The 80,980-nt window shown below is 48.6% G+C and carries 69 protein-coding genes, 1 rRNA gene and 2 riboswitches; of the genes, 20 read left to right on the forward strand and 50 right to left on the reverse strand.

Annotated elements, in window-relative coordinates; genetic code table 11:
* The 21 genes from KTG14_RS14025 to KTG14_RS14125 form a co-directional block, all read right to left on the reverse strand.
* A 16S ribosomal RNA gene (locus KTG14_RS14025) occupies positions 1–512 on the reverse strand; the annotation flags it as partial.
* Between the two features lie 548 nt (positions 513–1,060).
* Positions 1,061–2,398, reverse strand: a complete 1,338-nt coding sequence (locus KTG14_RS14030) for an NCS2 family permease (RefSeq protein ID WP_216971520.1) — start codon at positions 2,396–2,398, stop codon at positions 1,061–1,063.
* Between the two features lie 109 nt (positions 2,399–2,507).
* A riboswitch (purine riboswitch) is annotated at positions 2,508–2,609 on the reverse strand.
* Between the two features lie 115 nt (positions 2,610–2,724).
* The gene (guaA, locus tag KTG14_RS14035; RefSeq protein ID WP_216971583.1) at positions 2,725–4,263 is read right to left on the reverse strand and encodes a glutamine-hydrolyzing GMP synthase; all 1,539 of its coding nucleotides are present in this window, start codon (positions 4,261–4,263) and stop codon (positions 2,725–2,727) included.
* Between the two features lie 126 nt (positions 4,264–4,389).
* A riboswitch (purine riboswitch) is annotated at positions 4,390–4,491 on the reverse strand.
* Positions 4,492–4,522: 31 nt separating this feature from the next.
* Entirely contained in the window at positions 4,523–6,709 is a 2,187-nt protein-coding gene (locus KTG14_RS14040; RefSeq protein ID WP_216971521.1) for a transglutaminase TgpA family protein, read from the reverse strand.
* Positions 6,706–7,881 carry a DUF58 domain-containing protein gene (locus tag KTG14_RS14045; RefSeq protein ID WP_254178186.1) on the reverse strand — a complete coding sequence of 392 codons (1,176 nt, stop codon included), beginning with the start codon at positions 7,879–7,881 and terminating at the stop codon, positions 6,706–6,708. Before KTG14_RS14045 ends, KTG14_RS14040 begins: the two co-directional genes overlap by 4 nt.
* Before the next feature lie 35 nt (positions 7,882–7,916).
* Complete coding sequence (locus tag KTG14_RS14050) at positions 7,917–8,867, reverse strand: AAA family ATPase (protein WP_216971523.1); 951 nt, start codon at positions 8,865–8,867, stop codon at positions 7,917–7,919.
* 185 nt (positions 8,868–9,052) lie between these two features.
* Positions 9,053–9,886: an ammonia-dependent NAD(+) synthetase gene (nadE, locus tag KTG14_RS14055; protein ID WP_216971524.1), complete on the reverse strand. Its 834-nt coding sequence runs from the start codon at positions 9,884–9,886 to the stop codon at positions 9,053–9,055.
* An 11-nt stretch (positions 9,887–9,897) separates the two neighbouring features.
* Complete coding sequence (locus tag KTG14_RS14060; RefSeq protein WP_216971525.1) at positions 9,898–11,367, reverse strand: nicotinate phosphoribosyltransferase; 1,470 nt, start codon at positions 11,365–11,367, stop codon at positions 9,898–9,900.
* A 479-nt stretch (positions 11,368–11,846) separates the two neighbouring features.
* Positions 11,847–13,532, reverse strand: coding sequence for a dihydroxy-acid dehydratase (gene ilvD, locus KTG14_RS14065; RefSeq protein WP_216971526.1), 1,686 nt, complete (start codon positions 13,530–13,532; stop codon positions 11,847–11,849).
* Between the two features lie 343 nt (positions 13,533–13,875).
* Positions 13,876–15,312: an aldehyde dehydrogenase family protein gene (locus KTG14_RS14070; protein ID WP_216971527.1), complete on the reverse strand. Its 1,437-nt coding sequence runs from the start codon at positions 15,310–15,312 to the stop codon at positions 13,876–13,878.
* A 15-nt stretch (positions 15,313–15,327) separates the two neighbouring features.
* Positions 15,328–16,380 carry a homoserine dehydrogenase gene (locus KTG14_RS14075; RefSeq protein WP_216971528.1) on the reverse strand — a complete coding sequence of 351 codons (1,053 nt, stop codon included), beginning with the start codon at positions 16,378–16,380 and terminating at the stop codon, positions 15,328–15,330.
* A gap of 30 nt (positions 16,381–16,410) precedes the next feature.
* Complete coding sequence (locus KTG14_RS14080; protein WP_254178187.1) at positions 16,411–17,565, reverse strand: M20 metallopeptidase family protein; 1,155 nt, start codon at positions 17,563–17,565, stop codon at positions 16,411–16,413.
* 59 nt (positions 17,566–17,624) lie between these two features.
* Positions 17,625–18,824: a cystathionine gamma-synthase family protein gene (locus tag KTG14_RS14085; protein ID WP_216971530.1), complete on the reverse strand. Its 1,200-nt coding sequence runs from the start codon at positions 18,822–18,824 to the stop codon at positions 17,625–17,627.
* A 50-nt stretch (positions 18,825–18,874) separates the two neighbouring features.
* Complete coding sequence (locus tag KTG14_RS14090; protein ID WP_216971531.1) at positions 18,875–20,071, reverse strand: M24 family metallopeptidase; 1,197 nt, start codon at positions 20,069–20,071, stop codon at positions 18,875–18,877.
* A gap of 178 nt (positions 20,072–20,249) precedes the next feature.
* Complete coding sequence (locus KTG14_RS14095; protein WP_216971532.1) at positions 20,250–21,953, reverse strand: PucR family transcriptional regulator; 1,704 nt, start codon at positions 21,951–21,953, stop codon at positions 20,250–20,252.
* 86 nt (positions 21,954–22,039) lie between these two features.
* A complete protein-coding gene (locus KTG14_RS14100; protein WP_216971533.1) occupies positions 22,040–22,705 on the reverse strand; it encodes a GNAT family N-acetyltransferase in 666 nt (221 codons plus the stop codon).
* Between the two features lie 151 nt (positions 22,706–22,856).
* Complete coding sequence (locus tag KTG14_RS14105; RefSeq protein WP_216971534.1) at positions 22,857–23,000, reverse strand: hypothetical protein; 144 nt, start codon at positions 22,998–23,000, stop codon at positions 22,857–22,859.
* Between the two features lies 1 nt (position 23,001).
* A complete protein-coding gene (locus KTG14_RS14110) occupies positions 23,002–24,234 on the reverse strand; it encodes a helix-turn-helix domain-containing protein (protein ID WP_216971535.1) in 1,233 nt (410 codons plus the stop codon).
* Between the two features lie 89 nt (positions 24,235–24,323).
* On the reverse strand, positions 24,324–25,586 hold the full coding sequence (locus KTG14_RS14115) for a S8 family peptidase (protein WP_216971536.1): 1,263 nt from the start codon (positions 25,584–25,586) through the stop codon (positions 24,324–24,326).
* A 215-nt stretch (positions 25,587–25,801) separates the two neighbouring features.
* Complete coding sequence (locus KTG14_RS14120; protein ID WP_254178188.1) at positions 25,802–27,436, reverse strand: alpha-glucosidase; 1,635 nt, start codon at positions 27,434–27,436, stop codon at positions 25,802–25,804.
* Positions 27,437–27,580: 144 nt separating this feature from the next.
* Positions 27,581–29,599 (reverse strand): penicillin-binding transpeptidase domain-containing protein, encoded by a 2,019-nt coding sequence (locus KTG14_RS14125; RefSeq protein ID WP_216971538.1) that lies wholly within the window; start codon positions 29,597–29,599, stop codon positions 27,581–27,583.
* A gap of 274 nt (positions 29,600–29,873) precedes the next feature.
* Here KTG14_RS14125 and KTG14_RS14130 point away from each other — a divergent pair, with 274 nt between their 5' ends.
* The gene (locus KTG14_RS14130) at positions 29,874–31,157 is read left to right on the forward strand and encodes a glucose-6-phosphate isomerase (protein WP_216971539.1); all 1,284 of its coding nucleotides are present in this window, start codon (positions 29,874–29,876) and stop codon (positions 31,155–31,157) included.
* Positions 31,158–31,226: 69 nt separating this feature from the next.
* Here the strand turns inward: KTG14_RS14130 and KTG14_RS14135 are convergent, their stop codons facing one another.
* The 7 genes from KTG14_RS14135 to KTG14_RS14165 form a co-directional block, all read right to left on the reverse strand.
* Positions 31,227–32,843: an alpha-glucosidase gene (locus KTG14_RS14135; protein WP_216971540.1), complete on the reverse strand. Its 1,617-nt coding sequence runs from the start codon at positions 32,841–32,843 to the stop codon at positions 31,227–31,229.
* A gap of 12 nt (positions 32,844–32,855) precedes the next feature.
* Positions 32,856–33,875 carry a LacI family DNA-binding transcriptional regulator gene (locus tag KTG14_RS14140; protein ID WP_216971541.1) on the reverse strand — a complete coding sequence of 340 codons (1,020 nt, stop codon included), beginning with the start codon at positions 33,873–33,875 and terminating at the stop codon, positions 32,856–32,858.
* A 13-nt stretch (positions 33,876–33,888) separates the two neighbouring features.
* Positions 33,889–34,704, reverse strand: coding sequence for a carbohydrate ABC transporter permease (locus tag KTG14_RS14145; protein ID WP_216971542.1), 816 nt, complete (start codon positions 34,702–34,704; stop codon positions 33,889–33,891).
* Positions 34,704–35,564 carry a carbohydrate ABC transporter permease gene (locus KTG14_RS14150; RefSeq protein ID WP_068461029.1) on the reverse strand — a complete coding sequence of 287 codons (861 nt, stop codon included), beginning with the start codon at positions 35,562–35,564 and terminating at the stop codon, positions 34,704–34,706. The genes KTG14_RS14145 and KTG14_RS14150 overlap by 1 nt, the downstream gene beginning before the upstream one ends.
* 76 nt (positions 35,565–35,640) lie before the next feature.
* A complete protein-coding gene (locus KTG14_RS14155; protein ID WP_216971543.1) occupies positions 35,641–36,945 on the reverse strand; it encodes an ABC transporter substrate-binding protein in 1,305 nt (434 codons plus the stop codon).
* Positions 36,946–37,212: 267 nt separating this feature from the next.
* Positions 37,213–38,085: an ROK family protein gene (locus KTG14_RS14160; RefSeq protein WP_216971544.1), complete on the reverse strand. Its 873-nt coding sequence runs from the start codon at positions 38,083–38,085 to the stop codon at positions 37,213–37,215.
* Between the two features lie 21 nt (positions 38,086–38,106).
* On the reverse strand, positions 38,107–39,717 hold the full coding sequence (locus KTG14_RS14165) for a glycoside hydrolase family 13 protein (RefSeq protein ID WP_216971545.1): 1,611 nt from the start codon (positions 39,715–39,717) through the stop codon (positions 38,107–38,109).
* Positions 39,718–39,881: 164 nt separating this feature from the next.
* On the opposite strand from KTG14_RS14165, the gene KTG14_RS14170 reads away from it, so the two are divergent.
* Positions 39,882–40,466 carry a biotin transporter BioY gene (locus tag KTG14_RS14170; RefSeq protein WP_216971546.1) on the forward strand — a complete coding sequence of 195 codons (585 nt, stop codon included), beginning with the start codon at positions 39,882–39,884 and terminating at the stop codon, positions 40,464–40,466.
* A 36-nt stretch (positions 40,467–40,502) separates the two neighbouring features.
* Here KTG14_RS14170 and KTG14_RS14175 read toward each other — a convergent pair whose 3' ends face one another.
* On the reverse strand, positions 40,503–41,459 hold the full coding sequence (locus KTG14_RS14175; RefSeq protein ID WP_216971547.1) for a ketopantoate reductase family protein: 957 nt from the start codon (positions 41,457–41,459) through the stop codon (positions 40,503–40,505).
* A gap of 338 nt (positions 41,460–41,797) precedes the next feature.
* On the reverse strand, positions 41,798–42,880 hold the full coding sequence (locus KTG14_RS14180; protein ID WP_216971548.1) for a YkvI family membrane protein: 1,083 nt from the start codon (positions 42,878–42,880) through the stop codon (positions 41,798–41,800).
* A 174-nt stretch (positions 42,881–43,054) separates the two neighbouring features.
* Between KTG14_RS14180 and KTG14_RS14185 the strand changes: the two genes are divergently transcribed.
* The gene (locus KTG14_RS14185; RefSeq protein ID WP_308462040.1) at positions 43,055–43,618 is read left to right on the forward strand and encodes a TVP38/TMEM64 family protein; all 564 of its coding nucleotides are present in this window, start codon (positions 43,055–43,057) and stop codon (positions 43,616–43,618) included.
* A gap of 80 nt (positions 43,619–43,698) precedes the next feature.
* Positions 43,699–44,475 (forward strand): alpha/beta fold hydrolase, encoded by a 777-nt coding sequence (locus KTG14_RS14190; protein WP_216971549.1) that lies wholly within the window; start codon positions 43,699–43,701, stop codon positions 44,473–44,475.
* A gap of 401 nt (positions 44,476–44,876) precedes the next feature.
* On the opposite strand, the gene KTG14_RS14195 is transcribed toward KTG14_RS14190, so the two are convergent.
* Positions 44,877–45,653 carry a 3-hydroxybutyrate dehydrogenase gene (locus KTG14_RS14195; RefSeq protein ID WP_216971550.1) on the reverse strand — a complete coding sequence of 259 codons (777 nt, stop codon included), beginning with the start codon at positions 45,651–45,653 and terminating at the stop codon, positions 44,877–44,879.
* 24 nt (positions 45,654–45,677) lie between these two features.
* Positions 45,678–46,997 (reverse strand): GntP family permease, encoded by a 1,320-nt coding sequence (locus KTG14_RS14200; protein ID WP_216971551.1) that lies wholly within the window; start codon positions 46,995–46,997, stop codon positions 45,678–45,680.
* 199 nt (positions 46,998–47,196) lie between these two features.
* On the opposite strand from KTG14_RS14200, the gene KTG14_RS14205 reads away from it, so the two are divergent.
* Positions 47,197–48,078 carry a LysR family transcriptional regulator gene (locus KTG14_RS14205; protein WP_216971552.1) on the forward strand — a complete coding sequence of 294 codons (882 nt, stop codon included), beginning with the start codon at positions 47,197–47,199 and terminating at the stop codon, positions 48,076–48,078.
* A gap of 47 nt (positions 48,079–48,125) precedes the next feature.
* On the opposite strand, the gene KTG14_RS14210 is transcribed toward KTG14_RS14205, so the two are convergent.
* The 5 genes from KTG14_RS14210 to KTG14_RS14230 form a co-directional block, all read right to left on the reverse strand.
* A complete protein-coding gene (locus KTG14_RS14210) occupies positions 48,126–48,929 on the reverse strand; it encodes an ion transporter (RefSeq protein ID WP_216971553.1) in 804 nt (267 codons plus the stop codon).
* Positions 48,930–49,155: 226 nt separating this feature from the next.
* Positions 49,156–49,845, reverse strand: coding sequence for a class F sortase (locus KTG14_RS14215; RefSeq protein ID WP_216971554.1), 690 nt, complete (start codon positions 49,843–49,845; stop codon positions 49,156–49,158).
* Positions 49,820–50,620 carry a DUF4397 domain-containing protein gene (locus KTG14_RS14220; RefSeq protein ID WP_216971555.1) on the reverse strand — a complete coding sequence of 267 codons (801 nt, stop codon included), beginning with the start codon at positions 50,618–50,620 and terminating at the stop codon, positions 49,820–49,822. Before KTG14_RS14220 ends, KTG14_RS14215 begins: the two co-directional genes overlap by 26 nt.
* Positions 50,621–50,809: 189 nt before the next feature.
* Positions 50,810–51,484, reverse strand: coding sequence for a reverse transcriptase-like protein (locus tag KTG14_RS14225; RefSeq protein ID WP_216971556.1), 675 nt, complete (start codon positions 51,482–51,484; stop codon positions 50,810–50,812).
* A 41-nt stretch (positions 51,485–51,525) separates the two neighbouring features.
* Positions 51,526–52,182 (reverse strand): potassium channel family protein, encoded by a 657-nt coding sequence (locus KTG14_RS14230; protein ID WP_058383682.1) that lies wholly within the window; start codon positions 52,180–52,182, stop codon positions 51,526–51,528.
* Positions 52,183–52,433: 251 nt separating this feature from the next.
* Between KTG14_RS14230 and cysK the strand changes: the two genes are divergently transcribed.
* From cysK to KTG14_RS14255, 5 genes are all read left to right on the forward strand, one after another.
* A complete protein-coding gene (gene cysK / locus KTG14_RS14235) occupies positions 52,434–53,351 on the forward strand; it encodes a cysteine synthase A (protein ID WP_216971557.1) in 918 nt (305 codons plus the stop codon).
* Positions 53,352–53,478: 127 nt separating this feature from the next.
* The gene (locus KTG14_RS14240) at positions 53,479–54,126 is read left to right on the forward strand and encodes a peroxiredoxin-like family protein (protein WP_216971558.1); all 648 of its coding nucleotides are present in this window, start codon (positions 53,479–53,481) and stop codon (positions 54,124–54,126) included.
* 256 nt (positions 54,127–54,382) lie between these two features.
* Positions 54,383–55,171, forward strand: a complete 789-nt coding sequence (locus tag KTG14_RS14245; RefSeq protein ID WP_058381454.1) for an ABC transporter ATP-binding protein — start codon at positions 54,383–54,385, stop codon at positions 55,169–55,171.
* Entirely contained in the window at positions 55,155–55,910 is a 756-nt protein-coding gene (locus KTG14_RS14250; RefSeq protein WP_216971559.1) for an ABC transporter permease, read from the forward strand. The genes KTG14_RS14245 and KTG14_RS14250 overlap by 17 nt, the downstream gene beginning before the upstream one ends.
* 31 nt (positions 55,911–55,941) lie before the next feature.
* Positions 55,942–56,934, forward strand: coding sequence for an ABC transporter substrate-binding protein (locus KTG14_RS14255; protein WP_216971560.1), 993 nt, complete (start codon positions 55,942–55,944; stop codon positions 56,932–56,934).
* A 152-nt stretch (positions 56,935–57,086) separates the two neighbouring features.
* On the opposite strand, the gene KTG14_RS14260 is transcribed toward KTG14_RS14255, so the two are convergent.
* From KTG14_RS14260 to KTG14_RS14290, 7 genes are all read right to left on the reverse strand, one after another.
* Positions 57,087–57,944 (reverse strand): YusW family protein, encoded by an 858-nt coding sequence (locus tag KTG14_RS14260; protein ID WP_216971561.1) that lies wholly within the window; start codon positions 57,942–57,944, stop codon positions 57,087–57,089.
* A gap of 127 nt (positions 57,945–58,071) precedes the next feature.
* Positions 58,072–59,370: an MFS transporter gene (locus KTG14_RS14265; RefSeq protein ID WP_216971562.1), complete on the reverse strand. Its 1,299-nt coding sequence runs from the start codon at positions 59,368–59,370 to the stop codon at positions 58,072–58,074.
* A 112-nt stretch (positions 59,371–59,482) separates the two neighbouring features.
* Positions 59,483–59,842 carry a hypothetical protein gene (locus KTG14_RS14270; RefSeq protein WP_216971563.1) on the reverse strand — a complete coding sequence of 120 codons (360 nt, stop codon included), beginning with the start codon at positions 59,840–59,842 and terminating at the stop codon, positions 59,483–59,485.
* A 118-nt stretch (positions 59,843–59,960) separates the two neighbouring features.
* Positions 59,961–61,106, reverse strand: a complete 1,146-nt coding sequence (locus tag KTG14_RS14275) for a glycerate kinase (protein ID WP_216971564.1) — start codon at positions 61,104–61,106, stop codon at positions 59,961–59,963.
* Between the two features lie 256 nt (positions 61,107–61,362).
* A complete protein-coding gene (locus KTG14_RS14280) occupies positions 61,363–61,815 on the reverse strand; it encodes a hypothetical protein (protein ID WP_216971565.1) in 453 nt (150 codons plus the stop codon).
* Positions 61,808–62,629 carry a DUF3100 domain-containing protein gene (locus KTG14_RS14285; protein WP_216971566.1) on the reverse strand — a complete coding sequence of 274 codons (822 nt, stop codon included), beginning with the start codon at positions 62,627–62,629 and terminating at the stop codon, positions 61,808–61,810. Before KTG14_RS14285 ends, KTG14_RS14280 begins: the two co-directional genes overlap by 8 nt.
* A 200-nt stretch (positions 62,630–62,829) precedes the next feature.
* On the reverse strand, positions 62,830–64,863 hold the full coding sequence (locus KTG14_RS14290; RefSeq protein WP_216971567.1) for a Na+/H+ antiporter: 2,034 nt from the start codon (positions 64,861–64,863) through the stop codon (positions 62,830–62,832).
* 148 nt (positions 64,864–65,011) lie between these two features.
* On the opposite strand from KTG14_RS14290, the gene KTG14_RS14295 reads away from it, so the two are divergent.
* The 3 genes from KTG14_RS14295 (at position 65,012) to KTG14_RS14305 (ending at position 67,306) form a co-directional block, all read left to right on the forward strand.
* A complete protein-coding gene (locus tag KTG14_RS14295) occupies positions 65,012–65,389 on the forward strand; it encodes a YidH family protein (protein ID WP_216971568.1) in 378 nt (125 codons plus the stop codon).
* A 174-nt stretch (positions 65,390–65,563) separates the two neighbouring features.
* Positions 65,564–66,697 (forward strand): CapA family protein, encoded by a 1,134-nt coding sequence (locus KTG14_RS14300; protein ID WP_216971569.1) that lies wholly within the window; start codon positions 65,564–65,566, stop codon positions 66,695–66,697.
* Between the two features lie 15 nt (positions 66,698–66,712).
* On the forward strand, positions 66,713–67,306 hold the full coding sequence (locus KTG14_RS14305) for a hypothetical protein (protein ID WP_216971570.1): 594 nt from the start codon (positions 66,713–66,715) through the stop codon (positions 67,304–67,306).
* Positions 67,307–67,392: 86 nt separating this feature from the next.
* Here the strand turns inward: KTG14_RS14305 and KTG14_RS14310 are convergent, their stop codons facing one another.
* The gene (locus KTG14_RS14310; RefSeq protein ID WP_216971571.1) at positions 67,393–68,235 is read right to left on the reverse strand and encodes a YitT family protein; all 843 of its coding nucleotides are present in this window, start codon (positions 68,233–68,235) and stop codon (positions 67,393–67,395) included.
* Positions 68,236–68,482: 247 nt separating this feature from the next.
* Between KTG14_RS14310 and KTG14_RS14315 the strand changes: the two genes are divergently transcribed.
* On the forward strand, positions 68,483–69,700 hold the full coding sequence (locus tag KTG14_RS14315) for an EAL domain-containing protein (protein WP_216971572.1): 1,218 nt from the start codon (positions 68,483–68,485) through the stop codon (positions 69,698–69,700).
* A gap of 49 nt (positions 69,701–69,749) precedes the next feature.
* Here the strand turns inward: KTG14_RS14315 and KTG14_RS14320 are convergent, their stop codons facing one another.
* Both KTG14_RS14320 and KTG14_RS14325 read right to left on the reverse strand, forming a co-directional pair.
* Complete coding sequence (locus KTG14_RS14320; protein ID WP_216971573.1) at positions 69,750–70,613, reverse strand: PPK2 family polyphosphate kinase; 864 nt, start codon at positions 70,611–70,613, stop codon at positions 69,750–69,752.
* A gap of 196 nt (positions 70,614–70,809) precedes the next feature.
* Positions 70,810–71,460 carry a hypothetical protein gene (locus KTG14_RS14325; RefSeq protein WP_216971574.1) on the reverse strand — a complete coding sequence of 217 codons (651 nt, stop codon included), beginning with the start codon at positions 71,458–71,460 and terminating at the stop codon, positions 70,810–70,812.
* 438 nt (positions 71,461–71,898) lie between these two features.
* On the opposite strand from KTG14_RS14325, the gene KTG14_RS14330 reads away from it, so the two are divergent.
* Positions 71,899–72,069 carry a hypothetical protein gene (locus KTG14_RS14330; RefSeq protein WP_216971575.1) on the forward strand — a complete coding sequence of 57 codons (171 nt, stop codon included), beginning with the start codon at positions 71,899–71,901 and terminating at the stop codon, positions 72,067–72,069.
* Between the two features lie 46 nt (positions 72,070–72,115).
* Here KTG14_RS14330 and KTG14_RS14335 read toward each other — a convergent pair whose 3' ends face one another.
* Positions 72,116–72,556, reverse strand: coding sequence for a VOC family protein (locus KTG14_RS14335; RefSeq protein WP_216971576.1), 441 nt, complete (start codon positions 72,554–72,556; stop codon positions 72,116–72,118).
* A gap of 71 nt (positions 72,557–72,627) precedes the next feature.
* The gene (locus KTG14_RS14340; RefSeq protein WP_216971577.1) at positions 72,628–73,050 is read right to left on the reverse strand and encodes a hypothetical protein; all 423 of its coding nucleotides are present in this window, start codon (positions 73,048–73,050) and stop codon (positions 72,628–72,630) included.
* Positions 73,051–73,299: 249 nt separating this feature from the next.
* Here KTG14_RS14340 and KTG14_RS14345 point away from each other — a divergent pair, with 249 nt between their 5' ends.
* The 3 genes from KTG14_RS14345 (at position 73,300) to KTG14_RS14355 (ending at position 77,526) form a co-directional block, all read left to right on the forward strand.
* Positions 73,300–74,157 (forward strand): GNAT family N-acetyltransferase, encoded by an 858-nt coding sequence (locus tag KTG14_RS14345; protein WP_216971578.1) that lies wholly within the window; start codon positions 73,300–73,302, stop codon positions 74,155–74,157.
* Between the two features lie 143 nt (positions 74,158–74,300).
* On the forward strand, positions 74,301–75,572 hold the full coding sequence (locus KTG14_RS14350) for a Glu/Leu/Phe/Val family dehydrogenase (RefSeq protein ID WP_216971585.1): 1,272 nt from the start codon (positions 74,301–74,303) through the stop codon (positions 75,570–75,572).
* A 139-nt stretch (positions 75,573–75,711) separates the two neighbouring features.
* Positions 75,712–77,526 (forward strand): LTA synthase family protein, encoded by a 1,815-nt coding sequence (locus KTG14_RS14355; RefSeq protein ID WP_216971579.1) that lies wholly within the window; start codon positions 75,712–75,714, stop codon positions 77,524–77,526.
* Between the two features lie 37 nt (positions 77,527–77,563).
* Here the strand turns inward: KTG14_RS14355 and KTG14_RS14360 are convergent, their stop codons facing one another.
* A complete protein-coding gene (locus KTG14_RS14360; RefSeq protein ID WP_216971580.1) occupies positions 77,564–78,364 on the reverse strand; it encodes an SDR family NAD(P)-dependent oxidoreductase in 801 nt (266 codons plus the stop codon).
* A 200-nt stretch (positions 78,365–78,564) separates the two neighbouring features.
* Between KTG14_RS14360 and KTG14_RS14365 the strand changes: the two genes are divergently transcribed.
* Entirely contained in the window at positions 78,565–79,146 is a 582-nt protein-coding gene (locus KTG14_RS14365) for an MEDS domain-containing protein (protein ID WP_254178189.1), read from the forward strand.
* Positions 79,147–79,269: 123 nt separating this feature from the next.
* A complete protein-coding gene (locus KTG14_RS14370; RefSeq protein ID WP_216971581.1) occupies positions 79,270–80,292 on the forward strand; it encodes an STAS domain-containing protein in 1,023 nt (340 codons plus the stop codon).
* Positions 80,293–80,980 lie beyond the last annotated feature (688 nt).

Consider the following 80,980-nt stretch of genomic DNA (forward strand, 5'->3'; position numbering starts at 1 on the left):
CGGTTTCCCGGAGTACCAATTGTTAGTTGGTACCCAATAGTTAGTTGGTACTTGTTCTTCCCTCACAACAGAGTTTTACGATCCGAAAACCTTCTTCACTCACGCGGCGTTGCTCCGTCAGACTTTCGTCCATTGCGGAAGATTCCCTACTGCTGCCTCCCGTAGGAGTCTGGGCCGTGTCTCAGTCCCAGTGTGGCCGATCACCCTCTCAGGTCGGCTACGCATCGTGGCCTTGGTGAGCCGTTACCTCACCAACTAGCTAATGCGCCGCGGGCCCATCCTGCAGTGACAGCCGAAACCGTCTTTCCGTGCAGCCTCATGAGAGGCCGCAAACTATTCGGTATTAGCACCGGTTTCCCGGAGTTATCCCGATCTGCAGGGCAGGTTGCCCACGTGTTACTCACCCGTCCGCCGCTAAACCAAAGGAGCAAGCTCCAATGGTTCCGCTCGACTTGCATGTATTAGGCACGCCGCCAGCGTTCGTCCTGAGCCAGGATCAAACTCTCCATTATAGAGTAGTTGATTGCTCAATACTGCTGGCGTATCGCCGTCTAAAAGACGCGCGATTCGCTTTGATCTGCCGAAGCTGATCAGTAGTTAAGTCACGAACACCGAAGGTCGGAATGGCTGATTGCTCCGATCGCCCAAGGGCGACCATCGCAAAAGCCGTTCGCGCGCCAAGGCGCTCGTGACGTCTTTCGTTGACGTTTTGCTGTTCAGTTTTCAAGGTTCATGTTGTGCGCCTCTCTTGGCGACTTGACTAATATAGCACGCTGGGAATATCCCGTCAAGCTTTTATGAGAAACTTTTACTCTTCTTATTATAACGTAATATTCTTAATATTCAACTAAAAAATTATTACAGTTTTGAAAGGAGTTATCTTCCTTTCATACAAATACTTACCTCCTCTCCCAATCGTTAATAATGGTGTCCGTAAATAGAAAGATAAACATAAATGAACCACTCATCACCGATTCATTTAAATGAGTTTCCTTCTATTAGAAGAAAGGCTTTTTACTAGATACAAAAAAAGCCGCCGGCATAAGCCGGCAGCTTCTCTTTAAGCAAGAAATATAAAATACAAAACGAAGATAACAAACAGTCCATACATGATAGGATGAATTTCTTTTCTTCTTCCCGCAACCATCATCGTGATTGGATAGAAAATGAATCCGATTGCGATCCCCGTTGCGATACTATAACCGAGCGGCATAGCAATCATCGTAAGGAACGCTGGAACAGCGATTTCAAACTTGCCCCATTCGATTTGACCGAGAGCTGAGACCATCAAGACGCCGACGATGATCAATGCTGGCGCAGTTACTGCACTGGTGATGACTGATAACAACGGATAGAAAAGAATAGCAACCAAGAAGAGGATTCCTGTAACCACTGAAGCAAAACCAGAACGCGCTCCAGCTGCTACACCGGCTGTAGACTCGATATATGAAGTTGTTGTTGAAGTCCCGAAGATTGCCCCGCTCACTGTGGCAATTGAATCCGCGAGCAAAGCTTTTCCTGCGCGCGGTAATTTATTATCTTTCATTAAGCCGGCTTGGTTCGCTACTGCCACCAAGGTTCCAGCTGTATCAAAAAAGTCTACGAACAAAAATGTTAGCACGATGACAAGGAACTGAATGGTCATCAATGAACCTGGGTCGCTGAAGATCGGTTCAAGCGCAACACCGAATGTCGGGGCAAGACTTGGAACATTCAAATCGATGATCGCCGTTGGCAAGCTGACCACTTGGAAGATCATCCCGACGACTGCAGCGATTAAAATCCCGAAGAAAATTCCACCCTTCACTCCGCGAACCATCATGATCACGGTGACAAACAAACCGAAAATCGCGAGCAAAGCGGAACCGGTCGTCAAATCTCCGAGCCCAACAAGTGTATCAGGATTTCCTACTACAATTCCTGCATTCTGAAAGCCGATAAATGTGATGTAAAGTCCGATACCTGCACCGACTGCATATTTCAATTGAGCCGGGATGGCGTTGATGATCGTTTCGCGAATGCCTGACAAAGTCAGCAGAATGAAAATTAATCCTGAAACCAGCACCCCGGTTAATGCAGTTTGCCAAGGCACCCCGTACGTTAAAACAACTGTATAGGAGAAGAAAGCGTTGAGCCCCATTCCTGGCGCTAAGGCGAGAGGGTATTTAGCGACGATTCCCATCAACAGACTGCCTATAGCGGCCGCTAGAGCAGTTGCCATAAATACAGCCCCGTAGTCCATGCGAAGGGCCGGATCCAAATCAGGAATCGAATCCATCGTCAGCGTCAGCGGGTTGACAACCAAGATATAAGCCATCGCTAAGAATGTGGTTAAACCGCCGATAAATTCCTGACGGTAGTTCGTTCCAAGTTCTTCAAATTGAAAATACTTCTTCATGCATAATTCCTCCGTATGCTTTTGTATAAGTCTACGCAAAAAACGCATACAGCGATTTGCCGTATGCGTCCGATTATCTCCGTCCGAAAACAGAGAGTCCGCCTATTTAATAAGGCGGACAAAAAATCGTAGTCGGATCATTTACGGTGAACCGGTAGAGACTCTCAGGCCATATTCCTGAATTTATACGACAAGCTTATTTAATTTCATTTATAAGAATACCACGATAGGTATGGAAAAACAAGACAAAACACGAACGATTATCTATTTTTTAAACTGAAAGTTCGTAAAAAAGAAAAACGACTGCTAATGGCAGCCGTTTGTTTCTATTCCCACTCGATTGTTGCAGGTGGCTTGCTCGTAATATCGTATAGTACGCGGTTGATGTGATCTACTTCGTTGACGAGACGGACACTAATTTTCTCAAGCACGTCCCATGGAATGCGTGCCCAGTCCGATGTCATACCGTCAATCGATGTGACTGCACGGATTCCGATAGCGTAGTCATATGTGCGTGCATCGCCCATGACGCCGACGCTGCGGATGTCCGGCAAAACCGTGAAGTATTGCCAGACGTCGCGGTCAAGGCCAGCTTTTTTGATTTCATCGCGCAGGATCCAATCCGATTCGCGGACGATTTCAAGCTTTTCTTCAGTGACAGCTCCCATGATTCGAATGCCAAGGCCTGGGCCTGGGAATGGCTGGCGCCAAACGATTTCATCCGGCATGCCAAGCTCGGTTCCGAGTGCACGCACTTCGTCTTTGAACAAAGTGTTGAGTGGTTCAATCAACTCAAATTGCATGTCTTCAGGCAATCCGCCTACGTTGTGGTGGGATTTAATCGTTTGAGCAGTCGTTGTGCCGCTTTCGATAATATCTGTGTAGAGGGTACCTTGGGCAAGGAAATCCATGCCTTTTAGTTTCTCTGCTTCATCGTCGAATACATAGATGAATTCATTGCCGATGATTTTACGTTTCTGCTCAGGGTCGCTGACGCCTTCTAGTTTTTTCATGAAGCGCTCGCGGGCATCGATCTTGATGACATTCATGTGGAAGCCGTCCGCGAACGTCTTCATGACGCTTTCCGCTTCCCCTTTGCGGAGTAAGCCATGGTCTACGAACATGCACGTCAATTGATCACCGATCGCTTTGTGGATTAACACGGCTACAACTGAAGAATCAACGCCGCCGCTTAATGCGCAAAGAACTTTTTTGTCGCCCACTTGCTCGCGGATTTTCGCGATTTCCAATTCGATGTAGTTTTCCATTGACCATTCGTCTTTCATGCCGCAAACGTCAAAGACGAATTGGCGCAGCATTTCGTTGCCGTAAACGGAATGGCGGACTTCCGGATGGTACTGGACGCCGTAAAGTCGACGCTCTTCGTTGGCCATTGCTGCAATTGGGCAGCCTGGGCTTGTCGCAATGATGTCAAATCCCGGAGGTGCAGCTGTGACGAGGTCGCCATGGCTCATCCAGACGACTTGTTCTTCTGGCACGTCTTTGAAAATAGAACTTTCTTTTGTCAAAGTCAATTCGGCTTTACCATATTCGCGGTTAGAGGCTTTCTCGACCTTGCCGTCCATACGAAGCGCCATCAATTGCATGCCGTAGCAAATGCCCAGTATCGGCAATCCCATCTCGAAAATCTCGGGGTCGATGGAAAATGCATTTTCATCATAGACGGAGTTCGGTCCGCCTGAGAAAATGATACCTGTTGCATTCATTTCTTTGATTTCAGTCGCGGTAATCGTGTGCGGGTGGAGTTCGCTATAGACACCGATTTCACGGATGCGGCGCGTGATCAATTGGTTGTATTGGCTGCCGAAATCCAAGACGACGATTTTTTTCTGTTCCTTCAACATAGGGCTGACTGGCAAATCCTTCACCTCTTCTATTCGATTCAGGCCACACAATATAAAAAAGAACGCGAAAACCACTCCTCGCGTTCTTGTCCTCTACGTTAAAAAGGCGAATGCACAGGCAAATAAGCATGCGTCATCCGCCTTCATAGTCAAGTCATTTCCGGTGACTTGGTAGAGACATCCGAACCGTATCATCGGACATATATGAGGGCACTGTATTCTATAATTTTCTCAATTGTACAGGCTAGTGTTTTTAAAATCAACCGCTTGTCCGATTGATTAAATTTTCCCAACTTTCCTTCAGTTCTCGCCAATCAACCGATTGAGCGTCGCCCCCGTAAACGGCTTTTTCATATGCTGCTGTCAATTTCGTCATTTCTTTCGTTCCATAAAACGAATCAACGTATTCGGCGTATGAACGCAATGTTTGACCCGGCGCGCGCTTAATTCCATAAAGTTCCAACTGTTTCAAAAGCCGCAGATAGGCTTTTTCGAAGGTTTCCGCATCCGCCTGTTTTCTACGGTAATACGGGATCAACACTTTCGGCATCCATTTTTTGCGTATCTTGAATAGTATGAATGCGAACAGCAGCAAGCCGATTGTTGATGCGATGAGCTTTCCTGCATTTTCGGATACAAAAGAAAGGAAACGCTCGCCCGCTGTCGGACTTGCATCTGCCCCTGCACCGGCGTCCGGTTGTTCAGGTTGTGCCTCGGGTTCAGGTTCAGGCCGATCGGGCATTTCCTCTTCTTCCGGTTCGGTGGCATCAATTTCCAAATCGAAATCAATGGATGAAGCGCCTGTAAAGCCGATGGTTGGTTCGAACATCATCCAGCCTACGCCTGGCATATAAGCTTCTACCCATGAGTGCGCATTGTTATTCGTGACTTCATATACATCGTAGCCATCCACTGTATCGATGACTTCCCCTTCATTGAAGCCTTTTACCCAGCGTGCAGGTATATCAAGCGAACGCAGCAAGACGACCATTGAAGTTGAGAAATTATCGCAATACCCGCGCTGCGTTTCAAAAAGGAATTGATCAACATAATCTTGGCCTTCCTCGGGAATAGCGATACCGCTTTGGCTGTATTCAAACCCGTTGCTACCGAAATAACGTTCGACCGCCTGCGTCTGGCCATAAACAGTATCTGACCCAGCAGCGATTTCTTCCGCTAGTTGCCCAACCCGATCCGGCAATTCATCAGGCAATTGCAAATAGCGGTCGTATTCCGGTGGCAGTTCAGACAGGTCTTCTATATCTGTTTCACGTAATGCTGTCAGGCTGTAGGAAGGTTCGCTATAGAACACTTCATAGACATTCGGTTCGAAAGCGATACTATCTTGCAATGTGTCAAAGCGCTGTTGAACCGGGTCGTAACGATAATCCAGTGTTTCTTCCATTAAGAAAGAAGCAGTGCCGTAGGGATAGAGAACAAATGGGAATGGCAGTTGCATATCGACGAGGGCAGAAGAACGCTCTTCCCCTGCTGGGGGGAAGTCTGTCGTAACTTCATCACCATTTCGGTAAAGTTGTTCATCAGCATCTTCTTCCGAAAGCTCCCACCCTTTTGTCGTATAGACATCTTTTACTTCAACTTTCCAGTATTGGCCTTCTTCGACTTCCGTCCTGAAAACAGTCGTATCATCAGAGACAAAAGAGCCTCCAAGCTGTGAATCATCGACGCCGTAGCCGATGCGCCCGACGCCCCCTTCACCGACACCGCCTTTTCCGGAATAGGAAGTGATGTACGGAACAGGATCCGGCCAAATCGGATCTGCTTTTGGCAGATAAAACGCAAATGCGGTCGAAGCGACCAACAGCAATAATAAGGGAATCGAAAAGACCAGCAGTTTATCCGTCTTCTCTGCGGCTCCGTGACGTTCCATCCATCTTGCCAAATGCAATAATCCTGCCAATAATAGGCCAATGACCATGATGCGGACAATCGCCGTATCTCCTGAATAGGGGCTGAATGTATCCAATACAGCCACAAAAATGACCGTCAGTAGATAGAATAAGAAAATGCTCAATCGGAAACTAACCCAATAATGGATCAGATAGATGGCCATCCACAATAGTGCAAAAAACAGAACGGTGCGAAATACATCAGTGGTCGCCTGCCAATCTTGGCTAAAGAGCGCCGACAAGCTGACGCTCGCCTGTTCCACAACAAAAGCCAGGCTTTCTGCCGTGAAAAATAGATTGCCAGTATAGACATACACAATAAACCATAGAACGTAAAACAATTTCAAGGGGCCGGTAATCCACCATGGCATGTCGAAAAACGCCATAATGAGACCTAATGCAACGAAAGCCAAAAATAGCCGATGGTGGCCGGTTTCAGTTAATTCGATTACAGGGCGGAGCCATTCCGACAATAGTAGAAATACCAAGATGTACAATAAGCCCATAAATATTTTGTTTTTTCTGATGGATGTCATGAACGATTCGCCTCCATAAACGCCGAAGCGAAATTCCCTGGGCCGACAACTTTCACACGGAAACCTTTAGAACTTGCGTATTGATGGTTTTTTTCGTCTTCCGGAGTGATCGACTGACCTGCTTCTGTCACGACTAGGCATAAACACTGGCTTAGGCTCGTTGCGTTTCGTCGGATTTCATCGACCATTTCACGCGACAACGAACCTGTCACATAGACCAGGCTCGGCACATGGACTTGCTTTAGATCCTGGCCAACCACTGCTTCGATCGGCCGATCCAAATCGTCCTGGACTTTCGCTAAATGGTAGAGTGCGCGTTGCAATTGCTTCTCACTTTGGATTAGTGGGAAAAAGGCGCGCGGCGTGCCGGCTGATAAATAGGCGACACTGGCATGAGAGGCCACAACGGACGTCAGGATCGAAGCAATCAATTCGACTTGTAATTCGAAAACGGGAGACGGGGAACGGTCATCAAGCAAGAACAGATCTTGCGATTGACGGTCTTCGAACTCTTTCGTGCGCATCGTCTGCGTTCGGGCAAATGATTTCCAATGTATCCACGAGACCCGGTCTCCCGGTTGGTAATCACGGATACCGCTCGCCATGGTGGTATCTTTCACTAAAGTAAATGGCGCCGCGATTGAGCCCTGGTCAAAACTGGAACCGATCGGGCGGTACATCATTTCAACAGTGTTCGGATAAACCAGTACGGACTGACGGACCGGCAACAGCTGCCGCTTTTTTACCCATCCGAAAAAATCGGCGGTTTCGACCAGGACGCCTTCTAAAACGTGTTCGCCCCTTGGCATTTCCTCGATTTCATAGGTCCAGGAAAATTCTCTGCGGAATCCGGGAAGCAGCAGTTGACGACCCATTTCAGCCATACGGACCTTGAGGCGTGCCGAATGCGCCTGTTCCTCGAGGACCGTGTAAAGCAACGGGAACGGAAATGTCCGCCGAACGGTTACAGTGGCTGAAAAGCGGTGGCCATTCCGCACTCGCGGTGTGTGCACTACCCGCTCTGCGCGCAAATTCTGCAACGGATAGAATGACAACAAGACGGAGTAAAGAATGAAAGGCACAGATACATAAAAAACGAACCAACTGACAAAGCCGCCTTGGAACATGGCAAACGAAAAAGTCAAAAAAAGCAGGATGAGCACAAAAATCATCCTGCCCGAAGAACTTAAAATTTGTTTGACCCGCCTCATTGATTCACAAGCCTTTGTACAGGAACATGTGTCTTGGCAATGATACGTTCCGTCAGTTCTTCTGCGGTGATGCCGTCATAGCGGGCTTCTGAACGGAGCATAATTCGGTGGCCGAAGACGAATTTCGCCAAGTATTGAATATCATCAGGAGTGACATAATCTCGCCCTTTGAGCATGGCATAGGCTTGAGCCGCTTTCATCAAGGCAATCGAGCCGCGCGGGCTGACGCCGAGATAAACATAAGGATCGCGGCGGGTTTGCGTCGCCAATTCCACAATATAGGTACGGATCGTATCGTCTACGCGAATCGTCCGGACTTCTTCCTGCAATTCAAGCAATTCTTCGAGCGTCAGTACCGATTCCAGTTCTTCGATGGGCGGAATGGCCTGAGAACGGGTCAATACTTCGATTTCTTCTTGCCGCGTCGGATAACCCATTTTCACTCTCAGCAAAAAACGGTCCAATTGCGCTTCTGGCAATGGATAGGTTCCTTCATATTCGATCGGGTTTTGGGTCGCCATAACGAAAAACGGTTTAGGAATCTGCATCGTCACGCCATCCGTGGTGACTGATGCCTCTTCCATCGCTTCCAATAACGCGGACTGCGTTTTCGGTGACGTTCGGTTAATCTCATCCGCCAAGACGATATTGCCCATGATCGGTCCCGGACGGAAATGGAATTGCATGTCTTTCGGGTTATAAATCGAAACGCCTACTACGTCTGAAGGCAAGAGATCCGGGGTGAACTGAATGCGCTTGAAATCCGCTCCGACTGATTTTGCCAAGGCCCGGACAAGCATCGTCTTGCCGACACCCGGAACATCCTCAAGCAAAACATGGCCATGCGATAACAAAGCGACCAGACTCAACTCGGCGATTTCGCGTTTCCCGATAATCACTTTTTCGATATTATCAATGACTTTTCCTAAACGTTCTGTCGCTTTCATATCGGTTCCTCCTAATATATGTGGAAAAGGTTTTGAATTATCACAATCTTACTGCCATCATATCGGATTCCAGGCGATAACTCAACTGAGCCAACGCGGCATGACGGTTTGGAGGTATTCCTTTGACCCTCCCTTAAAATAGAAAAAAGGGAAAAGCGCATGCTTTTCCCTTTCATCGGTGCTATTCAGTTACTTTTCCAGAAGTCGTCAAAAATCGTCACTGGCAAATTGCGTTTATGCTGGGTTTTTAGATAATAGCCTTCCAATTTTTCACGCGCGTCTTCAGCAATTTCCTTGCCTTCAAGATAGTCGTCGATTTGCTCATAGGTAATACCAAGCGCGATTTCATCTGGAATGGCCGGTTTGTCTTCTTCCAAGTCGGCTGTCGGGACTTTTGTATACAAATGCTCCGGCGAGCCAAGTGCCTTCAGCATCTCACGCCCTTGACGTTTATTCAATCGGAACAATGGGACCACATCGGCCGCGCCATCCCCGTACTTCGTATAAAAGCCAGTAATCGCTTCAGCTGCGTGGTCAGTACCGAGAACGACTGCATTGTGCATCGCAGCAATTGAATATTGCGCTTTCATGCGTTCCCGCGCTTTTTCGTTGCCTTTGGCGAAATCCGTCAACTTGATGCCTTCCGCCTCTAACGCGCGATCGCTTCCATCGACGGCTTCTTTAATATTGATTGTGTATATTTTCGTCGGCTGGATAAATGTGATGGCATCTTGTGCATCGTGTTCATCACCTTGAACACCGTATGGCAAACGTACACCGTAAAAACTGTATACTTGCTCGCCTGCTTCCTCATTCAGTTCATCAATGGCCATTTGTGCCAGTTTGCCGGCAAGCGTCGAATCCTGGCCGCCGGAAATACCGAGTACAAACCCTTTCAGGAATGAATGGTGCTTTAAGTATTCTTTGAGGAATTCGACCGTACGCTTGATCTCTTCCTGTGGGTTAATGGAAGGCACTACCTTCAATTCATTGATAATCTGCTGTTGTAATGTTGACATGTGGCTCCTCCTTATTTGTTCGTGAATTCTTGAACCGATTCCCGTACTTCCTGGATATTCCGCATTTTATTGCTCCAACATTTTTCGCTTAAATCAACCGGGTATTCTTCTGGATTAAGCGACCGTTTGTATTCCTCCCACAGCAAATCGAGCGTTCCTACCGCATACTTCTGTATTTCCTTTAGCGGCGGGTTTTCGTAGATGACTTGGCCTGCTTTGATGACTTGTTGATGAATATTGACGGCATCAAAGTTGGTGACGAACTTCGATACAAATGTATGGACTGGGTGGAACATTTTTAAACGTTCTTCGGAATCAGGGTTTTCGTCGTGCATCGTAATGTAATCACCTTCTGATTTTCCATTTTCCCTATCTATAATCCGGTAAACGTTTTTCAACCCGGGAGTCGTCACTTTTTCCGCATTGCCGGAGATCTTGATGGTGTCTTCCATTTCGCCCGCACTATTTTCGATCGAGACAAGTTTATACACAGCGCCTAGCGCCGGCTGGTCATAAGCAGTAATAAGTTTCGTTCCGATTCCCCATGCATCGACGCGTGCTCCCTGTGCTTTCAAGTTGAGAATGGTGTATTCATCCAAATCGTTGGAAACGACTACTTCGGTGTCAGGGAATCCTGCCTCATCGAGCATTTTCCGTGCCGCTTTGGATAAAAAGGCGATATCGCCGCTGTCCAGGCGTATGCCGCGGAAATTGATTTTGTCCCCTAGCTCCTTCGCCACTTGGATGGCGATTGGCAAGCCCGATTTCAAGGTGTCATAAGTATCGACCAAAAAGACGCATTCACGATGGCGCTTCGCATAGGCATGGAACGCCTCGTACTCGTCTTTATAGGCTTGGATCATAGAATGGGCATGGGTACCGGCTGCTGGAATGCCGAATAGTTTAGCGGCACGGGTGTTGCTGGTCGCTTCCAAACCGCCGATAAATGCGGCACGGGTTCCCCAAATCGCCGCATCCATTTCCTGTGCGCGGCGCGTGCCGAATTCCATCACCCGTTCTGTGCCAACAACCTGCTTGATACGGCTCGCTTTGGTGGCAATCAAAGTTTGGTAATTGACGATATTAAGCAGTGCCGTCTCGACCAATTGCGCTTCCAAAAGAGGCGCTTCGATGCGAATCAGCGGTTCATTTTGAAATACAAGCTCGCCTTCGACCACTGAATAGGCGTCTCCTGTAAAACGAACTTCTTTCAAATAATCAAGAAAGTCATCCCGATAGCCAAGTTCATCACGTAAATATGTGATATCACTTTCCGAAAAATGGAAGTTTTTTAAATAATCGAGTACTCGCTCAAGCCCCGCAAATGTGGCATAACCATTGCCGAATGGCAATTTCCTGAAAAATAACTCAAAAACTGCCTTTCGTTCGTGCATCCCATCCGCCCAATAAGTTTCCGCCATATTGATTTGGTATAGATCGGTATGTAATGCCAAGCTATCATCTGCATAACGCGTTTCCACAAAAATCCCCTTCTTCCACAGTAATGACTATCATTATACATCAAATTCCTTATTTTATAAGGTGATGAATTGCCGCATAAGCCATGTCATTGACATATACCCAAAAATATGAGATGGTATTCAGAGTTAACTACGAGGTAACATATAAATTTTGATGACTGGCATTCTACGCAATGTTTTTGAAGATACTTATTCACACTGGCGCGATTACAGGATCGCAAGGACGTAAAAGAAGGCAGGGTTTACGTTGCTTAAGTTTAAAGCACCCAGTGGAACTATTACCGCGGCAATGAAAGTAAACACTTTCAATGGAAATGATTCCCCGTTCGTTACGGGTTAATATTTAAGTCAAAACACATGATTGTTACCTAAATAAACAAAGGGCTGTTCTCAAATGAGGGCAGCCCTTTTCCAGTTGCTACACGATTTAAAAGCAGCGCCGATTCCGTTTTATCCCGGAATCGACGCTGCTTTTACTATTATCGGTTCAAATAATCCGTAACGGCTCCTTTGGATGAGCAAGAAACATTATGTGCATATTTTCCGAGAACGCCTTTGCGGTGAAGTGGTGGCGCAATCCATTCGCTTCTGCGCTTTTCGAGTTCTTCTTCAGAAACGTCCATGGAGATTTCCTGCAGATCCGAATCGATTGTCACCATGTCACCTTCTTGGAGCAAAGCGATTGGGCCGCCCGACTGCGCTTCCGGTGAAATATGGCCGACGACCAGGCCGTGCGTGCCGCCCGAGAACCTTCCATCGGTCAGGAGCGCAACGGATTCGCCCATGCCTTTTCCGACGAGGATTGCAGAAATCGACAGCATTTCCGGCATGCCTGGACCGCCTTTTGGCCCGACATAGCGGATGACCAATACATCGCCATCGTTTATTTCGTTCGCCATGACCGCTGCAGTCGCTTCTTTTTCATTATCAAAAACGCGGGCCGGGCCTGTATGGCGGTTGACTTTGACGCCCGATACTTTGGCGACGGCGCCTGTCGGAGACAAATTGCCTTTTAGGACAATCAGCGGGCCGTCTTTTCGTTTCGGGTTGTCGAACGGCATGATGACATCTTGCCCTTCTGTCAGGCTAGGTGCTTCCTGCAAGTTTTGCGCGACGGTTTTGCCGGTGACCGTCATGCAATCGCCGTGCAAATAGCCCGCTTCGAGCAACATCTTCATGACTGCTTGAACGCCGCCGACGCGGTGAAGGTCCTGCATGACGTATTTGCCGCTCGGTTTCAGGTCCGCGATATGCGGCACCGTTTTTTGCAGGCGGTTGAAGTCATCGATTGTCAAATCCACTTCCGCAGCGTGCGCGATCGCAAGCAAGTGAAGGATGGCATTGGTTGAGCCGCCAAGCGCCATGACGACCGTGATGGCATTTTCGAACGCTTCTTTGGTCATGATGTCTTTCGGATAGATGCCAATCTCCAGCAAATTATGCACCGCAGCACCCGCCGCTTCACAGTCCGCTTCTTTGTACTCGGACACTGCAGGGTTTGAAGAACTTCCAGGCAAGCTCATGCCCATCGCTTCAGCAGCAGAAGCCATCGTGTTCGCCGTATACATGCCTCCGCATGAACCCGCACCAGGGCATGCGCTGCATTCAATTCTACGCAGCGCCGCGTCGTCGATGGTGCCGTTATTATGCTGGCCAACACCTTCAAAGACGGAAACGATGTCGATATCCTGGCTATTATAGCGCCCTGCTGCGATGGTGCCGCCGTAAACGAATACTGCCGGCACTTCGGAATTGGCGATGGCAATCAAACAACCCGGGATGTTTTTATCGCAGCCGCCGATTGCGACAAGCCCGTCCAGGCTTTCTGCGCCGACAACCGTTTCAATAGAATCCGCGATGACGTCGCGGCTCGAGAGTGAATACTTCATGCCTTCCGTACCCATCGAAATTCCGTCAGAAACGGTGATGGTGTTGAAGATGAACGGGACAGCCCCGGCTCCTTGAGCACCTTTTTTCGCGGCTCTCGCCAGTTCGTCGATATGTATATTACACGGTGTGACTTCGCTCCATGTGCTTGCGATGCCGACCATTGGCTGCTCGAAGCCTTCATCCGTCACTCCGACCGCCCGCAGCATGGCCCGGTTCGGGGCTTTCATCGGCCCTTCGCTGAATACTTTGCTGTTGATGCGCAAATCCTTCTTCATAAGTATCCTATCCTTTCTTTTCTATGTATCTGCTACTTGGATTCACAGGGCACTCAATGAATTTGACCGGCCCGTAAGATCGACTAGCCACCAGCCAGGAAATAATTTTCCGGCTGATTTGAGTTTCTCTTTATTATAGAGGACATTTTTCAGAATTCAATGAATAAAACAATAATTAATAATGATATTTTACAATTCGTCACAGATATTCTATATGTATCCGCTCTCATTTGATATAAAAGCATTCCTCCTATTATCCACATCATTCAATAGCCAATTTTACATAGTGTGCTATAACAATTAAAAAGCACATAGCTCATCTGCTATGCGCTCCCTCTTTAAACTATCCCAATTTAAAGCAGACCACTTTCGTATCGGTCATTTCCTGGATGGCAAATTTGACGCCTTCCCTGCCGAGCCCAGATTGCTTAACGCCGCCGAATGGCATGGCATCAATCCGGAAATCGCTGCTGTCGTTGATCATGACGCCTCCAACTTCGAGTTCTTCGATCGCACGGTGGGCATGGTCAAGATTTTTTGTAAAGATCCCTGCCTGCAGTCCATAATCGACGGCATTCGCCCGCTCGATCGCTTCATCTAAATCAGCCACTCGATAAAGCAATACGACCGGCCCGAAGATTTCTTCTGCAGCGAGCGCACAGTCTTCCGGCACATCGGTAAGTACTGTTGGTGAATAGAAAGCACCGTCCCGTTCCCCCCCAGTTTCAAGTGTCGCGCCTTTATCCAGCGCTTCTTGGACCAGCCCTTCGACGCGCTTCGCTTCTTTTCCTGTAATCAACGGACCCATATCTGTTAGTTCGGATTGTTTATCGCCGACGACATAGCGTTCGGTTTGTTCAATAAATTGTTCTTTGAATGAATCGAATACACCGTCTTCGATATAAACCCGCTGGACGCCAAGGCAGTTTTGCCCGGCTGCCCAAAATGCGCCAGAAACACAAGAAGCTATTGCATCTTCCACATCGGCGTCTTGCAGGACAATGACGGGCGAATTTGAGCCAAGTTCCATACCTATTTTTTTCAATCCTGCTTTTTTGGTGATCGCAAGCCCGGTCTCGACACCTCCGGTAAAGCTGATCATTCGGACAGCTGGGTGTTCGACTAAGACATCGCCGATCTCTCCGCCTCTTCCCGTAATAACAGAAAGGATTTTTTCCGGCAAGCCCGCTTGCGAAAAAGCTTTCGCCAATAATAGCGCACTGAGCGGCGTGACAGTCGCCGGCTTAACGATGATGGCATTGCCCGATGCAATGGCCGGGCCGACTTTATGCGCTACCAGGTTCAGCGGGTCGTTGAATGGCGTGATCGCTCCGATGATGCCGAGCGGAAAGCGCCGGTAATAGCCGACTTTTCCGATTCCGCCGGGCGATTGGTCGAACGGAATCGTCTCGCCGGTGATGCGCCTCGCTTCTTCTGCGCTCAAGCGCAATGTTTCAACTGCCCGCCCCACTTCTTTCCGTGCTTCGCGAATGGTTTTGCTGCTTTCTTTGGCGATGGTGCGCGCATAATGTTCTGTGTTTGATTCGATATAATCCGCTGCTTTCCCGATAATTTGCATGCGTTCGACCACAGGCATCCGTGCAGCAATTTCTGCACCTGATTTGGCTGCCTCGATACACGCCTTCATATCTTCCTTTGTTGCAGCAGGCACACGGTCGACAAGCGATCCGTCCTGAGGGTCGGTGACATCAATCCATTGTTTACCGTCTACCCATTCACCTGCCAGAAACATTTTCCGTCCTTCAACATGCGTCGCCATCTAATCTGCCTCCTTTCATGACCGCACCGCTTCTCTGGCCTTTGCGATCGTCAATAAGTCGATGAGCAAGGAAAAGCCGGTTTCCGTCTTGCCGGCTCCTGCGCCGCTCAAGGTGACCGGCCCCAACAGGTCGGTCTCGTAAGTGATGGCATTGAGTGCTCCTGAAACGGAAGCGAGCGGGTCGTCCAGTGGCACTTTTTCCACTGACACTTTCGCTGAAACCAGTCCTTTTTCTTTTTTTGCTGTGGCTACCAGCTTCCAGCGCTTTCCTTCCGTGCGTGCTTGCTCGATCAGTTCCGGGGTCATTTGCGAGATGCCCGTGCATTCGACGTCTTCGACCGATAAAGGCATGCCCATGACATGCTGCGCGAGAATGACGATTTTATAACGCGCATCAAGCCCTTCGACATCACTCGTCGGATCCGCTTCCGCATAGCCAAGCTGTTGTGCTTCCTTGAGCGCCGATTCGTAGCTCTCGCCTTCATCCATGCGCATGAGCATGAAATTTGTCGTGCCGTTTAAGATGCCGCGAATTTCGGTGATATCATTTCCGGCAAGTGCGAGTTTCGGCATTCGTAGTGCAGGCGTACCACTCATGACCGTCCCTTCGAAGCCCCAGGAGACATTGTGCTTGTCCGCCAATGCCGTTAGCTCCTGATAAGCGAGCGCAACTGGCCCTTTATTGGTCATGACAACATTCTTGCCGCTTTGGAAAGCTGCGCGGCAATGGTCAATTGCCGGCTGGCCGGTTTTCACGTCGGTATAAGACACTTCGACCACGGTGTCGGCATTCGATTGCCGGATTGTCTCCAGGCTGTTCCATCCGGTGACGAGCCCTTCTGTTTTCGGGTAGCTTTCCAAACTTCCGGTCTTTTGTACAGTGTCCAAAACCGTTTCAAAATCGAGCCCATCCGGATGATATAACGAGCCTTTCTTGAAATCGGATATCGCGACGACTTTCGCTTCGAACCCTTCTTGGTCCTTCAAACTTTGTCGTTTATTGTACAGAATTTCAGCGAGCCCTTGGCCGACGACGCCGAATCCGATAAATGCCAGTTTATGTGTCATGCTTTCCCTCCTGTTCTCCTTGCCGCCTGTTCACGTGAAAAAGCCGATTGCCGCGTTCGCTAAAATGGCAGCGCCAAGCGGCAAACTGCGTTCATCGATGTCGAAATGCGGCGTATGCAAATCCCGCTCGATTCCGTCATCCAGCGAACAGCCGAGGAAAAACATCGCTCCCGGCAGCTGCTGCGTGACGTATGCAAAATCTTCGCCTCCCATACCGAACGCTTGATGAATGAATCTAACAGATGGATCCGTTTTTTGGATGGCTTCTGCGATTTGTTCATTCACATGTCGATCATTGACTAGCGCCGGTTCTCCCCTTTGGTAATGAAAGGAATAATCGCCGCCCAAATGTTTCGCCAATGCGAAGGCATCACGGATTTCTGTTTCGAGCAGATCACGCGTATTGGCTGAGTAGCTCCTGACTGTGCCTTCCATTTGAACTTCGTGCGGGATGATATTGCTGGCAGTTCCTGCATGGATTTGCCCGACACTGACAACTGCGGGCTCAAGTGCCGATATTTTCCGGGGCACGATGCCGTGCAGCGCCTGCAAAATGAGGCCGAGCATCCAAGTTGGGTCGCTGCCGAGTTCTGGATAGGCACCGTGCCCGCCCGTCCCGGAGATTACGCCATGAAAGACATCGACGTTCGCCATGCTGATGCCGTCATGCAATTGCACTTCCCCTACAGCCAGCCAGGGGCACATATGGAGGGCAATCGCCAGCTCCACGCCGTCATATGCACCTGCTTGCAGCAAATAAGGCGACCCTGACATGGAATCCTCATCAATTGTTTCTTCTGCAGGCTGGAAAATGAATTTAACCGTCCCGTTCCATTGCTCCGCCCGGTAATATTCTGCGAGAAGCGAAGCCGCGCCGAGCAGGATGGCGGCATGCGCATCGTGTCCACAGGCATGCATAACTCCAGGGGTTTTCGACCGGTAATCACATGTATTCGCTTCGTCGATGGGCAAAGCATCGATATCCGCACGCAATGCTATTACCGGGCCCTCGCCTTTTCCGAGCGTTGCGATCACGCTTGTCTCTAAGCCGATCCCCCGCTCAACGGCAATGCCATCAATCGTTGACAAAACCGATGCGATAAAATCCGCCGTCTGGAATTCCTGGAAGCTCAGTTCCGGGAATTGGTGCAGCGTCCGCCGCCATTCGCTAAGTTTTCCGTTCATTTTCTCCGCTGCCTTCAGAAGTCTATCTTTGTCCTGCATGTTGTTCACCGGCTTTCCGATTAGACGTTCATCACCGTTTCGACGTGCTGGAACGCCTGCTCAAAATCGTTGATAATGTCTTCGATTTCCTCAATGCCGCAAGAAACGCGGATCAAGCCTTCCGGAATGCCCATAGCGGCGCGTTCTTCCGGTGTGCATTCCACGTGGCTCGTCGTGCGCGCCGGTCCGACTGTCGTTTCGACCGCCCCTAGGTTCGCTGCACGGTTTGCGTATTCGAGTTTCGGCAGCAGGTCACGCACCGTATCGACGCCGCCTTTGACCGAGAAGCTCAGCATGCCGCCGAAGCCTTTCATCTGGCGTTTGGCGATGTCGTGGTTCGGATGCGTTTCGAGCCCTGGATAAAAGACGTCTTCGACGATGTCTTTTGTCTGCAAGTATTTGGCGAGCTCCATGGCGTTTTTGCTTTGTTCACGGATGCGCAAATGCAAAGTTTTCATGCCGCGCAGCAATAAATAGGCCGCCATCGGGTCCATCGTCGCGCCATTAATTTCGCGGTAATGATAAACTTGTTCGACCAGTTCATGCGAGCCGACCAATACGCCGCCGAGTGCATCCGCATGGCCCCCGAGGAATTTGGTCGCGCTGTGCAACACGAGGTCGACACCGTCTTCTAATGGGTTTTGATTGATCGGCGTGCCGAATGTATTGTCGATGATGACCAGCGCGCCTACTGCGTGACCTGCTTTTGCCATACGCGCAATGTCCGTGATTTTAACCGTCGGATTGGTCGGCGTCTCCAAATAAAGGATCTTGCAGCCTTTTTGAAGTTCCGCTTCAATCGCCTCGTGGTCTCCGGTATCGACGAGCGCGACGTCAATCTGTTGGCGCGGCAGGAATTCTGTGAAAATCTTGTTCGTTCCGCCGTACGTATCTTTGATCGAGACGATGCGGTCGCCAGGCACGAGGAACGTCGCAAGTGTATTGCTGATGGCGGCCATGCCGGTCGAAAAGCTGGTCGCTGCTTCAGCGCCTTCGAGTAATTTCACTTTGTCTTCGAAAGCCTGAACGGTCGGGTTCGTATTGCGTCCATAAATATGACCTTTTTTCTTGCCGATCGCCACGTCGTACCAATCGTCCATATCGTCATACGTATAGGCGACGCTCAAGACGACCGGTACTTGCGATGCCCCGTGTGCCAAATATTCTTTTTCTCCGCCCCAGACTGCTCGTGTGGATTGATGGATTTTTTTGTTTGTCATAAACTCACTCCTCAAATTTTTTAATGCTTTCAGTTTTTAATTTTTGATGATTAAGCGCCGCCCTGATAGCCGATTAAATGGCCTTTTGTGAACAAGCCCCTTGGCATATTCGCTAGCGTTTCACAACCCGATTCGGTCACGCGGAAGGTTTCGCTCACTTCAAAACCGGAATCATCGAACCACATCGCCGGAATCATATGAAAGGCCATGTTCGGCTCGAGTATGGTGCGGTCGCCCATGCGGATGCTTGCGGTATGCTCGCCCCAGTCCGGTGGATAATTCAATCCTACGGGATAGCCGATGCGCGCTTCTTTTTCGAAGCCATAGCGAGCGATCGTTTTTGTCCACGTTGCACACACTTCTTCTAAATAAATGCCTGGCTTGATCATCGCGAGGCATTCGTTGATGCCTTCTGTCGTTACTTCCGCAAGATGCTGCAGTTCTGCATCCGGTGTCCCGATAAACACGGTGCGTGCCAGCGGTGAATGATAGCGTTTATAGCAACCCGCGATTTCCAGCGTCACCGATTCCCCTTGCTTATAGCGTTTATCGGTCCATGTCAGATGAGGCGCGGCTGTGCGTTCTCCTGTCGGCAACAGCGGCATGATTGCCGGGTAATCCCCACCGTGTTCTTTCGTCCCTCTTACTTGAACTTCAAGGATCCTTGCCGCCACGTCACATTCCCTTACACCTTCTGCAATCATCTCGATTCCTGCTGTCATTGCTTTTTCCGAAAAACGAGCTGCGCGCTTCATATAGGCAATTTCGGTATCCGACTTCACCAGACGGACCCAATTGACCAGCAGGGTCGCGTCTTGGAAACGGGCATTAGGCAAACCTTTTTGCAAGCGTTCGTAGCATTTTGCCGTAAAGTAATAATTCTCCATTTCGACGCCGATTGAACGCCGGTCCTGCCCGATCTGCGTCAAGATTTCCGCGACGAAATCCATCGGGTGGTGCGTTTGTGATTGCACGTAAATCTCAGGGTATGGAATGATATTGTCGTGATACAGCCACGTCGTAATCTTGGCGCCATTCGCATCCATGATCCGCCCGACCCACAAGGGCTGGTCTTCATCTTCAATGACAATGAGCATTTGATGGACATAAAACGACCAAGCATCATAGCCCGATAAATAGTTCATATTGGCAGGGTCGGTGATAAGCAGTACTTCAATACCTTTTTCCGCCATCTGTTGCTTTGTTTTTCTGATACGCCCCTGATATTCTGCTGTTCCAAACGACATGGGGAATCCCCTCCTTGGGTTCACGAATTAAAAGTCGGAATAGTCTATTAATTAACCTTATGTTCACTATACCTGCCTGTCTTCTTTTCCTGCATCTGTCATAGTGTATGAAAATGTCCGCTGTCCTTTAGTCAATTTTTCCACATAAAAAAAGCCTTCTTGAGCAGAAGGCTTTCATTCAAGCATCATTCGGTTCTGTGGCACGGATGCGATAGGTGCGGACGCATAATTCCAACAGAAACAAATCGTCCGGGTCGACAAGCGATAAGCCGGTCAATGACTCGATTTTGCGCAAGCGGTATAGCAGCGATTGACGATGCAAGTTCAAGGCGCGTGCTGTCTGGCTGACATTTCCTTGATAATGGTTATAGGCCGAAAAAGTGCCGATCAGATCCATTTGCCGCTGCTGGTCATAATCGACAAGCGGCTGGATCGTTGACTGGATGATGTCTTTCATCCCCTCGGTTTTGGCCAATTGCAGCAGCAATCGGTCTGCCCGGGTGTCGCGGTAATCCATCCGGTGCCCCGGCCCTTTTTTCGTGCGCCCGATTTCAAGCGCCGCTTTCGCATGCTGGAAACTGCTGCTGAACCCTTCGAATCCCTCCGCATAATCGCCTATGCCCCAAGATAAAACGACTTCCGGCAATAAATTCCCCAGCCGCCGCTCGATCAAATCCAGGAAATTGATCTGGTTTTCCTGTCCGCTTTCAGGCGGCTTTTCAAGGAAGATGATCAAATATCCATCTACGTAGCCGGTCATCACTGTACGTCTCATGGCATGGGCCCCGTAATGGATTTCCTCTTCAATATAAGCAATCATGCTTTTCGACCATTCAGTATACGAACTGTGATCCGGCTTTCGCCGTCCAAATAATTCACGCAAATTCTCCGGACTGCCAGCCAGTCCGATATACGGGAGCTCCAGATCATAGCCGAGCGCGCGGGCACGGGAGGCCGCCTGCTCTTTGGTTACGAATTCCCCGTTAGCCAGTTCGCGGACGAAATCCATGCGCAGCGCCGCTTTTGTCTCTTCGACTGCATTTTGCCTTGAGCGCCATAAGGAAATCGTCGTTGCGGCATGCTCAAGGACGTGAACCGAAAAGACATCAAGACGCCCATCACCTGCATTTTCCGGCAGTTCGACGAATAGATAAGCTTGAGCTTCCTCTGATACTTGGAGCACCGGGACTTGGACGAGCTTTCGGCCGCCCAATTCGCCGCTGCGGAATTTCTGGATCATTGGGTCGCGATTTCCTTTCGGGGCTGCTTGGCGAATAGGGAAAACCCCTTCGCTGACCTGCTGTTCCCATTCTTCCAGTTTGGCACGCGAAAAACCGGCGGCTGCTTGCACGGCCCCGTGGGCGTCCGTAATAAGCAGTGCACTGTCAAGCTCGCGGCGGATATAGGCAGCGATTTTCTCCAATTCCGCATCCGCCAAAATTAGTTTCAATAAATCCTGCTGCACTTGTTCCGAACGCTGCCGCTCTTGACGGTGCAGATCGTTCAAATCGATCATCACTTCTTCAATGACCGTCGAAAAGCGCAGCTCCCACGGCAGTTCAACGAGCAGGAATGCATGCTCTTCAGCCAGTTGGGCGATCTCTTTTGGAATTTCATAGACATGCCGCCCCATCGCGATCATGAGTGCGGCTGCCCCAGAGTCGATGATATCCTGAACGAACCCCCGGAAGATTTCCACATCATTTTTGCATCCCATCGCAGTCGTCAACACCAGCTCATTGCGGCGCACGAAATTCTCCACTGGCATTTCCATGACAGACACCCAGTGCACAGGCCGCGTCTGTGCATATTCTTTGGCAGTGCGGACGACCGCTCCTTCCAGCAATTCATAATCCAAAACATCTTGCACGGTCAACTGCATGTCATCCCCTCCGCGCCTAGTTGGTTTCTGCCAGTATAGCAAAAACAAGCGCTTCAAAAAAGGAAATGTCAGAATACTCTAACGCATCAGTGAATGAAAGGGTTTTTCCATTCCATCAATAACGCATAATCATGCGATTCTTCGTCATCTAAATATCCAGGCATTAAGTTTACAGGCATGCGGCCACAGCTGAGCAAGAAGCTGATAACTGGATCCCTTAGTTCACCTGCCAGCACTCTTTCGATGTATTGTTCAGCAGACAGTTCGTTCGCATATCGATGATACCCCGGCATCCGCCCGCCGCCAATGAGCCGCTCGAGCCTGTCCGCAACGACGCGCTCATACATCGCTTCCATCAAGAGCTTGCCCAGCTTCAGTTTGCGAAATTTCGGCTTGATGCCGATGTCGACGACATACAGTGATTCACCTTCCGGGTCATGCGTTCCGATCGATCCCGAATCGGTCATTTGTTCCCACTTATGTGTAGGGTGCGCAGGATCGAATTTCGTGAGCATCCCCGTCATGGAACCTGCTATTTCACCATCGATTTCGACGCAAATTGCGCCTTCAGGATAAAGCGCGATATGGTTTTGGAGCTGTTGCTCGTTCCAAAGCAAGTCGGGCGGGAACGGCGGCGGAAAACTTTCGCGCTGCACTTCGATCAAGCCTATAAAATCTTCTTCAGTATAGGTTCGGATGGTTGCCATGACCGGGCGCCCATCCTTGAAAACGTATTGCTGTTTTTTATACATTGTGTCGCCGCCTTTCTTTTTGTTTAGTTTACCCGAAGACGGTGCGGATACACAGCAGTCGGCATGAGATGAATGAGGCTCATGGCTTTGCCAACTTTAAATTTGCCCAAAAGAAAAGCTTGCCGAATGGGCAAGCTTTTTGGTCCTTCTATTATACTGGCGGCAATACTTGTGGCCCGTTGATTGTCACATTTCCGTTAGCATTTTCTACTTGTGTTGAGAATTGAGGCAGTCCAGCAGACAAAGCCAAGATCAGCGCTAATGTGGCACCAACCAATAATTTTTTCTTTTCCATGTTATTCACCGTCGCTTTCCAGAAATTGAGTTTGATAGTAATAGGCTTTCTGCCAATCTTGCTGCTCTTTGTAATGAGCCGCAAGCTCTTCAGAAAGATGTTTGGTGTCTTTTATATAACCATATTTTTTGAAAAATGGAAACATTTTATCTTCTTTATAGTTCAAAAGTTCTTGTTGGGAAAATTCTCGTTTTCCGTAGTAATCGCTGTACAACTTAAAGTATTCTTCATCTTTTGGGGTCCCAGGCATACGCAATTGTTCAATTAGCATCAATGTTTCTTCTTCACTTATCCCTTTTAGTTCCAGCAAATTGACGATAACTGCTTTGTGTATATAGCTTCCTAGCTGAACCACATCTTTAAGCTCTGAAAACAGCTCGAATGCTTGGCTGTCTTGCTTCTGGCTCTTCATTAATTCCGCATAGTTATAGAGAACCGATTGATACAATTCATGTTGTTGGGTCAAGTGGGCGTTGCGTTTGACCACTTCATACAAGCTGGCAGCTTGAGTACTCAGATTGCGCCTTGTGTAGTTGATCGCCAGCAGTAATTGCGCATGCAAGAGGCGGATATAATTGTGATGCATCTCATAAGAACGCACTGCCCGCTCCGCAAAATATGCAGAAAGCTCCAGACGATCATGAACTATTAAAATTCTCGCTTTTTGATAATAAAATTCCCCCTCTAGTTTTTGAGGAATGCTTTGAAGCCCTTGGTCCAATCTGTACATCAAATCCATTGCTTCTTTTTGCTGCCCTAAAGTCGTAAAATAAAGCGCTTGAAAAAAACGGCTCATCCATAACTCGGGTGCCGTGAAAGAAGCTTTCAACTTTTCAAGCAACTTTTGCTGTTTTGACGCTTTGTCCATTTGCAAATCTAGGACATAATAGCGGAATTTGTACAATTCGTATTGATTCACCAGGTCAGTAGATTGCAGGTAATCGTCTTCACCCAAAAGTTCTTCATAGATTTTATGCAAATTATCGAGATCATAATGAAGTGCGCAATCAATAAAACGCCCCAATTGCTGTTCAAGCCGCTTCTGGTGTTCCAGCTCTTTTTTTAATTGCACGCCCATTTTCAAAAGCAACGCTTCATAAGTTTCTTCGTGCGGCGTATAGGTATTGGATTCGATCTTGCTCAAATGCGATATGGAACAAATGCCATCAGCGAGCTGTGACTGTGTGAGGTTGTGCTTGAGCCGATAATATTTAATCACAGAACCGATGTTCATAAACTCACCTTTCTTTGTCAGAATATATAAATATTAACACAAAAAAACAAGCCTGGCTGTTGCAGCCGGGCTTGTTTTTAGGCGAACTCTTATGGCAAGCGGTAGAATCCGAATCCAGAAGCAGAGTCGTCTCCAGATCCTGCATAATAACCGGATAGAATATCGTTATTAGATGCGCGGTTTTGAAGGTCTCCACGGATTTGTGTATGCGTTGCAGATGGGTTTGCTGCCCAGATTTTTGCTGCAAGGCCTGCCGCGTGAGGAGATGCCATCGATGTACCACTGATTGTTGCATAACCACCGTCGTACCAAGCAGAGTAAATGCTTGCGCCTGGCGCAGAAACTTCTACATCATATTTGCCGATGGAATAGTCGCCAGCGTATTGGCTATAGCCGCGTGATGAGAAGTCCGCTACGCGGTACGTGCCATTTTGCTGCACGTTTTCAAGAGCTGCAACCGCTACGGCATTTTGCAATGCGCCTGGGAAGCCGATCGATCCTTGGTAAGGGCCTTCGTTTCCGGCAGCGGCGATAACTAAAACACCTTTACCGTATGCGTAGTTGACCGCATTCGTGATCAAGCTGCTTTCCGCTGCAGATCCAAGAGACATATTGATAACGGTTTTCTGGTTCAAAGCTGTAGCTTGATCGGCTACGTGGCGGATGGCTTTTGCAATATTATCGGCAGAACCGGAGCCGTCATCGCCAAGTACTTTATAGCCCCATAGATCCGCTTGCGGTGCTACGCCGTACAAGCCGCCGTTACCGTTCGCAAGTGCTGATCCGGCAACGTGAGTGCCATGCCCTTGACGATCTGTGCAAGAACCGTTGCGGATGCTTGTTCCAACTGTAAAGTCTTTACATTGTTCAACGTTCGCCGCAAGATCCGGATGGCTTGTGTTAACGCCGGTGTCTAGCACTGCGATGTTGATGCCTGAACCGCCAGTTGTCTTCGTGATGGAACTATTGTTATAAATTGCTTTAATGCCCCATGGAGTGGACTGGGATGCAGCCATAGTTTGATAACGCGCCTGCGGTTCGAGCGTTGTTGTTTCTACTGTATATTCCGGAACTTTTTCGATAGTTACGTTTTTATTTTTCTTCAAAGCTTCGTATTGCTTTTGGGTCATATCGGTTGTGAAACCCTCGCTATTAAAATCCCACTGGACGCCGTATTGGTCTTTTGCCTTTTTCAGGTCACTTTTCCCTGGCATATCGACGAGCACACGGATCATCTCATTTGCGTTCGCTTTTTGTGCATCTGGAGCTTCATTTGCGGAAACCCCCATTGCCGGTACGAGCATAGTCGCTGCCAACATAGCTGTTGTAATGAATTTTGCCGATTTTTTCATCTTTCGAATCCCCTTTTCCGAATAGATTTGCATGGCTTCATGCAGCAAGCGGCGTCCCGCCTGTTGTCCTGCGGCTGTTGCCATGCTTTAAATCTAGCAGAGAACAAGGGATTGTGTAATTGGGAAAATCCTTGCCAAGGAGAGGCCGTTTTAACTGAAGTAAAACTTTATACCCACAACTATATTCCTTTAAATGAAGATATTAAAAAAGCCGCTCACAGCGGCTTTTGATTCAATAAATAGACGCGAGCCTCATATGGCTGCAGTTTATTGGATATGTGGCGTTCATAATTCGATAGCAGCAATTCACCGTCGACCGGGTTCCACCAAGAACAAGTATCATCATCGAGGTGGGAAATGATCAAATAACGCGCTTCCCCGTATTCACGTGTATAGGCATAAACATACGGACATTCTAGATATGTCAGATGCGTGCTGCCGTAAACCAAAGCTTCGTGGTCTTTTCGCAGTTGCAGCATTTTCTTATAGAAAGACAGCACTGATTGCGGATCTTTGCGCTGCGCTTTCACATTGAGCCAATTAAAATTCGGGTTTAGCGGAATCCACGGTATGCCGCCTGTAAAACCGGCGTTTGCGCCAAAGTTCCATTGCATCGGGGTCCTTGCGTGGTCACGGCTGATTTTCTTGATGGTCTTCATCAAATCTTCGTGAGAGACGCCTTTTTGGCGGTTATAGCGATACATATTCTTCGTTTCGATATCCCGGTACATACTGATGTCATCAAATGGCGCATTGGTCATTCCGATTTCCTGCCCTTGGTAAATGAACGGCGTCCCTTGCATGAAAAAATACATGCAGCCGAGCGCAGTCGCGCTTTCCCGCCAATGCTCCCGGTCGTTGCCCCAGGTTGAAACGGTGCGTGGGCGGTCATGATTTTCCAGATACAAGGAATTCCAGGCAATGCCTTGCGCACTTCGCTGCCAACGGTCGAGGACGATTCTCAAATCGTCGACGTCGACGCCTGCGCTTTCTTCATCCCATGCTTCTTCATGCGCTTCCAGATGGAAGATCATATTGAATTTCCCTTCCGCTTCGCTAATCCATTCGCCGATTTCATGTGCCCTGACACTGTTCGCCTCACCAACCGTTACCACATCATAGCGGTCGAAGGTTTCGCGGCGCAATTCTGCCAGAAGTTCCTGGATTCCTTGGACATTCGTCATTTTCTCCCAAGCTGGCACATAGTTGAGCCCATCCGGATTCGGCATGTCCGTATACTCTTTTTTCAAATGATTGATGGCATCAACTCGGAAGCCATCGATTCCTTTATCGAGCCACCATAGGATCATATCGTAAATCGCACGCCGCAATTCGGGATTTTCCCAATTTAAGTCGACTTGGCTTTTGGAAAACAAATGAAAATAGTATTGCTCCGTTTTCGGGTCGTATGTCCAAGCCGGTCCGCCAAATATGCTTTCCCAATTCGTCGGCTTATCGCGCCAGACATACCAATCGCGTTTCGGGTTGTCACGTGATGATTTGGATTCCAGAAACCACGGATGCTGGTCGCTCGTATGGTTCAAGACCAAATCCATCATGATTTTCATGCCGCGCGAGTGGATGTCCTCAAGCAAGCGGTCAAAATCATCCATCGTGCCCATTTCGTCCATGATCGCCTGATAATCACTGACGTCATAGCCGTTATCGATATTTGGCGATTTATAGACCGGGCATAGCCAAATCATGTCGACGCCAAGCTCCTGCAGATAATCGAGCTGTGCCCGGACGCCGTTCAAGTCCCCTACCCCGTCGCCGTTCGTATCGAAAAAACTGCGCGGGTAAATCTGATAGACCACAGATTCTTTCCACCATGTCTTTTTCAAGCTCATCCCCCTCTTCCTGCTGTTGCGGAATTGATGTGCTCATATTGGCTATCGACAACTATTGTTTTTTTATATAGTATACGCCTTTTTCCATGAAATTCCTCTTTGGCTGGATAATAAAAACCGCCCGCTGTGTGCGGACGGTTTCGGTCAATTATTCAAGTAATACTGTTCCATAGCACTTGCAGAAAAGCCTGCAACGTAATCGCTGCCGCCATCATCTTCGATCGATTCGATCATCATTGCCAAAATGAAATCTTGCTGCTCAGCGTGATAAGAAACGAAGAAGCCATTTTCCTGCCCCTCTTCACCGAGAGCGCCTTTCAATTCAGCTGTGCCGGTTTTTCCGGCAATCGGAACAGCGTCAATATCGGCCGATTTGGCATAGCCGTCCGTAACGACATTGCGGAGGTTTTCTTGAAGCACAGCCGCATTGCCTTCACTGATCAATCCTTCTTTCCATACTTGCCCAGCTTCTTCGCTGGCGTAAAGCGTCGGCTCATAAATCGTGCCGCCATTCAGGAATGGCTCATAAGCCGAAGCGAGATGCAGGATATTGGCGAGCATCTGCCCTTGGCCGAACGACGTGTCCGCGAGTTGCCCTTCAGACCCAAGAGTGCCGTCATTGGAAATCTGTGAACTTTCCAACTCAATGGCAAACGGCAATTCCTCACCAAAGCCATACGCAGTCAGTCCATCGATAAATGTCTCCGTTCCCATCTCGAGTGCCTGTCTCGCGAAATAGATATTATCCGAGTAAACGAGTGCACGATTCAAATCGATTGGGTTTGGTGCTTCTGGATGCAAGCGGGATACCCGGTAGGAGCCCCACGAACTGTCTTTTTGCCAAGTCTGCCCGTTGATTTCGAGCCCTTGCTGCGGATCGAGCGTTCCTGCTTCCATGCCGATGGCCGCTGTCACCGGTTTAATGGTCGACCCAGGGGCATAACTTGCGGCAAAACGCGTGAACAGCGGATTCAATGGATCTTCCGACAATTCCGTGTAACGTTCGCCGCTGATGCCTGCAATGAATTCATTCGGGTCAAAGCCAGGAGAGCTGATGAGCGCCAAAGTTTCGCCGTTTTCAGGCGACACAGCAGCAGCGCTTCCCGGTTCCCCTTGCATCGAATCATAGACGGCCGTCTGTAATTCAGCGTCGATGGTCAATTCGACGTCTTCTCCAGCTGTCGGCTCCTGTTCAGCAAGGACGATATCTTCCGCCCCTTCCGCCTGTTTTTGGATCAGGATGCGTGCACCGCTCTCGCCGCGCAGCTGTTCTTCGAGACGGCGTTCAAGGCCTTGGCGGCCGATCAAGTCGTTCGCCCCGTAGCCTTGGCCTTTTAATTCTTCTAATTGCTCTGCCGTAATCGAGCCGATATAGCCGGTCAAGTGGCCGAATGCTTCGCCGTAAGGATATTCGCGCATCGCCGTTTCCTGATAAGTGACGACATCGCTCGCTTCCACGTCAGCGATCAATTGTTCCGCTGATTTCGACGCTTTTGTCAGCGGCACGAATTGATCCGGCTGAACCCAACTTTGGTTCAGGCTTTCTTCAACCGATTCCACCGTCAACCCAAGAAGTTCAGCAGCCTCAGCTATATCGCTGTCTCCCTCCAGCCGGTCCGGCACAACGCCGAGATTATAGCCAGAGCCATTGATAGCCAAACCGCGCCCTTCACGGTCCACAATCTCGCCGCGTTCGGCAGCTTCTGTCTGAACTGCCACTTCATCACCCTGTTCGAGGCCTTCCAAGATCAAGGACGGATCCCAATCAACAAACCAATTCTCCCCGCTTTCCTGCTCTTCATGAATCAAAGATACCGGCTGGTCAAATTCAACCGGCCCGGCAAGCGTCTCCATCTTAATCGTCAACGGAAATTCAGCCGGCTCCGCCTCGTCCCATTCCGCATCTTCCTGCACGGTATAGCTGACTTCAAGATTCTCGATGCCGAGATCCTCAATCAATTGCTGCTGCCGCTCATCGAACGCTTCCGGGGGAAACGCTTCTTTCGAGCCTTGAGTCAGATAGTCTTCGTACATCGCTGCGAAATCTTGTTTATTCCAATGGCCGACGTATTCACCCAATCGGTCTTCTGGCGTCGGCTGCGGCTGGCATCCTGCCATCGCAAGTACGCCAGCACCCGCTGCTATCGCTATGTATCGTTTCATTTCGATGACCTCCTGTAGCTTTCTAAATTATGCTCTTGACTTGGCCAAAACCCTCATTTATTAAGCGGAAAATTAATAGTACGCAAAAAAATAGCCAGTCTGGCTCCGTTAGCTGAGTCAAATACCTAAGCTAATTGAAGTTTCTCTTTATTTTACCAATAAGTGGCACCGAAGCAAACCCGATTCACTCGCTTTCAATGCTTTGCAGTTTTTCTTACTGGATATGCTATCGTTTCCCCCACTATGGTAAAATCAGTAATCATAGAATAGGAGGATGTTTATGATCAATTTAACGTATTCACAAGCGATCGAGTCTGCAGTAGATCTTAAAATGAAAACCCGTTTACAGCAAATTCAGGAGGATTTGTACGCAAAAAAAGGAGCCGGATCCGATTTCCTTGGCTGGCTTGACTGGCCCTCTTCTTTGCCGGAGGATTTTCTGGCAAAAATCGAAGACACCGCCAAAGCGATCCGCGAAAAGGCTGATGTCTTGGTCGTTATCGGAATCGGCGGTTCCTATCTAGGGTCAAAAGCCGTCCTATCGGCACTCTCGTCTTACTTCCCGAAAGACGAGCAATTGGAAGTGCTGTTTGCGGGTCATCAAGTGAGCGGTGAATACTTGAAGCAATTGCTTGAACACTTAGAGGGCAAGGAAGTCGTCGTCAATGTCATCTCGAAATCCGGCAAAACGACAGAACCGGCCATCGCGTTCCGTTTCCTGCGCGACTATATGGAAAAACGCTACGGCGACGGAGCGGCCGAACGCATCATCGTGACGACCGATGCTGAAAAAGGAGCGCTTCGCCAATTAGCCGAAACAAAAGGCTATGAACGCTTTATCGTGCCGGATGATGTCGGCGGGCGCTACTCCGTCTTCACTGCAGTTGGGCTGTTGCCGATTGCTGCTGCCGGGCATTCAATCCGCAAGCTGTTGGACGGCGCCAAAGAGGCAGAAACAACTTACCGGGATGCATCGCCTGACCATAACCCAGCTATGCAATACGCGGCAATCCGTCATCACCTGTATGTCCAAGGTTATACGACAGAAGTGAACGCCATCTTCGAGCCGAAGCTGTCGTTCGTCCAAGAATGGTGGAAGCAATTATTCGGCGAAAGTGAAGGGAAAGAAGGAAAAGGCATCTTCCCGGCTTCGGTCGTTTTCACGACGGACTTGCACTCGCTTGGCCAATTCATCCAAGACGGACAGCGCAACCTGTTCGAAACCTTTCTGCTGGTAAAAGAAGCACAGCAAGATCTGGAGATTTTCGAAACGCCTGAAGACGGCGACGAATTGAATTACATCGCCGGCTTGTCCTTGCAGGAATTCAACCACATCGCCCATAAAGGCACATCAAACGCCCATTTATCAGGCGGTGTGCCACAAATGAGCTTGACAGTGGACCGCATCGACGAATACGAGATCGGCCATTTGCTGTATTTCTACATGTTGAGCTGCGCGTATAGCGCTTATCTTCTCGGTATCAACCCGTTCGACCAACCAGGCGTCGAAGAATACAAAAACAATATCTTCAAACTGTTAAAAAAACCCGGATTCTAAAAAAAACGCTTTTCCCGAACAGCCTTTTGGCTAATCGGGAAAAGCATTTTTCATTTCGTCGCATAACCATTAAGCAAGCTTATATACACGCGCTTCGTAAGGTTTTAATTGATGCACATCACGGTCTTGATAGTTCGCCAGCAACAGTTCTGCACCTTCTGGTTCCAGCCAAGTGCATGTTGTGCTTCCAAGGTTCGAGAGGATGAGCACCTGTTCATGGCCCTGTGTACGGATATAAGCGTAAACGTCCTCACATTCAGTTTCGACCAAATCGTAGCTGCCACAAACCAGAACGTCCATATTTTTCCGCAAAAAGATCATTTGCTTATAAAACGATAAAACAGAGGTCGGATCCTGCATTTGACTCTCGACATTGAGCCATTGGAAATTCGGATTCATCTGCAGCCACGGTTGCCCCGTCGTGAATCCGGCATTTTCTCCTGCGTGCCATTGCATTGGGGTGCGGGAATGGTCACGGCTTGTCGATTTCAGTAAAGTCATGATTGCATCGTGTTCCATGCCTTCCGCCAAATTATAGAAATACAAATTATGCGTATGGACATCGTCATAATGATGAATTTCTTCAAATGGCGCATTGGTCATGCCGATTTCCTGGCCTTGATAAATGAACGGCGTTCCTTGCATAAAGAAATACATACAAGCGAGCGCTGTCGCACTTTCCCGCCAGTATTCGCCGTCATTGCCCCACGTCGAGACAACGCGCGGCTTGTCATGGTTTTCGATAAACAACGCATTCCAGCCGACTCCATCGACTGCTTTTTGCCAGCGCGTCAAGACGGTTTTCAAGTCATTGACATTGATGCCTTGTTTGACGTCACTGTCCCACAGCGTCAAATCCTCGAATTGGAATACCATGTCGAATTTGCCTTCTTCTTCGCTGATCCACTCATCGATATCTTCCGCGTAAACACCGTTTGCTTCACCGACTGTCATGATGTCATATTTCGCAAACGTCTCATCACGCAATTCCGCAAGCAGTGGTTGTATGCCGTCAACGTTCATCATCTTCTCCCACGCAGGGACCCATGGTTTGCCCTCTTCTATCGGGAGATCGCTGAAGTCTTTCTTGATGTGGCTGATGGCGTCGACACGGAATCCGTCGATGCCTTTATCGAGCCACCAATTGACCATTTGATACAGCGCTTTGCGAACTTCGGGATTTTCCCAGTTTAAATCCGGCTGCTTTTTCGAGAAAATGTGCAAATAGTATTGACCTGTCTTCTCGTCGAGCTCCCAAGCCGGCCCGCCGAATATACTTTCCCAATTGGTCGGGCGGTCGCGCCAAATATACCAGTCTCGTTTCGGGTTATCGAGCGACGAACGTGATTCGACAAACCAAGGATGTTCATCGCTCGTATGGTTGATGACGAGGTCGATGATCAATTTCATTCCGCGCGCGTGCACTTCTTCGAGCAAACGGTCGAAGTCGGCCATCGTTCCGAGCTCATCCATGATTTCCTGGTAATCACTGATGTCGTAGCCATTATCGTCATTCGGTGATTTATACATCGGGCAAATCCAGATGACATCGATCCCGAGTTCCTTCAAATAATCCAGTTTTTCCGTTACGCCATTGATATCCCCAATGCCGTCTCCATTCGAGTCGTTGAAGCTGCGTGGATAGACTTGATACGCCACTGCTTCTTTCCACCATGTTTTGTTCATAATCGTTTCCTTTCAAAGACTTTGACAAGATCCTCTTTCGATCAGTGTTGCCGGAACAATGATGTTCCGGGGAGGTGCATTGTCATCGTTTATTTTTTCCAATACTAGATTCGCTGCTTCCATTCCAAGGTCAAAAATCGAGATGTCCACCGTACTGAGTGGAGGCTTTAAATGACTCGACAAAGTATGATTGTTGAATCCGACAATCGATACATCGGTCGGTACGGCAATATTCAAATCCTCCAGATAACCAATCACTTCATAGGCGACTAGGTCATCGTGCGTGACGATGGCGGTCGGCGGATTCTTTTGTTCCATCAAGTTGCGGATCGCCTGCTGTTCATGGCCTGCCATCTGTTCCTGCGTGACCACATAATCTGAAACGAACGCAATCACTGCTTCATCCAGCGCTTGCCGGTAGCCACTAAAACGATCCGCAGACACGATGAAATCGGATGCGCCGCCGACAAATGAAATGTCCCGGTGGCCGAGTGAAACCAAATGGCCCACCACTTGTTTCGCGATGGCGACATTATCATTGTCGACATAGGAAATGGCGTCCGGGCGCGTGTACGGCCTTCCCACGACCGAAAACGGGATGCCGTTTGCCAGCAGGTAATCCATGACTTTATCATCGATTTTCGAATACAGCAAGATAATGCCATCGACGCGCTTGCCTTGTGTCATCGCCACCACCTCTTCGTATATTTCCTGCTCGGTCGCGCTGGTCGATAAATACAGGCCATACTGGCTTTGATGGGCGCTGACGGAGATGCCGCGTAAGACTTCTGGAAAAAACGGATTCTGGAAAGCGAGCGTAGTGGAATTTTCCATGATGACACCGATTGCCTTGCTTTTTTGCGCCACCAAATTACGTGCCTGGAAATTCGGGTAATAGCCGAGCTCTTCCATGGCTGCTCGTACTTTGCGCTTTGTTTTCGGGGTGATCTTCGGATGATCCGCAATAACCCGGGAAACCGTCGCCGGCGAGACTTCCGCCAGTTTCGCGACATCTTTGATTGTGATCGCCATAGCGATTGCCCCCTTATTTTACAGCGCCGTCCGAAACACCTTTAATAATCGAGCGCTGTGCAAAGAAATAGAAGATGATGACTGGAATGATCGCTAGCGTTAGTCCCGCAAGCGCCAAATGCCATTGTTTCGTATATTCGCCAAAGAAGAAGAACATCTTCAACGGGATCGTTTCACTGCCTGTCGTGTTGATAACAAGCGACGGCAGGAGGTAATCGTTCCAGATCCAGATAATATTAAGGATAGCGACCGTGACCGTGATCGGCTTGAGGATCGGGAAGATGATATGCCAAAACACCTGCCAGCGGTTCGCCCCGTCTATTTTCGCCGCCTCATCAAGCGATTTCGGCACATTATTTAAAGCACCATGATACAGGAAAATTGACAGGCTCGCACCGAAACCAATATACATGAAAATAAGTCCCCCGCGGTTCAGCATATCAAATTGGCCGAACACCGTGACGAGCGGGATCATCACCGATTGAAACGGGATGAGCATTGCTGAGACAAACAGGAAGAACAAGAACGTGGACATCTTGCTTTTGGCCCGTGATAACGCGTAAGCAGCCATCGCCGAGAACAAGATAATCAATATGACGCTAATGACGGTGATCAATAAAGAATTGAACAAAGTTCTAAGAAAATCGAGCTCCTGGAAGGCCGTGATGTAATTATCGAAACTCCAAGCTTCTGGAGGACTCGTCGTATCGAGAAAGATTTCTTTTTTCGATTTAAAGGAATTGACGAACATTAAGTAAAACGGCAATAACCAAAGGATCGCCAGCAAAATGCCAAGCACTTCGACTTTTATATTCCAGCGGTTGCGCATTACATTTCGACCTCCCGGCGTTTATTGATATACACTTGAACAAGTGCGATGACCGCAACGATCAAGAAGAAAATGATCGCTTTTGCCTGCGCATAGGCGAAGGCATTTTGCACGAACGCAGTCTTGAAAATTTCCATTGCGACCATTTCCGTCGAGTTGTATGGCCCACCTGCTGTCAGTGACAAGTTCTGGTCGTATAGTTTAAAAGTATTCGACAAGGTCAGGAACATGCTGACGGTAAAAGCCGGTGCGACGAGTGGAAAGATAATATAGCGAAAGCGCTGAATCGTCGAGGCGCCGTCAATTTCCGCCGCTTCAATCAATTCATTCGGCAAGCCTTCCAAATAAGCAATGTAGATGACCATAATGTAACCGGCCATTTGCCAGCTCATTAAAATGACTAAGCCCCAAAATCCGGTTTCCGTCGTTGACAGCCAAGCTTGCAAGCTCTCCATGCCGACCGCTTCGCCGACGCTCGCAAATACTTTCAGGAAAATGAACTGCCAGATAAAGCCGAGAATCAACCCACCGATCAAGTTGGGCATGAAAAAAGTCGTCCGAAGCAAGCTGCTCGTCTTGATCTTCGAAGTGACGATCAACGCGAGCGATAGCCCGATGAAGTTGATCAAGATGACGGATACGACAGAGAATTTCGTCGTGAACCAAAGCGAATCGAGAAAACGCTCATCAGTAAATAAGTTTATGTAGTTCTGAAAACCGACAAATTCGCCAGTTTGAATGCCGTTCCACGCTGTAAATGAATAGAATAAACCGAGCACCATCGGCACGACAACGACAAGCCCGAGCGCCAACAATACAGGCGCTAAAAATAACCAATAGGATAAATCACGTGTACGCATAGTTTAGCCTCTCTTTCTAGTTAAGCCCCGAAACAAAACAAAGCAGCACAAGGGCTGCTCTGGTTTGATAGACAAGTTACTCGCCGCGGTCTGCTTCCCATGCGGCTTTTGCTGAATCGACCACTTCGTCCCAGCTCGCTTCATCGCTCAAGTATTTCTGGATGTTGGCACCCAGTTCATCTTGGCCCCATCCAGTCGGATAGCCCATGAAGACCCAACCGATTGTGTCGCCTGCTTCTGAAGCATCGTAAATTGTTTTGGACATCGGATCGGTAATTTTGGATGTGTCATATCCTTCGTATGCAGGAATGAATTTGAAATCTTCCAAAACGGCTGTTTTCCCAGCATCGGAAGTGTAGAGCCAATCAAGGAAATCTTTTGATGCTGTCACCACTTCTTCATCTTGGTTCGAGTTGACGCCCCAATACATCGGTACGCCGACTGGCAATCCGCTTTCTTCCAAACCTTCTACTGGAATCGGCATCATGCCAACGCCGGAGTCTGCCAATTCCTGATCGATGCCGGCAATCGAACCATAAGCCCAGTTTCCTTGCTGGATAATCGCCACGCGCTCAAGTGAGAACAACTCCTCCACTTGTTGTGAATAGTCGAGGCTGACTGTTGGTTGTTTGGAATATTCATTTTGAAGATCAAGGATTTTCTTGAAGCCTTCGCCATATTCAAAATCGATTGCTTCCGCATCATAGGCCGTCAATACATTGCTATCAAATTCAGGCGCAATGAAGGTGTTTGACAAGTGAAGCCCTGTGACCCACGTTTCTTTCCCTGGCAAGGCAAAGACCGATTCAAGTCCAAGTTCGTCTTTTTTCGAATCGAGCGTTTTCACCGCTTCTTCTAAACTTGCGTAATCAGTAATGGAGGCGGCATCGATTCCCGCTTCCTCGAACAGGCGGGTATTGTAGATGAATCCGTAGCCCTCCTGGTTATATGGCAATCCGAGCACTTCCGACTCAACTGTTACACCATCAAGCGTTCCTTCAAGAGCTGCATCTGCTGCTCCTGTATCAGACAGGTCTGTCAAATTGTCTTTCCAATCTGCTACATCCTGAGGACCGCCAATGTTGAAGATGGCTGGTTCGTTGCCTGAAGCAAAACGAGAACGAAGCGCAGCGCCGTAATCTTCGCCGCCACCGACTGTCGTGATCTCGATATTGACGTCAGGATTTTCTTCCTCATATTGCGCGACTACATCTTCAAACTGGTCTTTAAACTCCACTTTGAATTGGAAGATATCGACTGTTACTTGCTCACCGCCGCCTTCTGCTGTTGATCCGTCATCTCCTGAACTACACGCTGCTAGTGCCCCCGCTGACAATAAAACAGATGCCATTAACCCCTTGCTGAACTTTAATTCCTTCACTTGAACTCCCCCTTTGAGTTGTTGTGCAAACGATTGCACAATAGAGCAGAAAAAAATGGAAACTCCTTGGTAAGCGTTTCCAACTGATAATTAATAACAGATTATCACAATGAAAACGTTTGCACAATCTATTTTTTAAATTTTTCAACTGTTTTTTTTGAAACTTGTATTTACCATCACAATCAAGCGTCCCATTTGCCCTGCAAAAGCTGTTCAACTTAGAAATTGATTGCAGGGCCTGGGAAACTTTTCAGCATAAACAGATGCTTACCTATCTAGAACGAGGAGCGCTGCCCCCAGCATGCCGGCATCATTTTCGAATTGCGCCACTTCCACCGGTAATGGATTCAGCAGCACATTCGCCAAGTGGCGATTCAATTCATCGATCCAGGCCGCCGCCGATTCCGATACACCCCCGCCGATGATCAGCATGTCCATATCGAAGATCGCCTGTAAGCTGCCGATATAAATCGCCAAGTCTTCGGTAAATGCAGCGACCAGCTTTTTCGCCCCGGCATCTGTTTTAGCCAGTTCGAATAATTCCGGCGGCGTCACCGATAGACCTGCTTCACCTATTCGCCGGACGAGGGCAGTACCAGACACATACTGCTCCGCGCAGCCAAGCCGGCCACATGCGCAGCGCGCGCCGTTCGGATACAAAATCATATGGCCAAGTTCCGCAGCCCCGCCGTGCGTCCCGCCGCTCAACAGCTTGCCATCCCAGATGATGCCGCCCCCAAGCCCAGTGCCGAGCGTGATGCAGACGACACGGCCAAGCCCTGTTGCGGCGCCGAATGTCGCTTCAGCGAGCGCTGCGCAATTGGCATCGTTCTCCACTTCCACATATCGCCCTGACGCTTGTTCTAATGGTGCTTTTACTTCTGTCCCGGTCCAGCCCGGCAGCATATCGCCGGCGAAAACGATGCGCCCTGCTTGCGGGTCGACAAATCCATGCGTCCCGATGCCGATTGCGGACACGTCGGGATGCTCCTTTAAAAATAACAGCACTTGACGTTCCAAATATGGATACAGTGGAAACTCCGTTTTTACTTGACGCTCTGCGAGTATCCGTCCTTCTCTATCGATAACGCCCATGCGGATTTTCGTTCCTCCAATATCTACCCCGATTACTGTGCTCATTCTCTCCATCCTTCCTTACATTCATTCATCCATTTTGCCTTCTTTATCATGGAAGCATACAGCTTCATATGCTCTAAGCTGCATCGCATCTCGATGTTCTTGAGGCGGGTAATTGCTGATCAGCACCTTGCCCTTTGGAACCGGCAATTCGCGAGGCGTTTCGGAGAAATTGCAGTAAACCGTCAATTGCTCATCTGCCTTTTTCCGTGTGTACGCAAAAACTTCTTCGTCTTCCTGATACAATAATTCAAAATTGCCTTCTGTGATGACTGGCAAGTCTTTTCGGAACGCAATCAATTTTTGGTAATAGCTGAAGACAGAATCTTCTTCATGCCGGTCTTCTGCATTGATTTCCGTATAATTCAGGTTGACGGAAATCCACGGCTGTCCTTTAGTAAAACCTGCATTTTCAGAAGCGTCCCAGTGCATTGGCGTTCTCGCATTATCACGGCCTTTTGCGTGAATTGCTTTCATAAGCTCCTCGTGCGCAATACCTTGTGCCCGCTTTTCTTTATACATATTTAAGGTTTCAATGTCCTGGTAATCATCAATGGCTGAAAATGCCACATTGGTCATGCCCAGTTCTTCCCCTTGGTAAATATACGGTGTCCCTTGCAGGAAATGAAGGCACGTGGCAAGCATTTTCGCCGATTGCTTGCGGTACTTTCCGTCATTTCCAAAGCGAGAGACGATGCGCGGCTGGTCGTGGTTGTTCCAATACAAGCTGTTCCAGCCTTTTTCGAAAAGCTCCACTTGCCATTTTTCCAGGTTTTCTTTTAAATCCGGAAGGTGCAGTGGCTGGAGCTCCCATTTTCCGCTTGGCCCCTGGTCCAGGTTCATATGTTCGAAAGTGAAAATCATGTTCAATTCATTGCGCCCAGGGCCCGTATACAACTTGGCATCTGCTGTTGCGGCGCCTGGCATTTCCCCGACTGTGACAATGTCGTAATCGGATAATACTTTTTCATTCATCTCCTGCAAAAATTCATGGACACGCGGGCCGTTGAAGAAGTGTGGCGTACCATCGCCATTGATGCCGTCCGGGAAATCCTGGTTTTTGGAAATCATATTGATGACGTCCATGCGGAAACCATCGACCCCTTTATCGAGCCACCAGCGCATCATTTGATACACTTCATGTCGCAGCTCTTCGTTCTCCCAGTTCAGATCAGGCTGCTTCTTGGAGAACAGATGCAAGTAGTATTGCTGCCTCTTTTCATCGAACTGCCAAGCCGGACCGCTGAAGAAAGAGCGCCAATTGTTCGGCTGATCTTTCCAGATGTAATAGTCAGGGTGCTCCGTGAACCAATTGTGCTCGTCAGACGTATGATTGACGACCAAATCCATGACAAGGCGCATCCCACGCTCGTGAATGCCTTCAAGCATGCGGTCGAAATCGTCCATCGTCCCGAATTCCTGCATGATCTTTTGGTAATCGCGGATGTCATAGCCATTGTCATCATTCGGTGAATCGTAGACGGGCGATAGCCATAACACATCGACCCCAAGTTCCGCCAGATAATCCAGCTTGCTGATGATTCCTTGAATGTCGCCGATTCCGTCACCGTTGGAATCCATGAAACTTCTCGGATAAATTTGATATACAACTGCTTTCTTCCACCACTCTGTCATTTGCTCGCCTGCTTTCCTGAGGATATATTCATTTCTTTTCATCATACGGAAAATTGGAAAAGAAACACAGAACTTTTTAAGTAAACCTTTATTAAAAGTAAGTTGACTTAAAATAATTTATTCTCTATACTCAATTTTAGTACATAGTAAGTGGAGGGTTTTTCATGACAACTTCAGTAAGCAGATCCAGCAATCATTCGCGTACCTTAACACTCGTGCACATCGCCATGTTCGCAGCGCTCATGGCGATTGGCGCCAATATCTCTTCCTTCCTGATCGTCGGGGGCGTGCCGATTACTTTGCAGACGTTCTTCGCGGTGCTCGCCGGCATCCTGCTTGGCAAGCGTCTAGGCGCTGCATCGATGATTGTCTACGCTGCAATCGGACTTGCCGGCGTCCCGGTCTTCGCCAAGTTTTCGGGTGGAATGGACACCTTGATCTCGCCGACATTCGGCTTTATCGTGTCTTACATCTTCACCGCTTTTGCAGCAGGTTGGATCGCGGAGAAAATGCCTTCCAAAAAAGGATTTATCTTCGCGGCTCTTGTAGCGACAGCCGTCAATTACGTGTTCGGCACCAACTGGATGTACGCCGCCTATAAACTATGGTTTGCTGCGCCGGAAGGCTTCACTTACGGCATGGCATGGGCTTGGATGGCGGTTCCGCTTCCAAAGGACGTGCTGCTCGCTATTTTCGCCGGCTTGTTCGGCTTCCGGATCCAACCCATTATTAATAAATACTTGCCTTAACAGGAAAAGCCAATTGCCGGAATTTCGGCAATTGGCTTATTTTTGTACGCTCGGTTCATCCACGCGCAGCTTGTAATTTTGTTCGATTATGCGGATCAACCCGGCCAGGCTGGCATTGACGGGCGTTTCGATTCCGTGTTTTCCCCCCAGCTTCACGATGCCTCCATTGATGACATCGATTTCCGTCTGGCGCTTCTTCAAAATATCCATGAGCATCGATGATTTATTGCCGCCGATATCTTGCCGGCCCATTCTCAAGCATTCTTCAACAACTGCCTCCACGTCCGCATCCACTCCTTCCGCACGGGCGACGAGCACCGCTTCTGCCGTAACCGCCCGCAGCAAGTTCTCCCCTTCCGGCGTATTGAGGATGTCTCCGTTCTTCAGACGGGTCAGTGCTGTGACAGAATTGAAAGCGGCATTGACGAATAATTTATTCCAAATGACCGCGTTGACATCCGTAGACACTTCCGTTTTCATGTCTGCTTGGCTGAGTCTTTCCGCAAAAGCTTCGAGCGTCTTGCTGGCAGTGCCTTCTTCGACATTGCCCAAATAGTTTATGCCCCAGCCCCTGTGCAGAATCGTGCCATCGTGTTCAACGCTCGCACCGTGACCGAGTGTTCCGGACACGACAGTGTTCTTTGGAAACAGTTGCTGGATGGTGTCGGCGTTGCCGATGCCATTTTGCATCGTGACGATCACCGTGTCCTCAGACAGCTTGCCGCGCAGCTTCCCGAGCACTGCTTCGTTGGCCTGGGCTTTCAACAGGACGAGTAGAATGTCCGCCTGCTCGTCGGCTTTCAAGTCTTGTACGATTTCCAGATTGATTTGCGTAACCGAATTATCTTTTTCGACGATGCGCAAACCTTGCTGATTGATGGTTTCCACGTGGCTATTCAAGCGATTGTACAGGCAGACGTCTTCCCCGCTTGCCTTCAATTTTCCGCCGGTAAGACACGCCATCGCGCCTGCTCCAGCAATTAAAATCTTCATCCCATTCCTCCTCCATAGATGTCTGTTTCCTTTCTTTACTATACCAAAAAGAAGCTGTTCCGAAAGGCCATGAATCCTCTCCCTCCCGAACAAAGCTGTATTACATTCATAAAAAGAGGATGATATTTAATCCGATAGCCGCTTTCGGGCCCGCAGGACGCGGGTCATGAAGCTGGCACGACAGGACGTCGCGTTGTTAGCTCTGTAACTTCGTGGCTCCTACATCTGGATTTTTATCAGCTGGTGCTAAAATCGCAAAAAAAAAAACCACTGGAAAAGAATTAGTTATAATTTCTCCAGTGGTTTTATCTTATAAGTTTGTGAGGTAACCTCTTTTATTAGTTTGTTGCTTTGTTGTCTCGCTTGGCTTTGTCGTTTTTGCCCACTTTGCGGATATCCGCTAAGATCAATGCCCCGATCAACAGCAAGCCGAGATAGCCGACTGCCGGGTACAGATAATTGACTAGTGACGTAAAGCCAACAAAGCTGAGCGCAAAAGCGATCAATCCGGCAATGATCACGAAAATCCGAAATTTTTTCGTTCCTATGTCCGCAAATCGCGCGGAGAACGACAGCAGCATACTTACAGCGGTATTGTAAATCATTGCAAAAATGACGACTGACATAATGATGCCGAGGATCGGCGAAATGTCGTCCCCGATGGCAAGCATCGGCAAATCTGCTCCTCCGACGACGTCCACTTTAGCGAATATCGCCACGTAGCTGAGTAAAATTAAAGCCCCGAATATTAATCCGCCAATCAATCCGCCCCGTGCTGCCACTTTCTCGTCTTGTTCAGCTCCGCCCATGACGAGCGACATCGACGCACCGAGCGCAATGGCTAACGACACGTAATTGATTGCTGATAATAGCCAAAACGGTGTGGCAGAAAGCTGCTCTTTTGCCACTGGATCGAGTGCACCAAAACTGCTGTCCATCGTAAAGACACTATAAACTGTAATCCCAATTACCATCAAAATAAGAAATGGTGTAATGCTGGAAATAACAGTAATCACTTTTTTAACGTTCATCATGATTGTGATGATCACAAGCACAATCATTAGACTACGCCCAAATGCCGGTGCCAGGTCGAATTGTTGGGAGAAGATGGAGCCAGCTCCTGCTATCATAACCACTAAGACTCCAAACAAGGTCAAAATCAATGTATAATCGATTACTTTTCCGAGCCACTTCCCGCTAATACGGTAGACCACGTCTTCATGCGAAGTCGTTTGCATACGGCTTCCGAGACGTGTCAAAATCATTCCGATATAACCGAATAATGCGGTAGCGACCAAGACGCCGCCTATACCCCAATATCCATAACTAGTAAAATATTGCAAAATCTCTTGTCCTGAAGCGAAGCCAGCGCCGACGACAATTCCGATAAAAGCACTGGCTATTTTCAAGCTTCTTCTCATAAAATCCTCTCCCTTTTCCTGATGGTGATTACCATAGATGCTTATAAAAATGTGTTTTATGTAGATATTTTTTCATACCCTTAGTATGGGGGGGATCAAACAAATCCTTGCATTTCGCGGCCTTTTCGCTTATTCTTCCTTATTAGTAATAGAAGCTGAAAGGCGGAGAGAACAGTGGATTTGGCAGAGTTTGAACGAACGATTGAAAATTTCATCGGCCAGGCAGGACTTTGGGCGCCGCTTTTGTTCATATTGCTTCATTTAATCCGACCGCTGTTGTTTCTGCCGGTCATCGCCGTATGCATCGCAGGCGGATTTCTTTTCGGCTTTTTCCAAGGTGCCCTGCTGTCTTTTATCGGATTAACACTGATGAGTTTTATTTCTTATATGATGATTAATAAATTTCCTCGCTTCCGAGCCAAACTCGCTGCCTTGAAAGATAAATGGTTTCCTGATCGCAACCTGACCGTTTCCCAAGTGATGATTTTGCGTGTCATGCCCTTTGTCCATTTTCACCTGCTGTCATTTTACTTGATGGAAATGACTAATACACGCCGTGAATATATGTATTACTCCGCGCTCGGTTTGATTGCCCCGGCTATCCTGTATACCGCTTTTGGCAGGGCCATTTCACAATTCCCTTGGTACACGACACTCAGCATGTTCCTATTGCTTGCTGCAATTTTCAGCTTTATCGACAAATGGCATAGCCGCAAGCATAAATTGGATAAAACCTAACAAGCGCAGACGGGCTTCCGTTTGCGCTTGTGTTATTGAGGTATAGTAAAATAGTAGATAGAAATGAGAGGAAGAAAATAATGCCTATATTTACCCAAAACGACACTAGCCTGTATTACGAAGATATTGGAAGCGGCCAGCCGCTGCTCCTGTTTCATGGATTGACCAGCAGCTCTGCCATGTTTTACCGTGAAATCAATTTTTTTCGAACAAAGCGTCGCATCATTGCGCTGGATTCGAGAGGCCACGGCCACTCGGCCAAACCTGGTTCCTATTCACTTGATGACCATATCGAAGATGCCGCCGCGTTATTGGATTACTTGGAACTGGACTCCGTCGATATACTAGGAGTCTCGATGGGAAGTTATATTGCACAAGGATTAGCCGCGAGACGTCCAGAACGCGTGCGCAAATTATTATTGGTCGCTACCAAATCCCACGGCGAACAATCTTCCATGGCCGAATTATTCGAACGCCATGCCGAAGATTTCAACGGCATATCTATCCACGACAAGCTGGATAAAGCACAAGGCTATATGTTCCACCGTTTGACGGCAGTCAAGAAATGGCAGGAAAAAACGGCTCAGAACAGCCCCCAATTGACGATGGAACAGCAAGGCATTGCGTCGAACGCATTGGAGGGTTTTGATTTACGTCCCAAAATTACTGGCATCACTGCAGAAACCTTGGTCATCAGCGGGCGCTACGACGAATTAAACCCGCCTGATAGAGGACGCGAGACCGCCCAGCTCATCCAGCACGCCAGCTTCATGGAATTCAAGCGTTCTGGCCATGCACCGAACGTCGAACAACCTCGCCTGTTTCTCGGCATCGCTGAAAACTTTCTCGACGATTGAGCTTCATTCAATAGACTATACAAAAATAAGAAAGCACGGCGCAAAAATGCGCCGTGCTTTTCAGAGTGTTGAAGAAGTCTATAAATTCATTACGAAATAGAATGGAGTCGTTCTTTCTACATTCAAAAATCAATGATCTTTCTAGGTATTTGGAGAAGCGTTCGCTCGTAAACCCTTCTGCTCAATAATGCTGCGCATTACTTTCGCAAAGATAATGTCTCCCATAGGTCGACCTTATCTTTCCTGTGGATTAGCGAGACGACCGAGACCCCGCAAGGCGCATCGCAACTGAGGAGGCTTGGGCGCGAGCCCACGGAAAGCGAGCGATAAGCTTCGGAAAATACGGTTTCCTAAACTTATCCATCGCATGGTAAAGCACGGCGCAAAAATGCGCCGTGCTTTTATTGTGCTGTGTAACCGCCGTCCAAGACCACTGCCTGCCCGGTAATGCCGCGCGCTTTAGCGCTCGCGAGAAACATTGTGTAATCGGAGATTTCCTGTACCGACAGCAAGCGTTTTTGCGGAACCAATGGATAGATAACTTCTTCTAGAACCTTTTCCAGTGAGACATTTCGCGTCTTCGCCAAATCGCCCAGCTGATTACGCACGAGCGGTGTGTCGACGTATCCAGGACACATCGCATTGACCGTGATGCCATACTCTGCGCCTTCTAACGCTGCGACTTTCGTCAAGCCGATGACGCCGTGCTTCGCGCTGTTATACGCTGCTTTCCCGGCGAAACCAACAAGCCCGTTGATCGACGCCATGTTGATGATGCGCCCGAATCCTTGTTTCTTCATGATTGGGAAAGCATGCTTGGTCGCCACGAACGGTGCGACCAGCATGACCTTGATCAGCAATTCGTATTTCTCGGTCGGAAATTCTTCAATCGGCGAGACGTACTGCATGCCTGCATTATTGATCAAGATGTCCAAAGAACCGAACGTTTCCACTGTTTGATCGATGGCTGCTTTAATTTCATCTTCACTGGTGACATCGCATTTAATTCCGATACAGTCAAAACCTTGCCCCTTCAACTCATCCGCAGCTTGTTGTACCGCTTCACCGTTGATATCGGTCAGCACGATCTTTGCACCTTCTTTGGCAAAATCCACACTGATTTCATAGCCGATGCCGCTTGCGGCACCGGTGATCAACACAACTTTCTTATCTACCATAATGAAACCCCTCCGGATGAAAAATTAAATTCCTAGTCCTAGGCTGAACAACACAATCGCAATCGTCAATCCGATCAACGGCACGATTACCGTGACAGCACCCATCGCACCGTAAGCGGCTTTGTGGGTCTCTCCGCAAATTCCTTGAATCGTTGTCACGACATAACCGTTATGCGGCAACGAATCGAGTGCGCCGGAAGAAATCGCGATGGTACGGTGAAGCGCTTCGGTATTGACGCCCATATCGATGTAATGGGGAGCAATCAACGGCAAGGCGATAACTTGCCCGCCAGAAGCAGATCCAGTCAAACCAGCGATGACACTGACCGCTACGGCACCGCCGATAAGCGGGCTTCCCGGAATGCTTGTCATGGCATCGACTGCCACTTGGAAAGCCGGTACTGCTTTCGCAACGCCGCCGAAGCCGACGACCGCTGCTGTATTGCCAATGGCGATCAATGCACCGATTGTTCCGTCTGTCAATGCTTTGCCAAGGTTCGTGAAATACTTCATATTCAAAAGATAGGTTGTGATAACGCCCCCAAGCAAAGCCAAAATCAAGGCCGACGTGCCGAGTGAATCGTGGAAAATGAATGACACAGCCAAAACGACCAGCAACGGGATCAGCCCTGTAACCGGATGCGGCAATGCGCGATCGGCCATTTGCGGATCTGATTCACGTGCTTCAAAACGCTCGCCTTTTTTCACGGCTTTGTTGATCATTCGCTTCAACCACCAATAGCCGAAGAATGCCATAAAGATGGCGACGATGATACTGACTTCCCAACCTGCATAAGGACTCGTGTTCAAATAGTCAATCGGGATCCAGTTTTGAATCTCCGGTGACCCTGCAGAAGTCATCGTGAAGGTGACAGACCCAAGCGCGAGTGCTGCCGGGATGAAGCGGCGAGGCAGGTCCGCTTGCTTGAACAAGCTGAGTGCCATCGGGTAAACCGAGAACGCAACGACGAACAAGCTAACGCCTCCGTATGTCAGAACCGCACAGGCAATGACAATCGCCAGTACTGCTTTTGACAAGCCGAATTTTCCGACCAGCCATTTGGAGACGCTATCTGCAGCCCCTGTATCTTCCATGACTTTACCAAAAATGGCACCGAGCAAGAACATCGGGAACCACGAGGTGATGAACCCGGAGAAGCCGCCCATATAATTCGACAATAAATTGGCTTCCCCTTCCCCCACTAGTTGCGGAAATAGCGGCAAGCCGCTGAGTACAGCGACGAACAATGCCGACAATGGTCCAGCGATCAACAAGTTGACGCCTCTCATAGTCAACACGATCAATAGAATAAGTCCTCCAACCATTCCGATCATACTTAACATGATAAATCCCCCTTTTAAATGTGTTACGGTTTTTCGAACAAATTGGAAACGCTTACTTTCCTATTCGAAAAATTTGAATGAATTATCTAATATTTAGTCCTAAAACCTTTTAATACTATACAACGAAGAAAATGATAGGTAAAATGAATAATTATAATAGCTTCCATAGATATTAGTTATAGATAAGAGGGGCGTTCACATGGATATCCGACAGCTCAGCTACTTTATAGAAGTGGCCAAGCACCAGAGCTTCACAAAAGCCGCACAAGCTTTACATGTTACACAGCCGACACTCAGCAAGATGGTCAAAAACCTGGAACTGGAAATGGATGTGTCTTTATTCGACCGATCTTCCAGGAAAGTGCGTTTGACCGATGCTGGAGAAGTCGTCTTCGTACAGGCGCAGAAAATCGTCAATAGCCTTGACGACCTGTCTTCTTCGCTTTATGACGTCATGAACTTAAATAAAGGCAAGATTAAAATCGGCTTGCCGCCAGTCATCAGCACCCTGTTTTTCCCGACCATCATCGCAGAATTCCAATCCCGCTATCCTGATGTAACTGTTATGCTTGTCGAAGATGGTGCTAAAAAAGTCGAAGAAAAAGTCACAGATGGAGAGGTGGATCTTGGATTTGTCATGCTTCCTGTCGATGCGGAGCGATTTGATGTCGTTCCGTTTGTCGACCAAGAGATCAAACTGCTCGTCCACGAAGACCACCCCCTCGCGAACCAGGAAACACGTGATTTGATTGATTTTAAAAACGACCCGTTTTTGCTGCTCAGCAAAGAGTTCACACTGAATGGGCGGACGGTCGAATTTTGCCGGAGCGAAGGATTCGAGCCAATAATCGCCTACGAAAGCTCGCAATGGGATTTTATCGTCGGCATGGTCGAGAAGAACCTCGGTGTCACCTTGATGCCGAAACTCATCTGCGACCGCGTCCAGGGCGGCCCGTTCAAAACCGTCTCGCTGACCCAGACATTCCCATGGCGGCTCGGCATCATCATGGCCAAAAACCGCTATGTGCCGTATGTCTCGCGTGAATTTATCACACTCGTCAACCAACTGCCGAAAGTTTGATTCACTAAAAAAAGAAGCTGCCATTTGGCAGCTTTTTTTACTTGCTGTTATTTCCGATCGACAAGTGTTTGGATCATGCTTTTCAGTTCACCGACTTCTTTTCTCAAATCTTCAATTTCCGATGTGTCTTCTTTGATGCCTTCAAGTTCAGCCGTTTCCTTGTCGATTTCATCTGAGATCTTCTGTGCATTATTGACGATCTCCCCGACAATCAAGTTGATCATCAGGAAAGTCGAAACAACGATGAAAGAAATGAAATACAACCAAGACCATGGTTCTGCTGCAAAGACTGGTCGGAAAATTCCGCTCGCCCAGGATTCCAAGGTGAAAATCTGGAATAGCGAGATAAGCGAAAGTCCCAAGTCACCAAAATATTCCGGTTCAATACCTGCATAGAAAAACGTACCAATAACCGCATAGACATAGAAAATGATCGACATGAGCAAGATAACGCTAGTGATGGTCGGGATGGCCATGAACAAAGCTGTCACGACGCGGCGCAGCGACGGAATGGTCGACACGGTTCGCAACACTCGCAACACTCGGAAAATCCGCAACACGCTGATAAACGGCGAGTTATAAAGGATAAGGCTTCCGACAACGATAATAAAATCGAAATTATTCCACGCATTGCCAAAGAATTTCGCCTTGTAAACGAAGAGCTTGGCGAGTATTTCTAGAGCGAAAAATGCCAAGATAATGATATCCAGCACCAATAGCAATGAACCATAGTTTTCCGCAAACGATGGATAGGTCTCCAAGCCGACCAGCAACGCATTGATTAAAATTAAAACAGTGATAAACGTATTGAACCGTGCACTTTCGACGATTCGCTTCAATGATTCCTTCATAGGGCGATTGACGACTCCTTATATATTCTGATGTATCTGATACGCTCTTTAGGTAAAAAAGTTCCACCCAATTATATCATGCAGCTATAAGGAAGTTACTGCTCAAACGAACTGTCTCTAAAGTAATGTTGCAAAAATGTGACGGGCTTTAACCTGTCTGGCCTTTCGCACTAAAAAGCAACCAAATTCAGGGCGCAAAAAAAAGCGCCTCCAAAGAGACGCTTTCCTATTCTTGCACGAGCGAGGCGTAGACGATCAAGCGCTCTTCCCGCGTGCCTCGGTCATAATCATAGGTTCCGGAGCAGGTAATCAACACCAGCTCAGGAGATGAATGATAACCGAAGACCGTATCGACATCCGCCAAATCGAGCGGCACTGACTCCATTTTATGGACTTTGAACCGCAATTCCCGATCTTCGCCCGAAAGAAGGATTTCATCTCCTGGCTCAAGCTCCGTCAAGTCCCAAAATACCGCCGGACCGTCCAAGTCATCGACATGGCCTGCTATGACCGCCCGTCCTCTTTGCCCCGGACGGTAGCCCGGTGAAAACCAACTCAACTCATCTCCGTTATCCGGCACCGCCATTTCCCCCGTATCAGTGACACCGAGATGCGTGACATCTGCTTCCACTTCAATAGATGGAATCGAAAGCTTTTCTGGTGTGATGCCTGGCTGGTTCAATTCATTGATCGGATTGGCCGCCTGCTTCGATTGCGCCGCAGGTTTCTCTGTCTCTACGGCTTTCGCCTTCTCTAGCTCTTTTGGTTGTTCTGTCCGAGCCGGTTCTGCCTTGACGGCAAAACCGACTTCCGCACTGCGGACGCTCACTTCATCTTGCGGCGCAGCGGTACAGCCTGCAAGAAATACTGCTGTGAGGAGCAATGCCAATTTATTGAAATCGTTTTCTCCACACAAGTCCGCTAGCTGCTACTAAGAACAACGCACCGCCGATCAACAACCACATGGACTGGGATTGTTCCGGTGTACCAAGTCCAGTTGTCGGCATTTCATCCGGCGAACCAGCTGCTTCGTAATCGACAAGAGCGATTACTTCAAGGGAATCGACTGTATTGACTGCAAAGACAGAGTAGACAGTATTTGCAGCAAGTTCAGTTCCTTCCAGCGGCAATACTTGCGTGCCATCCGGCAAACGGATTTCCAAGTCATATGTCCCAGGGTCTACTTCGGCATAATCCGTGATGGATGGGAATTCTGCTCCGCTGAACAATGCATCTCCACCGATGATCCCTACATCAACTGCTGGAGCATCCGGAGACAAATGGCCGACGCGGATTTTCGCTTGGCCTTCAGTTACTTCCATGGAATCTTCAGCTACTACAAATTCGATGGACTCCAAGAGGTTTGCGGCAGCTACTGTATAAGCTTTTCCAGCTTCCACTTCCAGGTCAGCTTGCAAGACGCCTTCCCCTGCTGCATATTCAGTGCCTGCAGCGAATACTTCTACATCATGGGTGCCAGCCGGGACTTCCAAATATCCGGAATCCGTTTTAAAAGGCACTTCTTCGAGCGTTAAATCACCGTTGACGTATACATCCACTGCAGGGGCATCAGGTGAAGCGTGCAACACCCGCACTTTTGCCATATCGCCATGGTTGTCAGCCATGACTAAAGATGCGAGAAGTGAAAACAGCACCAGCATTGCGACAAGAGAGACAGATAACTTCTTCATGTGTCCAACCTCTTTCCATATAGTATTTGTATAACTTTTGTACACCTCATTTATACACCTTAAACGACTTAATTTCAATAGATATCACACTATTCTGATAAATTTGAGTTATTTGGCATAGAAATTGATACAAACTTACATTAAATAGAAAAAGTTGCCAGGAATGCTTCTTCCTGGCAACTTTTCTCCTTAATCGCTTTTATTATCTGCGTTTAGCTCGATTAAGCTTTCGATCATCGTCTCGCCTAGCGCTTGCGTGGCCAAGCGATCCGCTTCTGCGTTTTCTTTTCTTGGCACGAATTCATATTCGGGACGGATACCTATTTTCTCCAATCGCTGGTCAATGCGGTCAGCCCACTTTGCCAAGCTATGTTCTGGCACTGCCCATTCGCCGCTCATCTGATTGACTACCGTCCTCGAATCACCGATAAAACGGACCGGGAGATGATGGACACCGAGCAATTCGACTTCCTGGACCGCCATCGACAATGCCGCATATTCTGCCTCGTTATTGGAGTCGATCTCCTCGATGACCACGTTTTTTCTCAAACGGTAATCCTTGCTATTTTGCTTGAAGTAAACCGCGCAGCCAAGCCCCGCCCGTTTCGAATGGCGGTCAAAGCCGCCATCGTAATAAACGATGACATCATGCGGCTCTGTTTCCACTTCCTTGATGTAGTTTTTCAATTCCTTAACGTTCCAATTGCTGCTATGCCGGTCGGTAAATTGAAGGTGCTTTGTGCGCCCTGTGCGTTCCAGGTCCTGCGCTACCATCAGCGCGTCGCCCGCTTCAAGCTCCTCAGAGAGAAATTGCACGACTTTGTTTTTCGGTGATTTATACGTCCAATCGATTCGCACTTTCATCCAGGCACCGCCTTTATCCATCAATTAGGCTGTCGTTTTTATTACAGCCCTTTGTCTTCAAAGCGTTTGAGGTCGTCTTTATGCCCCATCGCAATCAAAATATCCCCCGCTTCAACTCGGTCTTCGAGCAGCGGCGCAATATTGACATCTTCGCCATGCTTAATCGCCAAAATCATGCAGCCATAATCTTTACGGATATTCAGTTCACCAAGGGTTTTGCCGATGACTTTTTTTGAGGCTGCCAACTCGATGATGCTATAGTTTTCCGATAGATTGATGTAATCGACTACTTTTTCGGAATCGATATGATGGGCTGTCCGGACGCCCATTTCATATTCCGGCTGGATAACACGGTCTGCACCGATGCGTTCCAGAATTTTTTGGTGCTGTTGGTCCCGTGCTTTGACCCAGACTTTTGGAACCCCGAGTTCTTTTAGCATAAGCGTGCACAAAACGCTTGCCTGCAAGTCATCGCCAATTGCGACAATGGCAAATTCAAAATTGCGGACACCAAGCGACTTCAAACTGCCTTCATCCGTCGCATCTGCTGTTGCCGTATGGCTCGCATAATCGGACATCGTGCTGACCGTTTCCGGATTGGAATCGATCGCCATGATATCGTGTCCCATCCCGTAAAGTTCTTTGCAGACACTGCTTCCGAAGCGCCCAAGCCCGATTACCACTATTTGTTTTTTCACATCTGTCCCTACTTTCCATTGCATGATTCGAACGATTTCCCGTTACCAAAATAGTACGCTACTTTTTAGCATTTTGTCGAAGATTTCACTTCCGTTTTGCATATTTAGCCTAGCAAGGACCAACAAAATTTCTTCTATATTATATAGAGCCATTATCTACCTCATAAACAAGCGAATGGCACAGCCTTTCGCTTTGTACTACAATGGAAAGTAATATCCTTTATATCCGATAAAGAAAGGTTGTTTAATTGATGAAACCATTTGAATCCATTACTGACCTGATTGGCAATACGCCTGTTGTGAAATTGAACCGCATCGTCCCTGAAGGCGCAGCGGATGTCTATGTGAAACTGGAAATGTTCAACCCGACCAAAAGCGTCAAGGATCGGGCGGCTTATAATATGATCAAGCAAGCTGAAGAGTCTGGTGCATTGAAGGCGGGATCGACAATCATCGAACCGACCAGCGGCAATACTGGGATCGGCCTGGCGATGGTCGCGGCAGCGAAAGGCTACCGCTCCATCCTTGTGCTGCCAGATAACGCAACTCAAGAGCGCATCAATTTACTGAAAGCTTTCGGTTCAGAAGTCGTCTTGACCCCGAGTGACGACAAAATGCCGGGCGCGATCCAAAAAGCACTTGAATTGCAGGAAACGATTCCCGAAAGCTTTATCCCGCAGCAATTTGAAAATCCGGCAAATCCGGATGCTCACCGCGGTACGACGGCGATTGAAATCCTCGAGCAAATGGACGGGCAGCTCGATGCATTGGTCGCTTCCGCCGGGACTGGCGGCACGATCACTGGAACCGGCGAGACCTTGAAAGAACACATGCCGAACCTCCATATAACAGTCGTCGAACCGAAAGGCTCCCCTGTCCTGTCAGGAGGCAAACCGGGCAAACACAAACTCGTTGGCACCAGCCCTGGGTTCGTGCCGGATACCTTAAATACGGCAATCTACGATGAAATCATGGCGATTGAAGATGAAGACGCGATCGATATGTTCCGCCGCTCTGCCCGTGAAGAAGGCGTCTTTGTTGGGCCTTCTGCCGGTGCTACTATCTATGCGGCTATTGAAATCGCCAAACGGCTTGGATCTGGCAAAAAAGTATTGTGCATCGCGCCGGACACTGGTGAACGTTATTTGAGCATGAATTTATTCGAATAAAATTAATCAGCAGGCCATTTAAAATGTCGACTAAAATCCAAAAACGGCTCAACACCATATAGAAGAAAATTAGCCGATTACAATGTTTTTTATTCCTTATTCAATTACCGAAGTGGAGATGACCTGAATGACAACTCAAATGAGAAACGAATTCGACGAATACATCAAGAAATTCAAAGCTTCAAAACCAGAGGAAATCCAGCAAAAAATGCAGGACGCTATCAGCGAGCTTGAAGCTTCTGATGAAGGTAATGGCATGCAAAAAGGCGACAAAGCCCCGAATTTCAGCTTGCCGGACGCTTCCGGAAACCTAGTGGAGCTTTATGAGAAATTGAAGCAAGGACCTGTCATCCTAACCTTTTACCGCGGCAATTGGTGCCCTTACTGCAATATGGAACTACGGGCTTACCAACAGATTATCGGGGAAATCCACGGGGCAGGAGCCGAGCTATTGGCCATCAGCCCTCAGACTCCCGACCATTCCATGTCCGCTCAGGAAAAGCATGACTTGGAATACAAAGTCTTAAGCGATGTCGGCAATACAGTCGCTAGCAACTTCAATTTGGTCTACCGGCTGCCAGAGTATCTAGTCGAAGTTTACAAAGACAATAAACTCGATGTCGACCAATACAATGGCGATGAAGAATGGACCTTGCCAGTATCCGCTACGTATATCATTTCAAGCGACGGTGTGATCGCTTATGAATATACAAAAGCAGATTACAAAGATCGCGTCGAACCGTCAGAAGTCTTGGCAGAACTGAAAAAACTGTAATAATTTTATCCCCCTCTAAAAAGAGTGGGGATTTTTGTTTGGTCAAATCCCCTTTGCAATTCCTCCGAATAGCCATTTATGCAAGCTCTCGGCACTTAGCCGGCCGAACAGGCATTCAATTGAAAAGAGTATCTCACTCCAATATCTTTTAAAAACAAAAAATTTGCCAGTAATTATTGACAATTCCTATAAAAATACTATACTTTATTAAGCGATACCCGATTAGAAAGGTAGGTTTTATAGCCGGTGAATTTTATTGTTTATTGAAATCCAGCATATTAACAAAATCTATACCGATAAAGATAATAATGCCAATACGGTATTAGAAGATATAAACCTCGAAATCCCGAAAGGCCAATTCGTCTCGATCCTCGGCCCTTCCGGCTGTGGCAAGTCGACTTTATTGTCGATGATTGCCGGCCTGACTTCCGCTTCGTCGGGCGGCATTGTCGTCGACGGAAAAAATGTGCAGAAACCAGGGAAAGACCGCGGCATGGTGTTTCAAGAAGCCGCCCTGTTCCCATGGATGACCGTCACGGAGAATGTCGTGTTCCCGCTGCGCAAGGAAATGAATAAAAAACAAGCGATTGAACGTGCACGCCATTTCCTGCAGATGGTCCAGCTCAGCAATTACGCCGGGCATTATCCCCACGAATTATCCGGCGGCATGCAGCAGCGCGTATCGATTGCACGTTCCCTGGCGATGGATCCTGCGGTACTGTTGATGGATGAACCGTTCGGTGCACTCGACGAACAGACACGCAGCCGGCTTCATGGGCAGTTGGAGAAAATTTGGATCGATACGCAGAAAACTATCGTGTTCGTCACACATAGCATACAGGAATCGATCAAATTATCAGATCGCATTGTGGTCATGGGCACGCGTCCCGGCACCGTCATCGCCGATATCGAAGTCGACATTCCGCGCCCTCGCGACGAACATAAACAACAAGTCGCGGCACTAGAAGAACGCATCATGGGGCTGTTGAAAGGCGAAATCGATAAAGTCATAAATGAGGAGCTTGCCTATGAAGCCCGCAGTTAAGCGCCTCATTTTTTTCGCAGCACTTATCTTGTTCTGGGGGCTCGGCTCTCATTTCGAATTATGGCACGAAACGATCCTGCCGTCCCCGTTCAGCGTATGGGATGCACTGGTCGCTGGATTCACTGATCTGACTTTGGTCTACGACTTGATCGCAAGTTTCCGCCGGCTGTTGATCGGCCTCGCCGTTTCCTTATTGATCGGCACCGCGCTCGGGATTTTGCTGGCACGCTCGAAAACGGCCGATGACACGATCGGTTCAATGGTGCTAGCCTTGCAAAGTGTGCCGAGCATCATCTGGCTTCCGCTAGCCATGATGTGGTTCGGCCTCGGCGAAGGCGCCATCATCTTCGTGGTCATTCTTGGTGGTACATTCGTTATGACACTCAATGTACGGACGGGCATTAAAAACGTCAATCCACTCTACATAAAAGCAGCACGGACAATGGGATCGAACGGCATCGACTTATTCTGGAAGGTTATCATCCCAGCCTCTATTCCTTATCTCGTAACCGGTGCACGTCTCGCCTGGGCATTCGCCTGGCGCGCGCTGATGGCCGGCGAACTATTGAGTGCCGGACCAGGACTCGGCTACACATTGCGCTACGCTTCTGACTTCGGCAATATGGCGCTCGTTATCGGTGTCATGATTATCATTGGCGTCGTCGGCGCAGTTGTCGACCAACTGATCTTCCAGCGCATCGAGAAAAACGTCTTGAAACGCTGGGGACTCGAATCTTAACATCCAAAACCACTTGAGGAGGAATCATTTTATGAAAAAATCCGGACTTATTTTAACTTCATTTGCAGCTGCGGGAATCCTGTCAGCTTGCGGCGCTTCTGGTGGGACGACAGGCGCTTCTGAGGACACTCTCGTACTTGGCTATTTCCCGAACCTTGACCACGCCACGGCAATGGTCGCAAAAGACCAGCAATTTTATGAAAGCCATTTGCCAGAAGGTACGAACGTTGAATACGTCACATTCGCTGACGGCTCCGACTTCATGACTGCCTTGAAAACTGGCGATATCGACGGCGGGCTGGTTGGCCCTGGGCCTGCCATGAACAACTACACGAACGGTGCAGATGTGCGCATGGTCGCTGGCGGCGCAAGCGGCGGCACCGTCGTTATGGCGCGTGATGGCAGCGGCATCGAATCCATCGAAGATATTCCAGGAAGCACATTCATCACCCCGCGCGTCGGTTGCACACATGATGTCCAGTTCGAAACCTATATGAAAGAAAACGATATCACCTCAAACCGCATCGGTGGCGAAATGGTCCACCAGACCGGCAAGCCGGCTCAATATGAAGCCATGTTCGAAACCGGTAAAATTGATGTAGCGGTCGCCCCGGAACCGTGGGCGTCCGTCCTTGCACAAAATACCGGCGCCAAAGTGATTATCGAACCGGATGAGATTTCCTTCGGCACTTCGCTTCCGGCATCTGTCCTTGTCACTTCCAGTGAATTGATCGAATCAGATCCAGAAACTGTGCAAGCCATTGTCGATGCCCATGAAGAAGCTACAGCATACATCGAGGAAAATCCTGAAGAATCCAAGGAAATCGTTATCTCCACAATCGATGACATTACCGGCCAAGAACTCGATAAATCGGTCATCGACGGCGCCTGGGACAACATGTTCTTCAGTACGGATATCGACGGCGAGGAAATTCAAGCCTTTGGTGATTCGTCATACGACTTGAAATTCCTGAAAGAAAAACCCGATTTCAGCGAATTGACCGATACGCAGTTTTTGAACTAAATGAAAAATAAACGAAAGCCCTCACCTGTACTGGTGAGGGTTTTCGTTATGTCCGCTACACTTTTAAAAGTAGGCCTCCTAGAATAGCCTATCAAACTAAGCTTAGTTTAGAGCTGTTACCGAGACTAAAAACAGAGCGCCTCTGCAGCTTGTTAATTCCTACCATGGAAAAACTTAATTTCTTCTCCTCCCCGGTAATCGACTTCAAGATCGAAATCATCTACATCGGCCGTATCGATCGACAATGCTTGCAGAACCTCGGCTTTCATGTCATCGATGGAACGGGCTGTCGTGATATTAACTTGGCCGATCAACTGCTCCATCTCATCGAGTGCCCCAGCTCCTTCACTTTCCGAGCCATCACGGCGCTCGATTTCAGCTTCCCGTTCATCGCTTTCGAACTCATAACTCGCTTCGCCGCCTCCGGTAAACGTCAGTTCGAGTGAGAATTCATCGAGCTCTTCGGATGTTGCGCCGTTTCTCACATCGTGGTCAATTTCCATTTCTTCACCCGAATCGAATTTCACATCCAACTCAAAATCCCGGACCTCTGCTTGCTGGGCATTGACCGCCTCCAACACTTCACGCTTGAAGTCATCAAGAGGGCGTGCCGTTGAAAACTGGATGGCCTGGAAAAGCTGCGCAAATTCATCTTGTGCTTCCTGGCCAGACAGCCGGTCTCCGGAACCGCGCTCAATTGAAGCTTGGTTGCGGTCGTAGTCGAATTCCCACTCACGGTCATCCGTGAATTTCAATTCCAAATCGAATTCGCGGATTTCACCGTTTGCTGCTGTAGCCGCTGCCTGTTCATCTTGCGCTGCTTGTTCCGGACTATCCTCTTGTTCAGCCGACTCCTCTTGTGCTGTGTCGCTATTTCCGTTCGTTGCATCCACCGCTTGCTGATTTGCCGCATCTTCAGTCGCTGTCGTGGTCGTTTCGCTCGTATCTTGTGTTGCACCACAACCTGCCAATAAAATCACTGTCGCTATTCCTGCCGTCATTTTCTTCATCTTCAAACACCCTTTCTCGCTTTATGATAGTTCTATCATATCTGCACGGGCTGAGTGCCTGCTGAGAAGAACATTAAAATTCCATGAGAATGAAAAAATAGGCGCATTAAGATTAAGCCCCTGCTTCTTACGAAATACTGGTTTCTTGATTGCGCCAAAACCAAATGACAACAGGCACCAATAATAACGACAGAATTCCTCCCGCCAGCGAAAGAGCCGCGAAGCTGGTGCCAGCTACGACGAGCCCTGACATGCCGCCGCCAGTCGCACCAGCAAGCGCGATCAAGACGTCGACCGTCCCTTGCGTTTTGGCACGCGCTTGTGGTTTCGTCGAATCGACGATCAATGCCGTGCCACTAATCAAACCAAAGTTCCAGCCAAGCCCCAGCAGTGCCAGGGCGAGAATTAACACAAACAGCGAATCTCCTGAAGCAAATGCCGCAACCAGTCCTGCTGAAAGCAAGGTCACTCCCGCTGCGACGACCATCGCAACGCGCCCCACCTTATCGACCAGCATACCGGTCACGAGCGAGGGCAAATACATGGCCGCTACATGGATGCCAATCACCATGCCGATCGCATTAAGGCTATGTCCATGATGGCCCATATGCACCGGCGTCATCGTCATGATCGCCACCATGACGATTTGCGTAATGACCATGACCGTTGCGCCGAGGAAAACGCCGCGGCTATTAACCGCAGGGCTTGCCACTTGTTCTTCTCCTGACGCGGCCTGATCCCGCTTTTGCTGATCGCTGATAAAACGCGATACCATGAGCGGGTCCGGGCGCAATAGCGCAACTAGTACGATACCAGCCAATATGTAAGCAGCTCCCGCTAAAATGAATGGCCCAGCAAGTGCCGGCACCCCAATCGATTCAGCGAAACTCCCCATGACACCAACCAGGTTAGGCCCGGCAAATGCACCGAATGTCGTCGCTACCATTGCAACGCTGATGGCCGTGCCGCGCTGCTTCGTGCTGGCCAGGTCCGTTCCTGCATAACGTGCTTGAAGATTCGTCGCTGACCCCGCACCGTAAATGACAAGCGCTAAGAACAACAGCAACACATTGCCCCAAATCGCGGCAAATACGACACCGATCGAGCCGATGCCGCCCGTAAGAAACCCGGCAGCCAAGCCTGTCCTGCGGCCGAAACGCTGAGACAAGCGCCCGACGACGAGCGCAGCCCCTGCCGAGCCGAGTGTAAAGAGAAAGACCGGAAGCCCGGCGTAGCTTTCCGTACCAAGCATATCTCGCGCGAGCAAAGCGCCGACCGTAATCCCAGCAGCCAGTCCCGCGCCCCCGAAAATTTGCGAGAGCATGACAATCCATAAGGTTCGCTTGTATAAGCTCTGCAATTTTTCCGGCGGCTCGATATAGCTTTCAAGCGTTTGATTGCCTGCTTGCGTTCTTTCGTTAGCCATCGTTCGGCCTCCATTCCAAGTTAAACAATAGCTTCATTATAGCGCGTTTCCTTATAAGTAGGAGCTCCGAATTTCAGGCAATAAAAAAAGAGCCACTCGCGGCTCCCTTGTTTTAAACAGCCTGTTCGCTGCTTTCCTCCACTTCGCGGCGCCATTTTCTCAGCGCACGCCGTTGCCTTGAGTCCCTGATTGTGTACTCTTTGGCACGGCCAATCAATTGAATTCGCTCTGCTTCATGTACGGAATCGATTTGCCCGAGATAGATCGCCAGAAAGAATTCCAAAAAGCGGATTGCTTCAATCTGTTCTCCAGTTGAAGTTGGATTTAATCTGTCCAGATTCAATTTCATCCGCCGCAAATCTGTTGGCGCTGGTTCATGAACTTTGGAAAAGCGTCTATAAAAAACAATCATGTCTAAATACAAACTGTTGGTTTCTTTCCGAAGCTTGCTTCTGGTCATTGGCGTCGTCACGGGAAATACCTCCTTATTTTCATTTCGTCCGCATGCATCTATGCTATAGGTAGTTAATGATTTCTACCCCTTTTCGCATTTGGCTACACCTGTTCCAAAATGTAAATTGTCCGGATGCTTAATTGGCTTGATGATGATTGCGCAAATAAGCGCAGAGGATGTCCGCTGACCGTTGACGCACATGCACATAAGCATTGTCCATCGATTGTTTTTCAGTAACAGCTCCCCCTGAGACTGAATGCACTTCTTCGAAAAAGCGCTCCAAGTCCTCTCGGCTATCAGGATCGATTGAGCCGGATAATAAGATGACCGGCTTGCCGTGATCGGCGGCCATTTGCGCAATGCCAAAAGCTGTTTTTCCCGATAAGGTTTGGCGGTCGGATTTTCCTTCGCCCGTGAAAATCAAATCACTCGACGCCACGCTTTTTGAAAACCCCGAAGCTTCAAGAACAACATCAATGCCGCGCTGCATGACAGCAGGGAAAAATGCTAAAAATGCGCCGCCAGCACCACCTGCAGCCCCCGCCCCTGGATAGTCATGCAAAGACACGCCCGTCTCGTTCTCCACGATATCGGCGTAATGACTTAACTTCCTGTCCAGCGCCTCCGCCATTTTCTTAGTCGCGCCTTTTTGAGGGCCGAATATATGCGAAGCGCCGTTTGGCCCGATTAGTGTATTATCGACATCGCTCGCGATAACAAAGCGGCACTCCTGGATGCGCGCATCAAAAGAACCGGCATCTATCTCATAAAGTTTATCCAGCTCCCCGGCTCCTGGCGGCAGCGCCTCGCCTGCAGTATCGAGAAATCGCATGCCGAGCGCGCGCAGTATTCCTGTGCCGCCGTCATTCGTCGCGCTCCCTCCAAGCCCGACGATGAAATTCCGAAACCCGGCATCGAGTGCATGGCGGATCAATTCCCCGGTTCCTTCCGTCGAAGCACACTCTGGGTTGCGCTCTGTTTGTGAAAGCAAAGTGAGCCCGGATGCTTCTGCAATTTCAATGACGCACGTCTCGTCGTGCCCAAGCACTCCATAACTGGCAGCGACCAGCTTACCAAGCGGCCCTGATACTTGATGCGTAACCATGCGGCCGTTTGTCGAGGCGATCAGATTCACCATGGTTCCTTCTCCGCCGTCCGCAGATGGCAATTCGATGATCTCGCTATCCGGAGCTGCGTCCAATATCCCTTCGGCCATTGCGCGTGCCGCTTGCTCAGCTGAAATGCTGCCTTTAAAAGAATCCGGCGCCACAATAATCTTCATCCAATTCCCCCTCAATATAAATACATGCGATCTTTAAAAAAAGTCTACCTATAATAGAATGTACAAGTTTCAAAAAGTTGCGGCAAGATGTTTAAGCACGATCGGCATGTGGTAACTACTTAACAGAAGCGTTTAGTGAGCTTCCCCTTCACCCCCAAATTTTTTGAAGGCCCGATGCAGGCGACTGCACCGGGCCATTTCTTTTGCGCTCAATCAAACAATCCCTTCAGCAAAAATCGCTGAAGGGATTGTTTCTTTAAATGATGCCTTGCCAGCGCAAAATCACTTCGGCGATAAGGGCCGATCCGATAAAGGTTCCAAGAAAGACCGTGATCGCGACCAAAAAGCTTCGGAAGCCCAACTTGCGGAAATCTGCCCAATTCGACCCAACTGAGATGCCGGCGTAAGCGAGAATTGGTGTGGCAAGCGCCAAAATACCGATCTGGCTCGTCCAGGCCACAACGTAATCCGAACCCGGAAACCACGGCAAGGAAATGATGATGGCAAGTATGCCAATATAGCCGACTGCCGGCATACTGAAAGGCAATGCCTTCTCCAGCATCAAACCGACAAGGCTCACTGCAATCAAGACAAGCATTCCTGGAATCGCTTCCCACGGCAAGACATCCATGCCGAACCAATTGCCAATCAAAGCAGCAACGCCGAAAATGCACAATACCCACGTCCATTCGATGACACTTTTAAGCATTCGGCCCGCCTCCCTTCGCAGTTTTCCGTTCCGATCTTCTCATCATGATGCTGTACAATTTCTCCGTCAGCGGCAAGCCGATGAAAATACTGAAATACAAACCGGTGGAAAGCGATAGTAAATTACTGGCCCCCGCAAAAGCGACGATCTGTTCTTCCAATTCGGGATATGCCCCGATTAGCGAACCACTCGCCGCAGCCATCATCGATCCGCTCCCGACGCCAGACGCCATGGCGAACGACAGCGGATGAAGTGGTGTCGCCGTCGCAAGCAATCCAGAAATCAAGCCAAGAAAAACGGCCCCGAACACGGTCCCGAAAATATAAACCGCCATAACACCGCGGCCTTCCGGTGAAGAGAATCCGAACTTGTTGACGATCAGCCCGACATTCGGTTCACGCGCAATCGAGTGGGTCATGCCGATGCTTTCACGACGGAACCCAAGCAGCACTGCAAGCGGCAACGCCAGGAAAATCGTCCCCAAATTGCCGAGTTCCTGCAATAAAAGCGCAGGCCCCGCTGCAATGATCGCTTCAATCTGCGGCCCAATCGTAACGCCGATTTTGGCAATGAGCAATGTCACCCCTAAAATGATGAGCGGTTCTGCATTTTTGGCGTTTTTCTCGGAAATGAGCGGCGTGAAATACAAGCCAAGCCCCAAAAAGAATGCATATAGCATCGGCAATAATAGAATAACTCCTGGCCCTACCGCAATGCTGAATTGGCCAATCGCTTCAGTAATGGCTACCAAAATAAATGCAATGGCATGCAAACGCCAATCCTTGATGACCGTTTTCAATTCTACTTTCTCCATCTCTTCTCCTCACCTTCTTCGGAAATGACAGCAATTACGAAAATAAATCGCATTCCATAAACCCATTCTACGCTATATAACGTACGTTTCAATACATTAATTGAAATTCATTCGCCTTTCATTCAAGTGAAAGCATATCATTTGCAGAAGTGACAGCTTTTTCAATCCATACGAAAAAGCAGAAGCCTTGGCCTCTGCTTTCATTCCGTCGGATCGTATAAAGTGACGCTTTCGATATAATTGATGTATTTCCTTAATTCTTTTGCCTGCTGCCGTGTGATTTCCGCAGCATCGTACATATCGTAGATTTTTGCGCGCCCCATGTCCATGACGTTGATACGCAACTCTTCTTTCTGCATCTCATAGCGTTCATCGTACAAGGTTTCCGGCTTTCTCAAACGGCTGATCATTTTCCGGTACTCGGTCAAAACCGCTTCCACGATGTCTTTGCGAGAAGCTTTTTGATGATAAGCTTCCAAATTCTCCAGGGCGGCTTCAAGTGCCTTCATCTGCACTTCGCGGCCGACCTGGTATTCGACTAGGCGGATTTCCTCGTCCTGCCAGTTTTCCCCGCGGAACCTGCGCCACGCGCGGATTAGCTTGCCTTGCAAATACAATAAAGTCGAACGGGCGTTATGGGCAATCGCTTCCTCGCGGCGATTCAGCGAATGTTCGAATGCGGCGTAGACCTCCCGCTCCATCCCTTCTGTTTTCTTCAACCTCTCGATAAAGCGGCGCTCAGCTTTCAACGCCCGCAGCCGCACTTCTTTCATGCGGCGTTGGTATTTATTGTTCGCCTCTTTCGCTTCTTCGCCTTCAGGCTGGACTTGCTGGAAACGCAAACGGTATTCATCCATTAATTCATAAGCTGCCGTTTCATTCGCTTCGGTCATTTCTGATTTGATACGGGCGATCGATGCCAGCAATATGCGCCGTCTTGCCTCTTCCAAATCTATCGTATCGCCGTCATCGCTTCCTGCCAATTTGCCTTTACTGAGCAATGGCAAACAGGCAGTCGCGAGCAGCAGCGTCAAAAGGATCGTCCCGACTGCGAGGAACAGCAACAGTGAACGTTGCGGGAAGATATAGCCGCCTTCGACAATCATCGGCAGGGACAAAATCCCGACCATGGTCACCGTTCCGCGGACGCCTGTCAGGCTGACGAACAAAGTCAGCTTGAGGCTTGGCTTCGCTGCATCTTCCATTTTGCCAAAGCGGTATTCGTAATGCGAAAATAAATAAGCCCAAATAAAGCGGATGCCCAGCAACATCGCGGTAATCGCCAATACATACGACAACAGGACGCTTTCATCCATACTCGGATTTTTCAACGCGCCGCTCATCGCTCCCGGGATGTTGAGCCCGAGCAGTAAGAAAATGATGCCATTTAGCACAAAGGTGATGATTGTCCAAATATTTTCCGTCAGCATCTGTTCTTCTGCAACCAGCGCTTCGGTATCTTCCTGCACGAGCGAATGGACGATTCCTCCGACCACGACAGCGATGACGCCCGATGCCCCTAATAATTCCTCCGCTACGACAAAGATGATGAACGGCGTCATGATCTGCAAAAGCGAATGGAACGTGACATCATTGATCCCTTGTTTGCGGAACAACAAGCGGATACCAACAAACAGCAATGCTATCACTGCTCCAAGCAAGGCACCTGCCAAAAATTTATAGGAAAAATTAAAAATAGCGGAGTATAGCGAGAAAGTCCCTGTGACGACTGCGGCGACTGCATAATTAAATGCGACGAGCCCCGAAGCGTCATTGATCAGCGACTCCCCGCGCACCAGGCTCAATACATTACTCGGGATACGGACGCGCTGGGAGATACCGTTCACGGCGACAGGATCCGTTGGCGACAGGATGGCAGCCAGTGCAAACGCCGCGGCGAGCGGGATATCCCCTATGAGCCAGTGGATAAAATAACCGCCAATCATTGTCGTCAACAACACCAGGATGACCGCGTTGCCGAAAATCGGCCCGCGCATGCGCCATAACTCCTCACGTGGAAAATGCCGCCCATCGTTGAACAGGAGCGGTGCAATAAACAGCAGCAGAAACCATTCGGCTTCCAATTCAAATGTAAAGCCCTCGAAGACCAAAACGATAATCGTCCCGAGCGCCACTTGGATAAGCGCTGTCGGCACTTGCGGCACATAGTGGCTCACTACGTTGGAGACGAGAAGCGCGATTAGCAGGACCAGGATAGTCAACAATAATTCCATCAATATTCCCCATTTACTTGTGATGATACATGTATACCCCGATTGTGTTTTCGGTTATCCACTTCTTGATGACTTTCTAATTAGAACAATCGCTTTCTGGGTAAACTAGAAGAAAGCAAACGCCACCCGGCCGAAGGAGGTCCACAACTTGTCACGGCAAACCTACCGAAAAGAAAAGAACCAGCTGACCTATACCCAACAGCACCTCGCAAACGAGCGCACCTACCTTGCCTGGATCCGCACGGCGATTTCTATCGTCGGCGTCGGCTTCCTGGCGACGAGCCTGCATTTCACAATGGGCGTCGTGCGCAATCCCTTTGTCGATCTGTTCACGATCATACTCGGCATCTTCGCCTGTATTTTCGGCCTAGTCATCATTTTCACGGCTACACGCACCTACCGGGAAAAGCGCCAGCAGATCATCCAGGAAACGTTCTATTCTTCGAATCTGCGCATCAGCATGATTTCCACGATGCTGTCAATTATGATAATCATGGTCATCATCTATTTCTTTATCATTATGTGAATCATTTGTGGCTGTAACTTGCTTGACTCTCGTTAAAGTAGGTTATTGCTCACACTATAACACGAAAAAGCCTAGTGATTTCCTCACTGTTATAGTATTCTGAAGTCAATAATGCGAATGAATACAAGCTGTCTTGGCCATGTTTCTGGCTGAGCAGCCGAAAGGAATACACGAATGGCGATTTCTAAAAAATGGTGCATGACATGCTTGGCAGCAATTGGGATCTTATCCACTAGCGAGTTGCCCGTTGCAGCTGAACCGGCCCCCACTGAATTTACAGAACGTTCTATACCGCTTGCCGTAACGCCGGAGCGATTGGCGAGAAAGAACCGTGTGAGTTTATCCGCCATTGGCGATGTACTCATTCACGAGCTTGTTTATGAAGACGCCAAAACCGGTGCTGCATACAATTTTGACTCTATGTTCGAACCCATCCAACCCTTTCTTGAAACGGCGGATGTTACCATCGCCAATTCCGAAAGCATCATCGGCGGCAGCGACATCGGGGTTTCGACTTATCCGTCGTTTAATAGCCCATTCGAGCTCGGCGATGCCATGAAAGCGACTGGAATCGACGCTGTCTCCATGGCAAATAACCATACTTTGGACCGCGGCGTGAAGGCCATCGAAAACGCCGTTACTTATTGGCGGGACATTGGGATGGTATCTTCCGGCGCTTATCTGTCTGCACAACAACGTGCGGACATTCCCGTGCTCGAACGCAACGGCATTACTTTATCTTTCCTGTCTTACACGTATGGAACAAATGGCATCCCGACGCCCGCCAGCCAGCCTTATTTGGTCAATCGCATCGACAGAGAGTTGATCCGAGAAGATTTGGTAGCTGCCCGGAAGAAATCCGACGTCACGGTGCTGAGCCTCCATTTTGGAAAAGAATATGAAACGATGCCTACGCAAGAACAGCTGGAGCTTGCCCGTTTTGCAGCTGATAGCGGCGCCGATATCATTTTAGGGCATCATCCACATGTCTTACAGCCCCCAGCTTGGATTGACACTGCCGATGGACGACGCAGTTTTGTCTTTTACTCACTCGGCAATTTTCTGTCTGGGCAAAAAGGCGTCGAACGGCGGATTGGCGGCATCGCTCACCTGGAAATCGAGAAACGTATAACGGTGGATGGCTCAAGCATCTCCCTTACGAACCCAGCTTTCACCCCGACCTTTGTACAGCACCAAGGGTATCAAGACTATGAAGTTTTATTATTGAAAGACATCAGCAGTGAATGGAATGCCAATACGAAAGCTCACCTTGCCACTTGGATGCCTGAACTTAAATTCCGCGAATAGAGGAGTGATTTGCTGATGCAGGATTGGAAAGCAGAGGAACAAAAACTATACATTCCCGCCACTGAAGCCCACACCGTCCACATTCCCAAACAATTCTATTTCGTCATCGACGGGCGTGAAAGCCTTGGGTCTGAGGATTTCCATGAACGCCTTCGTGTATTGACTGCCCTTTCGGAAGCCGTGCGGACGATTCCACAATTCGGCCATTGTCCACCAGGGTTTGCGGAATATTCCCTTTATCCGCTCGAAACACTCCACCACGCTGAAAGTCCAGATGGGCTATCGGCTACTTTCTCGCTGATGATTCGCCAGCCGGATTTTATCGACAATGAAACAATCGACCGCGCGTTCAACTTGATCCATAAAGAGCGAAAGTTTCCGCTGCTTCCGGAAGTGGCATTCGAGGAACTTGAAGATGGCCTATCAGTCCAATTGCGCAGCGCCCAAAATCTTGAACCGTCCGTGGAAGCATTCAGTAAAATCGATCGTTTCCTGCTGGCGAATGCTTTGAAGCGTCGCAATTCCCAACACCGTGAGATTTATCCGGGACATGAGCGCGCTTTGTTCGATGAAGTAGTGTACCGCGTTTTTGTGGAAGAGGCACAATAACCATCTATCGCACACGATGGTCAGTAAATAAAGGAAAAGCCGTCCCCAAAAGTGTCTGCGCACTTTTTCCGGACGGCTTTTTCCCATTACATCGGATTTTTCTTATAATTTTCATCTCGCCGGAAATTCCCGACCACTTCCATCGTCTCAGTGATGCTAACGAAGGCGTTCGGGTCGATTTCCCGGATCAAGGGGCGGACAAATGCTAGCTCGTAACGAGTGATGACGCTATGCAGCACTTTCACCTTGGCACCGGTATAAGCACCTTCCCCATCCGTCACCGTGATGCCACGGTAAAGGTTCGTCAATAGTTTCTTCTTCACTTCGTCGCCTTTAGCAGTTACGACCATTAAGCTGAGCTTGATATGGCGCGTGTGGATGCGATCAACGACGATACCCGTGATATAGATCGATGCCATCGTATACATCGCGAGCTCCCAGTTGAAGATAAAGCCTGAGATGAAAACGACGCCGCTGTTTAAAGTGAAGACCATGAAGCCAAGCGGGATGTCGCGTTTCATTGTCAGCAATAGGCCGATGACATCAAAGCCGCCGGTCGACCCGTAAAAACGGATGATGATCCCGACTGCAGCGCCTGAAATGACGCCGCCGAAAACCGATGACAACAGTGCATCTTCTGTTACTTGGACAATCGGGATATAAAGCATGGCAATCGACGTGACAGCTACTGAAAAAATGCTGTTGCCGATAAAGGTCTTGCCTAGCTTCATCCAACCAATGACCAAAATCGGCAAGTTCAGCAAGATCAGCCAGATCCCCGAGTTGATCGGCGTCATCAAACCGAAGATCATGGCGATGCCAGTGACACCTCCTGACAAAATTTCATGTGGCAGTAAAAACATATTAAAAGCGATCGCCATAACAATGGAAGCAATAAAAATTGCCCCAAGGCGGTAAAGTTTGTCCATTTTCAATTCTCCGTTCATCTATTGGTAATGAGCGATGCCCACATTCCGTTGAAGGCGATGAGGCAAGGCAGCGATTCACATTATAGGGGTTGCCATCATAGAAAAGCAAGCACTTCTGGTTGGATTTCTCCTTTCTTGTTATTCACGGAATATTCCTCATACAAGTGCTGTTTCAAAAGCTTCAATTGAATGCTGGAAAAATTAAGACTAAAATAGAAGAAGACAGTGCACGGCAAGGAGAGATATTATGGATCCGTTAGACATCGTCGACAATATGGACAAAATCATACCGGTATTCCAACCGATCGTCAGTGCCGTCAAGCATGACGTCATCGGTTACGAACTGCTCGGCCGCTACATAGAACCGGATGGAATTAAATCACTTGGTAATTTCTTCAACGACCCGGAAGTCCCGGACGAGTTCAAAACAGAAGTGGACCAAAGGCTGTTAGAGCTGGCACTCGATCAATTGCTGCTGCAAAACAATGATTGCCTGTTATTCATCAATCGCAACGCCCGCCAGCTGATGGCAGGAGACGGCGAAGATTTTTTGAAAACCTTGCTTGAATATCGCAAACGCGGCTTCCCGCTCCAACGCATTGTCCTTGAAATTACTGAGCACGATTTCAATGATGATTTCGATACTCTCAACCACTTACTCTTGTATTTCAAAACCTACGGCATCCAAATCGCCGTCGATCATGTCGGCGCGAAAAGTTCAAATATCGACCGTATCCGCCAATTGCGGCCACATATCCTGAAAATCGATATGAGCATCAGCCGACACCACCAGCCCGATGCATTCCAGGACATCATCCATTCTTTATCGATGCTTGCCCATCGCATTGGCGCACGGCTGTTATACGAATATATAGAAGACAACCATCAATTGTATTTCGCCTGGAAACATGGCGGGCATTATTACCAAGGCTATTATCTGGCCCATCCGGATCCCGCCCTGCTGACGACGGACTCCTTGTCCATCCATGTGGGTGATAACGTAAAGGAATTTGTCCACCGTGAAAAAGCGATGCTTAGCGAACGCTTGGCCTATACCGCCCGTTCCGAAGATAAACTCAAACGATTGATGGGCAAATGGCAAAGCCCAGACTCTGCCGGCCGATTTATCCAGGAAGTACTGCCACTTTTTGAAGCAGAAAGTTTCCGCATCTATATCTGCAACGGCGACGGGGAGCAAGTCTCCTCCAATTTCCGGAAAACAGCCGGAAGCTGGCAAAGCGAACCGCAGCAAATTGGGTCACATTGGGCTTTCCGCCCGTATTTTTTGGAGAATATGATGCTCATGAAAGTCAGTCATAAGGGGCGCCTGTCAGATATTTACGCTGATATCGAAACAGGGGAAATGATCCGCACCTTCAGCTACCCGCTATCGGACACATGTTTCTTGTTCATCGATTTAAGCTACGAATTCATTTCTGAAAATGATTATCTATTGTTTCAATAAATTACAGTCAACAAAAAACCCGAAGCAGCCTTGGCCGCTTCGGGTTTTTTCATTTCGCTTCCTGTTCGAGCTTGTCAATATAATGCTTGAGCTTGTCTTTTTGCTCACCGCTGATTTCTGGCAGTTCTGGGTTGATTTCCTCCAACATCTCAACCATCACCCGGGCGATAATCAAACGGGAATACATCTCATCATCTGCCGGCAGTATGTACCAAGGGGCATGATCTGTAGAGGTGTGCGTCAGCATATCGCCAAAGATGTCCTGGTAATCCTTCCAATGCTCGCGTTCTTCGACATCGCTGAAGGAAAATTCCCAATTCTTCTCTGGATTTTTCATCCGTTCGAGCAGGCGCGTGGTTTGTTCTTCTTTCGAAATATTAAAGAAGAATTTCACAAACGGAAAACCGTTTTCGAACATGTACCGCTCAAATTCATTGATTTGCCGATAGCGCCGTTTCCAAACTTCACCGTCGATCAATTGATCAGGCAGCGGCTCATCGTCAAGCAGATTATGGACGCGCGTCGCAATGACTTCTTCGTAATGGGAACGGTTTAAAATACCGATTTGCCCGCGCTCCGGCAAAGCTTTATGCAACCGCCACAAATAATCGTGCTTTAATTCCTCTTCCGTTGGTTTTCCGAGCGTTGTTACTCTCAGCCCTTGGGCAGTCAAGTTCGAGAACAGATAAGTGATGGCTTCGTCTTTGCCGGCTGCGTCCATTGCCTGAAGGGCCACCACAATGCCTTTTTCTTCCTCCGCATGAAGCCCGATATGCCATTTCTTCAATTCTTCGATTGTTTTCTTTAATTGCTTTTTGATGTGATCAGCTTCGGCGTCTTTATTTTCATGTGTCGGCCAGTCTGCCAAATCCACCCGTCGCCCAGCCTCCACTTTATATTGTTGAGTATTCAAGAAATCTCTCCTTCAAAATAGATGTTTTCCTTCCCTATACCCTTTTTCAGCATTTGGAATTACAGGGCTTTTTCCTCAATCTGCATTTTTCTACTTTACTTACCACTAGCTATTAAGACTATACACGCACTGGACAAAAAAGCTCCTCCGATACCCATAAGGATACCAAAGGAGCCTTTTCACTTATGAATTGAACTTATTCGTAGGCAATCGATCCGTCTGCTTGCCGCTCATACCTAATGTCTTCCTGTTCCATCAAGGAGATCAAAATCTCAGCTTTATCGTCCGCTTTCTCTTTTTGGCGGTCCAGGATCTCGTCCAGTCTTTCGTGAACTTCTTCGACGTGATTTTTCTGCAAAGTCTTCGTCATTTCACGCGTCAACTCAATTTGGGCAAAATGATAGGACTCCAATTGCGCGAGACGCGGATCGTCGGTGTCGAGTTCCTCTGAGAGCTGTTCCAACTTTTCCTCCATCTCTTTGATATGGAGTTCTGTAAGCGAATTATGGTCATATAAGCGGATGAGCGAATTGCTCACTTCTTTGAGTGTTTCCTCGCTCTTCTCGCTCCGGAAAATGTATTGCTGGATTTCATCCTGTTCAGCATCCGCCTTCGAGCGTTCATCACTCCACGGAGCGACATAACTCGCGAAGGAATAAACATTCCATAAGATAAACAACAGTAAAATAACGCCACCGGCCTTTAGCCAAAGTTTGCGGCGCTGCGGGTCTTTTTTATTGGATCGGAAATTTGGCGGTTCAGCACCGGTTTCGGCGTTTTTTTCCGCTTCGATTCGATTGGATTCATTATGCGGATTACTACCTGAAAACTCATTGTAATTAGCCATGTTACCCTCCGGACATCTATTCGTAACACGATTGTAACAAAAAACATTAAAAATAGCATCCGTTTTTTTAAAGAAATACAGAAATTATGACAAAATTCGACAAAACGATGGAAGTTTTCGTGTCTACTGAAGCAGGTTGCATATCTCCTCTATATCCCACTTGAAAGGTTAGCGTCCTTTTTTATCGGGTAAACTACCTGCAAGTATCATCAACTGTTCGAATTACTTTACCATTTATCAGCCATCCCCTTCTTCACGACGGTTAGAAAGAAAGGTGGTTTTTTCATGCGCATTTCCTGTATGGGAAGTATACTGATTTCCATTATTTTGTCGATTATATTGACCATTTTGCTGAATTTGCTCTTTTTCTAGCTGCGCTATTCTTGCTGGCCCATCGCTGCGAAAGCTTTGCAAATAATAGAAATGGAGGAACTCCTTATGACCAGAACATTCGTGATCCTCTTGATCGTGTCAGTGCTGTTGTTCATCGGATTCTATTTTGTCGTTACGCTCTATAACCGTTTTGTCGGAGGGATTGTTCTAGCGGGTCTTGAATTCCCAACAGCAGCCATCTTATATGAAATGCTGTCATCCCCATTCCAGACATAATCCTCTTCAGCTAAAGAAACCCCATCGCCTGAGCGATGGGGTTTCTTTATTCGACGGGATTTTGTTGCGTGTCTCCAGTTTCAGATTTACGATAATCGAACTGCCATTGCACACCGAATTTATCTTGTACGACGCCGTATGCTTCGCTCCAATAGCTCTCCTCGAATTCAAAGATCACTTTGCCGCTTTCTGCCAGCTTCTTAAAATCTGCTTTCATTTCACCCAGTTCTTCTGAACGGATGCACACATGAAAATTACTTCCGAATGTCGCAGGTTTTCCAGGCATTGCGTCCGACAGCAATAAGTAATTGCCGTAGAGCGGAATCGCGGCCTCCAGGATCAATTCCTTTAAATCCTCGTCGAGTTTCGATCCCGGATTGTCGCCGTAATGGATGATGGAAACATCGGATACGCCAAAGACTCCTTCATAATAAGAAAGCACTTCTTTGCAGTTTCCGTTAAAAATGACTTGTGGATGAATCGCCACTTCTTCGCCCCCTCTTGAACTTTCTCTATCACCCTCTTTTCCCTTCCACTTCCAGCGCTAAACGCCCGCTTCTATTTCCAAACAGGTAATTTTTTTAAAAACGAATAGACAATCGGCCCTAAAAAGATAGCCGCCAAAAATAGATAAAACGACACCGAGGCAATAAGTACCGTGAAAATGCCGCTCCATAAAGCCGCCACCAAATACAAAAACAACAAGAGCAATGCCCAGACAATGCTAATGCGAAGCGCCGCATTTTTCATACGGATCCTTCTCAGCGCTGCCAAGCCCAACGACAAAAGAAAAGCAGGGACTACCATCCACAACAGGGTGCTTGTCGCCATGTCGCCTCTTACTTCATCGTTCAATAACAGCGTATCCGAACCGCTAGAAGTTGCCATCGTCACCAACAGCCCGACGACAGTAATCAAAGCATAAAGCCCCAAGCCGAACAACAGATCTTTAACCAATTCCACCGCTTTCCAATTTTCCAACGTCTTCCCTCCTTATCGTTCCCGGAAGTTTTCGGCTATCCAGCCTCCCGGGAAACAATGGCTATTCCGATTAGTTCGCCGCCATCCCATCTTTCCCCTGCCGCCTCTTCAAATCAGAACATGTGCTTTACACAATCCGACTGCCTCTCGCTTAATTTTTTTCGTTTCACGACCGCTTTCGCTTTGTAGTCATGCCCGCAATACACTAAAATTATTATGCAACTATGTCCCCTTAAGGAGTGACGATACATGAACGAAACGATCCGCCAGTTGACTGGCGATGATTTACAGGCTTTGCAAGACATGGATACCGGCATCGATGATGATTATGTCATCCGGGTATTCGACCGGATTTCCACAGGGCCTAACCGTTTATTCGGTTTGTTCCATAACGGCCGCCTGGCGAGTATCGGGGGCTATACTATTTTCGCAGGCAGTTATGCCATGCTCGGACGCATGCGGAGCGATATGCGCTTCCGCGGCCTCAGCCTATCCTCTCGTTTGATGGCCCATGTCCGTGATGCGGCACTCGATCACCCGGGCATCCGTTTTGTGGGCGCCAATACACAAGAGTTCAATCTCCCGGCACAGCGCGTTCTGGAAAAAATCGGGCTGTCCCGCCAAGCAGAACTATTTTCTGCAATTGCAGAAAACGTGAAAACTTTCGAAACCGCTGCCGCCCCTTGGCGAAAAATTGAAAGCGCCGATGAGAAGATGGACTGGCTCGAGGCGGTCTACATTCGTTCGGAGCGGGTCTTTCCTTTCGAATGCTATTACCCGTTTCCCGCAAGCCCTGACCTATTTTCCAACCAAGCGCTCGAACAATGGGACTTCTATGAAAATCCTGCCCGTGACCGGATCGTCATCACCAAGCACGATGTGAAGAAATATGATTATTTGCATGCGCTTTACCCTTGGGAAGATTTATTCGAACAGCCGGGACTATGGGAAACCTTACACGAACCCCTCGAGAAAATCCGCCTCGGTTCCGTGGAAGGCGCATTTGTCTGGATGGACCTGACCCGCAAGCAGGCAGGCAAACTGCCGGAAAGCCATCCGTTTGAGCTCCCCTCTCCATGGTTTTTGTACGGCACGGATATCCATTAAGTAGTTCTTCTCCCCTTCTAATGTTTAAGCGCTCTTATTAATAGGAAGACATAAAGTATAGAAGGAAATCAGCCAAGGAGGAGAAGATAATGACACAGCAGGAAAATCGACAAGAAGAAGTAGCAGAAGACTTGAAGCAGGAAATGCCGGTAAAAGAAGTGAAAAATGGCGTCGAACTTACGAATCCGCTTGAAATTGTCCAGCGCATGCTTGAAGTGGCGACGCAGGAACTCAAGTTGCCGCAAGGGGTGTACGAAATCCTCAAAAAACCGAAGCGCATCTTGAAAGTATCGATTCCAGTGCGCATGGATGACGGGACGTATCGTGAATTCGAAGGCTACCGTTCCCAGCATTTGGACGTGCTCGGCCCGACGAAAGGCGGCGTACGGTTCCATCCGGGAGTGACCGAAGATGAAGTAGCAGCCTTATCGATTTGGATGTCGATGAAAGCGGCCATTCTCGGAATCCCTTATGGTGGCGGTAAAGGCGGAATCGTCGTCAATCCGAAAGAGCTATCAGAACGGGAACTCGAGGAATTATCCCGCGGCTTTATCCGCGAACTCGAACCGATCATGGGGCCTGAAAAAGATATCCCGGCGCCAGACGTCAATACGACGCCTCAGATCATGGGATGGATGATCGATGAATTTTCCCGCCTGAAAGGAAAAAATGTGCCCGGCACGATTACCGGCAAGCCTTTGATTCTTGGAGGATCGGAAGGCCGCGTCGAAGCAACTGGACGCGGTGTCGTATTCACCATCGAAGATGCTGCCAAGAAACTGGGACTTGAACTCGAAGGCATGACCGCAGTGGTTCAAGGCTTCGGGAATGTTGGATCGATTACCGCCAAACTATTACACGAACGCGGCGTGAAAGTGCTTGGCATTGTTGATGCTGGCGGCGGCATTTACCATAAGGACGGCCTGCCGATTGAAGAATTGATCGGCTATGCCCAAACAACCGGCACAGTTGCGGGATACAATGGCTACGGATCACTCAGCAATGAAGAATTATTCGCAGCCGATGTGGACATCCTCGTTCCAGCTGCGCTTGAAAACCAGATTACTTCAATTACCGGTCCGGCCATCCGCGCCAAAATCGTGGCGGAAGCGGCCAACGGACCCACGACGCCAGACGGCAACGCCGCGATGGAAAAGAACGGCATTACCGTCATTCCGGATATTCTGTGCAACGCTGGCGGGGTCACGGTTTCCTATTTCGAATGGGTGCAGAACACGACACACCTGCGCTGGACCGAACAAGAAGTGAATGAGCGGCTCCACACTGAAATGACAGAGGCTTTCAACGATGTCTATGAAATGAAAGAACAAAAAGACAGCACAATGCGCGAGGCAGCCTATTTGGTCGCTGTCGAACGCATCGCCCAAGCGATGGAAGCACGCGGCTGGATTTAAGAAAAGAAGCAGTCCCATGAGCTCATGAAACCGGGCTTTTGGGGCCGCTCTTTTTTTCTTTTTCTCGCCGATGTTTCCGAACCCCTGTTTACAGGTAGTGAATAGATAAGGCCCTCATCGCCAGAAAAGGAGAACATTCATGAAAACAATTGATTACTGGGTCTATTTGGCCTTTTCCGCATTTAAATTATTCCTCTTCAGCTTATATACCGATACCCTGTTCAGTTTCGGCTTTTTTCTGATTAGCTTATCAAGCGCCTTGATTCTTTCGAGCTGGACTTTATTGATCGATGCCCGCAAGCGGCGCTGGATTTTACTATCGCTTTTGGCGCTGCATAGCATTCTGCTGATTTCGGACGTCTGGTATTACCGCTATTTTGGTGATCTATTATCCGTTCAATTAATTCCATCAATGACGCAAATGAATGATGTAGGCGGTGGGTTCTTAAGCTTGATCCGATGGACGGACTTTTTCTTTTTTGCTGATTTTCTGCTGTTCCTCGCCTTCATATTTGTCTTAAAAAAGAGCCATACTGCGCCGCTACAGACAACAAGCGGCAAACTGGCAGCTGTGATTGCTTCAATTGGCCTGCTAATATTTACTGCCCCTCTCCTTGCGAGCATCGCAAAAGGCGAACGTTGGCTAACCGGAGATGCCACCAGCAATATGCGTGAATACTATGAGCTCGGATTTTGGGGCTATCATGGCTATGACTTCGGAAAAGGCGTTGTTTCCGTTTTCCGCGAACCGAAACCGTCCGAACAGGACAAGGCACTGCTCCAGGAAGCTTCTGCAGAAGTTGGCGCGAAAAACAGCGGCGGGCAGCCGAATATTATCCTTGTCCAGTTGGAATCATTGCAGAGCTCCGTCATCGGCCAGGAAATCGGCGGTGAAGAAGTGACACCTTACTTAAACCAACTCGAGGAAGAAATGCTTTACTTCCCTGCTTTCCACCACCAGACTCATGAAGGGCGTACATCGGATGCAGAGTTTGTCATCAACACCTCGCTGCATCCACTGCGCACGGGTTCTGTCTATACACGGTTTCCAGACAGCACATTCGCCCCATTGCCGGAAACTCTGCAAAAAGGCGGCTACGATACAGCGGCCATGCATGCCTATGAAGCAAGCTTCTGGAATCGCAATATAGTGTACGAAAACATAGGATTTTCTCACTTTTTCAGCGAAAAAGATTATCCCGATAAAGAAAAAATCGGCATGGCGATCAATGATAAAGATTTTTTCCGCAGCTCGGTAACCCATATGCAGAAACTAGAGGAGGCGTATTTCGCCTTCATGATCGCCTTAAGCAGCCATATTCCCTTTACGATTCCTGAAGACAAAAAACAATTGGCGCTGCCAGGTTACGAAAATGAGTTAGTGCGGAATTATTACCATACTGTCCATTATGTCGACGGTGCCGTCGAAGTGCTCGTCGATGAATTGAAACAACAAGACATGTGGGATGATTCGCTGGTCATTTTCTATGGCGACCACGATAGTGGATTGACCGAACAAGGGCGTGAAATGGCTAGCGAGCTTGACGCCAATGGAGTGACAGAGCAGTTTGAATTGTTCCGCCAGGTTCCACTATGGATCAAGCCGCCAAATCTGCCGGCAGGCGAAACGATCGAAACCGTCGGCGGGCAAATCGATTTGGCACCGACAATCCTGGAACTTGCAGGAATCGACCAAGGCTTCATGCTTGGCACTTCACTTTTATCGGATACCGAAAGGCTGGTTGTTTTCCGCGACGGTTCGTTCCGCAAAGGAGATGTGTATTTCAAACCGGATTTGACGTCTACACCCGGGACAGGTGAGTGCTACTCAATCGACAGCGGTGAAAAAATCGACGGTGCGAATTGTGAGCCGTATATCGAAGACGCGCTCGATCAATTACGCATTTCGGATACCGTGATTGAAGATAATGCACTGAACTACATCGAGCAATAAAAAAGCGTTGGACTCTATCTTTGAGTCCAACGCTTTTTCATCTCATGACACTGCCGCCGGAAATTTTCACCGATTCACCGACGATATTCGGGGCGGCATCCGTGAGCAAGAACGCAATCGTTTGGGCGACTTCTTGAGGAGTTGATAACCGGTTTGAGGGGATACCAGACCGTGCTTCCTCCATCGCCTGTTCAACAGGGATCTCTTTTCGCTCCGCTTTTCTTCGGATGCTGGCCCTGGCCATTTCCGTATCGACATAGCCCGGGCATACCGCGTTGACGCGGACACAATGTTCAATCGCTTCTAGCGCCATTGACTGCGTCCAACCAACTACCGCGAATTTACTTGCTGCGTAGGCCGTGTTTCCGGCAGTACCGCGAAGACCGGAAAGAGAAGCAAGATTGACAATATCCCCCTTGCCTTGTTTTATCATGCGCTGGTACACCAATTGCGTCAGCATGAAGGTCGATGTGTAATTGATGTTCATCAGATGCTCCAAAAATTCCTGGTCCAGTTCTTCCACTTGCTTGCCACCAGCGACACCGGCTGAATTGACCAATCCGCCAATAAAACCGAGCCGCGCTTCAGCGGTTTCGACCAGCTGTTTTCGATCATTGGCATCCGCCAAATCCGCCGTTTGGACGTGCAGTTGATTGTTATCCATCATACCTTTCAATTCATCTTCCAACTGCTTCAGTTTGTCTGCATCGCGCCCAGTGACTGTCAGTTTCGCTCCCATCTGCGCCACCGCTTTGGCTGTTTCCCAGCCGATACCGCCGGTCGCACCAGTGACCAGTATATGCTTTTCTGCCAATGCTTGTTCATTAAAAATAGTCATGGATATCCGCCTCCTTGTGTGCAGTGATTCCCTTAAGCGCAGTGTACTTAAACATAGCTTAGAAGAGACTTAAAGGCACCGTATGGTATATAATGATGGGAAGTGCACAAGTGCTGTCATTTTTTTCACTTCCAGCTATTTTCAAGGCTGAAGACGAATTTCATCACTATATGGAAAATGCGTTACATGGAGGGGAAAAAATGAACCAAAAAATGAGCGATTTCACAGAAACATTGCGCCAGGCTGATTACGCGCACATCTTTTATCTAACCGAACAAACTGATCTTTATATAGAAAATGCAGTATCTTATGTTTTAGACGGTATACGGAATGGGGATCGCGTACTGTTCGTCGAAAATCCCCGGATCTACCCCCAAATTCAACGAAAGCTCCAGCAGCTGTTGAGTGCTGAAGAACTAGAATTGATTCATTACGTCAATAACTTCGATTTCTATTGGCGCAAAGGCAACTTCCATCCAGAAGCCATTTTGGAATATTTCGAGAGCGTGGTCGGTTCTTTCACTGCGGATGGCCGGCAATGCCGGACATGGGGCCATATCGAATGGGGCAGCCAGGAAGATATCGACCAAAAGATCGTCGAATACGAAACAGAAATCGATCGATCTGTTCCCCAGCGTAAAGTCGTTGCCGTATGCGCTTACGATGCATACCGCGTTTCAGACAACTTGCGTGAGCGCCTGATGCATTGCCATGGCTATTTAATGAAAGACCAAAGCATTTCAGCCCTATCATACTACGATGACCAAAAAGCCCGGAATTAGAATTCCAGGCTTTTTTAATGCTGTATTCTGGCAAATGCGCATAATTGCCAACAAGTCAGGGAATACTGAAACAACTGCAGGCAAACTGCGAGGCTGATATAGAATGAAGCGGAGGATACTGTCATGAAAAAAGAAATCACAGTCGGCGCAGCCGAGTTGAAATGGGATTTGGAAACGGGAAAAGTGCTCTTTGACGGCGGCGATGTCGTCTTTTTCTGGACTTCTGCCATGGAAACCTTTTTCGATACGATCCGGGAAATTACCGGTACCGAAGCGACCGACCTGGTGCTTGAGACCACGGGATTCAGGCAAGGAATCGTTGTCGGAGAAGGCTTCCGGGAACTGAAGAATATCAACGCCAGCAATGTTGTCGAATGGATTTCCAATACCTATGCCCCAGCCGGCTGGGGGAAAGTAGAGATTGTCGAGATGGACATCGAACAATACACATTCACGATGCATATACAGGATGATTGGGAATACAAAATGAACCAATTGAACCGCAAAGGTGCCAAAGGAATTTTTGTTCCTTCCCATTATGCCGGTGTCTTGACGGGGTTATTCGGACAGAACTTCTGGTACCGAACCATCCGCTACCAAAATGATGAACAGCCTTACAGCATCGTGGAATATTATCCATCAGAGGTCAATGTTCAGCAAAATATCCGGGAACTGGCGAGACGCCAAGAAGGCCAACAAATTCGCCAACTTGAAGAAATGGTCAACGAAAAGACCCAGAGGCTCCAGAAGCTAGTGCGCGAACTTTCCTCCCCTGTCATTCCGGTGCTTGAAGGAATCATCGTGGTGCCGATGATTGGAAGCTACGACGAAGACCGGACAGAAGACCTGATCAACAACACATTAACCGAACTGCCGAGACACAAAGCGGAATTTCTGTTGCTCGACCTGACAGGATTGAACCGAAGCATCTCAGAACACACTGCGCAATTGATCGATAAATTGGCAGCGGCCGCACGCTTGCTCGGTACTGAGACGATTCTAGTCGGCGTCTCGCCGGAGCTCGCCATAATCATTACACGGACAATGCAAGATCTGTCGAAATTCGAAGCCTTGCAGAGCCTGCAGCACGGTATTTATTATGCGCTTGGCCGAAGCGGGCGTTCCATCAGCCAAAAAAACAAGTGAAACGAGGAGTTGTCTCGTTTTACTTGTTTTTTTATGCTTGCTGACAGGCGGCTGTTCCAAAAACCGCCCGCCTGTATTCATATAAATCAAAGCCATTCCGGTAAATCCCAGAAACAAGGCGACTCCAATATAAAACATCCAACTTTTCTCAAGCAACATGCCAGCAAGCCAAAATAACATGCTGAATGCCAAAGCGAATAATAATTTCCCGATAAAACGAGACATCGCCGGCCCATCATATTCCGCTTTTTATTCTTTAGGCATCGCGTTGTAACCTGCGATTAAAAATGTGCCTTTACTTTGCAACATATAAAGCCCTAGGAGTACCATCATGAACGCCACCGCACCGATGACCAATACGCCCGATTTGATTTCATCCCCCCCCCCCCNCCYTGCCGCTTGAATTTCTTCTCTAGTTTTTCATTCGGCAACGACTGAGAAATTCCTTGTCACGCACAAGAAAATCCCGCACCCGTCTTCCCTGTGCAGGACTTTCTGTTAAACGCTTCCACATTTTCCGTTAATGCCCTAGGAGTACCATCATGAACGCCACCGCACCGATGACCAATACGCCCGATTTGATTTCATCCCCCCCCCGCCTTGCCGCTTGAATTTCTTCTCTAGTTTTTCATTCGGCAACGACTGAGAAATTCCTTGTCACGCACAAGAAAATCCCGCACCCGTCTTC

The organism is Planococcus sp. CP5-4_YE (genome assembly GCF_019042655.1).
Lineage (GTDB): Bacteria > Bacillota > Bacilli > Bacillales_A > Planococcaceae > Planococcus.

Excerpts from the sequence above, each read along its gene's own strand:
- KTG14_RS14325 (WP_216971574.1), bottom strand. The coding sequence starts at position 71,460 with ATGGCTAATTACAATGAGTTTTCAGGTAGTAATCCGCATAATGAATCC.
- KTG14_RS14100 (WP_216971533.1), bottom strand. The coding sequence starts at position 22,705 with ATGTATAAAAAACAGCAATACGTTTTCAAGGATGGGCGCCCGGTCATG.
- KTG14_RS14125 (WP_216971538.1), bottom strand. The coding sequence starts at position 29,599 with ATGAAACGATACATAGCGATAGCAGCGGGTGCTGGCGTACTTGCGATG.
- KTG14_RS14145 (WP_216971542.1), bottom strand. The coding sequence starts at position 34,704 with ATGCGCAACCGCTGGAATATAAAAGTCGAAGTGCTTGGCATTTTGCTG.
- KTG14_RS14165 (WP_216971545.1), bottom strand. The coding sequence starts at position 39,717 with ATGACAGAGTGGTGGAAGAAAGCAGTTGTATATCAAATTTATCCGAGA.
- KTG14_RS14110 (WP_216971535.1), bottom strand. The coding sequence starts at position 24,234 with ATGAACATCGGTTCTGTGATTAAATATTATCGGCTCAAGCACAACCTC.
- KTG14_RS14260 (WP_216971561.1), bottom strand. The coding sequence starts at position 57,944 with ATGAAGAAAATGACGGCAGGAATAGCGACAGTGATTTTATTGGCAGGT.
- KTG14_RS14120 (WP_254178188.1), bottom strand. The coding sequence starts at position 27,436 with ATGAGCTTGAAAAAGACATGGTGGAAAGAATCTGTGGTCTATCAGATT.
- cysK (WP_216971557.1), top strand. The coding sequence starts at position 52,434 with ATGAAACCATTTGAATCCATTACTGACCTGATTGGCAATACGCCTGTT.
- KTG14_RS14045 (WP_254178186.1), bottom strand. The coding sequence starts at position 7,881 with ATGATTTTTGTGCTCATCCTGCTTTTTTTGACTTTTTCGTTTGCCATG.
- KTG14_RS14210 (WP_216971553.1), bottom strand. The coding sequence starts at position 48,929 with ATGAAGGAATCATTGAAGCGAATCGTCGAAAGTGCACGGTTCAATACG.
- KTG14_RS14250 (WP_216971559.1), top strand. The coding sequence starts at position 55,155 with ATGAAGCCCGCAGTTAAGCGCCTCATTTTTTTCGCAGCACTTATCTTG.
- KTG14_RS14285 (WP_216971566.1), bottom strand. The coding sequence starts at position 62,629 with ATGGAGAAAGTAGAATTGAAAACGGTCATCAAGGATTGGCGTTTGCAT.
- KTG14_RS14095 (WP_216971532.1), bottom strand. The coding sequence starts at position 21,953 with ATGCAGTTGACCGTGCAAGATGTTTTGGATTATGAATTGCTGGAAGGA.
- KTG14_RS14160 (WP_216971544.1), bottom strand. The coding sequence starts at position 38,085 with ATGAGCACAGTAATCGGGGTAGATATTGGAGGAACGAAAATCCGCATG.
- KTG14_RS14190 (WP_216971549.1), top strand. The coding sequence starts at position 43,699 with ATGCCTATATTTACCCAAAACGACACTAGCCTGTATTACGAAGATATT.
- KTG14_RS14255 (WP_216971560.1), top strand. The coding sequence starts at position 55,942 with ATGAAAAAATCCGGACTTATTTTAACTTCATTTGCAGCTGCGGGAATC.
- KTG14_RS14200 (WP_216971551.1), bottom strand. The coding sequence starts at position 46,997 with ATGTTAAGTATGATCGGAATGGTTGGAGGACTTATTCTATTGATCGTG.
- KTG14_RS14305 (WP_216971570.1), top strand. The coding sequence starts at position 66,713 with ATGCAGGATTGGAAAGCAGAGGAACAAAAACTATACATTCCCGCCACT.
- KTG14_RS14265 (WP_216971562.1), bottom strand. The coding sequence starts at position 59,370 with ATGGCTAACGAAAGAACGCAAGCAGGCAATCAAACGCTTGAAAGCTAT.
- KTG14_RS14030 (WP_216971520.1), bottom strand. The coding sequence starts at position 2,398 with ATGAAGAAGTATTTTCAATTTGAAGAACTTGGAACGAACTACCGTCAG.
- KTG14_RS14350 (WP_216971585.1), top strand. The coding sequence starts at position 74,301 with ATGCCGGTAAAAGAAGTGAAAAATGGCGTCGAACTTACGAATCCGCTT.
- KTG14_RS14080 (WP_254178187.1), bottom strand. The coding sequence starts at position 17,565 with ATGAACGGAAAACTTAGCGAATGGCGGCGGACGCTGCACCAATTCCCG.
- KTG14_RS14130 (WP_216971539.1), top strand. The coding sequence starts at position 29,874 with ATGTTTATGATCAATTTAACGTATTCACAAGCGATCGAGTCTGCAGTA.
- KTG14_RS14225 (WP_216971556.1), bottom strand. The coding sequence starts at position 51,484 with ATGAAAGTGCGAATCGATTGGACGTATAAATCACCGAAAAACAAAGTC.
- KTG14_RS14240 (WP_216971558.1), top strand. The coding sequence starts at position 53,479 with ATGACAACTCAAATGAGAAACGAATTCGACGAATACATCAAGAAATTC.
- KTG14_RS14360 (WP_216971580.1), bottom strand. The coding sequence starts at position 78,364 with ATGACTATTTTTAATGAACAAGCATTGGCAGAAAAGCATATACTGGTC.
- KTG14_RS14085 (WP_216971530.1), bottom strand. The coding sequence starts at position 18,824 with ATGACAAACAAAAAAATCCATCAATCCACACGAGCAGTCTGGGGCGGA.
- KTG14_RS14180 (WP_216971548.1), bottom strand. The coding sequence starts at position 42,880 with ATGAGAAGAAGCTTGAAAATAGCCAGTGCTTTTATCGGAATTGTCGTC.
- KTG14_RS14040 (WP_216971521.1), bottom strand. The coding sequence starts at position 6,709 with ATGACATCCATCAGAAAAAACAAAATATTTATGGGCTTATTGTACATC.
- guaA (WP_216971583.1), bottom strand. The coding sequence starts at position 4,263 with ATGTTGAAGGAACAGAAAAAAATCGTCGTCTTGGATTTCGGCAGCCAA.
- KTG14_RS14275 (WP_216971564.1), bottom strand. The coding sequence starts at position 61,106 with ATGAAGATTATTGTGGCGCCGGATTCTTTTAAAGGCAGCATTTCAGCT.
- KTG14_RS14050 (WP_216971523.1), bottom strand. The coding sequence starts at position 8,867 with ATGAAAGCGACAGAACGTTTAGGAAAAGTCATTGATAATATCGAAAAA.
- KTG14_RS14140 (WP_216971541.1), bottom strand. The coding sequence starts at position 33,875 with ATGGCGATCACAATCAAAGATGTCGCGAAACTGGCGGAAGTCTCGCCG.
- KTG14_RS14315 (WP_216971572.1), top strand. The coding sequence starts at position 68,483 with ATGGATCCGTTAGACATCGTCGACAATATGGACAAAATCATACCGGTA.
- ilvD (WP_216971526.1), bottom strand. The coding sequence starts at position 13,532 with ATGAAGAAGGATTTGCGCATCAACAGCAAAGTATTCAGCGAAGGGCCG.
- KTG14_RS14135 (WP_216971540.1), bottom strand. The coding sequence starts at position 32,843 with ATGAACAAAACATGGTGGAAAGAAGCAGTGGCGTATCAAGTCTATCCA.
- KTG14_RS14150 (WP_068461029.1), bottom strand. The coding sequence starts at position 35,564 with ATGCGTACACGTGATTTATCCTATTGGTTATTTTTAGCGCCTGTATTG.
- KTG14_RS14345 (WP_216971578.1), top strand. The coding sequence starts at position 73,300 with ATGAACGAAACGATCCGCCAGTTGACTGGCGATGATTTACAGGCTTTG.
- KTG14_RS14220 (WP_216971555.1), bottom strand. The coding sequence starts at position 50,620 with ATGAAGAAGTTATCTGTCTCTCTTGTCGCAATGCTGGTGCTGTTTTCA.
- KTG14_RS14355 (WP_216971579.1), top strand. The coding sequence starts at position 75,712 with ATGAAAACAATTGATTACTGGGTCTATTTGGCCTTTTCCGCATTTAAA.
- KTG14_RS14290 (WP_216971567.1), bottom strand. The coding sequence starts at position 64,863 with ATGGAATTATTGTTGACTATCCTGGTCCTGCTAATCGCGCTTCTCGTC.
- KTG14_RS14105 (WP_216971534.1), bottom strand. The coding sequence starts at position 23,000 with ATGGAAAAGAAAAAATTATTGGTTGGTGCCACATTAGCGCTGATCTTG.
- KTG14_RS14195 (WP_216971550.1), bottom strand. The coding sequence starts at position 45,653 with ATGGTAGATAAGAAAGTTGTGTTGATCACCGGTGCCGCAAGCGGCATC.
- KTG14_RS14310 (WP_216971571.1), bottom strand. The coding sequence starts at position 68,235 with ATGGACAAACTTTACCGCCTTGGGGCAATTTTTATTGCTTCCATTGTT.
- nadE (WP_216971524.1), bottom strand. The coding sequence starts at position 9,886 with ATGTCAACATTACAACAGCAGATTATCAATGAATTGAAGGTAGTGCCT.
- KTG14_RS14175 (WP_216971547.1), bottom strand. The coding sequence starts at position 41,459 with ATGAAGATTTTAATTGCTGGAGCAGGCGCGATGGCGTGTCTTACCGGC.
- KTG14_RS14090 (WP_216971531.1), bottom strand. The coding sequence starts at position 20,071 with ATGTCGTTTGGAACAGCAGAATATCAGGGGCGTATCAGAAAAACAAAG.
- KTG14_RS14370 (WP_216971581.1), top strand. The coding sequence starts at position 79,270 with ATGAAAAAAGAAATCACAGTCGGCGCAGCCGAGTTGAAATGGGATTTG.
- KTG14_RS14170 (WP_216971546.1), top strand. The coding sequence starts at position 39,882 with ATGACAACTTCAGTAAGCAGATCCAGCAATCATTCGCGTACCTTAACA.
- KTG14_RS14280 (WP_216971565.1), bottom strand. The coding sequence starts at position 61,815 with ATGCTTAAAAGTGTCATCGAATGGACGTGGGTATTGTGCATTTTCGGC.
- KTG14_RS14115 (WP_216971536.1), bottom strand. The coding sequence starts at position 25,586 with ATGAAAAAATCGGCAAAATTCATTACAACAGCTATGTTGGCAGCGACT.
- KTG14_RS14300 (WP_216971569.1), top strand. The coding sequence starts at position 65,564 with ATGGCGATTTCTAAAAAATGGTGCATGACATGCTTGGCAGCAATTGGG.
- KTG14_RS14330 (WP_216971575.1), top strand. The coding sequence starts at position 71,899 with ATGACCAGAACATTCGTGATCCTCTTGATCGTGTCAGTGCTGTTGTTC.
- KTG14_RS14070 (WP_216971527.1), bottom strand. The coding sequence starts at position 15,312 with ATGGCGACGCATGTTGAAGGACGGAAAATGTTTCTGGCAGGTGAATGG.
- KTG14_RS14205 (WP_216971552.1), top strand. The coding sequence starts at position 47,197 with ATGGATATCCGACAGCTCAGCTACTTTATAGAAGTGGCCAAGCACCAG.
- KTG14_RS14075 (WP_216971528.1), bottom strand. The coding sequence starts at position 16,380 with ATGACACATAAACTGGCATTTATCGGATTCGGCGTCGTCGGCCAAGGG.
- KTG14_RS14365 (WP_254178189.1), top strand. The coding sequence starts at position 78,565 with ATGAACCAAAAAATGAGCGATTTCACAGAAACATTGCGCCAGGCTGAT.